The organism is Vibrio sp. 1180_3, from assembly GCF_029478545.1.
Lineage (GTDB): Bacteria > Pseudomonadota > Gammaproteobacteria > Enterobacterales > Vibrionaceae > Vibrio > Vibrio aestuarianus.
Genome location: NZ_SJFM01000003.1, coordinates 1 through 115,343, shown reverse-complemented (window position 1 = coordinate 115,343; position 115,343 = coordinate 1). Strand labels below are relative to the sequence as shown.

The following is a 115,343-nucleotide window of genomic DNA, read 5'->3' as shown; positions in this document are numbered from 1 at the left end:
GAATACAATGGTATTAGCGCCAGCAAAACCTTGTTTATACCAAAAGGGGAAGATGCAGAAATTTGGGATGTCGTGCTCAAAAACGATTCTGATCAACCTCGAACAATCAGCGCCTTTTCATTCGTTGAATTCTCATTTAGCCATATTCAATCTGACAACCAAAATCACCAAATGTCACTGTACTCGGCTGGTACAGCTTACGATGCGGGTGTTATTGAATACGACCTTTACTACAACACCAATGATTTTGAAGGTTTCTACTACTTAGCTTCAACATTTGATCCTGATTCATATGACGGCCAACGCGACAGCTTCTTAGGGCTATACCGTGACGAAGCGAACCCAATTGCAGTTGAAAAAGGTCGCTGTTCAAACAGCGCGCAAACTTGCTACAACCATTGTGGTTCTTTACATAAGCAATTTGTTATTCAACCGGGCGAAGAAGTTCGTTTTGCTTACATTCTCGGTATCGGCAAAGGGAATGGCGCTCGTCTACGTGAAAAATACCAAGATATTGCCAACGTTGATGCCGCTTTTGCTGATATCAAAGCGCACTGGGATGAACGCTGCAATAAATTCCAAGTGAAATCACCTAACCAAGGGTTGGATACAATGATCAACACTTGGACACTCTATCAAGCCGAAACCTGTGTAGTTTGGTCGCGTTTTGCTTCATTTATTGAAGTCGGTGGGCGTACAGGTCTTGGCTACCGTGATACCGCGCAAGACGCTATTTCTGTGCCTCATGCGAACCCGAAAATGACACGTAAACGTCTGGTTGATTTACTACGAGGCCAAGTGAAAGCCGGTTACGGTTTACACCTCTTTGATCCTGACTGGTTTGATCCAGAAAAAGCTGACGTTAAACCATCTAAGTCACCAACAGTGGTGCCAACGCCAAGTGATGAAGACAAGATCCACGGCATCGAAGATACCTGCTCTGATGACCACTTATGGATAGTACCTACCATTTGCAAATACGTGATGGAAACAGGTGAAACCAGCTTTTTTGATGAAGAGATCCCATACGCTGACGGTGGCAATGCAACCGTTTACGAGCACATGAAAGCGGCATTAGATTTCTCTGCAGAATACGTCGGACAAACCGGCATCTGTAAAGGTCTACGCGCTGACTGGAACGACTGCCTAAATTTAGGCGGTGGTGAGTCATCAATGGTATCTTTCCTTCATTTCTGGGCACTGCAAGAGTTTATCGACCTTGCCAAGTTCCGTAAAAATGAGGCTGATGTAGCGAAATATACAGAAATGGCAGCCAACGTACGCGAAGCTTGTGAAACTCACCTGTGGGACGATGAAGGTGGTTGGTATATTCGAGGCCTCACCAAAAAAGGCGACAAAATTGGTACAGCCCAACAAACTGAAGGTCGAGTTCACCTTGAATCCAATACGCTAGCGGTACTTTCTGGTGCCGTATCGCAAGAGCGTGGTGAGAAAGCGATGGATGCGGTTGATGAAAACCTATTCTGTGAATATGGTCTGCACCTGAATGCGCCTTCTTTCTCAACACCAAACGACGACATTGGATTTGTGACTCGCGTATATCAAGGGGTAAAAGAGAATGGTGCTATCTTCTCACATCCAAACCCTTGGGCATGGGTGGCTGAAGCTAAATTAGGCCGTGGTGATCGTGCGATGAAATTCTATGACGCACTAAACCCGTATAACCAAAATGACATTATCGAAAAGCGCATTGCTGAACCGTATTCTTACGTACAGTTCATCATGGGACGCGATCATCAAGATCACGGTCGCGCCAACCACCCATGGCTAACCGGCACTTCTGGCTGGGCATATTTCGCGGTGACAAACTTTATTCTCGGTGTTCGTACTGGGTTTGAAGGGCTGACGGTAGATCCTTGTATTCCAACGAATTGGCCAGGTTTTGAAGTGACTCGTCAATGGCGTGGTGCGACTTACAACATCAAAGTTGAAAACCCTAGTTCGGTGAGCAAAGGCGTGAAATCTATCACGGTGAACGGCAAAGTCATTGAAGGCGTTATTCCAGTACTTGAAGCTGGTAGTGTCAATGACGTAGTCGTAGTGCTTGGTTAAGGTCAACAGACAACTCGATACCCAAAGCACTTGAAGTTGCAGGTAGGTAGCAAGTGAGTTTCTCCCCATGAGCATAGATAAACGATGTGATTGGGGTGAGCAAACGTAGCCAACACCACTGCAGCTGCAAGTAGGAAGGGGATATTTGCTCCCTTAATGAGATTAGGGAGCAAATTATAGTGAATCCCAAAGGATGAAATTATGATCAAATTTGGTACAGGTGGTTGGCGCGCTTTTATTGGTGAAGAGTTCACAAAAGACAATGTATGTCTTGTAGCTCAAGCTCTTGCCAACATCATCAACAATGAACAAGTGGCAGATAAAGGTTTTATTATCGGCTACGACCGTCGCTTTTTATCAGATAAAGCTGGCCGTTGGTTCTCTGAAGTATTAGCGGCAAATAGCGTGCCTGTTAGCTTCATTGATAAGTTTGTTCCAACTCCTATCGTCATGTTCAAAGCCAAAGAAATGGGCTGTGCTTATTCTGCTTGTATTACGGCATCGCATAACCCAGCAGACTACAACGGAATTAAAGTATTCATCGAAGGTGGACGGGATGCGGATGAAATCATCACGCAAAAGATTGAGCAACAAATTGCGCACCTAACCCTTGCAGATATAAAAAGGGTCGATTTCGAACAAGCGATTAATGATAAAACCATTGAAATCATCAATCCAATGAACGAGTTTGTCGATTCAATCATCAACTTCATTGATATTGAAGCCATCAAAAAAGCGAATTTACGTGTCTTGATTGATCCTATGTTTGGGGTGGCTAAAAATGCACTGCAAACCGTATTGATCAATGGGCGCTGTGATGTTGATGTTATCAATGACGGTAAAAACCCCGATTTCGGTGGTTTAATGCCTTCGCCGAGCGCAGCAACATTGTACCGACTTAAGCACCTTGTGGCGGCGGAAGGTTATGACATCGGCATCGGTACCGATGGTGATGCAGACCGCTTAGGTATTATCGATGAGAAAGGTAACTTCATTCACCCCAACGAAGTGCTTATCTTGCTTTACTACTACCTATTGGAATACAAAGGTTGGAAAGGGTCGGTCGTGCGCAATATCGCTACCACTCACCTGCTTGATAAAGTCGCACAAGATCACGGTGAAAAATGTTTTGAAGTGCCCGTTGGCTTCAAACACATCAGTTCACAAATGGAAGCGGATGACTCTTTGATCGGAGGTGAAAGCTCGGGTGGTTTAACCATTCGTGGACATATTAAAGGCAAAGATGGCGTTTTTGCTTCAAGTCTACTAGTTGAAATGATCAGCGTAACCGGTAAAAAATTGTCAGAACTGTTAGCCGAAATCTATGGTAAGTACGGCTACGCCTACACTGCAGAGGGAGATTGTAAGTTTAAGTCTTCCGAGAAAGAAGCACTCTACAACAAGATCTATGTCGAGAAACAATTGCCTCAATTTGAATATGAGATTGAAAAAGTCAGCTACGAAGATGGCGCTAAGGTCTATTTCAAAAATGGCGGATGGGTTATTGCTCGTTTTTCAGGCACTGAACCACTGCTGCGAATTTTTGCCGAAATGGCCGATAAAGAAACCGCAGAACGCGTTCTTCTACAGGTAAAAGAATTCCTGTCGTTGTAACTTTGATACCCAAACTACTTGGAGCTGTAGGTAGGCAATAAGTAAGCTTATTCTCATGCACATCGGAAAACTATGTGATTAGGGATAAGCGAGCGTAGTTAACACCGCAACCACTTCAAGTAGGAAGGGAGCCACCTTCGCTCAAATGAGTTCCCTATAGGCGAAGACATTTGCCCGGCATTTTTTGCCGGGCTTTTTTCTAAAATGCCAATACCCCTTGGGTATCAATATTGACCGAAACACTTTGACCAATAAGCAATGCTTGAGAAGAAGTGGCTAATAATTTATTGCCGTTGACTTCAATCACATAGCGACAGTGATCACCCATAAACTGCTGCTCAATAACATGAACACTGCTTTCATCTTGAGCTGAAATCTGCACATGTTGCGGGCGCAATAACAGCTCACACGCAGCGTTCAGTGGTATCTCTTGTTGCGCTATCGCCTCTACAACACCTAGTTCAGTTTTAAACTGAGAATCAGAAAGACGCGTTGCCGCGAGGTAACTTCCTCCACCAAGAAAATCAGCAACAAATTTACTCGATGGCTGATAATACAATTCTGATGCCGTACCATATTGTTCGATCACACCATGATTCATGACTGCCATTTTATCAGCAAACGCAAACGCTTCTTCGCGGCTGTGCGTCACAAAAATAGCTGTCACTCCCTGCTTTTTGAAGATCTTACGAATTTCAGCAATCAATTCATGACGGACTTGGGTATCAATATTAGAGAACGGTTCGTCGAGTAGTAGCAGATCCGGTTTGTAAGCCAATGAACGAGCTATCGCAACTCGTTGCTGTTGACCACCGGACAATTGATGCGGATAGCGCTCATCCAAACCTGACAAATGGACCAGTTCCAACATATCTGAAACTTTGTTAGCGCGCTCAAGCTGTGGTATGTGTCGTAAACCAAATGCGACATTCTCAGCAACCGTGAGATGAGGGAAAAGCGCATAATCTTGAAAAATCATGCCGATATTACGCTCTTCTGGTGGCAGCCAATGTTCGCCATCATCAATAGTCACGCAATTTAAGCTCATCACACCAGAGCTCAGAGGCAATAAACCCGCAATCGCTTTCAGTAAGGTGGTTTTACCGCAGCCACTGGCTCCTAACAAGCAAACTATTTCACCGTGCTCGACATCCAGAGTCAACGATTTAAGCACCGTTTGAGATTCATACTTACAAGTCAAATTATGAATAGAGAGTGCACAGCTCATCAGTGATTTTGCTCCAGAGAACGGTTAACGATAACAAGCGGAATTAAGCCCACTAAAACTAATAAAACGGCAGGTAGCGCAGCCAATTCCAAATGCTCATCAGAGGCATAGTTGTAAACATAAGTCGCCAAGGTTTCAAAATTAAATGGGCGCAGCAACAGAGCGGCATTCAACTCTTTCATTGACTCAATAAAAACCAATAAACCAGCAATGAGTGCACCTCGGCGGATCAGTGGAAGATGTACCCGCCACAACATACCGTTTGTTTTACAACCCATGGTGCGCGCGGCCATATCTAAGGAAGGCGAAATTTTATTGAGGCTGCTTTCAATGCTACCGATCGCAACCGCAGAAAAACGCACCACTAAAGCAAAAATAATGGCAAACATTGAACCAGAGAAAACTAATCCCGGGCGTCCCCACTGCATATATTTGGCAATGTCATTCACGAGGTGATCCATAAATAGCACGGGCAGCATGATACCAATCGCGAGTACTGTTCCGGGTACTGCGTAACCCATTGAAGAGAGACGCATAAAGCTCAAATTACTGCGATTGGGAGCTAAGCGATAACAAAAATTGACCACCAGCGCGACAAACACGGCCAATATCGCTGCGCTAAAGGAAACCGTAAAACTGTTGATTGCGTATTCACGAAACTCAACCGTAAAACTCTGTTCAAAATAATGATAAGCGTAAGACAGCAGTTGCATCAGTGGCAAAATAAAGGCAATAGCCACCAACCCCCAACACCACATTAATGCTCCCCATTTTTTCCAACCTTGTAACTGATATCGGAAATCTTCATGGCTATTGAACTGGCTTTGGAACAATTTTTGTTTGCGCCGACTGTAACGTTCCGCGCTTAATAACAAAATAACAATCACCAACATCACCGCCGATATCTTCGCAGCAGCATTTAAATTGGAATAACCAAGCCAAGTATCATAAACCGCCGTGGTTAAGGTGTTGACCGCGAAATAGCTCATCGTGCCAAAATCACCCACCGTCTCCATCGCGACAAGCGACAAGCCAACCGCCATTGAAGGACGAACTAACGGTAACGAGATACGTCGAAAACTTTCCCATGGAGTACATTTCAGTAACCGCGCCGATTGCAGTAAAGAGACATTTTGCTCCATAAAAGCGGCTCGACACAGTAAATACACATAAGGATAAAGCACCAACGCCAACACAATGCTAGCACCCGTTAAAGAGCGAAGATCCGGGAACCAATAGTCACCGACACCCCATCCGGTCAAATCACGCAGTAGAATTTGGATTGGTCCGGCATAATCAAACCATCCGGTAAAAATATAGCCAACAATGTAAGCCGGCATCGCTAATGGCAGAACTAACGCCCATTGTAAGATACGCTCGCCCGGAAGCTGGCACATCGCCATGATCCAAGCGCTAGGAATGCCAAATAATAATGACAGCCCCATCACACTCAAGGTCAGAACGATGGTATTAAAGGTATAGGTAGGCATCACTGTTGACATCAGATGAGAAAAAACATCATCAGTTTGTCCAACAGCCGTATAAAAGATCGCTAAGATCGGCAAAACCAGTAATACCGCAAGTGAGGCACTACTGGTTTTCCATAATAAATTTTTTTCTTTCATCGCCTAATTACAACAAGGCCTTATGAAATTCAAATACAAGTGAAAATACATCTCATATCCCTTTATTAGAATAGGGGTATGGTTATACCCCTAAAGTCAATTAAAGGTCAAATTTGACTTCATCTAGCAGTTTAATAGCCGCAGCGTGATTGTCTGCGATTTTCTCTAGTGGCAATGTATCCGCTTTGAACTCACCCCAAGAAGCAACAAGTTCTGAACGCTCAACACCCGCTTTCACTGGGTATTCAAAATTCACTTCCGCGTACATATGCTGCGCGCTGTCGCTAGTTAAAAATTCCATTAATTTAACGGCATTCTCTTTATTTGGTGCATATTTCGCTAACGCCATTCCGCTGACATTGACGTGAGTACCTTGCGCATTTTGGCCTGGGAAATTGATGTAAACCGAATCGGCCCAAGACTTCTGCTTAGGATCGTTGATCATTTTACCTAGGTAGTAGCTGTTACCTAGCGAAACGTCACATAGCCCTTCTTTGATCGCTTTAACTTGGTCGCGATCATTACCTTGTGGTTTACGGGCTAAGTTTGCTTTCACGCCTTCAAGCCAAGCTTTGGTTGTCGCTTCACCTTGTTCCGCAATCATTGAAGCAACAAGAGCAACGTTATAAGGATGCTTGCCGCTGCGTGTACAAACTTTTCCTTTGAATTCAGGCTTAGCGAGGTCGGCATAATTAAAGTCATCACCCAACTTTCCAACACGGTCACGTGAAGAATAAACGCTGCGAGTACGCACTGTTAATGCGAACCATTCATCCGCGCTGTCACGGTATTGCGCTGGAATATTACTGTCGATAGTGTCGTTGTCGACTGCCTGCACTAAACCTTTTTCAGACAATTCAAATAAACGGCTAAACTCAGAAGTTAAGATCACATCAGCAGGGCTGTATTCGCCTTCTTGTGCCAATTTTTCAGCAATACCTTCTTTTGCAAACTTCACATTGACCTTAATACCAGTCTCTTTAGTGAATTCTTTGAACATAGGTTCAATCAAAAATGGTTGGCGGTAAGAGTAAACATTAACTTCTTCCGCAGCCATCGCTGATGGAGCCAGTACACTACAAGCGATTGCAGAAAGAGTAAGCAGTTTCTTCATTGTCTCGTTCCTTTGAATTGTTAATGATAATGTTTATCAGTTTCGTTATTATATTCATGCTTAATCTTAAAACAATCATTAATCGAAAAAAAACCTGCCGATTATGGCAGGTTCTTCAGGATTTTATTTGTAAGGAAATATTATTTCACAGTGACAAACTCAGGATAAGCTCCTACGCCACAGTCATGCATATCCATACCTTCTAGCTCTTCTTCTTCGGTTACTCGAATGCCGATAGTTGCTTTCAATATCGCCCAAACCACTAGACTAGCACCAAATACCCAAGCAAAAATGACAGCGGCACCCAATAACTGTGAGCCAAAGCTTGCGTCACTGTTACTGATTGGCACAACCATTAGGCCGAAGAAACCGCACACACCGTGTACTGAAATCGCACCAACTGGATCATCAATTTTCACTTTGTCTAGAGCAATAATGCTAAACACCACGAGTACACCAGCAACAGCACCGATAGCAACAGAATAGAGCGGTGATGGCGAGAGAGGGTCTGCTGTGATAGCTACTAGACCAGCCAACGCACCGTTAAGGATCATCGTTAAATCCGCTTTACCCCATGTGGTCTTACAAACAAGTAGCGCCGCAATTGAACCTGCCGCAGCCGCAGCGTTAGTGTTCAAGAAAATTTGACCTACAGCAGTTGCATTTTCGAAATCAGACAGCATCAATTGTGAACCGCCGTTAAATCCAAACCAACCAAACCAAAGGATAAACGTACCTAGCGTTGCCAATGGCATGTTTGAACCAGGGATTGGGTATATCTCACCATTTTTGCCGTATTTACCCTTACGAGCACCCAGCAGTAATACACCAGCTAACGCGGCGGAAGCACCTGCCATGTGTACAATACCTGAACCTGCGAAATCACTAAATCCAGCATCAGAAAGGAAACCTCCTCCCCATGTCCAGTAGCCTTCCATTGGGTAGATAAATGCAGTCAAAATGGCAGAGAAAATAAGGAAAGACCACAATTTCATTCGTTCTGCGACCGCGCCAGAAACCACAGACATCGCAGTTGCAACGAAGACCACTTGGAAGAAGAAATCTGATTCTAGTGAGTGATCAGCACCTTCACCTTGGCTACCAATCAGTGAACCAAATGATGGTAACCAACCCGCTTCAGCGTTGTCGACATACATAATGTTGTAACCAATCACTAAGTAAGTCGTACATGCAATGGCGTATAAACAAAAGTTCTTAGTTAAAATTTCGGTTGTATTTTTCGAACGTACTAAGCCCGCTTCTAACATGGCAAAACCGGCTGCCATCCACATCACTAATGCGCCCGAAATTAAGAAAAAGAACGTATCTAGAGCGTAACGTAACTCTGTTACTGTTGCTGATAATTCCATAATAGTTTTCTCCAATCCTTTGAATCTTTTATAGTGCTTCTGTATCCATTTCACCCGTACGAATACGAACCGCCTGGCTTAAGTCATACACAAAAATTTTGCCATCACCGATCTTACCGGTATGCGCAGCCTTAATAATCGCTTCAACCACACGATCAACATTTTCTGACTGTGTCGCTATCTCCAGTTTCACTTTTGGTAAAAAGTCCACTTGGTACTCTGCACCTCGGTATAGTTCGGTATGACCTTTTTGACGGCCAAAACCTTTAACTTCTGATACTGTCATCCCTTCGATGCCAACATCTGCCAGTGCTTCACGCACATCATCTAACTTAAATGGTTTAATTATCGCGTTTATTAGTTTCATCGCATCCTCTCTGAAGCTGTAGTCCGTTTACGATTAATTAAATCCAAGGTACGTGCCAACTTTTTAACTTGTTGATTTTAAATAATTTAAATTAAATTTCCGATAAAAAAACAAAAGGGCCGCACCAATTGGGTGCAGCCCTTTCCCGAAAATAAGGCGAAACGCTTAAGCTTCACCAGTATTGTGCAACTTAGCGGTGGTAACCGATAAATTGACACCATTTATCCATCATTAAAACAAAATCATCAATGCCACAGCTCGCGGTGCTCTCACAATCATAGAAATCAAACTCGCTGTCTGTATCTAATTCATCTGCATGAGATAACACGTTTTCTTGCACCGTTACCTCGTCAGATAAAATGATGAGACTGATTTCGCATCCTTCAAGCGTCACTTCTCGGCTGGCTTCATTTTGTGCCGTTTCGATCAACTGCAATACTTGACCTATTTTGGTGTGATCCTTATTAATCTCTTCTTGCAACCAGCGACCAATGATTTCGTGCCCCATAGAGAAAGCGCAGTAATAACTGCCATCAAGGGTATTTTTTTTAAATTCGTAATCCATCTAAATTCTCTGCAGATTGCTGCTTGGTGATATCGTCAACTTTGTTATTATCGGTGATTATCCCTAGCGAAACCACTTGAGATTATGCAGATCACCGAAACCATCGCCCGACAAATAGTTGAGCGAGCCATGAAGATCATCAGTTATTCGATCAATGTAATGGATGACAAAGGACGCATTATTGGCTCTGGCGACTCTGCACGTTTACACCAAAAGCACGAAGGGGCGATTCTGGCGATCAATGAAAACCGCGTCGTCGAGATTGATAAGGCCACATCTGGATACCTTAAGGGTGTAAAACCGGGAATTAATCTACCTATTATTTACCAAGAGCAAGTCATTGGTGTTGTGGGTATTTCAGGCGCACCGAGTGAAGTGCGCCATTACGGTGAGTTAGTTAAAATGACGGCTGAGCTTATTGTTGAGCAAGCGGCATTGATGGCTCAAGTTCAATGGAATAAACGCCACCGTGAAGAATTATTATTGCAATTGATCCAAGGCTCAACCCTCAATGAAACACAGCTCAACTCAATTGCCGAACGTTTGGGGCTAGACCTTTCTCAGCCGCGTATAGCCGCAGTAGTTAAAGTCATACCTGAAAAAGATACGGCGCTCTCTTTGGAACATCTACAGCAACTTGTCCATTTACTAGAATACCCTGAACGCGACAACTTGGTCGGAATTATCTCGGTCTCGTTAAATGAAGTGGTAGTGCTAAAGCCGATCTCATTAACTCATAAAGGATGGTCGCAAGAAATCGAAGCAAAACGAGTTAACCAACTCCTCAAACGAATCAAGAAAGAGGGCAAATTCACTATAAAAATTGCCTTGGGTGATTATTTTCCAACACTCGCTGGTTTGGCAAAATCCTACCAGACCGCCAAGCTTACCATGCAAGCTTCAGATAATAAGCCTGGCCAAGTGTTCTTCTATCAAGATGACAAACTCCCCGTGTTACTTAACAGCATTAAAGATGAGCAGTGGCGAAGTGATCAATTACGTCAGCCTTACACACTGCTAGAGTCATATGACACTAAAGGCATTCTGATGAAGACGCTTGAGAGTTATTTTGCTCAAAACTGCGATGTACATCAAACTTGCCAAGTACTTCATATTCATCGTAATACCCTACGCTACCGGCTAGAGAAGATAGAGCAAGTTACCTCTTTAAAATTCAATAAGTTAAATGATATCACTCATCTTTATTTGGCTTTTTCTTGTTTTAAATAAATATTAAAATTGTGCAAACGCACAAATAACCCTTTTATTCCTTCCTTAAAATTCGTACAGATAGCTAAAGACTACTCACTATTGGCTGCATATATTGCAGCCAAATACAGATTAATTAGTACGGATATTGAACATGATTGAAGTTTCTACGCTTGGCGCTCTGGCTGCACTTGTCGTTGCCATCGGCTTAATTCTCAAAAAAGTTCCACCCGCTTATGGCATGATCATTGGTGCGTTGGTTGGCGGTGTAATCGGCGGTGTTTCGCTAACCGATACCGTAGCCTTAATGATTGGTGGTGCTCAAGGCATCGTAACCGCGGTTCTACGTATTCTTGCGGCAGGTGTTCTAGCTGGGGTATTGATTGAATCCGGCGCGGCAACTTCTATCGCTGAAAATATTGTAAAAAAGGTTGGTGAGACTCGAGCACTCCTTGCTTTGGCACTTGCAACCATGATCTTGACTTCAGTCGGTGTGTTTGTCGATGTTGCAGTGATCACCGTTTCTCCAATCGCTTTGGCAATTGCACGTCGTGCGGACATTTCAAAAACCGCGATTTTATTGGCGATGGTCGGTGGCGGTAAAGCGGGCAACGTAATGTCTCCAAACCCTAACGCCATTGCGGCGGCGGATGCTTTCAATGTACCGCTAACTTCAGTCATGGCTGCGGGCGTGATCCCTGGTTTATGTGGTTTGTTGCTTGCTTATTTTATTGCTAAACGTCTAGTAAATAAGGGTAACAAAGTTTCTGAAACTGAAGTGGTCGCGGTTGATCACAGCAAATTGCCTTCTTTCACAACAGCAATCGTTGCACCACTAGTAGCGATTGCCCTGCTAGCACTGCGCCCAATCGCAGGCATCAATGTTGACCCTCTTATTGCGTTGCCACTTGGTGGTTTGCTTGGTGCGATCGCTATGGGACGTTTCCAAGAAACCAACCGTTTTGCTGTATCAGGTCTGAACCGTATGGCACCCGTTGCTGTCTTGTTGATGGGTACTGGTACTTTAGCCGGCATCGTAGCCAACTCTGGATTAAAAGATGGTTTGATTGATCTGCTTGCTCTGTCTGGTCTGCCATCTTTCCTACTTGCTCCTATCTCTGGTGCAATGATGTCACTTGCCACCGCTTCAACCACGGCAGGTACAGCCGTTGCTGCAAGTGTATTTAGCACCACTATTTTAGAACTTGGTGTACCCGCTTTAGCTGGGGCGGCCATGATTCACTCGGGTGCAACAGTTTTAGACCATATGCCACATGGTAGCTTTTTCCATGCAACCGGCGGCGCGGTTCATATGGACATTCGTGAACGCCTCAAGCTGATCCCTTATGAATCTGCTGTTGGCTTAATGATCGCCTTTGTATCGGTGATGATATTTGGTGTGTTTGGTCTATTTGTTTAATTTCGGTAAGGTTAAAAAAATGAAAATTGTAATTGCTCCTGACTCATACAAAGAAAGCCTCACCGCGATGGGTGTTGCTCAAGCGATTGAAGATGGGTTTAAACAAGTTCTGCCAAATGCAGAATACGTTAAGTTACCGATGGCTGATGGTGGCGAAGGTACAGTGCAGTCTTTGGTCGATGCGACTAATGGCACTATTATTCATCATCCCGTGATTGGTCCTTTAGGTGAAGTGGTTGAAGGTTTCTATGGCCTGATGGGCGATGGTGAAACCGCAATTATTGAGATGGCAGCAGCTTCCGGCCTAGATTTAGTCAAGCCAGAACAACGCAACCCACTTAAAACGACAACTTACGGCACAGGCGAACTTATCAAGGCCGTATTAGACAAAGGCGTTAAGCACATCATCATCGGGATTGGTGGCAGTGCAACCAATGATGGTGGTCTAGGTATGGCGCAATCTTTGGGTATTCGTATGCTCGACATTGACGGTAATGAACTTGGTTTTGGTGGTGGCGAGCTCGCGAAGCTGGCGACTATTGATCTGAGCAACCTGGACCCTCGCTTAAGTACGGTGCGCCTGGAAGTGGCTTGTGACGTAGATAACCCATTGTGTGGCCCGAAAGGCGCATCTCACGTATTTGGCCCACAAAAAGGGGCGACACCAGAAATGGTTGAGTTGCTTGATGCGAACCTAGCGCATTATGCAAATATCATGAAACAGCAACTGAATAAAGACGTCGTCAATATGCCGGGCGCTGGTGCGGCAGGTGGTCTCGGCGCGGCGTTAGTTGGACTATTAGGCGCAGAACTACGACCTGGGATCAATATCGTGATGGATGCTGTAGATTTGGCTAACGTGGTTGCTGATGCTGACTTGGTCATCACCGGTGAAGGTCGTATTGATAGCCAAACCATCCATGGTAAAACACCGATTGGTGTTGCGCGTATCGCTAAACAATACAATCTACCAGTTATCGGTATCGCTGGCTGTCTATCTACCGACTGCGGCGTAGTGCACGAGTATGGTATCGATTCGGTATTTGCCGTCGTTAACCGTTCAGTTGATTTGCCAACGGCACTTGCAGAAGCAGCACAAAATATCGAACTAACCGCACGTAACGTTGCGGCTACACTAAAAATGCAATTTTAGCCATTCTATTCTGGTCGAGTCATCCAGATGAACTCAGTTGATGGCGAAAACCATTAGGTGAAAAAAAACCGCAGGTATTTATACCTGCGGTTTTTTTTGATAACAACTAACCTTATGCAGGTTCTTGGAAGATGACTTCCGCCGCTTTCTTGGTGTACTGATCCATTTTATGGAAGTTCAAGTAACGGTAAGTATCCGCTGCTGTCGCATTTATTTGCTGTGCATACTCTAAGTATTCTTCCTTAGTTGGAATACGACCTAAAATAGCCCCTACCGCTGACAGCTCAGCAGAAGCAAGATAAACATTCGCACCTGTACCCAAACGGTTCGGGAAATTACGAGTTGATGTTGACATCACGGTTGCTTTATCGGCAACTCGCGCTTGGTTACCCATGCACAACGAACATCCTGGCGTTTCAATACGAACTCCAGCCCGGCCAAAGATGCCGTAATAGCCCTCTTCGGTCAATTGATCCTTGTCCATCTTCGTTGGTGGAGCAACCCACAAACGAGTATCAAGCTGCCCATTAAATTTCTCAAGCAGCTTACCAGCGGCACGGAAGTGACCAATGTTGGTCATACAAGAACCAATGAACACTTCATCAATTTTGGTACCTTGTACATCAGACAACAAGCGAGCGTCATCAGGATCGTTCGGTGCACATAAAATTGGCTGATCGATTTCCGCCAGATCAATTTCAATCACATGAGCGTATTCTGCGTCTTTGTCCGCTTCCATTAACTCTGGGTTCGCTAGCCACTCTTGCATAGCGGTGATGCGGCGTTCAATAGTACGACGATCGCCGTAACCTTCAGCGATCATCCACTTCAGCATCACGATGTTTGAATTTAAGTATTCAGCAATCGATTCTTGAGAAAGCTTAACCGTACAGCCCGCAGCACTGCGCTCTGCTGATGCATCAGATAGCTCAAATGCCTGCTCAACCGTTAGGTGTTCAACCCCTTCGATTTCTAGCACGCGGCCAGAGAACTCATTAATCTTACCCGCCTTTTCTACAGTAAGCAGACCTTGTTTGATGCCGTAATAAGGAATGGCATGAACCAGATCACGTAACGTGATGCCCGGTTTCATCTCACCTTTGAAGCGCACCAAAATAGACTCTGGCATGTCCAAAGGCATCACACCGGTGGCGGCAGCAAACGCTACTAAACCAGAACCTGCTGGGAATGAAATACCCAATGGGAAACGAGTATGTGAGTCACCACCAGTACCAACGGTATCTGGTAATAGCATACGGTTTAGCCATGAGTGAATAACACCATCACCAGGGCGTAAAGAAACACCACCACGGTTCATAATGAAATCTGGCAGAGTATGGTGTGTATTAACATCAACTGGTTTTGGATAAGCCGAGGTGTGACAGAATGACTGCATGACTAGATCTGCAGAGAAACCTAAACACGCCAAGTCTTTTAGCTCATCGCGCGTCATTGGTCCGGTTGTGTCTTGAGAACCTACGGTCGTCATCTTAGGCTCACAGTATTGACCTGCACGCACACCTTCAACACCACACGCTTTACCGACCATTTTCTGCGCAAGTGTATAACCTTTTTCAGACGCTAAAGGATCAACAGACTTAGCAAATAACTCAGACTCTGCTAGACCAAGAGATACGCGAGCTCGACTTGTTAATCCACGACCAATAATTAGTGGAATACGACCACCAGCGCGCACTTCATCAAGCAGTACGCTGCTCAGTTTGAAGCTTGAAATCTCAATACCGTCTTTGCGCACAACGCCTTCATATGGATAGATGTCAATCACATCACCCATATGCATTTCTTGTACGTTCAGTTCAATGGGTAGAGCGCCTGAATCTTCCATTGTGTTATAGAAAATTGGTGCGATCTTGCCACCTAAACAAATACCACCAGTGCGCTTATTAGGTACATAAGGGATATCTTCCCCCATAAACCAAAGCACTGAGTTAGTGGCGGATTTACGTGAAGAACCGGTACCGACAACATCACCAACGTAAGCGAGTGGAATGCCCTCTTTTTGCAGTTCTTCAATTTGACTAATTGGACCAACGCTGCCTGGTTGCTCTGGGTTAATACCATCACGTTCCATTTTCAGCATTGCTTTCGCATGAACTGGGATATCAGGACGTGACCAAGCATCAGGCGCTGGAGATAAGTCATCGGTGTTGGTTTCACCGGTCACTTTAAATACTTTAACGGTGATTTTTTCCGCTACTTTTTCTTTAGAGGTAAACCAATCGGCATCAGCCCAAGCCTGTAGCACTTGCTGTGCATAGACATTACCTGCTTTAGCTTTTTCTTCAACATCGTAGAACGCATCGAACATCAATAGCGTGTGAGATAACGCTTTAACAGCAATAGGAGCGAGCTTTTCATCATCAAGTAAAGAAACCAGTGGCTCAATGTTATAACCGCCTTGCATTGTCCCCAGTAATTGAGCTGCTTTTTCACGACTGACCAATGGTGATGAAACCTCACCTTTGGTAATAGCGGTTAGAAAGCCCGCTTTAACATACGCGGCTTCATCAACACCTGGAGGAATACGATTTTCAAGCAGATCAAGAATAAATTCTTCTTCACCTTGAGGGGGATTTTTTAATAATTCAACAAGTCCCGCGACTTGTTCTGCATCTAGGGGTCTAGGAACAACTCCTTCAGCGGCACGCTCTGCGACGTGTTTACGATAGGCTTCAAGCACGACTTTTTCCTCTCATTACGGTTTACTCCATGGTTATAAACATGATGAGTAAACATCCTTGGAAACTTGGCTCTCCGTTGCCAGACACCTTACATATGCTCAGCGGCAGAGAGGCCAAACTGTGGGACGCAGAATAGCAAATTTAACTTTAAATTAAAATCTTATCATTTTGACCAACATAGCAACTTAAGACTAAAGTTCTACGATATTTTAGTAACTTAACCAACATGTTCTATCAAAAATAGGTTCCGATACTCAAATATATCGAGTCAAAATTATCTTCTGTACGACCATAACCAAACATAATGGGTCCAATTGGAGAATCGATGCCAACAAAGAGCGAACCTGCTCTATATAATGGCGCGCTATCCAAACGAATATCAGGGTCAGACCAAACACCACCATATTCTATTGAGCCCCCAACATAAAAAGGGGAAGTAAATAGCCCAAAGTCATTATCAAACCAACGATAGCGGTATACTAAGCTAGTAAATACCTTATTTTGACCAATTAAACTATTACGAGGAATTCCTGATAAGTTTAAAAAACCACCAATGGCTTGAGGATCAATTGGCTGAAGTGAATTTTCACTGTACACCACACCGTAGTCTAAATTAGCGACCAAAGTATGGCGTTCGATACTGTAAGCACCAATAAATTCCGCCGATACTTCATAAGTTGTATCTGAAATTTCATCGATACCTGCACTCTCAACATCAGCACTATTGTCATGTGAAATTAGGTATTCAAGATCTAAATAAACCCCTTTTCTTGGTAAGCTAAAACTATCTAACGTATCAAGTCGATACTTCGCGAATACACCAGCACGGGTATACTCCATGCCTCCGAACGACTGAAGGTTTGACACTTCTGCTTCACCATTTGTATATCTAGCGCCTAATCGAAACTCTTGCCAAAGAGTATATTGATAACCAACCGCGAGCTCCCCAACCCACTCGTTGTAAACAATTGGCAGGTAATCTTTTGTGGCTTCCAGTGATGAATCTTTAAAACCGTCCAAGGGAACAATACGATTATTATGACTAAATTCGATAAAACCAGTAGTGAAAGCTTTCTGCCCCGAAAACCACGGAGAAAATAGTTCAGCTTTGAACTGTTTATCTGTTCCTATTTCAACGTCCAAACGCAGTTCGGCACCATGAGCATTAAGATTAGTAAAATTGGTTGATACACCTAACGCATATTGACTATCAGCATGAAAATCATCTTCTAAGAAAAAACGAAAGTTGACGTAATTCGGCCCCCACGATTTTTCTTTTACATTAATCACCAGTTGATTTTTCCCTTCCTGCTCTCGGTGTTGATAAGTCACCAGTTCAAAGCGGTCCAGTACGTACAACTCTTGAATGCTCGACTCAATCTTTTCGGTAGACAGCACTTCACCCACCGCTAAATTCAAACGGTTTTTGAGGAGAAAATCACTATAGTGGGTTTGATTATTAAGAACGATTTCATCAACTTTAATCTCATCACCATGAGTAAGTTGCTTACGTCGAGATTGCTTATGATTGATATAATTTTGGTAGTCAGCAGTAGATAACGCGAGCTTGGACAACATCGATTGGTTAGCCATAACGACTTCATAACCGTTATCAAATGCTGCTGGCATTTTATCGAACTCGGTAGTTTCCATCGCCCCAACTTCAGGGTTTAATAGCACGTCATCGCTTGTTAATAAACTCGCTTGTGCATGGGTACTTCTTTGAACCAAATAATTGGAGAGTTGATTAGCGACCGTCAAAAAAGAGGTGAAGTCTTCCTGAGATTTATAATCGGTGCTGATATCAACGGCAATCACAATATCAGCCCCTAATTGACGAGCAACATCAACCGGCATGTTATTAATCACACCACCATCAACTAACCAACGCCCTTCTAATTCATAAGGAGGCAGAGCACCAGGTACAGACATGCTCGCCATCATGGCATCGACCAAATAACCACGATCGATCACCACTTGTTGTAGCTCAATGATATCGGTTGCAACCGCACGATAAGGAATAGCAAGATCATCAAACGACTGAAACTCAGATAAATTACCTGACGTTTCTCGTAAGATCCGCAACATATTTTGTCCTTGCACCACACCTTTAGGTGAGCGTACTCCGCCCTTTCCAACCCCAAGATCGGTTATTAATTGATAGCGGTCTTCATATTCTTTATCTCTCACTCGGCGCTGACTGCGACTGACTCGGTCTCGGTATCCACTGTTCCAATCCACACTATAGATAAGGCTTTCAATTTCTTCAGCGCTCATTCCACTAGCGTACAAACCACCAACATAAGCACCCATACTGGTACCGGTAATATAATCGATGGGAATGTGGAGCTCTTCCAACGCTTTTAAAACACCAATATGCGCTGCACCTTTGGCTCCACCTCCCGCCAAGACCAAAGCAATTTTGGGCCGAGAAGGAACTGCCGTTTCCTTGGCTTTTGAGTCACCTGCTAATGCAGAAACCGAGGGTAACACGAGTAGCAAGCACAATATGCCAGTCACAAAACGGTTCACGATTCTTCCTTAAATACCTTTAAAATCAGCTTAATATAAACGTCCATAATTACCACTGGAAGAGTTTTTTAAACCATTGTCCCGGCGGCTTGTCACAACCTTGTTTGATTGAGCCACTTTTATCCCAAATTGGCAACTTAAATTCATTGTTACAGTCAAGCACCAACTCACCATTTTGATCTTTTGCAAACCCAACCGTGGTAATACCTTGCGGCCAAGGCAGCTCTAATTTTTCGGGAATACGGTGCTTCAAATATTCGGCGTAAACACGCAAAGCACCACTGGACCCCGTCAACTTAATCGGCTGGTTATCATCACGTCCAAGCCAAACAGTGGTCACTTCACGCCCATCTATACCAACAAACCAGCTGTCACGGTTATCATTGGTTGTTCCCGTTTTACCTGCTAAGGCCGCCCAAGCAAACTGGTTATTTAGATAACGTCCAGTACCTTCAAGCACGCCACGCTTCATCGCATAGGTCGTCAGCCACGCCGCTTGTTGGTCGACAGCTTGAGACACTTTCGGCATTGATTGATAAAGTACATTACCATCCAAATCTAACACCGAACGCAATGCTGATAAGGAAGCTTTTTTGCCAGAATTGGTTAGCGTTTGGTACATTTGTGCAACTTGATAAGGTGTTAGCGAGAATGCGCCTAAGAACATCGAAGGTACTGGGCGAATTTCATTTTTATCGATGCCTAAACGCTGCAATGTTTTTGACACATTATCAATGCCCAACTGCATACCAAGCTGAACAGTTGGGACATTCAGTGATTTAGCTAATGCTACATATAATGGAACTTCACCACGAAACTGACGATCATAATTACGCGGTGACCACACATTACCTTGACTGCCTTTAAGCGTAATAGGCTTATCCATTAACGTCGTTGCTAAGCTGTATTGTTCTGGCTGTTGCAAAGCCGTGAGATAAACCGCTGGTTTGACTAACGAGCCAATCGGACGACTGGCGTTTAACGCTCGGTTAAAACCGTCATAACCTGTACGTTTACCACCGACCATGGCACGAATTTCACCGCTATTTCGATCAACTGCAATCGCCGCGGCTTCCAAGTCTTTACCTGCGGTCTTAGCCAAGGTTGGAATTTGAATATCAATCGCTTGTTCCAGTTTTGCTTGTGAAACAGGATCTAACGAAGTAAACACTCTTAAGCCAACATCGGATTTAAAAGCATCACCAACCTTCTCTTTCAACTCGATACTCAACTGTTGAAAATAGGCAGGTTGGCGACTCGCAATATGTGGAATTTTCTGCACATCTAAAGGCCGACTGGCCGCTTGTTCAAACTGGTTAGCTGTCAAAATATTTTGCTGCATCATCAGCTTGAGAACCAAATCTCGGCGCTCTTTGGCTCGTTCTGGATAACGGGCTGGGTTGTAATAGGAGGGACCTTTGACCATACCAACCAGTAAAGCAAGCTGATCAATGCGCAATTCCTGTAAAGGCTGACCGAAATAAAGACGCGAGGCTAAACCAAAACCATGAATCGCTTCACCACCACTTTGACCTAAATACACTTCATTCAAATACGCTTCTAAAATGCGATCTTTGCTGTAACGGTGATCAAGAATAAGCGCGATATACGCTTCTCTTAATTTACGCCATAACGTTCTGTCGCTAGACAGAAAAATATTCTTGGCCAATTGCTGGGTCAAGGTACTACCACCCTGCACCGTTCGTCCCGCTTTAATATTAGCGACCAGAGCTCGAATAATGGCAAAAGGAGAAACACCGTCATGTTGATAAAAATAGCGATCTTCAGTGGCCAATAAAGCATCAACCATCACTTCTGGAAATTGCTCTCGACGTAAAAAAAGGCGCTGTTCATCGTTGCCTTTTTCTAACATCCCCAACATTTTAGGTTCAATACGCAAATAGCCTAAATCCCCTTTCTGCTCTAAGGATTGGATTCGCGATAATCCATTCTCATCAAAATACAACATGGCATGACGGTCAGCCTCCGGACCATCGGCAAACTCAAAAGGACGGCGAATAATTTCGATTTTAGTGGAAGAAGAAGAATACTCTCCCGCATAACGCGGTTGACTTACCTTGCGATAATTAAGCACATCCAATTCATTGCGCAGTTCTTGGATAGTGGTGCTATCACCAGGTTCAAGGTTTAAAATACGGGCATACACCACCGTTGGAAGATCAAATAATTGCCCTTCAAAACGCTGTTTGACTAACGTATCAAGGTAAATACCAACAAATAGCAGTACCGCGGCTAATGCCACACCTAACTTCCAACTGATTCCCCACACTATTTTTAGCCAGCTTTTATGTTGAGACGGCGTTTTTTTAGCTTTGGTTTTACGTTGTGGTGCACGACGTGGAGTGCTTGCTTTCTTTGTCGTTTTCTTCACTGCTGGCTTTTTATTATTGGTTGTCATTTCGTTAACTGTCGTTTGGTTTTTGTCGTGGCGATATGAGTGGCGGGATCATCTGGCCATACATGCTTGGGATAACGCCCTTTCATCTCTTTTTGTACTTCTTTGTACGCACCCGCCCAGAAAGCCGCCAGATCTTGAGTTACTTGTAACGGGCGTTGAGCTGGAGAAAGTAACTCCATCACCAATTTTTTACGCCCTTTCGCGATGCAAGGTGAATCGTGCTCACCAAATACTTCTTGCATCCTCGCGGAGAGCATTGGCTCACCATGTTGCTGATAACGAATTGGCGCTCGATTACCGGTAGGCAAAGTATGGTGAGTCGGTAACCATTGAGCTAAATAGTTATTCAATGGCCATCCTAAGTAAGCATCTAAAGCATCCTCAACCGAGATTTGGCGCAGTCCTTTAGCCGATTTAATGCCATTGAGGTACGGGGCTAACCAAACCTCCAACTGCTCAAGTAAGCTGTCATCATCACAGGCAGGCCAGTCTTCTTCGGGTAACCATTGTACGGCACACCTAATACGGGTGAGTAATACTTGCGCATCATCGCTCCACTGTAATACCGATAACCCCTTACGACGAACATAATTAAGTAAAGCTTGCGTGATTTTATCTTGATCCGGCTCTGCTGACACTTGGCGCTCAATAATTAACTTACCGCAACGCAACTGCTTTTCAGCGCTTAAGCGACCCGATTTTTCATCCCAATCCACAAATTCATCGCTATGAAATAACTCAGGAAAGTGAGATTGCAAAGCATGCATATCCAACTCTGCAGCACTAAAGATCTGACTCGCACCAACGCTAGTGCGCATTAAATCCACCGCAACCAAATAGGGAGCATTAGCTAATCGCTCTTCTTCACGCACTTGAGCACCATGACCATTCGCCAATAAAAATTGCCCAGCTTGGCGACTATCGCGTAGCGCTGCAATGCGATCAGGAAACGCAAGGCTTAGCACTATGGCAACCAGTGATTCATAAACTGAGGTAAGAGCAAATGTAGCCCCTAATTTGTTGGCCAAACTCATGGCACGTTTGTGCATGGCTTGAGCTTTATTGTGCTTACCTTGCTGCCAGCGAAATAAGCTATGTTGAACATCTAAGACATGACGCTCCGGCTCTTCAAGCAACGCAGCGACGGCCAATGCACTATTGAGCATCGCGTCGCTATGCGCTTTCGCTTTTAGTAACATACTGGCGAGTCGAGGTTCAACGCCTAGATATTGAGCCTCTTGACCCAATGCAGAAAGCTGCTGCTTGCTGTCCATTAAGTCAAGCGCATTAAGCAATTGCCATGCTTGTTGCATAGCTGGTTGTGGTGGCACATCCAACCACGGCAATTCATTGACTGAAGCCACGCCCCACTGGGCTAACTCCATCGCCAGTGGCGCTAAATCTGTGTGTAAAATTTCAGCGGATGAAACTTGAGGCTGCTGTTTATACTGGGCTTCACTATACAGACGTAAAGCGATTCCAGGCTCTAAACGACCAGCACGACCGGCACGCTGGTCGGCCGATGATTGGGCGATTTTCACTTGTTCTAAACGAGTAATGCCAGTTTTTAAGTCAAACTTGGCGACACGCTCAAGCCCTGAATCGACCACGATACGAATACCTTCAATCGTCAAAGAAGTCTCGGCAATATTAGTCGCCAGTACTACTTTGCGTCGCCCTGCTTTAGCGGGTGTAATCGCCTGTTGCTGCATTTCACTACTCAACTGCCCATACAAAGGGCAAACGTCAATATCATCAGCAAGATTAGACAACTGTTGTTCTAACTGCTTAATAGCGGAAACACCCGGCAAAAAAGCCAGCAATGAACCACTTTCAGAACGCATCAATGAATCAATATATTTACCCAAGATTGGAATCAGGTACTGATTCGCTTTTAACGGTGCGTAACGAATATCAACCGGGTATGAGCGACCATCTGATTCAACGTATTCGGCCAGCGGCAATAATGACTGTAAGGTGTGCTGATCTAACGTTGCAGACATCACCACCAACTTTAAGTCATCGCGTAAGGCCGACTGCACCTCCAAACTCAATGCTAAAGCGGTATCAGCATGAATACTACGTTCATGAAATTCATCGAAAATCAGCAACTGCACACCTGAAAGTTCCGGATCGGCTTGAATCATCCGCGTCATAATACCTTCAGTCACAACTTCGAGCTGAGTACAAGCACTGACTTTGCTATCACCACGCACTCGATAGCCAACAGTTTGCCCAACACGCTCACCTAACTGCAGAGCAATGTAGCTTGCAATGTTGCGAGCAGCTAAACGTCGAGGTTCGAGCATAATGATCTTGCCAGTTAAGATGCCCGACTTAAGTAATTGCAGAGGAAAATACGTCGATTTACCCGCTCCCGGCGTCGCTTTAACAATTAACTGAGGGGAGCGTTGTATCCCAGCCAGTAGCTTGGGCATCACAGCTTGAATGGGCAATTGTGACAATGTGCAGTCCTTGTGTTTAAATGGCGGCAACATTGTACATAAAAACAGTAGATAAATGCAGTTCAATCCTCCACTTCAATCCGCGGTCTTGATTCAGCGCTATAAACGCTTTCTGGCTGATATCACAATGGATGACGGTACAACACGTACGATTCATTGCGCCAATACCGGTGCCATGACCGGTTGTGCTGATACAGGTAATCGTGTGTGGTTTTCCACTTCCGATAATCCAAAACGCAAATACCCCCACAGCTGGGAAATCAGCGAAACCACACAAGGAGATCACATTTGCGTTAATACTGCTCGCGCTAATCAATTAGCCGTTGAAGCGATTGAAAATGGCGTGATTAAAGAGCTGGTAGGCTACGATCACTTACAAACAGAAGTGAAATACGGCCAAGAAAATAGTCGAATTGATATCTTGCTCAAATCAGAATCCAAACCAAAATGCTATATAGAAGTGAAGAGTGTCACCTTATTAGATGAATCCCACTCTACGACAGAGACCGCTGAGTACAACCCTGGACAAGGTTATTTTCCTGATGCGATCACAACGCGCGGGCAAAAGCATTTACGCGAACTAACAGAAATGGCTAAAAATGGAAGTAGAGCCGTACTTTTATTCACTGTTTTACATTCAGGGATTGAAAAAGTGTCGCCAGCACACCATATAGACGCGAACTATTCACAATTACTTAAACAGGCGCAAAAAGAAGGGGTGGAAGTACTGTGCTACAAGGCTGTGCTTTCTGAAAATGAAATCAAACTGGTTAAAGCTGTAGAATTCGCCTATTCATGATAAAAAGTTGATGGCGTCTTCACATTGACAACAAGTTTACGATTCAGTGTTTGCCTACCATACTTCTTTTTGCTATAGATACCCGCCTCAAATTAGCTGCTCACGCAGTTGACTAGGTGTTAGTAGGAGACGCTGTATGCCAGAGAAGAAAAAAGCGATAGGCATCCTAGCCATTGCAGGTGTTGAGCCGTACCAGGAAAAACCAGGTGAAGAGTATATGTCACCTGAGCAGATGGCTCACTTTACAAAAATTTTAGGCGCTTGGCGTAGCCAACTTCGTGACGAAGTTGAACGCACGGTTAACCACATGAAAGATGAAGCGGCAAACTTTCCAGATCCTGTTGATCGCGCATCTCAAGAAGAAGAGTTCAGTTTAGAACTGCGTAACCGTGACCGCGAACGTCGTTTGATCAAGAAAATTGAAAAAACACTGAACAAGATTGAAGAAGATGACTACGGCTTCTGTGAGTCTTGTGGCGTTGAAATTGGCGTACGTCGCCTAGAAGCTCGCCCAACCGCAGACCTTTGCATTGACTGTAAAACGCTTGCAGAGCTTAAAGAAAAACAGATGCAAGGTTAATCCTAGCAATGTTAATAAAGGGAGCTTAAGCTCCCTTTTTGTTTTATTCCCTTCCCACTTGGATGAATCGCGATGAACTATATTGGACGATTTGCCCCTTCACCTTCTGGTCCACTGCATTTTGGCTCGCTGATCGCAGCGCTAGGTAGCTATTTTCAAGCAAAATCCCAACACGGCCAATGGCTGGTTCGTATTGAAGATCTGGATCCACCAAGAGAAATGCCCGGTGCAGCCTCATTAATATTGCAAGCCATTGAAGCCTATGGACTGCTCTGGGATGGTGAAGTCGTTTACCAAAGCCAACGCCATGCGTTATATCAAAGCCAAATTGATCTCTGGTTAACGACTGGACAAGCCTATTACTGTCAATGTACACGTAAGCAAATTAAACAAGCAGGTGGCTTCTATTTAGGCTCCTGCCGTCATAAAAAGCTTTCATTCGCTAGCGATTGCTCGGTAAGATTGCGCGTCGACATGCCGATAGAATCATTTTTCGATCAAAAACATGGCGAAATTCACATTCCTAAGGCATTGGCAGAAGAAGACTTCATTATTAAGCGACGAGATGGTTTATTCGCTTATAATCTAGCCGTTGTCCTTGATGATATCGATCAAGGAGTAACTGAAGTGGTACGCGGCGCGGATTTAATTGAGCCAACGGGACGACAAATCAGCCTGTATCATTGCTTACATAAAACTCCGGTAAGCTATCTACATCTTCCATTAGCTATGGACGGAAGCGGTAATAAATTATCGAAACAAAATCATGCCATGGCGATTGATATTCAGAATCCTAAACCCACATTACTAAATGCAATGCGATTCTTAGGGTTCAGTATAAAACAAGAGATTAGCGACGCCTCAATCGAAGAAATCATCCAATGGGGCTGCCAAAATTGGCATATTGAACAACTCCCTCGGGAGATCGAGATCACACCGTGATTCTCAAAAGGCTATCCTTACGCTATTATTAGCCGCAAAATCGTCCCTATCGGGCACTTTTACTTAAAAAAGCAAGGTTGGCCAAAACCAATCATTGCCAGATGCACATGAATAAAAACGACTATACACCACGCGAAAACCGCGTTTACCAAGACTTAGCTCTGAATATTATCACTCGTCAAGAGCACAATATTTCGCGCAAGCAAATCAGCGATAATGCGCTAAAGGTGCTATACCGACTTCATGGCGCAGGTTTTGACGCGTACCTAGTCGGTGGCGGAGTACGTGATTTACTGCTTGGTGAAACACCAAAAGATTTTGATATCGCCACCAATGCAACGCCAGAACAAATTCGCCATCTGTTTCGTAACTGCCGATTAATAGGTCGTCGCTTCCGTTTAGCGCATATTATGTTTGGCCGAGATATTATCGAAGTAGCAACCTTTCGCGGCCATCACCAAGAGCCGACGCAAAATGTTTCCGCACAATCGGAAGCAGGTATGCTTTTGCGTGATAACGTCTACGGCACAATTGATGAAGATGCCGAACGTCGTGATTTCACCATCAACGCCATGTACTACAGCATCGCAGATTACAGCATTCACGATTATGCTGGCGGCGTTGATGACTTAGAAGATAAGCTGATTCGTTTAATTGGTGACCCTGAGACTCGCTATCGCGAAGATCCAGTTCGCATGTTGCGTGCTATACGCTTTGCGGCCAAGCTCGACTTTGATATTGAAGAAGATACCGCCGATCCAATCGAACACCTTGCCCCCTTACTGAGAGATATTCCTGCAGCACGTCTGTACGAAGAATCACTCAAAATGCTGCAAACTGGTCATGGTTTAGAGACTTATCACTTAATGCGTGAGTACAACTTGTTCCAACAGTTGTTTCCAGTCATTGCTCAGTATTTCACGCCGGAATACGACTCACAGACAGAGCAAATGCTTGATCTCGTCTTGGACTCTACCGACCTACGCATTGAAGAAGGTAAACGCATTAATCCAGCCTTTATGTTCGCGGCTATCTTCTGGTATCCAACCGTGCAGTTGGCCGAAGAGTTAATGGAACAACGTAATTTTGCTTATTACGATGCGGTAATGGAAGCGAGCAATTTGATTCTTGATCAAGTAGTCAAAACACTGGCCATACCTCGCCGTCATACGGCAACTATCCGCGAGATTTGGCAGCTTCAGCTACGACTACCTCGTCGCAATGGCAAGCGTGCTTTCCGCTTAATGGAACTCAATAAGTTCCGAGCTGGTTTTGATTTCCTACAAATGCGTGGTGAAATTGAAGGCGGAGAAACGAAGAAACTAGCTGATTGGTGGGCAACTTTTGAAAGCGCGGGTCGTGATATGCGCCAAGCGATGGCAAACGATTTAGGTGGCACTACCAGTAAACCTAGCTTCCGTCGCCGCAAAAGCCCACGCAATACGAAGAAGAGTAAGCCTGAATCATGATCGAGGTTTACATTGCGGTTGGTAGCAATTTAGGCGATCCCGTCACACAAGCAAAACAAGCGATTGATGCCCTAAAATGTCTACCGAAGTCTGAATTTATTGCAACATCTGAACTTTACAGCAGCACGCCAATGGGGCCGCAAAATCAACCCGATTACATCAATGCTGTCGTTAAAGTCCAAACTGAATTAACGCCACTTGAACTACTTGATTGCACACAACGCATCGAGTTGGAACAGGGGCGCGTCCGTAAAGATGAACGTTGGGGGCCAAGAACTCTCGACTTAGATATTCTTCTTTACGGCAATGAGGTGATCGATTCCGAGCGTCTAACCATTCCTCATTATGGAATGAAAGTACGAGAATTCGTACTTTACCCGCTCGCTGAAATCGCACCAAATTTACAACTCCCTGATGGGGCTGAGCTCAACGAACTTTTAAACCAAGTCGATCGTAATGGGCTCAGTATTTGGCAATCGCCAACGCCTAGTAAGGACATCAAATGAAAAAAATTACGATCAACGACCTAGTTCAATGGAAACAACAAGGTCGTAAATTTGCGTCAGTGACCGCTTATGACGCCAGTTTTGCACAACTTTTTGAAAGCCAAGAAATGCCCGTTTTACTCGTCGGTGACTCGTTAGGAATGGTACTGCAAGGTAAAACTGATACTCTGCCCGTCACGGTCGATGAGATCGCCTACCACACTCGCAGTGTGCGTGCAGGCAGCCCAAACTGCTTACTGATGGCCGACATGCCTTTCATGAGCTACGCCACACCAGAGCAAGCATGCGAAAATGCAGCCAAAATCATGCAAGCTGGTGCAAACATGGTGAAAATTGAAGGTGGCGACTGGTTAGTGGATACCGTAAAAATGCTGACAGAGCGTGCGGTTCCAGTTTGTGCTCACTTGGGTTTAACCCCTCAATCAGTCAATATTTTTGGCGGTTATAAAGTACAAGGCCGAGATCAAGAAAAAGCCGATCGCATGGTAAAAGATGCATTAGCACTGCAAGATGCCGGCGCTCAAATTGTATTACTAGAATGTGTTCCTGCTAGCCTTGCCGCGCGCATTACCGAAGTCCTAGAGGTACCAGTAATTGGTATTGGTGCAGGTAATGTAACAGATGGTCAAATTTTAGTAATGCACGATATGTTTGGAATTTCGGCGAACTACATGCCAAAATTCTCGAAAAACTTCCTTGCTGAAACAGGTGATATGCGTAAAGCCGTTGCACAATACATCAAAGATGTAGAAAGTGCAGCCTTCCCTGATGATGCTCATACCATTGCCTAAAGGAGATATTCATGCAAACTTTTGCTGACATTTCAGCTCTTCGCGAGCAGATCAAACAGTATAAGCGTGATGGTCGCCGAGTCGCTTTTGTGCCAACCATGGGCAACTTACATGAAGGCCACTTGACCCTAGTGCGTAAAGCTCGTGAAGAGGGAAATGTGGTCGTGGTCAGTATTTTTGTCAATCCAATGCAATTTGATCGTGCAGATGACTTAAACAACTACCCAAGAACATTAGATGAAGACTTAAGTAAACTTAACGCGGAAGGCGTTGATTTTGTCTTTACTCCAACCCCAGAAGTGATGTATCCACAAGGTTTAGACAAACAAACCTTTATTGAAGTACCAGGGCTATCGCATATGCTCGAAGGCGCTTCAAGACCAGGACATTTTCGTGGTGTAGCAACCATTGTCGCTAAACTATTCAATATTATTCAGCCTAATGTCGCTTGTTTTGGGGAAAAAGATTTCCAGCAATTGGCCGTTATTCGTCAGATGGTTAATGACCTATGCATGGATATTGAAATTATTGGTGTTCCAACCGTGCGCGAAATGGACGGGTTAGCCATGAGCTCACGCAATGGCCTGCTTACACTCGATCAACGCCAACGCGCTCCAGTGCTAGCACGCACTATGCGTTGGATCAGTAGTGCAATGCGTGGTGGACGTGATGACTATGCATCGATCATTGAAGATGCGAGTGATCAACTGCGCGCTGCTGGCTTACAACCGGATGAGATCTTCATTCGCGACGCTAAAACTCTGCAAGTTATCTCAGCCGAGACAACTCAAGCAGTGATTTTAGTTTCAGCTTTTTTAGGCCAAGCCCGTTTGATTGATAACCAAATCGTAGATTTCAATGTAGAAAGCAAAGCCGATCCTGAAGAAGAATAATCTCCAACCTACTGAACTAAAAAAGGTCGACAATGCGTCGACCTTTTTATTAGCAATTATTGACTACGATTGGTACTAGCTTCTCAGACCAATACCACGTGATACAAGATAGTGAGCGACCGCATACAACGCGACCACAAAAACCCCCAGTACGCTAAAGGAAGTCACGATACCCACATCAGAAACCCCAAGAAAACCATAGCGAAACGCATTAACCATATAAACAATTGGGTTGATTTTCGATACTCCTTGCCAAAAATCCGGCAGTAGGCTTATCGAATAAAAGACTCCACCTAAATAAGTTAATGGCGTGAGTATAAAAGTCGGAATAATCGAAATATCGTCAAATGTCTTAGCAAACACCGCGTTAATCATGCCGCCTAAAGCAAACACTACTGACGTGAGAAATACCGTCGCAACAATAATGCCCCAATGATCCACTTGTAGATCAACAAAAAACAACGAAACAAAAGTCACGATGGCTCCGACTAATAAACCTCGCACTACGCCCCCCATAACGAACCCTGCAATAATCACGTAATTGGGAACGGGAGCAACCAGTAACTCTTCAATATTTTTTTGAAATTTCGCGCTAAAGAAAGAAGAAGCAACATTGGAATAAGAGTTGGTGATCACCGACATCATGATTAAGCCCGGCACAATATATTCCATATAGCTAAAACCATTCATTTGACCAATTCGCGAACCAATCAAGTTACCAAAAATGATGAAATAAAGCGTCATGGTAATAGCTGGTGGCACTAAGGTCTGCACCCAAATTCGCGTAAAGCGGTTTATTTCCTTGGTCAACAAGCTACAAAAAGCCGTCCAATACAAACGATACATAATTACTGACCTCGACTCTGTTGTTGCACAATACTGACAAACAGCTCTTCCAAGCGGTTAGCTTTATTGCGCATTGACAATACTGTCACGCCTTGCTGCGTTAGTTGCTCGAACACTGAATTCAACCCTTTGGTTTTCTCTAACTCGATTTCTAGTGAACCGTTAACCATGGTTTGTGAAACAACGCCAGCTAACTGAGGCAACGGTGAATCGTCAGCCAAATCCAAAATAAAGGTCTCAAACTGCAGTTTCGCGAGCAGATCTTTCATTGAGGTATTTTCGATTAACTCACCACGGTTGATAATGCCGATGTTGCGGCACAGCATTTCAGCCTCTTCTAAATAGTGCGTGGTCAAAATAATGGTAATGCCTTGTGCATTGATCTCTTTAAGAAATTCCCACATTGAACGACGGAGCTCAATATCCACACCAGCCGTCGGTTCATCTAAAATGAGCAGTTTGGGTTCATGCATCAAAGCGCGAGCAATCATTAAGCGGCGTTTCATACCACCAGAAAGATTTCGTGCTCGTTCTTTACGTTTTTCCCACAGATCGAGCTTAGATAAATACTTTTCCGCTCTTTCTTTCGCTAGCGATTTAGCAACACCGTAATAACCCGCCTGCTGCATTACAATCTGCTCAACGCTCTCAAATTGGTTGAAATTGAATTCTTGAGGAACCAAGCCAATATTTTGCTTCGCAAGTTCCAGATCTTTATCAATATCGTAGCCAAAAACCTTTACGTTACCGGAAGTCTTATTGACCAAGGATGAAATAATACCGATAGTTGTCGATTTTCCAGCCCCATTAGGTCCAAGCAGTGCGTAAAAATCGCCCTTTCTTACCTGCAAACTCACCCCTTTTAGGGCCTCGAAACCACCTGCGTAGGTTTTACGTAGTTGTTCTATTTCTAATGCGTACATTCAATGATCACTCTTTGTGACTTTAACTTGTTAGATGTGCCACCTAACCCACCATTTTTCAACCCAACATTAGAAATTAATGAAATAAAAAGCGCAGACCAAGTGATCTGCGCTCTTAAGGTTATCACCCCAAACTAGTTAGATTGGGTTACATGACTTACAGCCGCATTTAACGCTTCATAACGGAAAGAGTAAGTCTGCTCACTCGGTACTAAATCTAAGATGTGGAACTTCTCTAGCTGTTGTTTGGTTTGTATATTCGGACACAACAGATAAACCGCACATTTCGCATCTAACGCATCTTTGATCGCATTTTCTAACGCTAAGCCAACCGTCACATCAATCATTGGCACATCGGTAAGGTCAAGGATCATCGCTTCATAGTCACTAATGTGGTTATGCTGGCGAGATATCGCTTTAGAAACACTAAAGATCATTGGTCCGGAGAGATAAAAGAACAGCACTTTGCCATTGGCTTTCTCAAGCAAAGAGCGCTCGCTGTCAGTCAAGGGCACATCGTTCTCATCAGCATCACTGATCGCTTTAACCTGACGCGCTTGCTCACGGCTCAAACGTTCAATGATTAAGATATTAGAGATAAATACACCTAAGCCAACCGCCACAATCAAATCAACAAACACCGTCAGCAGCATTACGCCATACATAATAGCCATGCCTTGCACGCTGACTTTATGCGCGCGTTGAATGAAACTCCAATCGAGAATGTTGAACCCGACATAGACAGCAATACCCGCTAAAACCGCCATCGGGATAGGTTCGGTTAAACCACCAGCCACTAACACAACTAACGCCAACACCAAAGCACGAGCAACTCCTGATAAAGGTGAACGCGCTCCAACTTGAATGTTAGTCACCGTCCCCATCGTTGCCCCTGCGCCCGGTAACGCACCAAATAATCCTGAAATCATATTGGCAAGCCCTTGCCCTCTTAACTCCTTATCTGAGTCATGCTCTTTGCGTGTTAAAGAGTCACCAATCACCGCGGTCAGTAAGGTATCAATACAACCTAGTGTGCCTAGCACTAACGCATCAATCACCATGGTTGTGAAGATTTCAGCATTAAAAGTAGGGATCACCAGTGAAGGCAAACCAGCCGGTATCACGCCAATACGTCGAATATCTTCAGGGTTAAATAGCAATACAGAAATTAACGTCACTGCCACTAAAGCAACCAGTTGTGCGGGAACGTATTTCCGATATTTGTTAGGCAAGAAGAATAGAATACCAAGAGTGAGCAAACCCAAAAACAGTTCATTAAACTTCATGTTGCTGATGATATCTGGCAATGCAGACAATGTTCCCATCACCCCACCCGAAGGGGCTGCCTGACCAAGCAGTGGTGAAAGTTGCAAAATGATGAGGATGACACCAATGCCCGACATGAAGCCAGATATCACACTGTATGGCATTAATGTGATGTATTTTCCAAGCTTGAGGGTTCCAAGCAATATCTGAAATGCCCCCGCCATCATCACAACAGTAAAGGTCATAGCCAGTCCAGTTTCTGGGTAGCTAGCGACCATGCTGGTTAAGACTGCAGTCATAATGACCGTCATCGGTCCGGTAGGCTCTGATATCAAGGTTGATGAGCCGCCGAATAAAGCAGCAAATAACCCGACCATGATCGCGCCCCAAAGCCCAGCTTCCGCACCGGCGCCCGAAGCAACACCAAAAGCTAACGCCAAAGGCAGTGATATAATGGCCGTTGTCACTCCACCAAACAAATCACCTTTCAAATCAATATTGGCAAAACGACTCCCAAACACTTATGCGCTCCTTGTAAAAAACCAAAATCACATCACTGTAGCAAATGTTAATCACAATTATTAACCGTTAATTAACGACAATTTTAGCCAATCTTGACTAAAAAAATGGGAACTAGCTAAGTTCATGATTTTTCATACGAGAACTCGTCAGATGAGTGCCTTTTTCTTCATTTTATAAGAGAATGAAATTGTAACATTGTGTATAGTCAGATTTATTCTTGAGCATTACTATTGATGCAATTTGGTCTATTTTAAGGGAAGTGAGATGCCAGAACTTAAACAGCTTTTTGAAAATAACTCGCGCTGGTCTGAATCGATTAAAGCAGAACGTCCTGAGTACTTTGCAAAGCTAGCTCAAGGGCAAGACCCTGATTTTCTCTGGATTGGTTGCTCTGACAGTCGCGTGCCTGCGGAACGTTTAACCGGGCTTTATTCGGGTGAACTGTTTGTGCATCGCAACGTCGCAAACCAGGTAATTCATACCGACTTGAATTGTCTTTCTGTGGTGCAATATGCGGTTGATGTATTGAAAGTAAAACACATCATTATCTGCGGACACTATGACTGTGGGGGTGTGAATGCAGCGATTGATAATCCACAACTAGGTTTGATCAACAACTGGTTACTGCATGTTCGTGACTTATACCTGAAACATCGCACCTATTTAGATGCTATACCCGAACAAAATAAAGCCGACAAGCTTTGTGAAATCAATGTTGCTGAACAAGTGTATAACTTGGGCAACTCCACGGTCCTACAAAACGCGTGGGAGCGCGGTCAAGATGTAGAACTGCATGGCGTAGTGTACGGTATTGAAGATGGACGCTTAGAATATCTAGGTGTTCGTTGTAATTCACGCGAACGGGTGAATGACACTTATCAAAAGGCGATGGAAAAAATCCTGAACCCCAATCACGAGCTATTATGTCGCTAAAATACCAAGAGCCCACTCAATAGTGGGCTCTTTATCATACCAATCACAGTAAATAAGTGATCAGAAATAGCGCAGGAAAAAGGCTTGAGACCAAGGCAGAATTTTTCGATAAGTAGTTAGTCTACAATCAAAAATTCTAACGCAGTTATCGAGCATTTTAACCAGCCAGGATGAACAGTTATTTACTACGATTAGTATCATATCTTCGTTAACTTACTCTTGTGGCACAACTTTGCCAATAAACGGCAAATGACGATATTTTTGTGCGTAATCGATACCGACCCCAACCACAAACTCATCAGGGATTTCGAAACCAATCCATTTTACATCAACAGGTACTTCACGGCGTGAAGGCTTATCAAGCAAAGTACAAATGTGGATGGACTTAGGTTCACGCAGCGAAAGGATCTCTTTTACTTTGTTCAAGGTATTACCCGTATCGATAATATCTTCAACCAACAATACATCTTTGCCTTTAATGTCATCGTCCAGATCTTTTAAGATACGAACATCACGTGAGCTTTCCATCGTATTGCCATAGCTAGATGCCGTCATAAAATCAACTTGGTGAACCAAATCAATGTTACGAGCAAGGTCTGCCATAAATACAAATGAACCGCGTAGCAAGCCAACCATGACCAAATCTTCACTGCCCTGATAATGTTCGGTGATCTGTTTGCCTAATTCACGAATTCGTTCCTGAACAATTTCCTCAGAAATCATCACTTCAACTGTATGCTTCATACTGTTCTCTTTTTAGGTGATGCGACACGCTTTACGATCACTGTTTTACGTAATGATGGCGTCGCGTAACTAGCTTGGTACATATAGTACCACCGCTGTACGGGATAGTTAAATGAGGCTTGCTTTGTACCGATTGACCGTTATTTTTAATTTGAACAATAAAAACATTTGAATCTGATTGCATTTAACGCAATTGAACAAAAAACAGGCTCATATTATTTGACCCACATCATATGCAGCAGTACACTCATGAAGCTTTAAAAGCAATTAACAAAATAATCATTAGAGCGGAAAGCTCAATACAAAACGTCAAATGGTAAGGATTAAAAAATTATGGACGCATCTATAGAGAAACGCCCCAGAACGCGCTTATCACCACAAAAGCGTAAACTTCAATTGATGGAAATCGCTCTTGAAGTGTTTGCAAAACGAGGCATTGGCCGTGGTGGTCATGCCGATATCGCTGAAATTGCACAGGTTTCTGTTGCAACGGTGTTCAATTACTTCCCAACTCGCGAAGATTTAGTGGATGACGTATTAACGCACGTTGTATGCCAATTTTCTAACTTTCTCGCTGATAATATCGACCTTGATCTGCACGCAAAAGAGAACTTAACCAATATTACTACCGCCATGGTTAGCCTTGTGGTTAATGACTGCCACTGGTTAAAAGTGTGGTTTGAGTGGAGTGCTTCGACACGTGAAGAAGTTTGGCCACTGTTTGTTTCTACAAACCGCACCAATCAATTACTAGTCAAGAATATGTTTATTAAGGCTATCGAACGTGGTGAAGTATGCAACGAACATGATCCTGAAGATCTTGCGACACTTTTCCACGGTATCTGCTACTCGCTCTTTATTCAGGCCAATCGTCTACCGAATGAAGAAAGCATGCGCACGTTAGTGAAAAGCTACCTAAATATGCTGTGCATCTACAAAAAAGAGCACTAATATCTGATCGATAAGAGCATAAAAAAACCGCTGAATTCAGCGGTTTTTCTTTATCTGACGATTAGGTCATTACTTTTTCTTTTTCGCTTTCGCGTTTGGAAGGTCAGTAATCGTACCTTCAAACACTTCAGCCGCAAGACCAACAGACTCGTGTAGCGTTGGGTGAGCATGAATCGTCAATGCGATATCTTCTGCATCACAACCCATCTCGATAGCAAGACCAATTTCACCCAGTAGTTCACCACCGTTAGTACCAACGATAGCACCACCAATAACGCGATGAGTCTCTTTATCAAAAATAAGCTTGGTCATACCGTCTGCACAATCAGAAGCGATTGCACGACCAGAAGCAGCCCAAGGGAATGTCGCTACTTCGTAGTTAATACCTTCTGCTTTCGCTTCTTTTTCAGTTTTACCAACCCAAGCCACTTCTGGCTCAGTGTACGCAATTGAAGGGATTACTTTAGGGTCAAAGTAGTGTTTCTTACCTGAAATAACTTCTGCCGCTACGTGACCTTCATGCACACCTTTGTGAGCCAACATTGGTTGACCAACAATATCACCGATAGCGAAGATATGAGGAACATTCGTGCGCATTTGCTTATCCACATTGATAAAGCCACGCTCATCCACTTCAATACCTGCTTTTTCAGCATCCATCAGCTTACCATTTGGTACACGGCCGATAGCAACAAGGACTGCATCATAACGCTCAGCTTCCGCTGGTGCTTTTTTGCCTTCCATTGAAACGTAGATACCATCTTCTTTCGCTTCAACAGCCGTCACTTTCGTTTCAAGCATCAGGTTAAATTTGTCTTTAATACGTTTGGTGTAAACTTTAACCATGTCTTTATCCGCCGCTGGGATAAGTTGGTCAAACATTTCAACCACATCAATCTTAGAACCCAGCGAGTGGTAAACCGTCGCCATTTCCAAACCGATAATACCGCCACCCATGATCAACAGCTTTCCAGGAACTTCTTTCAGTTCAAGTGCATCAGTTGAATCCCAAATACGTGGGTCTTCATGAGGAATGAATGGTAGTTTAATTGGGCGAGAACCCGCAGCAACGATAGCGTTATCGAAGTTAACCACGGTTTTGCCGTCTTCACCTTCAACTTCGATAGCATTAGGGCCAGTAAATTTACCAAAACCGTTAACAACGGTGACTTTACGCATCTTAGCCATACCGCCAAGACCGCCTGTCAGTTGGTTGATCACTTTTTCTTTCCAAAGACGAATTTTGTCGATGTCAGTTTGTGGTTCACCAAATACGATACCATGCTCAGCAAGCGCTTTCGCTTCTTCAATAACTTTCGCTACGTGAAGTAGTGCTTTAGATGGGATACAACCCACGTTCAAACACACACCACCAAGGGTGCTGTAACGTTCAATAAGTACTGTTTCAAGACCTAAGTCTGCACAGCGGAATGCAGCGGAGTAACCAGCAGGACCGGCACCAAGCACTACCACTTGGGCTTTGATTTCTTTGCTCATTTTGACCTCTTGTAGTCATTATCCCTAACAGGCTGAGTGGGTGTTCTATCTATTTGTTTTGTTATTAAAAACGAATTACTTAAAACGAGATATTTTTCAGACCGCAACAGTTTACAGAGATGTTAATGGTGTGAAAAGTAAATCCATTTAGCCTGTGAGCTAGACGACAATTCGATTAGGAAAAAGTGTTCGTAATCCAATCATCTTGTTATTCGTGTTAACGAGGGCGGCTTAATCGCCGCCCTATCATTAACTAAACTTGGCTTACAAAACCAGACGGCGAATGTCTGATAATGCACCATTTAGGAAAGTGATGAAGCGTGCACCTTCCGCACCATCGATCACACGGTGGTCGTATGATAGAGAGAGTGGAAGTTGTAGGCGTGGTTCGAACTCTTTGCCGTTCCACACAGGCTTGATCTCTGATTTAGACACACCAAGAATACCCACTTCTGGCGCATTGACGATTGGCGTAAATGCAGTACCACCAATGCCACCTAGGCTAGAGATAGTGAAACAACCACCCTGCATATCTGCCGCTGTCAGTTTACCAGCACGTGCTTTCTTCGATACTTCAGCAAGCTCAGCTGATAGCTCGTAAATGCCTTTTTTGTTCACATCTTTAAAGACAGGAACAACGAGACCATTTGGCGTATCAACCGCAATACCCACGTTTACGTATTTCTTCAGAATCAAGCTTTCGCCATCGTCAGAAAGTGAAGAGTTAAATGCAGGGAAGGCTTCTAGAGCTTTCGCTACAGCTTTCATGATGAACACGAGTGGCGTGATCTTCATGCCTGTATCTTTCTTCGCTTCAATCGCATTTTGCTCTTTACGGAAGTTCTCAAGCTCGGTGATATCAGCGTTATCCCATTGGGTAACGTGTGGGATCATCACCCAGTTACGGTGCAAGTTAGCACCCGAGATTTTCTTGATACGAGAAAGTGGCTGAACTTCAGTTTCACCAAACTTGCTGAAATCAACTTTTGGCCAAGGTAGGAGGCCAAGTGCTGCGCCATCACCTTTACCAGAAGCCGCTGCTGCCGAACCAGATTCAAGACGCTTAAGTGCTTCTTTCACATAATTTTGCACATCTTCTTTTAGGATACGGCTCTTACGACCAGAACCTTTCACCTTAGATAGATTAACGCCAAATTCACGTGCAAGACGACGAACAACTGGAGAAGCATGAGAATACTCATTGTTCTCTTCAAACTCTGCTGTTGCTACTGTCGCTGGTTTGGTTACTTCAGCTTTTGGTGCCACAGGTGCCGCTGCTTGAGCAGGAGCTGCAACTGGTGCTGCACCTGCTACTTCAAAGACCATGATTAACGAGCCAGTCGATACTTTATCGCCTGTTGTAATCTTGATTTCTTTCACTACACCGGCAAACGGTGCTGGCACTTCCATTGAAGCTTTGTCGCCTTCAACCGTGATTAGAGATTGCTCTTCTTCCACGGTATCGCCAACGGCAACCATGATTTCAGTCACTTCTACTTCATCACCACCGATATCTGGAACGTTGACTTCTTTCGCTGCAGAAGCGGTCGGAGCTGCCGTCATTGGTGCTGCTACAGCAGGAGCCGCGGCTACGCCTGAACCTGCAACTTCAAATACCATGATTAAAGAGCCAGTCGTTACTTTATCGCCTGCTGCTACTGTGATCTCTTTCAGCGTACCTGCGAATGGCGCTGGAACTTCCATAGAAGCTTTGTCGCCTTCAACCGTCAATAGAGATTGCTCTTCTTCGATTGCATCACCGATAGCGACCATGATTTCAGTAACTTCTACTTCATCACCGCCAATATCTGGAACATGTACTTCTTTAAGCTCGCTTGCTGATGCTGCCACAGGAGCAGCTGCTGGAGCTACTTCAACTGCAGCTGGCGCTGCTGCACCTTCTGCTTCAAAGATCATAATCAATGAACCAGTAGAGACTTTATCACCTTCAGCGATTTTGATTTCTTTAACAATACCTGCTTGAGAGGCAGGAACCTCCATAGAAGCCTTATCGCCTTCTACAGTAATAAGAGACTGTTCTTCTTCAACCTTGTCGCCAACGCTGACAAGAATTTCAGTAACTTCAACCTCATCCGCACCAATGTCAGGTACATTAATTTCGATTGCCATTATTCTTTCCTACCTTCAATTAAGCGTATAGCGGGTTTGTTTTTTCAGTATCGATGTTGAATTTCTTAATTGCTTGCGCAATGACAGATTTCTCAACTTCGCCACGTTTCGCTAGTTCAGTTAACGCTGCAACCACAACATAACCTGCGTTCACTTCGAAATGACGACGTAAGTTTTCGCGGCTGTCTGAACGACCAAAACCATCCGTACCCAACACTTTGAAAGACTCAGCAGGGATAAACGCACGCACTTGCTCGGCGTAGTTTTTCATGTAATCCGTTGCTGCGATTGCAGGTTCGCTACCCATTACCGTTTGAATGTAAGGAACTTGTGCCTGCGCTTCAGGGTGAAGCATGTTGTAACGTTCACAAGCTTGGCCATCACGAGTTACTTCGTTGAATGACGTTACCGAGTAAACATCAGAAGCAATACCGTACTCATCACTTAAGATTTGAGCCGCTTTACGCACTTCGTTCATGATAGTACCAGAGCTCATTAGCTGAACTTTACCTTTCGAACCAGTGTAAGTTTCTAGCTTATAGATACCCTTACGAATGCCTTCTTCAGCGCCTTCTGGCATTGCTGGCATTGCGTAGTTTTCGTTCATCAGAGTTAGGTAGTAGAACACGTTCTCTTGATCACCATACATGCGACGGATACCGTCTTGCATGATTACCGCCACTTCATAAGCGAAGGTTGGATCGTAAGAAATACAGTTAGGAACTGTACCCGCCATGATGTGCGAGTGGCCATCTTCGTGCTGTAGACCTTCACCGTTAAGCGTTGTACGACCTGCTGTTGCACCCAGTAAGAAACCACGAGCTTGTTGATCGCCCGCCATCCACGCCATATCGCCAACACGTTGGAAACCAAACATGGAGTAATAGATGTAGAACGGAATCATTGGCAGGTTGTTGGTGCTGTATGATGTTGCAGCCGCAACCCATGAAGACATAGCACCTAGCTCATTGATACCTTCTTGCAGTACCTGACCTGATGTTGCTTCTTTATAGTAAGAAACGATATCGCGATCTTGAGGGGTGTAGTTCTGACCGTGTGGATTGTAAATACCGATTTGACGGAATAGACCTTCCATACCAAATGTACGCGCTTCATCGGCGATAATTGGCACAATGTTCTTGCCAATGTTTTTATCTTTAAGCAGAACGTTCAATGCACGAACAAATGCCATTGTTGTTGAAATATCACGCTTCTGCTCTTCAAGTAGTGGCTTGAATTCATCAACCGGTGGAATCACTAATTCTTCTGTGAATTTAGGCAAACGCTGTGGCGTGTAACCTTTTAGTGCTTTACGACGAGCATGTAGATATTCGTGCTCTTTAGAGCCTTCTTCCAGCGTTAAGTATGGCAGTTCTTTTACCGCTTCGTCAGTTAGCAGATCTTGTAGGCCTAGACGGTCACGTAGGTGAAGTACGTGAGTCATGTCCATCTTCTTAACTTGGTGTGCGATATTCTTACCTTCTGCCGCTTCACCCATGCCGTAACCTTTTACTGTTTTCGCTAGGATAACAGTAGGACGACCATTGGTTTCTTGTGCATTTTTAAATGCTGCGTACAGTTTAGATGAATCATGACCACCACGCTTAAGCGCGAAGATCTCATCATCAGTCATGTCAGCAACAAGTGCTGCGGTTTCTGGGTATTTACCAAAGAAGTGCTCACGTACGTACGCGCCATCTTTAGATTTGAATGTTTGGTAGTCACCATCGATAGTTTCATTCATTAGTTGAAGAAGCTTACCAGATGTGTCTTTTGCCAGTAGTGAATCCCAGTTACTACCCCAGATAACTTTAACCACATTCCAACCAGCGCCTTTAAATAGGCCTTCTAGTTCTTGGATGATGCTGCCGTTACCCATAACAGGGCCATCTAGACGCTGTAGGTTACAGTTGATTAGGAAACATAGATTATCGAGTTTTTCACGAGCGGCAAACGAGATTGCACCGCGTGATTCTGGCTCATCCATTTCACCATCACCTAGGAACGCGTAAACACGTTGCTCTTTGGTATCTTTCATACCACGGCCATCTAGGTATTTAAGGAAGCGAGCTTGGTAAATAGCAGAGATCGGACCTAGTCCCATAGATACAGTCGGGAATTGCCAGAACTCAGGCATTAATTTAGGGTGAGGATATGAAGGGATACCCTTGCCATCCACTTCTTGACGGAAGTTGTCTAGCTGTTCAGCAGTTAAACGGCCTTCAACAAAAGCACGTGCGTAGATCCCAGGAGAGATGTGACCTTGGTAATAAACCAAGTCGCCACCATCTTTTTCGTTAGGAGCACGGAAGAAGTGGTTAAAACATGTTTCGTAGAACGCAGCAGAAGACTGGAATGACGCCATGTGGCCGCCAAGCTCAAGGTCTTTTTTCGATGCACGCAGAACGATCATGATCGCGTTCCAACGGATGATTGAGCGAATACGACGCTCAAGCGTTGTGTCACCTGGGTAAGCTGGCTCTTGTGCTGCAGGAATCGTGTTGATGTAGTTGGTAGTAATACCAGTTGGCATATCAACACCGTCTAGACGTGCTTTGTCTAAAACTTGCTCTAGTAAAAACTGAGCACGCTCTACACCCTCTTCACGTACAACTGACTCAAGGGCTGCTAGCCATTCTTGAGTTTCCAGTGCATCTACGTCATGCTTCATGTCAGACATGGAGATCTATCCTTCTGTTGGTTGGATCTATAAACAAGCAATTAGTCGCTAATTTACGACTCATTACCTTGTTGAATTCGACGTAAAGAACGCTCACGGCGAGACTCTTCTTTGGTCAAATCCAACAATGTTTCTTCGATATAAGCTAAGTGAGAATGTGACATTTCACGCGCCTTTTCCGGCTGACCAGAAACAATCGCATCCACGATATTAGCTCGGTGTTTACTTACTTTCTCCACCACTTCATGGCGGCGGTGTAATAGCTTTAAATTCTGTAGAACATTTTGCTCAAGCAATGGAGCAAGGCTACGGACAATATGCAAAAGCACCACATTGTGTGCAGCTTCAGTGAGAGCGACTAAAAACTCAACCACCGCGGACGCTTCTGCTTCAATCTCTTTCTTTGCTTGTTGCTCACCAATTCTAGCTAAGCAGGATTGAATTCGAGCAAAATCTTCCTCAGTACCACGCAAGGCTGCAAAATAGGCAGAAATACCCTCCATCGCGTGTCGCGATTCAAGTAAATCGAGCTGAGTTTCAGAGTGGCTAGACAATAAATTTAGCAGAGGATCAGAAAAACTTTTCCAGATATTCTCGCTAACAAACGTTCCACCACCTTGACGCCGAGTTAATAGGCGCTTGGCTTCTAAACGTTGAATAGCTTCTCGGATAGAGGGACGCGACACTTCGAACTGTTTTGCCAGTTCTCGCTCTGGTGGCAATTGTTGCCCCGGAGAGAGTGTTCCTTCCACTATCAACCTTTCCAACTCCTGTTCGATAACATCGGAGAGTTTTGGCTGACGAATCCTTTGATAAGCCATAATTTATTATTCTTCTACTCTTTGCAGTCAATTGGTAATACCAATTTCAAGTTGGTGCAGAAATTAACATAATTAAAACGCAGATGTCCAGCCAAAACTTGACCTAAATCATAGAACGGGTCACGTTTAAACACACTGATAACATTAATAAGTTAAAACAGAAAAGATAATGGTCAGACCAATTACATAATCAATACAGATGGGGAATGAACGGGCTACTATACCCAATCACACGATAAATAAATTAGGTTGAGGGTCGTTGATTCACTACAGATCGTTGCTCAAAAGCAAAAAGCTTGGGAAAGGCAGTATAAAGAGAATAAAAAAGCTGAATATAATCAATCACTACTGATACCACTGTGACGCGGCATCAGTAGTCGACATTACTTCGCTTCTAGATGATCAATCATCAATTGCAGCGATTGATTACCACGAAATTCATTGATATCGAGCTTATAAGCAAGCTGAACGGTTTTCACAGATGCATCTGGCCAACGTCTTAAATCAACATTGAACGCAATACCATCGATCATAATATTGGTCGGATGACCTTTGAATAACGGTTCAAGCATTAATTTTAAATGCTTTTCTCCGACCAACTTTTGATGCAAGAGTTTAAATTCGCCATCAAAGAGCGGTTCAGGAAACGCTTGTCCCCACGGCCCACCAGCACGCAGCATTTCAGCGGTATGCATAGAGAATTCTTCAGGCTTTAATTCACCGTCAGACAAAATCACACCTTTTAATGCCGCCTCATCTAACTCTTCTCGCACCACCTGATCAAACAAACTCGCAAAGCGTTCAAAATCTTTTTCAGCAATGGTTAAACCTGCCGCCATTGCGTGACCACCAAATTTGGCAATTAAACCGGGGTGTTGCGTGTCAATCCGATCCAAAGCATCGCGCATGTGTAAGCCGACCACAGAGCGACATGAACCCTTGATATTTCCATCGCCACCATCCGCAAACGCAATCACAGGTCGGTGATATTTATCTTTGATGCGCGAAGCCAAAATACCAATCACACCTTGGTGCCAATCTCGTTGAAACAGTACTAACCCATGAGGTAATTGTGTATTTTCGCCAAGCTGTAAGCGTTCACAAAAAGCCAACGCTTCTTGTTTCATGCCTTCTTCGATTTCTTTGCGGGTTTGATTTAAGCCATCAAGCTCATTCGCCATCCGGCGTGCCGCGTGAATGTTATTACTCATCAATAACTCGACACCGAAAGACATATCATCCAAACGACCAGCAGCGTTGATCCTTGGGCCTAATGCAAAACCAAAGTCAGAGGCAACCAAACGTCGCGCATCACGCTTGGCTACTTCAATCAAAGCTTGGATCCCCGGCCTCGCGTGCCCAGCACGAATACGCTGTAAACCTTGATGCACGAGAATACGGTTATTTTCATCAAGCGGTACCACGTCAGCAACGGTGCCAAGAGCGACGAGATCGATCAACTCCATCAATTTCGGCTCTGCCATTCCTTGCTCACTAAACCAGCCCGATTTACGCATGTGAACACACAATGCCATCATCAAATAAAACGCAACACCAACCCCCGCCAAAGCTTTCGATGGAAATGCACAGCTTTGTAAGTTGGGGTTAACCATTGCATCGACTTCCGGCAAGACATGCCCAGGCAAGTGATGATCCGTCACTAATACGGTTAACCCTTGTTGTTTGGCATAGCGCACACCTTCGATTGATGACACACCATTATCCACGGTCATGATCACCTGCGCGCCCAACTCAATCGCTTGATCAACCACTTCAGGGCTTAAGCCATATCCATCTTCAAAACGGTTAGGTACTAGGTAATCCACATTATGACTACCAAGCATGCGCAGTGCTAAAACCGAAAGCGCCGAACTGGTTGCCCCATCAGCGTCGAAATCCCCAACGACAATAATGCGCTGTTGTTGCTGAATTGCGTTAAACAGCAATTTAACCGCTTCTTCAATGCCCCCTAATTTCTGGTAAGAATGTAAGGCTTTGGCAGCTTTATCCAGTTGCTCGACACTGGTAATACCGCGACTGATATAAATGCGTTTCAGCAAGGAAGGGAGAGTATCGGGAAGTTGTGAAAGGTCTGGTTCAGGTCTGCGTTTTATCTCAATCATAAATCAGCAGGCTTGAGTAAACTCAAGCCTGACTCCTAAGTTATTAAAGCTGTTGAAGGCGTTGCAATAGTTGAGCTGGCGGCAAATAGCCTCCGACCATTTCACCATTCGGTAAGAATATCGCTGGTGTACCGCTGATACCCAATTCACGTCCAAGCTGATAATGCTGCGCGATCGTCTGCTTCGCCTGATCGATATTTTCACCGGCTTGAGGCGCGCCACGATTCGTTTTCGCTTCATTCATCGCAGCCGCTTTATCATCGGCACTCCAAATGACGGCCATTTGTTCGGCAACTTGACCAGTCGCGCCTTGGCGAGGGAAAGCCATGTAGCGCACAGTAATACCAAGCTCGTTATAGCCTGCCATTTGGCTGTGCAGACGTGTGCAGTAGCCACAAGTAATGTCAGTAAATACTGTCACAATGTATTTTTCATCTGCCGCTTTGTACTCGATCATGCTGTCTTTGAAAGTTTCAATTTTAGCCGCGTTCAGTGGTGCTTGACGCTTTGCCAATACATCGACATAACCACCATTTTCATCTAATTGATACAATGTTCCTGCAATAAAATGACGGCCATCAGGCGAAGCAAATAAAATGCCGCCCGAAGTTTGCACTTCAACTAAACCTTCGACATCAGAGGCTTTAACATCAACCACTTGCAAACCTAGTTTTGAAAAACGTTGTTCAAAAACGCCTTTATCAATAGATTGAACTTGCTTGATTTGTGCCGTTTGTGGGGCTGTTGTGGTTTCTTCAGCGTTACACGCTGCAACGAAAAATGGCAATGTAAGTAGAGTCAATTGGCGTAATACGCTCATGTAAGTTCACCTTTATTCAAGCCCTTGGATGGTGCTCGCTATGCAATTGTTTGAGTCGCTCTGTGGCGACGTGAGTATAAATTTGCGTGGTTGATAAGTCACTATGTCCAAGCAGCATTTGCACAACCCGTAGATCTGCTCCGTAATTGAGCAAATGAGTGGCAAAAGCGTGCCTTAATACGTGCGGCGAGAGTTTTTCAACGTCAATTTCCGCGATCACTGCATAGTGTTTAATCCGATGCCAAAATGTTTGGCGAGTCATCTGCCGTGCGCGTTTGCTCGGAAAAACGATATCGGATGTCTGCTCCCCTAGTAATGCAGACCGCCCTTGGTGGAGAAAAGTTTCAATCCAATCCACCGCATTTTCTCCCATTGGAACCAAACGCTCTTTTCCGCCTTTACCAATCACTCGCACGACACCTTGGCGCAAACTGATGTTTTCCATGGTGAGTGACACTAATTCAGTGACACGCAGCCCGGTGGCATACAATAGTTCAAGCATGGCTCTGTCGCGCAATTCGAGCGGATTGTTGGTATCTGGCGCATTAAGCAGCGCATCCACCTGCTGCTCTGACAGATCTTTTGGTAAACGTTGCGGCAGCTTAGGGCTGACCAACAAAGCACTCGGATCATCGGCGCGAATTTTCTCTCGGTGCAGATATTGAAACAAACGACGAATCGCTGAGAGCATACGCGCCCGTGAAGTTTGTTTGTAGTCTTGGTCAGCAAGCCACGCTTGATACTGTTGTAACCCAGACAAACTAATAAAATCGAGGCGATAGTTATCGTGCTGCATCCACTGCAATAGTTTCGTCAGATCATTACGATACGAAGAGAGCGTATTTTCTGATAAACCGCGTTCCATCCACATCGCATCTAAAAATTGTTCGACAATTCCTTGGTCAGGAGAAAAATGCTCAGCCACATCAAACCTCAGTAGTAAAAATAACCTTGCTCAGGTTAAGTGAGCCACGAGTTTAATACCATAAAAAAACAGGGTTAGCAGGATAATCGCTGCAAAGCGCGTCAATTTATGGTTAGAATTCACCATTCTGACTTTAAACGAACAAAAAATTATGAAGATCGGTCTGTTTTATGGCTCAACCACTTGTTATACCGAAATGGCAGCAGAAAAGATCCGCGCCATCATCGGTGAAGATTTAGTCGACATTCACAATGTGAAAGAGACACCACTTTCTTTGATGAGCGACTATGATCTTTTAATACTCGGTATTTCAACCTGGGACTTTGGCGAAATCCAAGAAGATTGGAGCGCAATATGGGATCAAATCGATGGCGTGTCACTAAACGGCAAGTACGTCGCATTGTTCGGCTTAGGCGATCAAGAAGGTTATGGCGAATGGTACCTCGATGCGATGGGGATGCTACATGATGAGCTAAAACAAGTTGGTGCCCAATTTATTGGCTATTGGCCAAACCAAGGCTACCAATTTGAAGCATCGAAAGCACTGACTGAAGATGGAGCCCATTTTGTCGGTTTAGCGTTGGATGAAGATTCGCAATACGAGTTCAGTGACGAACGCATTCAAACCTGGGTTGAGCAAATTTTAGTTGAGTTCCACGACAAGATTTAATCTTGCTTGATCTGCGCCCTAAATCGACGCCAGTCAAAGACTAAACCGGGGTCGGTTTTGCGCAGCGGTGCAATATACTGGTGCCCGGTAATACGCTCAGTGGTGATCTTCGGATAATGCATCATTAACGCCTTGCTTAAATCCGTAAGCGCTTGATACTGTGCCTGAGTGTAGGCAACGAAATCGCTCCCTTCCAATTCAATACCTATCGAGTAGTCATTGCATTTTGCTCTGCCAGCAAAGCTTGATTGCCCAGCATGCCAAGCTCTGGCATTAAATGGCACAAATTGTATCACCTGGCCATTTCGACAAATCAGACAATGCGCCGAAACACCCATAGTATGAATCGTCTTAAAAAAAGGATGGGCATTGGGATCCAATCGACCAGTAAAAAACTGCTCAATATAGGGGCCACCAAACTTTCCGGGCGGTAAACTGATGTTATGCAGCACCAGCAATGAAATATCGTCCTCATCACTACGCTCATCAAAAAAAGGCGAGACAACACGGCGGGCATGTTGGTACCAACCGTCAACAATCGCTGTGTTTTGCGTGGCTTCGCTACTTGGGATAGTTAAGTTATACGCCATATTCAAAGGCTCTCTATTGGGTATAGTGATGATTTTCCGTATCGCTATTAGAAATTAGCGATTAATGGCTGAATTTGCTGTTGAGTCAGCGTATCATTCCTACTTCTGTTCAACACAATATTAGATTTGCGATGAAAAATACACACAATAGCCAACAACGCCTTGATTATCTAAAACAACAGCTTCCTCTTGAAATTACTCGTGCCGTGGCCGAGACACTTAAAGAAGATCTTGGTGGTACTCTTGATGCCACATCTGATATCACCGCAAGTCTAATTCCAGCAGACGCTCACAACGTTGCCACCATTATCACTCGTGAACAGGGTGTATTTTGTGGACAAGCATGGGCAGATGAAGTCTTTAAACAGCTCGGTGGTGAAGTCACCATTGACTGGCATGTACAAGACGGTGACAGCGTAGAGCCTAATCAAACATTATGTACCCTTTCCGGCCCAGCTCGCGCGCTATTAACCGGTGAACGTAATGCGATGAACTTTATTCAAACCTTGTCTGGCTGCGCCACAACAACTGCGCAATACGCCAAACAGCTTGCAGGTACTGATTGCCGCTTGCTTGATACCCGTAAAACCATTCCTGGCTTACGCAGCGCACTGAAATATGCCGTCGCGTGTGGTGGTGGTTTTAACCATCGTATTGGGGTATTCGATGCCTACCTCATTAAAGAAAATCACATTATTGCTTGCGGTGGCATCACACAGGCGATCGGTGAGGCGAAAAAGCTAAACCCAGGAAAACCGGTAGAAGTTGAAACCGAAAGCTTGGAAGAGTTAGTCGAAGCGATTGAAGCTGGCGCCGATATTATCATGCTAGATAACTTCAGCACCGATATGATGCGTGAAGCAGTAAAAATTAATGCTGGTCGTGCGGCACTTGAAAACTCTGGCAATGTAACGCTTGAGACCATTCGTGAATACGCACAAACCGGTGTTGATTACATTTCAGTGGGCGCTTTAACCAAGCACTTAAAGGCGATGGATTTATCCATGCGTTTCAAATAGATCAATCCACATCGACTCACTACATTTTTTGACTAAGGAAGCTAAATCAGCTTCCTTTTTAATGACACTCATATCAAAAAAGCTTCGTTTTTAACTGAGTCGTATTTTTTCATGTTCTGTATGCAATACGATAAATAAAAACTCTAAATCACTCGCGCAGCCCTATTTTACGCATTCCTTCTACTCAACAAGATTCTTATGCTCAGTCATTGGAATGTATTCAACTGGAGAAGGCAATGAACACCAATAGCAACAGAAAACAAAACGGATTTACCTTAATTGAATTGATGATTGTAGTGGCCATTATTGGTGTGCTGTCTACGATAGCGGTGCCTGCGTATAAAAATCATGTCAAAAAATCTGAAGCCACAGTCGCTTTAAGTACTCTAAGCGCATTACTAACCAATATTGATATAGAAGCTCAAGAAACCGGAGTTTTTCCTTCAAATTTGACCAATATTGGCGCATCAAGTGCCATGAATACTCTTGGTACACTTGAATTTCCCTCCGGCGTATCTTCTGCAATTCAGTTTAAGTTTGGTAGCCAATCGACGATGCAAAATAAAATTGTTCGCTTTACCAAAGGCTCATCAGGTTGGAGCTGCCAACACGATACAGCACAAACATTAAAGAGCTGTGTGGCAGGCACGTTCTAGTAAAAAATATGCTCACCAATCTCCCTGTAATTCTTCGGCAAGCAAATCTTATTAGCCTTGCGCAAGAGCAAACGGTTATAGAACATATTGAAGCTTCTGGTGATAGTGTGCTAGAGGCTCTTCTCACTTTAGGTTTATTTCATCATTACGATTTAACCGAACATTTAAGCTCTATTTTCGGTTTGCCCGACACTGACCTAACTGGTTATGACTACTATACATTGTGTCAACAATTGGGCTTACGAGAACTCATCACCCGCTACCAAGCACTACCAATTTTAAGAAAAGGCCAAACCCTGACCATTGCAGTTTCCGACCCAACCCATTTGCAAGTAGAAGATGATTTTCGCTTCGCAACGGGTTTGAAAATTGAATTGGTGTTGGCTGACTATAAAACTTTACAAGCCGCAATTCGTCGCCTGTATGGGCGAGCAATGCAAGAATCATCAAGCACGGAAAGAGAGATCAACCAAGATCAACTGGCAAATTTAGTTCAACTCGCTGACGATGAAATTCAGTCGGTAGAAGATCTTAGCCAAGATAATTCCCCCGTTAGCCGTTTCATCAATCAAATTTTATTAGATGCGATACGTAAAGGCGCATCCGATATTCACTTTGAACCCTACGAAACGCTCTACCGAGTGCGCTTACGTTGTGACGGTATGTTAGTCGAAACCCAACAGCCAGCCAGTCATTTAGGTCGCCGCCTTGCTGCGCGGATAAAAATCCTCTCTAAACTTGATATTGCCGAGCGGCGCCTTCCACAAGATGGACGGATAAAATTGCGTTTAAACCAAGACACAGCCATTGATATGCGTGTTTCAACACTACCTACCTTATGGGGTGAAAAAATCGTATTACGCTTACTCGATAGCAGTGCCTCCCACCTCGATATAGGCAAACTAGGTTACAACGATAAGCAAAAACAACTCTACTTACAGGCACTAAAAAGGCCGCAAGGAATGATCTTAATGACAGGCCCTACTGGCAGCGGAAAAACCGTTTCACTTTATGCTGGGTTACGCCTGCTCAATACTACCGATGTCAATATCTCCACCGCGGAAGATCCTGTCGAGATCAACCTATCAGGCATTAACCAGGTTCAGGTACAGCCAAAGATTGGCTTTGGGTTTGCACAAGCATTACGTTCATTTTTACGCCAAGACCCCGACATTGTAATGGTCGGTGAAATTCGAGATACAGAAACGGCTGAAATTGCGGTCAAAGCAGCGCAAACTGGCCACTTAGTCCTTTCAACCTTACACACTAACTCCGCCGCTGAAACCGTGATCCGCTTAAGTAGCATGGGAATTGAGGCGTTTAACCTAGCGTCCTCATTGAGTCTTATTGTTGCTCAGAGGCTAGCAAGACGACTTTGCCCACATTGCAAAAGAGCAACTAATACAACGCCCAGCTTGCTGCGGAAATTTAATCTTTCTGATCAAGACGTTATTTATGAGGCCAACCCTCATGGTTGTAATGAGTGTACCAATGGCTATGCAGGAAGAGTGGGCATCTACGAAATGATGGAATTCACCCCTCAATTAACACAGGCTATCATGCACAAGGCCAGCATATTACAAATAGAACAACTCGCTAAAGCCAATGGTATGCAAACCCTCCAAGAATCAGGCATCGAAAAACTGAAACTTGGAGTAACCAGCGTTAAAGAGTTACAACGTGTTCTTTATTTCTAACTCAACGATAACTCACTGATTGAGCCCAAATAATGAAAACATCAACAACAAAGCTTAAGCATTACCGCTGGAAAGGGATAAATAGCTCAGGTAAAAAAGTTTACGGGCAAATACTGGCTTTGGATGAGTTAGAAGTACACGGCAAACTACACGATCAGCACATTCAGATCAGGAGAATAAAAAAAGGCCGTATATCTCTCATTGCTCGCCTCACTCATCGTGTTAAAGCTAAAGACATTACCCTGTTAACTCGCCAATTAGCAACCATGCTCAGCACCGGGGTTCCTATCGTTCAGGCATTAAAATTGGTTGGACATAATCATCGTAAGGCAGAGATGAAATCGATTCTAGCGCAAGTAACAAAAGGGGTTGAGGCCGGTACTCCCATTTCAAAATCAATGAGTACAGCAAGCACGTATTTTGACCAATTGTATGTTGATTTAGTTTATAGCGGTGAACAATCCGGCAACCTAGCCGAGGTCTTTGAGCGTTTAGCCACCTACAGAGAAAAAAGTGAGCAATTACATGCCAAAGTTATCAAAGCGCTCATTTACCCGACAATGGTCGTCTTTGTCGCTTTGGCCGTTGCTTATTTAATGCTCACGCTTGTGATCCCTGAATTTGAAGTCATGTTTAAAGGCTTCGGTGCAGAGCTGCCTTGGTTTACTCAGCAAGTTTTGCAGCTCTCACATTGGGTGCAAAACTACAGCCTTTGGGGTTTCGCTAGCGTGTTACTTATTATCAGTATCGTTAAAGCTATGCGCAAAAAATCGTTTTCAATTCGTCTTAAAACCAGTCAATTAAGTTTGAGACTACCCATTCTTGGTGCTGTTATCGGCAAAGCTTCCATCGCTAAATTCTGTCGAACATTGGCAACCAGTTTTAGCGCCGGAATTCCCATTCTGGCCAGTTTAAAATCGACCGCGAAAACCGCTGGTAATATCCATTTCGAAACAGCGATTCAAGGTGTTTATCGAGATACAGCGGCAGGTATGCCAATGTACATCGCTATGCGCAATACCAATGCCTTCCCTGAAATGGTGCTGCAAATGGTAATGATTGGCGAAGAGTCAGGTAAACTCGATGACATGCTCAACAAAGTGGCGACTATTTATGAATTTGAAGTCGATAACACCGTTGATAATCTTGGTAAAATCCTCGAACCACTGATAATTATTTTCCTCGGTACTGTCGTCGGTGGGCTAGTTGTGGCAATGTATTTACCAATCTTTAACTTAATGAGTGTATTGGGATAGTATAATCCCCGCGAATTATTTTATTACTCGAGTCCTTGTATGGAAGTTTTTGACTATTACCCTTGGCTATTCCCACTATTTGCCTGCTTATTTGGCTTGATTGTCGGTAGCTTTCTCAACGTCGTTATTTATCGTCTTCCTAAAATGATGGAGCGAGAATGGCAACAAGAATGTGCAGACTCATTTCCTGAATACCATATTGCACCGCCAGAAGGACAACTGACGCTTAGTATTCCTCGCTCAACGTGCCCACATTGCAACACTCCGATCCGCGTCATCGACAATATTCCATTGTTCAGTTGGCTATTTCTGAGAGGCAAATGCTCGCACTGTAAAGGCCCTATCAGTGTGCGTTACCCAGCCATTGAACTGCTAACGGCAAGTCTAAGCTTACTGATTGCTACCCATTTTGGTTTTAGCTATTTTTCCGTAGCATTACTGTTTTTCACCTTCATATTAATTGCCGCCACTTTTATCGACCTAGATACCATGCTACTACCCGATCAACTAACCTTACCGTTGCTTTGGGCTGGGTTGGCCTTATCCTTATTACAGGTTAGTCCAGTTAGCCTTAACGATGCAGTGATTGGAGCAATGGCTGGCTACCTAAGCCTATGGTCGGTTTACTGGTTGTTTAAACTAGCCACTGGTAAAGAGGGAATGGGCTACGGTGACTTTAAGTTACTTGCCGCTTTAGGCGCTTGGCTTGGCTGGCAATATTTACCGATGATCATTTTAATGTCATCACTGGTTGGTTTAGTCTTCGGCATCATTCAGCTTCGTTTACAAAAGAAAGGCATCGACAAAGCTTTCCCTTTTGGCCCTTACCTTGCAATTGCAGGCTGGCTAACCCTCATTTGGGGTAGCGATATCATGGGGTGGTATATAGGCTCAGTAGTGGGGTTAAATTAATGACATTTGTAGTAGGTTTAACGGGTGGTATCGCGAGTGGTAAAACGACCGTCGCCAATATATTCCACCAGCATTTTGGGATTGATATTGTTGATGCAGACCTCATAGCAAGACAAGTGGTTGAAGTTGGATCTAAGGGTTTAAAAGCGATTGAAGAGCATTTTGGTCATGAGATTTTGCACGCTAATGGTCAGTTGGATCGCGCGACTCTAAGATCTAAAATCTTCGCAGATGAAACGCAAAAAGCCTGGCTCAACAATTTACTCCACCCAATGATCCGCGAAAAAATGCTTGAACAGCTATCGAGCACAACCTCACCTTACGCATTATTGGTGGTGCCTTTATTAATAGAAAACAACCTGCAATCGCTCGCAAACCGAATTTTAGTGGTTGATGTCGATACTGAAACGCAAATCTCCCGCACAATGGCAAGAGATAATGTCTCAGAACAACAAGTCCGAGCCATCTTAGCTGCACAAGCGAGCCGTGAGCAAAGACTCGCACAAGCTGACGATGTGGTTAAAAATAGCGCAGAAAACCAGAAACTTTTGCCGCAAATCACAGAATTGCATCAAAAGTATCTAGCCATCTGTGGGCAAAATCGGTGAGAATAACTAAGACCGAACGTAAGGCTAGCTAGATGACCACGCATAAGTTTGAACATCCACTCAACGAAAAAACTCGTATCTATTTAAGAGTCGAAGCACTGCTTAATCAGCTCATGCATTCGGCTCAATTTCGTGATGGTATTCAACACCAATTGTTCTTTCGTTCTTTGTTTGATCTTCTGGAAATATTTGAGCAGATCCAACTAAAGAGTGAACTCGCTAAAGATATCGAAAAGCAGCGTCTGGCTTATCGAAGTTGGTTGAATGTCGATGGCGTTGATCAAGCCATGCTGCTATCACTGCTAGAAGATGTTGATGACGTTCATCGAAATTTGATGGCTGCAGAACGTTTTGGCCAATCTTTAAAAGAGGAGCGTTTCCTAAGCACCATCCGTCAGCGCTTCAACTTACCCGGTTGTTCATGCTGTTTTGACTTACCAGCTCTACACTACTGGCTACATATTCCATTGGAAAAGAAAACACAGGACGCGCACCAATGGATGGAGACATTGCGACCGTTATCTAAGGCGCTGCAACTTTGGCTCAGGCTAACGCGTGAAACAGGGCATTTTAAAACTCGCTTAGCAAGCTCTGGCTTTTACCAAAGTGATGCTGAAGACGCTAATATCTTACGCTTATCGATCCCTCTTGATTATGGTGTCTACCCGATGATATCCGGCCATAAAAATCGATTTGCGATTAAGTTTATTGACTTTCAATCTGGGCAAGCAAGTAGCCGTGATGTTGAGTTTGATCTCGCCGTTTGTTGCTAAACCATTTACTAACCAATTCTCTCTTTGCCCTTACTTTCGATGCCGTTAAATAATACACTTACGCTCATCAATTCGTTAAGCGCAGTATGTTATGACCAAGAAAATCACTATCGTTAAATGCCCACAATGTAAAACTGATGTGGAATGGGGGGAACAGAGCCCCTATCGACCTTTTTGCTCAAAACAGTGTCAGATGATCGACTTTGGCGAATGGGCTGATGAAGAGAAATCGATTGCCGGCGCCCCTGACATGTCAGACAGCGATGGTTGGTCAGAAGATCAATATTGACCACTTCATCTAAATTTAACGTGTACTGAACTAATTAAACCGATAAAAAAACGGAGCCAAATGGCTCCGTTTTCTCTATGAGAACGCTAGTAATAGCATTACTTCTTAGTAAGTTTCTCTTTGATACGAGCTGACTTACCAGAACGCTCACGTAGGTAGTACAGTTTGGCACGACGTACTGCACCGCGGCGTTTAACTTCAATGCTATCAACCACTGGAGAGTGAGTTTGGAACGTACGCTCAACACCTTCACCGTTAGAGATCTTACGAACAGTGAATGCAGAGTGTAGACCACGGTTACGGATTGCGATTACAACGCCTTCGAAAGCCTGTAGACGCTCACGGTCACCTTCTTTTACCTTAACTTGAACCACAACAGTGTCACCTGGTGCGAATTTAGGTAGGTCTTGCTTCATTTGCTCTTCTTCAAGAGCCTTGATGATGTTACTCATTTTAAAAATTCCTAGAATAAACTGATACTAAATTAAATAGGTTACTGAGTCTGAGCTTCTTTAATGTACTCAACCAGTAATTGTTCCTGTTCGTCAGTCAGAGCTAGGTTTTCCAGGAGCTCTGGCCTTCTATGCCAAGTTCGGCCCAACGACTGCTTAAGTCGCCAGCGACGAATATCCTTATGATTACCGGATTTCAGTACCGCTGGTACTTCTATTCCATCTAATACTTCAGGACGCGTGTAGTGTGGACAATCTAACAGACCATTCGCAAAAGAGTCTTCTTCTGCGGACGCGAAATCTCCTAGTACCCCCGGAACAAACCGAGAAACGGAATCAATCAACGTCATGGCTGGCAGTTCACCACCTGTCATAACAAAATCCCCAATTGACCATTCTTCGTCAACTTCAGATTGGATGACACGCTCATCTATCCCTTCGTAACGGCCACAAATAAGAACTAAGTTCTGATTAGTTGCCAGTTCCTCTACTCCTTGTTGGTCGAGCTTTCGACCTTGAGGAGAAAGATAAATGACTTTCGTCTTTCCCGGTGCGGCTTGTTTTGCTGCATGAATGGCATCGCGCAAAGGCTGAACCATCATGAGCATTCCAGGACCACCACCGTAAGGTCTATCATCGACAGTGCGATGCTTGTCATGAGTGAAATCACGAGGATTCCAAGTCTCAATAGACAGTAAACCTTTTTTAACCGCTTGACCTGTTACTCCAAAATCAGTAACAGAACGGAACATTTCAGGAAATAGGCTAATTACGCCAACCCACATGTGTTCTCTCGCTCTGAAATTTTAGAGTTAGAATGCCGGATCCCAGTCAACTTCGATCCGTTGAGCTTCGCGATCAACTTTCTTGATCACTTGCTCTTCAAGGTACGGTATCAACCGTTCCTTTTGGCCAAAAGCATCTTTTAGATTCGCTTTCACAACCAAAACATCGTTGGAGCCAGTTTCTAATAGGTCAGTGACCTCACCAAGGTTATAGCCCTTAGTGGTAATAACTTGCATACCAAACAATTCACGCCAGTAGAACTCATCTTCTGACAATTCAGGTAATGACGCGGGATCAACAGCAATTTCAAAGTTAGTGAGTAAATGTGCGTTTTCGCGAACATCTAAACCTTCAAGCTTTACCACCATACTCTTGTTATGGCGCTTCCAGCTTTCTACTTTGTACTCGACCCACTGCCCTTTTTGGTTAATAAACCACGGGCTGTAATCAAAAATACTTTCAGCTTCGTCTGTGTAGGAAAAAACTTTGAGCCAGCCACGAATGCCATAGGTAGCACCAAACTTGCCCATAACAATCTTTTCGTTTTCTTTGCTCATTGTTTCTTTACCTTTCATCGACATAAGCTAATTTTCTTCTATAAAAGTAAGAATTAAGCCGCTTTTTGAGCGTCTTTTACTAGCTTAGCTACGCGATCAGATACAGCTGCGCCTTGGCTAACCCAGTGGTTAACGCGCTCTAGATCTACACGTAGACCTTCTTCTTGACCAGTAGCCGTAGGGTTAAAGAAACCTACTTTCTCGATGAAACGGCCAGTTGCAGCGTTACGGCTATCCGCAACTACGATTTGATAAAATGGACGCTTTTTAGCGCCGTGACGTGCCAAACGAATGATTACCATGTCGTCCTCTTTGCTTTCTCAATAATAAAATTAACCCCAATAACCATTCACGAAAAACAGTCTGGGGTCTCGTGCCAAAATAAAGCCTCGGAATTTTACTCTTATTCCGAGGCTTTGCAAGGGGTTTAGCTATTTTTTCACCAGCAGAAGCGTTTAGCTTTTGCAGTGATTCATATCACGCTTTAGAAATTTTAAGCGTAGCAGTTAGTTAGATTAGCGACCGAAGAAGCCGCCTCCGCCCATACCACCCATTCCGCCCATCATACCTTGCATGTTGCGCATCATGCCTTTCATGCCACCCTTTTGCATTTTCTTCATCATTTTCTGCATTTGAGTGAACTGTTTTAGCAAGCGATTGACATCTTGTACCTGCGTACCAGAACCCGCTGCAATCCGTTTCTTGCGCGAACCTTTGATCATGTCCGGATGTTGGCGCTCTTTCATCGTCATTGAGTTAATGATTGCTTCCATCTGTTTGAAAGCTTTGTCATCGACGTTATCTTTTACATTAGCAGGAAGATTAGCCATGCCAGGAAGTTTATCGAGCATACCCATCATGCCGCCCATGTTTTGCATTTGACCAAGCTGTTCACGAAAGTCTTCTAAATCAAAACCTTTTTTCTCTTTGAATTTCTTCGCAAGCTTCTCTGCTTTTTCATGATCGACATTGCGCTGCAAATCTTCAATCAGAGAAAGGACATCCCCCATCCCCAAAATGCGTGATGCAATACGGTCAGGGTGGAAAGGTTCAAGTGCATCGGTTTTCTCACCGACACCCAAGAATTTAATCGGTTTGCCAGTGATATGACGAACAGAAAGCGCTGCACCACCACGGGCGTCACCATCGACTTTAGTAAGAATCACACCGGTTAATGGTAGAGCATCACCAAACGCTTTCGCGGTATTGGCAGCATCTTGACCTGTCATGGCGTCAACGACAAACAGTGTTTCTACTGGGGTAATAGCAGCATGAAGCTCTTTGATCTCCCCCATCATCTGTTCATCAATCGCCAAGCGACCTGCGGTATCGACGATCAGTACATCAAAAAACTGTTTCTTAGCATGATCAATAGCGGCATTAGCAATATCAATTGGCTTTTGATCAGCAGATGAAGGGAAGAAATCAACACCGAGTTCAGAGGCTAAGGTTTCTAACTGTTTAATCGCAGCAGGGCGATAAACGTCAGCAGATACAACCAGTACTTTCTTCTTATCACGCTCTTTTAATAATTTAGAGAGCTTCGCAACGCTGGTTGTTTTACCTGCACCTTGTAAACCCGCCATTAAAATAACAGCTGGTGGCTGAGCCGCTAGGTTGAGAGCTTCATTTGATTCTCCCATCACAGCTTCAAGTTCAGCTTGAACAATCTTTATGAATTCTTGGCCTGGTGTGAGTGACTTTGATACTTCAACACCAACCGCACCTTCTTTAACGCGCGCCACGAAATCGCGCACAACTGGTAGTGCAACGTCAGCTTCAAGCAACGCCATGCGTACTTCGCGCAACGTTTCTTTAATATTGTCTTCTGTTAGACGGCCTTTACCGCTGATGTTTTTCAGCGATTTGGATAGTCGATCCGTTAAATTCTCAAACATCTTTGTCTCTTCGCTAATTCGGCGATTAATGAATGTGAGTATACCTTAGCCAATCTAATAGTCATACCCATTGAAGTCTCGTGATGAGTGACTTGAATACCTAATATTCAATATTGGGGGGTGGAAATTGACTTTTCAATGAGCGCAAAACCATAGAGGCGAAAACCTGCACACTGCAATATCCATAAGGCTGTAATATAAAATGGGATAGCGATATAACAAATCAATCAAGATCCGTCATAGCCCATTATCGTGATGCAAGGTATAATTCATTAATTCAGAAACCATTTTGTGAGATGTATGGAAAACTTAATCGCAATAGTTGCCGCTATTTTGTATTTTTTATCCATCGCGACCATTGTTCCTGGTTTGGTAAATCAAACCGGTATTAGAACAAAAACCGTGCTGCTTACTGCCGTATGTGCGCTTGCTTTTCATGCATGGTTATTAAGTGACTTAATACTAGATACCAGTGGGCAAAACTTAAGTATGCTGAATGTGGCATCATTGATTAGCTTTATCATCTCTTTAGTGATGAGCGCTGCTATGCTCAAAACTCGCTTATGGTTTTTACTGCCAGTGATTTATAGCTTTGCTGCCATAAATTTAAGTGCGGCTGCATTTTTACCGAGTACTTTCATCACACATTTGGAACACAACCCAAAATTGTTGGTGCATATTTCACTGGCTCTATTTTCTTATTCAACGCTTTCTATCGGTGCACTATATGCAGTGCAACTCGCTTGGCTTGATTACAAACTGAAGAAAAAGAAAATGCTGACCATCAACCCTAACTTACCACCACTGTTAATGGTCGAACGGCAGCTGTTTAAAATCATCTTAATCGGTAATGTCTTACTAACCGGGACCTTAATTACCGGATTTGGCTTTGTGCAAGATATGTTCGCACAAGGTAAAGCTCACAAAGGTATTTTATCTTTCATCGCTTGGATTGTTTACTCAATCTTACTGTGGGGGCACTACCATAAAGGCTGGCGTGGTAGAAAAGTTACCTGGTTTGCAGTTGCAGGAGCAACCCTACTAACACTGGCTTATTTTGGCAGCCGTTTTGTTAGAGAGATAATCTTAAACTAATGAATTTATACTGATGGTATAAATTCTTAATTGACACCAAGACCCTATTCGGTCATTAATTAAACACACTCTAATAAGGAAACTATACGTTTTGGACGACATTTCAACGGGTATCTTGTTTGCACTACTCGCGGGTCTCATCGTAATTTCGGGTTATTTTTCAGGTTCAGAAACAGGCATGATGTCCTTGAACCGCTACCGCTTAAAGCACCTAGCCAATACAGGCCATAAAGGAGCAAAGCGTGTAGAAAAGCTCCTTAATCGTCCAGATCGCCTTATCGGTTTAATCCTTATCGGTAACAACCTAGTTAACATTTTAGCATCAGCAATTGCGACTATCATTGGTATGCGCTTGTATGGCGACTTAGGAGTTGCCATTGCCACCGGTGCTTTAACATTAGTTGTACTGGTCTTTGCCGAAGTCACACCAAAAACTTTGGCTGCGCTGTATCCTGAACGCGTCTCTTATGCCAGCAGCGTCCTACTAACGATTTTGATGAAAGTACTCTCACCGTTAGTGATGTTTATAAATTTTATCACCAATGGCTTTATCCGTTTGCTAGGCGTCAAAGCAACACATGGCGGTGATGATCACCTCAGCTCTGAAGAATTACGCACGGTGGTAAATGAAGCGGGTGGGCTTATTCCTCGTCGCCACCAAGATATGCTGCTGTCTATCCTTGATTTAGAGCACGTCACCGTCAATGACATTATGGTACCTCGTAATGAAATTACTGGTATTAACATTAACGATGACTGGAAGTCGATTATTCGGCAGCTTACTCACTCACCGCATGGACGTGTCGTATTGTACCGTGACAATATTGACCAAGTTGTTGGTATCCTACGCCTGCGCGATGCGTCCCGAATCATGATGGAAAAGAACGAATTTACGAAAGAAATGATTTTGCGCGCCGCCGATGAAGTCTATTTTATTCCAGAATCAACCCCACTTAATGTTCAGCTCCTTAAGTTCCAACGTAATAAAGAGCGCATTGGTTTGATTGTTGATGAATATGGCGATATTAATGGCCTCATCACTTTGGAAGATATTCTTGAAGAGATCGTTGGTGAATTTACCACCTCGATGGCACCGAGCCTTGCCGATGAAATTACACCACAAAGCGATGGCAGTTTCTTAATAGAAGGCAGCGCTAATATCCGTGATATCAACAAAGGCTTAAAGTGGAAACTGCCAACCGATGGTCCAAGAACGCTCAATGGCTTAATCTTGGAACACCTACAAGATATCCCTAGCAGCCACCTTAGCGTCCGAGTATCCGGTCATGCCATGGAGATATTGGATGTCGAAGAAAACCGCATTAAACAGGTCAAAGTATTCCCACGTAAAGCCAAAAAATAATACCAATCACAGTAAATAAGTGATCAGAAATAGCGCAGGAAAAAGGCTTGAGAACAAGGCAGGATTTTTCGATAAGTAGTTATTCTACAATCAAAAATTCTAACGCAGTTATCGAGCATTTTAACCAGCTAGGATGAACAGTTATTTACTACGATTGGTATAACATCAACTATTGATAGCAATCCGTGGTCAATAGAAAAAGGGCTTAGTCTGCGACTAAGCCCTTTTTTACATGCTCAAAAAACCAAGCAAATTAATCGACTTTAAGTTCTTTTAGCATTGATTCGGGCAATGCTAACTCATCATTTTTATTCACTGAAATACCAGCAGCAATAATTGCGTTAGCAATTTCTTTCGCTTCAATCAATGAGTGCATTGATGCGGTACCACATTGATATTCGTTGAGTTCTGGTATTTTGTCTTGGCTTTCGACTTTAAGTACATCTTGCATCGCTGCCAACCACGCTTGCGCAACCTGTGCTTCTGTTGGCGTACCAATCAAGCTCATGTAAAAACCAGTACGGCAGCCCATCGGTGAAATATCGATAATCTCAACATCACGACCATTCAAATGCGCACGCATGAAACCTGCGTATAGGTGCTCTAAAGTATGAATACCCTTCTCTGAAAGAATATCCTTATTCGGTGCCGTAAAACGAAGATCAAACACGGTGATCGTATCCCCTTTAGGGGTTTGCATGGTTTTCGCCACGCGTACAGCTGGTGCATTCATTCGTGTATGATCAACGGTAAAACTATCGAGTAGTGGCATTTCCTTCTCCTTGCTGATTAAAAAAACCAGCTTCTATTGTTTTCTAATTCCTGGCGGCATTGTTTCAACTGCCATCCGTAATCTTTTGCTTGCTGTTCAACTTTTCGCGCAACTTTTATCAGCGACGGCTTGGCTTGGTAACTCTTACGTTTATAGCCACCACGCCCTTCATGATAAGCCAAATACTGGTTGTATGGATCCCACTTAGAAATTCCTAGCGTCCGTTGAGTTTCAGTCGTATACCAACCAATAAACATCAATGAATCATCAAAATTAGTACGAGAACCACCATTATTCGTCGCTTTTTGAAAATCCGCCCATGCAGGATCTTGAGCCTGAGCATAACCGTAGGCACTGCTGACTCTTCCCCATGGAATAAAACCTAATAGATAATCTTTAGGTGGTCGAGCATTATGGCGAAAGCTACTCTCTTGCTTCACAATCGCCATCGCAACATTAATAGGGGTTCCCCATTTCTCTTGCATATCGAGCGCATCTTCATACCATTTCGGTTTTTCACGAAAGATATCGCACAAATTATGTTGCTGCTGAGGTGGAGCACTGGCACAGCCTGCAAGCAAAGTGGCACTCCCGACGACGACGCAAACAAGTCCTTTTTTCATATTACTTTAGATATGAAAAGTAACTTTCAAGAAAGTCATCAAAGCTTTGAGTGTCACTTTGCTCAACGTTTTGCTGCGCTGCACGCGACCCTTTAACTTCTTGTTCCATTATCGCTTCAGAATAAATGCGATAGTCATGGTTTAAGTTGGCTTGGCGATACTCATTGCCTAATGCCGCCCCTACCTTACCAAGACCACCAAACTGCTTTGTTTGCTCAAGAAGTTGCGCTGAAAATGTCAAAGACGGATCATCAATCCACGTTCTCAACTTAGCACATACATCTTGATATGCCGTTCCATCCTGTGCCGAATCCATCAGCTCTGCGATCTTCACGAGATCATCAAACACGCGATGTGCCCATGCTTGTAATGTCAGTTTTTCACCACGACAACCAATTTGTAATTCCAAGCCTGGTTTACGCCCTTCTAAAATGACTTTATTCCAATTGTCTCGCCAGCAGGCAAGCTCACAATTATCCATAGGATCTGAATCGGATAATGCCGTCCACGTAAGGAAAAGATCTAAGAAACGAACTTGATCTTCCGTAATACCTATTGGGCTGAATGGATTTACATCTAACGAGCGAACTTCAATATATTCAACACCACCTCGTGCTAACGCTTCCGATGGTTTCTCGCCACTCTTCGCCACTCGCTTCGGGCGAATAGGCGCATACAGTTCGTTTTCAATCTGCAATACATTGCTGTTTAATTGACGATATTCAGAACCGACTTTCACGCCCAGTTTCGCAAACTCGCTAGAAGGTGTTCGAATCGCTTGGTTAAGACCTTCTAGATATTGCTCAAGGCTATTAAAACCAATTTTCAAACCACTTTGTGCACTGTTGGTATAGCCAAGGTCACTCAAACGTAGTGAGGTCGAATAAGGGAGATATAGGGTTTTACCTATATTTTCAAAGGGTAGTTTGGTTTCACGATCGCGAATGAATGATGAACACAGTGCCGGTGAAGCACCGAAGAAATACGGGATCAACCAACCAAAACGATAGTAATTGCGGATAACACCAAAATAAGCGTCTGATTTCGTCGCTTCACGTTCTGATTCAGCTTGTTGTCCGTACAATGCATCCCAAAATGACTCTGGAAAAGAGAAATTAAAATGTACCCCTGAAATAATCTGCATCAAGCTACCGTAGCGACGTTTTAAGCCTTCACGATACAAGGTTTTCATCTTGCCTGAGTTAGATGAACCGTATTGTGCCAGTTGAATATCCTCTTCACTACCGACATAGCAAGGCATCGACAATGGCCATAGCTTTTCATCACCTAACTTAGTTTGAGTAAAGTGGTGAAGATCCGAAAGTTGGGCCAGTAATGTCGAAACATCATTCGAAACAGGGGTAATAAATTCAAGCAACGACTCTGCAAAATCTGTGGTAATCCAACGGTTAGTTAATGCAGAACCGAGAGATTCAGGATGAGGAGTCAGAGCGATGGATCCCTCCGGAGTGTAGCGCAACGTTTCACGTTCAACGCCTCGGCCAAACTGCTTAAACACTTCAGGGTTCTTGGTGACTTGTTCAAGTCGTGCGGCAAAATTAGTCAAAATAATGATTCGCTTATATGTGTAATGATCCGAATGGAAGTGGCTCTAACTCATGGAGAGATTAGAATGGAGGCAAATAAAAATCTGCCTCCTATTTATGTGTACTCTAACGGATGATTTCAAGCTCTTCCACGGGAATATCTAACTTTTCTAATTGAGGCTTTAGCGTTTTCGCATCGCCAACCACAATTATTTGATAATCCGTAGGTGAGAACCATTTCGCTGCTAATTGATTGAGCGTTGATTTTTTAACACTTTCGACCAACTCGTTACGCTGTTGTAAATAGTCATCATCTAAACTGTAGGTCAGTATACTGCTCAACAGTTGTGCTTTTTGGGCTGGTGTTTCATAAGTTAGTGCATCTTGTTGACCGACCGCAAGGCGCATAAATTTCATTTCTTGATCAGTTAATCCACTTTGACTGAATTTTTGCATCTCTTTTTGCATTTCAATAATCGACGCAATGGTTGCATTCGCTCTCACCTGAGCATTAAACACGATTAAACCCACCTCACGGTTACTGGCAAAATAGCCGCTAGCGCCATAGGTATAGCCTTTATCTTCACGCAGGTTCTGATTAATTCTGCTATTGAAGTTACCCGCTAAATTAAAGTTAGCAAGTTGACTAAGAAATAACTCATCCGTTGCATCAAAAGGTAAACCTTTACGAACAAAACGAACCACGCTTTGCGGAGAATCGGGCTTATCCACTAAATAGATTTTTTGTGTTTCAAGTGGAGTGACGATCTGAGGTCGAAGTAATGGTGACGCCTCACCACGCCATTGTTTAAAAAAGACAAGTTCATTAGCCACTTCTTGCTTGGTGATATCACCCACAACAACAATCTGCGCACCATGTGGTGTGTAATGCTTTGCGTAAAAGCGTTTAACATCCGCCAATGTCAGGTCAGATAAAGACTGCTGCGTACCTTCACTTGAGCGCGCAAAAATCGATTGACCAAATAGCACTTGGCGAGTGGCTTGTGACGCCAACCAACTTGGTTTTTGATGTTGATAAACCAAACCTTCAAGCATCTGTTTCTTTAGACGTTCAAAATCACTCTCTTTAAAAGCCGGATGGAATAATACTTCTTCAACCACATCCAATGTCGCAGGTACGTTTTTCTTCAAGCTCGAAATCACGATACTCGTTGAATATTCATTCGCATTAACACTGATGGTTGAACCAAGTTGATCTAACTGAGCTTGAATGGTTTCCACCGACCGCTTAGTTGACCCTTCTTCTAATAGTGCTGCGGTTAAATTAGCTAATCCCTCTTTGCCACGAGCAACATGTCGCTCACCTGCCGGTAAGTTGATAGCAATCAACACCGTTGGTGTTTCACTAGTCTCCGTTCCAAGTAACTCGGTGCCATTGTCAAAATAGAGCTCATACAACGGTGGCATTTGTGCTTTCACGCCTTGCGCCACTTGCGGCATGATTGAACGATCAAAGTCATCCTCAACCTGACGATAATCAAGTTGGTCATCACTGATTTTCAGATGCTCAGGCAAGGTTCTATTCGGTGTCGTAAAATTCGCTTTTTGAACCGCTAAATCAATGCGATTTTTAGGCACAACACTCAAGGTTACTTTGGCTTTACTGGCTAGGAAATTCTGATAAGCCGCTTGCACAGATTGTGGTGATACTGCGTGGAGCTGGGCAAGTTGCTCTTCAATGCGGTCGGGCTGCCCATAGAAAGTTTCATTGGAAGCCAATTGCGTCACTTTACCAGCGACACTTTGCAGTGCAAACACCGCATTGGCTTCCGCCATACCGGTTATTTGATCTAAACGGCTTTGCTCAACACCTTGCTGATTAAATTTGTCGAGGCTTTGCATCAACTCTTGATATAAAGGAGCGAGTTGAGCTTTATCACCCGATGGAGCCATCGCATAAACATAAAATGTACACGCCAATTCGGCGCACTCTTGGAATGCTCCGGCATCCACCGCTTTTTGGCTCTTCACTAGATCTTGGTAAAGAACACTATTGGTACCACTGCCCAATACTTTCGCCAATGCATCTAATGAAGGCTGGCTGGAAGAGCCGCGATACTCGGTCGGCCAACCAACAACAACCATCGGTTGCTGAATGCGATCTTCTAAAGTAATGAAACGATCTTGCGACAAAGTTACCGGTTGTTTAGGCGCATTTTCTACATCTGGCCCCTTTGGAATTGAACCAAAGTATTTATTTATCCACGCTAATGTTTGCTCAACATCGATATCGCCACCGATGGTTAACACCGCGTTATTTGGCCCATACCAACGAAGGAAAAAGGCTTTAAGATCATTAACATCGACTCGATCAAGATCCTCGACATAACCTATGGTCTGCCATGAATATGGATGACCTTCAGGGTACATTGCCTCACCGATTTTTTCCCACATCAACCCATAAGGACGGTTGTCATAATTCTGCGCTCGTTCATTTTTTACCGTATCGCGCTGAATTTCAAACTTACGCTGCGAAACTGCATCAAGCAAAAAACCCATTCGATCGGACTCTAACCACAACATTTTCTCAAGTTGATTGGCAGGCACAGTTTCATAGTAATTCGTTCGGTCACGGTTGGTTGAGCCGTTTAAGGTTCCTCCAGCTTCAGTGATAATTCGGAAATGTTCTTGGTCACCGACATGCTCTGATCCTTGGAACATCATGTGCTCAAAGAAGTGCGCAAAACCCGACTTACCGACTTCTTCACGGGCAGAACCCACGTGATAAGTCACATCGACATGCACTAAAGGATCGGAATGATCTGGTGAGAGCACCACTGTTAAGCCATTATCGAGACGATATTTTGAGTAAGGGATCATCACCTTTCCAGGTTGCGCATCGACTTGCTCAACCAAAGTAACCCCTTCAGGTATTGATGAAAAAAAAGATACGGGTGCAGTCGTGGAAGTACAGCCATAAACGGCGATAAGAGAAAAGGCACCCAGCCAAATTTTTCTCATAACATCTCCTTAGAAAAAACCATAATAAATTGCGGTCAGCAGGGTATAACGAAGAGCCTTACCAATCAAAATCATCATCAGTGTGGGGAAAAATCGCATTCGTAACCAGCCGGCAGCAAGACAAATAGGGTCACCAATAATCGGTAACCAACTGAGTAATAAAGCCCAATAACCGTGCTTATTCAGCCAAGCCAAAGCTTTATGACCATGTTTCTCGCTATCAGTTCGATTGGGTAGCCAAAATCCAAGCCAATAATTGGTTAAACCGCCTAAGGTATTTCCCAATGTCGCCACAGAAATAACCACAAAAGGAGAGAATTGATTGAGGCTTAGCGTTGCAATAAGGCCAGCCTCAGAACCACCGGGCAATAACGTGGCACTTAAAAAGCCACCAATGAACATGACCCAAAGCGCTGAGTCAGAAAACCATAGAGCAATCTGTTCAAACCATGAGTTAAAAAACTCTAGCATTGCATATCAAGTAGCACCTTGCCTCGTGTATGACCAGTCTCGATTTGTTGATGAGCCGCCACCGCCTCATCTAGTGGATAAATATGTTGAATTTCAGTTTTGAGTAGGCCAACACTAACCATATATAGCATAGTGTCTAGCTGCTCTGGATTAGGGTCAACGAGCATTCCAGTTGCTTCAAAACCCAATAATTTGGCTTTTTCACAAATCAACTCGGCGCTTAAAGTCGGCACCGTAACCACACGCGCTTCATCTTTTAAGCACTTCAGTGCATCCAAAGCGGCATCACCGCCGACTAAATCAATCAATACATCCACTTCTTCTAAACGCTGAGAAACTGGTGCAAAATTATAATTGATAGCATGGGCACCTAATGTCGCCAAATAATCAAGATTAGACTCGCTGCAAGTAGTATAAACTTCCGCTTTTGCAGCTAATGCAATTTGTACCGCGAGGTGACCAACCCCACCAGCACCGGCTAAGATAAGCACCCTATCGCCTTCTTTAACTTGAGCTTTATTTAAGGCTTGCGCCGCAGTCTGCCCAGCTAACGGCAACACCGCTGCGGCCTCTAAAGTAACAGCGTCAGGTACTAAACTCAGCTCGCTTTCCGCTACACAAATATATTGGCTATAACCACCACCACAGAGTGGAAAACCAACAAAGCCTGCAACATTATCCCCAACTTGAAAGCGTTGGCTTTGCTCACCTACTTGGATTATGCAACCAGCAATATCATACCCAGGAACCCAAGGCAGATTATCTTTATTTTGTGCGGCAGCCCAACCGAGGCCCGCCCGAGTTTTAACATCAATAGGATTGACACCTGAAAAGGCAACTTTAACCAGAACTTCTCCGGCTTTGGGGTGAGGCAGGTCATTGGTCTGAATAGCGAGAACATCAGGTCCACCAAACTCAGTAATTGCGATCTGTTTATTTTTCATTTCAAACTTCCCTATTGATAAAAAAAGGGATGCCTCAGCATCCCTTTGAATATATACCATTTTATTGTTTCTGGTTACTTTTTAGCTCGCAAAATAACCATCCACACTTTCAATAATTACCCCACAAGAGCAAGCAAAACGCCCGCAGCGACTGCCGAACCAAGCACTCCTGCTACGTTTGGTCCCATTGCATGCATTAGTAGGAAGTTTTGAGGATTAGCTTCAAGACCAACTTTATTGACGACTCGAGCGGCCATTGGCACAGCCGATACCCCAGCCGCGCCAATTAATGGGTTAATATCCTCTTTAGAGTATCGATTCAATAGTTTAGCCATCAATACACCGCCTGCAGTACCAATACTGAATGCCGCCGCACCGAGTGCCAAAATTCCTAATGTCTCTAGGTTAAGAAATTTATCCGCTTGCAATTTGGAGCCAACACCAAGCCCTAGGAAGATCGTTACAATGTTGATCAACTCGTTTTGCGCGGTTTTAGAAAGGCGATCAACTACGCCCGCCTCACGCATCAAGTTACCCAAACAGAACATCCCCACCAAAGGTGTCGCAGAAGGCAAAAAGAGAACTGTCATCATTAGTACGGCCATCGGAAAGAGAATTTTCTCTGCCTTTCCAACATGACGAAGCTGAGCCATCTTAATTTTACGCTCTTCTGGCGTCGTCAAAGCTTTCATTATTGGTGGCTGAATAATCGGCACTAACGCCATGTAGCTATATGCAGCAACCGCAATGGCACCTAATAGATCGGGGGACAATCGACTGGCCAAGAAGATAGCCGTTGGACCATCTGCCCCACCGATAATAGCAATGGAGGAGGCGTCTGCCATGCTAAATTCCATCCCCGGAATGTAGTTCAGCATGATCGCCCCAAACAAGGTAGCAAAGATACCAAACTGAGCTGCCGCCCCTAACCATAAGGTTTTCGGGTTAGCAATTAATGCTCCGAAGTCTGTCATTGCGCCTACTCCCATAAATATGAGTAACGGGAAGACCCCGGTCTCAATACCTACGTGATAAACGTAATAAAGCAACCCACCCGGCTCGGTAAAGCCCGCATTAGGAATATTCGCTAATATTGCACCAAAACCAATCGGCAACAGTAACAAAGGCTCAAACCCCTTGCGGATAGCCAAAAACAACAGCAAACAACCGACGGCAATCATGCACAACTGGCCTAACTGAAAGTTAGCAATGCCCGTTTCAGACCATAAGATCAGTAGTCCTTCCATGGTACTCCCTTACGCTAAGCTTAGTAGTGGTGCGCCAACAGTGACTGCATCGCCTTCTTTAACATGAAGATCCTGCACCACACCACCACGAGCAGCGCGAATTTCAGTTTCCATCTTCATCGCTTCAAGAATAACCAATACATCTCCTTCAAGCACTTCAGAGCCCGCCTGCACATTAACCTTGAAAATATTACCCGCTAATGGAGAAGGTACGGCTTCGGCATCACTAGAAGGTGTAGCGGCTGGTGCTGTTTGCGGCTGCTGGTTTTGAGAAGGCGTCACTGAAGTTAACTGGCCTTGAGGACCGACTTCAACATCGTAGACTTGTCCATCCACTTTCACGCTGTAGGATTCAATACCACCACAAGCAGTAACAGCCGCAACCGGTGCTGGTTGAGCAGACTCTAATGTTGGCGCAGGTTCAAAAGCATCTGGGTTATGACGATTTTTCAGGAACTTCAGGCCCACTTGAGGAAACAGGGCATAAGTCAGCACATCATCCACTGTATCTTCAGCTAAAGAGATACCTTCCACTTTCGCTTTTTCTAGAAGTTCTGTGGTTAATAGATCCATTTCAGCATCAAGTAAGTCAGCAGGACGACAAGTGATAGGTGCAAGGTTACCAAGCACTTTTTCTTGCAGCGCTTTATTTACTTCTGCTGGCGTTGCGCCATATTCACCCTTTAGCACACCTGCTGTTTCTTTAGTGATACTTTTATAACGCTCGCCAGTGAGCACGTTGATAACCGCTTGAGTACCGACAATTTGAGAAGTCGGTGTAACCAATGGGATAAATCCTAAATCTTTACGTACGCGTGGAATTTCTTCCAACACCTCATCAAGGCGATCAGCAGCTCCTTGCTCTTTAAGTTGACCTTCCATGTTGGTTAACATACCACCAGGAACCTGAGCGATAAGGATACGTGAGTCGACACCCTTTAATTGACCTTCCCACTTTGCGTATTTTTTACGTACTTCGCGGAAATAAGTTGCGATCGGTTCAAGTTGAGTCAAGCTAAGGCCGGTATCACGCTCAGTACCCTCTAGCATCGCTATCACGGTTTCTGTTGGGGTATGACCATAGGTTTGGCTCATTGAAGAGATAGCGGTGTCGAGAATATCAATACCCGCTTCAACAGCTTTGACAGCCGTAGCCGCAGACAGGCCAGTTGTCGCATGGCTGTGCAACGCTAATGGCACATGACAAGAGGCTTTAATTCGAGTAATGAGTTCTTCTGCTTCATAAGGCTTAAGCAAGCCAGACATATCTTTGATACACAAAGAATGGCAACCAAGGTCTTCCAAACGCTTAGCGAGATCAACCCAAGTATCAGCATTGTGAACAGGGCTCGTCGTGTAGGATAAGGTTCCTTGCGCATGAGCACCAACATCGATGGTTGCCTTGACCGCTTTCTCGAAGTTACGAACATCATTCATCGCATCAAAAATACGAAATACGTCCATACCATTGGCATGAGCACGTTCAACAAATTTCTCGACAACATCATCTGCATAGTGGCGGTAACCTAGCAGGTTTTGTCCGCGCAATAGCATTTGCATGGGTGTATTTGGCATCGCTTTTTTCAGTGCTCGCAAACGCTCCCATGGGTCCTCCCCAAGATAACGAATACAAGCATCAAATGTTGCGCCCCCCCAAGTCTCTAAAGACCAGTAACCAATTTTATCCAGCTCTGCCGCAATAGGCAGCATATCTTCGATACGCATACGAGTGGCAAATAGTGACTGATGCGCATCACGAAGGACCACATCGGTAATCGCTAGTGGTTTAGACATGCTCATTAACTCCTTTTAATACTTTAAAAACTATTTGGCTGAAGCTGAACGATACTGATGTACCGCAGCGGAAATCGCCGCTACTACCTGAGGGCTAACAGCTGAAGGGTTTGATTGAACCTTTCGGTTCTGAGTAGGTGCTGCGATCGGCTGTGGTACTTCTTCTGGTACCAGTTTGGACATTAACCGAACGAGATAAACAAGAATTGTTAGGAAAATAAAGACAACAGCCATCCCCGTCACCATAAGGGTTGCTGCGTCAACTAACAGGCTTCCAATATTAGTCATGTTGCTTCCTTTCTGTGTCATCCTGACAACAATTGTCGAGGATTTCAGCAAATACGATCCTGACAAGCGGACTAGGATTATCTCGATTGGTTAATAATTGTCAATTTTGTTTAAGGAACTCTTGTAGATAACACACAAAAACGGTGAATAAAGCGTCACACAAACAACAAAACTCTAAATTATTCGCATTTTGGCAAGCATTTAACTAACCAATATGGCTACGTTAATCAAAAAAGGGGGCTAATACTGGGAGGAAGTTAAAACATTGCCAATTAATCAGGAAAAACAATCAGTTGTAAAAACCAAATTAACAAAATAGCAACAATTTTTAAACAAAAAAGCCCCGCATGATGCGAGGCTTTCAATTGATGGCGCGTCCTGGAGGATTCGAACCTCCGACCGCCTGGTTCGTAGCCAGGTACTCTATCCAGCTGAGCTAAGGACGCGCAAGGTTTCAACACTGAACAATTATAAATAACCTTCAATGTTAGGATCATTGACCCTTAAAAGTGGCGCGTCCTGGAGGATTCGAACCTCCGACCGCCTGGTTCGTAGCCAGGTACTCTATCCAGCTGAGCTAAGGACGCACAAGGTTTCAACACTGAATAATTATAAATAACCTTCAATGTTAGGATCATTGACCCTTAAAGTGGCGCGTCCTGGAGGATTCGAACCTCCGACCGCCTGGTTCGTAGCCAGGTACTCTATCCAGCTGAGCTAAGGACGCGCAAGGTTTCAACACTGAATAATTATAAATAATCTTCAATGTTAGGATCATTGACCCTTAATAAGTGGCGCGTCCTGGAGGATTCGAACCTCCGACCGCCTGGTTCGTAGCCAGGTACTCTATCCAGCTGAGCTAAGGACGCGCAAGGTTTCAACACTGAATAATTATAAATAATCTTCAATGTTAGGATCATTGACCCTTAATAAGTGGCGCGTCCTGGAGGATTCGAACCTCCGACCGCCTGGTTCGTAGCCAGGTACTCTATCCAGCTGAGCTAAGGACGCGCAAGTTTGTGAACTATATCACAAATTATTTATTTCGGAACAAAAAAAATGACCGAAGGTCAATAAATGGCGGTGAGGGAGGGATTCGAACCCTCGATACGGCTACAAACCGTATACTCCCTTAGCAGGGGAGCGCCTTCGGCCTCTCGGCCACCTCACCGCATTTTCACATTCAATCTAAAGAAAGAATATGGCGCGTCCTGGAGGATTCGAACCTCCGACCGCCTGGTTCGTAGCCAGGTACTCTATCCAGCTGAGCTAAGGACGCACATTGATCTTTATTTGGGTGCAACACCAAACAAGCAAGAATGGCGGTGAGGGAGGGATTCGAACCCTCGATACGGCTACAAACCGTATACTCCCTTAGCAGGGGAGCGCCTTCGGCCTCTCGGCCACCTCACCGTCTTGCGGAGGCACATATTACTTTTTACCAAAAATATGTCAAACATTTTCTTGGTAAAAACAACAAAAAACAAGTCAAACGTTGGCTATTTAATCAAAGCGCTGTGAATTTGAACTTTTTATATCAATCAACGTAAATAAGTGCTCAGAAATAGCGTACAAAAAAGCTTGAGAACAAGGCAGATTTTTTCGATAAGTAGTTATTCTACAATCAAAAATCTAACACCGTTATCAAGTGTTTTAACAAGCTAGGATATCCAATCATTTACTACGATTGCTACTCGCCATATTAAGGACTTTGGTGCATAAAAAAGGCTAACGAAATTCGCTAGCCTTAATCTGATAATTAGTAGTTGCCAGGTGCAACGTTACCATTACCTTTTTCAGCTTGAATGCGCATGTAGATTTCTTCACGGTGAACAGAAACCTCTTTCGGGGCATTTACACCTATGCGTACTTGGTTACCTTTTACACCAAGTACCGTTACTGTCACTTCATCACCGATCATTAGTGTTTCGCCAACGCGGCGAGTCAAAATTAGCATTCTTTGCTCCTTGAGTAATCTCTGTATTATCTTGCAACTAGGCTATTATCCACCAAAAGTTATATTTTCGTAAACTCTCATTGGTGTCTGATCACCCTAAAAATGCTTGTTTCGGGTGAAAGTCTAATAGTTCGTCCGACGTTATATAGGCATCGTGCAGAATATTTGCCGCTTTATTTACATATTGTGGCTCTACAACCAACATTAAAGATTGCTTATCTACTGAAAGATAACTCACCTCAACGCCGTGATCTGCCAATAGCTCACATGAACGTTCAACCAGATCCTGAGCTAGTAAACCTACCGTGGTTAATAAACTAACCTGCTCACTATTACGGATTTTGTCATCGAAAACCAGAGCTAATTTAGCGCAGGCATCCTGTTTTATAATGACACCTGTCCATTCTGTTTCCTCGATCACACTCCACACTTCAATACCCAGCATTTGACATTGCTTAGTTAGACTTGAAAAGTGCTCCGGCTGAACGGTAATTAATGCCATCTCTCGCTGTATCGCAATACCGCAAACGGCTTTATTACACTGCTGCCCTTTAATTAGACTACCTGAATTTAAATCAAATGTAGAAAGAACTCGCAGCGGTACTTCATTTTCCCAAGCATATTGAACACAAGGTAAATGCAATACTTTTGCACCCTTACGCGCCATTTCTTCCATTGATGGAAAATCGACAATATCTAACTTCTGAGCCGTTGGAACGACACGTGGATCACATGTGTAAACTCCATCGACATCGGTAAATATTTGGCACTCATCGGCTTTGAGAGCTCCTGCCAGTGTCACAGCACTAGTATCAGAGCCTCCACGTCCTAAAGTGGTGATATCCCCATTCTCATTCATACCCTGAAAACCGGCAACGACAACAATTTGCTCTTGTGCTAGTAACTCAGTAATCGTTCGAGTATCAATAGTTTTAATCGTTGCGTCATTGTGCTGATTGTCTGTCACAATATTCGCTTGAGCTCCGGTTAGTGAGCGCGCAGCATGACCTAATTTATTCAACGTCATTGCTAAAAGTGCCATAGACACTTGCTCACCAGCAGAGAGCAAAACATCAAGTTCTCTTGCCGTTGGTACACTGTCGACTTGTTGGGCTAGGCCCAGTAATCGATTTGTCTCTCCAGACATAGCAGAAACCACGACAACAACTTGATTACCATCATTCTTCGCCTTAATGATGTGTTCAGCGACGGTATGAATTCTTTCAATTGAACCTACCGAGGTTCCGCCAAACTTTTGCACGATAAGGGGCTTTTTCACCGATCTTCACCTTCCCAAGACCAAAGTCTCATTCGGACCAAACCAATAGCTAATAAACCAGTTGACTATCGATTTAGTAGTTACAAAAATAAAACCAAGCAGATAATTGGCTTTGTATGATTTTAAGCCAATTAAACCACTTGGTTAGACAAATAAAATTACGCCCAATCAAAAAATATCAATTGAGCGAGATTAATTACATGGGTTATAGGCGCTCAGCGATCCAAACGTCTACTGACTCAAGTGCTTTAGGTAACGCTTTTGCGTCACTACCACCAGCTTGAGCCATATCCGGGCGACCGCCACCTTTACCGCCAACCTGCAAAGCAACCATATTAACTAGCTCGCCAGCCTTCACTTTAGCGGTAAGATCTTTTGTCACACCAGCAATTAGGCCAACTTTATCATCTGCTACGTTACCAAGCATGATGATGCCGCTACCCAACTGATTCTTCAGTTCATCAACCATCCCACGCAACGCTTTGTTGTCTGCGCCATCAAGTTGAGCAACTAAAACTTTCACTCCAGCAATCTCTTTGACATTACTAATGAGATTTGCGCTTTCTTTTGCAGCAAGTTTATCTTTCATCTGCTGCAATTCTTTTTCAAGCGACTTGGCCTTGAGTGCCATGTCAGCCATTTTCGCTTCATATTGAGCATGCTGATGATCCAGTAAATCAAGAGCACCTTCACCAGTTACTGCCTCAATACGTCGAATTCCGGCTGCAATACCACCTTCTGAAACAATCTTAAATAGGCCGATATCACCAGTGCTATTGGCGTGAATACCACCGCAAAGCTCAGTTGAGAATTCACCCATCGACAACACGCGTACTTCATCATCATATTTCTCACCGAAAAGTGCCATTGCGCCTTTTTCTTTCGCTGATTCAATATCCATGATATTAGTTTCAATCGTATGGTTACGTCGAATTTGAGCATTCACCAGGCGTTCAACTTCTTTTAGTTCAGCTGGTGTTACCGCTTCTAGGTGTGAAAAGTCGAAACGCAAGTTTTCAGCTTTAACCAACGACCCTTTCTGTGCTACATGTGAACCCAATACTTGGCGAAGCGCAGCATGTAATAAGTGAGTGGCTGAGTGGTTCAGTGAAATGGCTGCACGGCGTTTTTCATCGACTAACGCTTCTACGCTATCACCGCTTGCCAACACGCCTTCCACTAATTCACCGTGGTGAGCAATAGCACTACCTAATTTTTGTGTATCTTCAACTTTAAACAGACCGGAATCCGTTTTGATAACACCGGCATCACCACACTGACCACCAGATTCGGCATAAAACGGCGTTTCAGCCAATACGATAATTGCTTTATCTCCGGCAGAAAGTGAGTCAACTTGCGTACCTTCAACAAAAATAGCTTCAACGTGGCTTTCACCTTTTGTTGAGCTGTAGCCACAAAAATCAGTATGCGTATCGACTTTAATTAATGTGTTGTAATCGGTGCCGAATTGACCTGCTTCTCGTGCACGTTGGCGCTGTGCGTCCATCGCTTTTTCAAAGCCTTCTTCATCAATAGACAGACCACGTTCACGTGCAACATCATTAGTTAAATCAGCTGGGAAACCGTAGGTATCATATAGTTTGAATACAGTTTCACCGTCGAGAACTTTGCCATCTAAACTATCCAGAGCATCGTTTAGAATCGCCATACCACGCTCAAGCGTGCGACCAAAGTTTTCTTCTTCAATACGCAATACTTTTTCAACGAGCGCTTGCTGCTTCTTAAGCTCTTCACCAGCGGTTCCCATCACTTCAGCTAAAGGCCCCACCAGTTTGTGGAAAAATGCACCTTGGGCACCCAGTTTATTTCCATGACGGACAGCACGGCGAATGATACGACGAAGCACATATCCACGGCCTTCATTGGATGGCATAACACCATCAACAATCAAAAAAGCACACGAACGAATATGATCAGCAACAACGCGCAAAGATTGGTTAGAAAGATCCTCATAACCCGTTACTTCCGCGGCAGCTTTAATCAGAGTTTGGAATACATCGATTTCATAGTTTGAATGAACGCCCTGCATGATGGCAGAAATACGCTCAATACCCATTCCGGTATCCACTGATGGTTTAGGCAAAGGCTCCATCGTGCCATCGGCATGACGGTTGAATTGCATGAATACGTTGTTCCAAATCTCGATAAAACGATCACCGTCTTCTTCAGGAGACCCCGGAGGACCGCCCCAGATATGATCACCATGATCGTAAAAAATTTCAGTACAAGGGCCACAAGGACCTGTGTCACCCATTTGCCAGAAGTTATCTGACTCGTAAGCTTTACCACCCTTTTTGTCGCCGATACGAATGATACGCTCAGCAGGTACACCTACTTTCTTATTCCAAATATCAAAGGCTTCATCATCGGTTTCATATACGGTGACAAGTAGACGCTCGGCTGGCAATTTTAGTGTTTCAGTCAAAAACTCCCACGCGTATGCAATCGCATCATCTTTGAAATAATCACCAAAGCTGAAGTTACCCAACATTTCAAAGAATGTATGGTGACGAGCAGTGAAACCAACGTTTTCTAAATCGTTATGTTTACCACCGGCTCGCACGCAACGCTGTGCAGTTGTGGCACGCGTATAGGCACGTTTTTCTAAACCTAGAAAACAATCTTTAAATTGGTTCATCCCTGCATTTGTGAATAACAGAGTTGGATCATTAGTCGGTACTAATGATGAACTATCAACAATTTGGTGTCCTTTATTTTCAAAGAACGAGAGAAACGCGCGGCGAACCTCATCAGTGCTCATAAACATGCAGCTCTTCCTGAAATACTCAAGTTAGAATTTTGCGTTATTGTAAAGCATGGACAAGTATTCGACTAGTTTTCTTATGGAAAAGGCAAGAGACCATAAACAACCGATCTCTAGCACTAGTTAGCGAAGCGGAAAGATAAATATCCCCCAGTAACCTCAAGTTACTTGGGGATAGCCGATAGATTGATAGTTAACCTCAAGACGCTATTAAAAATGAGGGGGTTACATTTCTAATTCTGACAGCGCGTAGCTTATATGTTCAAAGCTAAAACCTCGATATTGCAAAAACCGAACTTGTTTTGCATATTCTTTTGAGCCTTTTGCCGCAGGTTCTCTGAATTTTTTTTCAGCAGCTGCTTTTGCCAATTCAAACCAATCTTGAGGTTCTTGCTCTAACGCTTGTTCAACAATTTCGCTACTGACACGCTTTTGGTTTAATTCTTGGCAAATTCGTCTTTCACCATGGCCTTTAGCTACATGCTGTCTGACCTGACTTTTCGCGTATCGTAAATCATCTAAGTATTGATGCTCTCGACAATAAGTCATTGCTTCATCGACTTTTTCTATCTCAAAGCCTTTTAAGAGTAGTTTCTGGTACAACTCATATTCACCATGATCACGTCTGCTCAGCAGTTGTAGTGCACTTTCTTTGCAGGACGATGTGAGTTTCGAGTTTGATGGGTACATACTAATCCTTAAACAGCGCAGATAAAAAAAGCCCTGCATGCAGGGCTTAATTCACATTTAGTGATGGTTAAAATTCTTCTTCTTTCGGCAACTCAGCGATCTCAGCGTCTTCCGCTACAAGCTCTGTTGGGCTAAGCAGCATTTCACGAAGCTTAGCGTCTATCGCAGCTGCAGCTGTTGGATTCTCACGTAGATACTTACAAGCGTTAGCCTTACCTTGGCCAATTTTATCGCCATTGTAGCTATACCAAGCACCTGCTTTTTCTACCAACTTGTTCTTAACACCAAGATCAACCAGCTCACCTTCGCGGTTAAAGCCTTGTCCATATAGGATCTGGGTCTCAGCTTGTTTAAATGGCGCTGCAATTTTGTTCTTCACAACTTTAATGCGCGTTTCGTTACCAACCACTTCATCGCCCTCTTTGATAGAGCCGGTACGACGAATATCTAAACGTACAGATGCATAGAATTTAAGCGCATTACCACCAGTTGTCGTTTCTGGGTTACCAAACATGACACCAATCTTCATACGAATTTGGTTAATGAAGATACACATACAGTTTGACTGCTTGAGATTACCCGTAAGCTTGCGCATTGCTTGCGAAAGCATACGAGCTTGAAGACCCATATGGCTATCGCCCATCTCGCCTTCAATTTCAGCTTTAGGTGTTAATGCTGCGACCGAGTCGACAACAATCACGTCAATCGCACCGGAACGAGCCAATGCATCACAAATTTCTAATGCTTGCTCGCCAGTATCAGGCTGAGAAACAAGCAGAGCATCAATATCGACACCAAGCTTTTTAGCGTAGATTGGATCAAGAGCGTGCTCAGCATCGATAAAGGCACATGTTTTTCCCACACGTTGAGCAGCAGCAATCAGTTCTAATGTCAGCGTTGTTTTACCTGACGATTCCGGGCCATAGACTTCAACAATACGCCCCATTGGTAAGCCACCAGCACCCAATGCAATATCCAGAGAAAGTGAACCAGTAGAGATGGTTTCAACATCCATCGTACGGTTATCACCTAGGCGCATGATCGAACCTTTACCGAATTGCTTTTCAATTTGACCTAATGCTGCGGCCAACGCCTTCTGTTTATTTTCGTCCATTACTTTCTCCAAACTTTCGCTCTTGGTTGCGGTGCGTTATTTTTTATCGACTCTTACGTCGTCAATTGGGATTAATTATACTGTTGATTCATACAGTGTCTATAGCTGTGTGATATTTTTTCTCAATCAACGAACATTTCTCACACATCATCACACTAGGTGATCATGTAACGCTTGCAATGCATGATCAATCGCTTGAGTTCGTACTGCTGTTCTACCACCAATAAAATGTTGAGTTTCGACTTTTAGCCAACCTTGCTTATCCGCCCAAGCAAAGCATACTGTACCTACAGGTTTTTCATCACTGCCACCGCTTGGTCCTGCAATACCGCTGATAGAAACCCCGATGGTTGCACGCGAGTGTTTCAGAGCCCCATGAACCATTTCAATAACGATAGGTTCACTCACCGCGCCATATTTTTCTAAAGTGACAGGACTAACTCCTATCATCTCGATTTTAGCTTCATTACTATAGGTAACAAAAGCTCTGTCAAACCATGCTGAACTACCCGCTATATCGGTGATAGCAGTTGCTACCCCACCACCAGTACATGATTCAGCTGTCGCTAATACCAGTTTATGTGCGAATAAAAGTTGACCGACGTCTTGACTCAGTTGCTGCTGTGATTCCATGCTTAATCCCCGCTACGCCTTTTTAATAGAAGTAGAATTCTTCTATCCTATGCCGCTATCTTAATAAACAAAAGTGGTAACCACACAATTCATTCACCATAACAATAATGTTTTGATTCGCAAATACATCGATACTCAACTTGATTCGCAATAATTTTTAATTGGGATATTGTGGATAACTTCATCAAATAATAATTTCATTAAAAATTTCTTATTTAGTTCAATTTATAAAAACATATAGTTGGCAAATGGTAACAAAATATTTCAAAAAAATTAAGTCACTTAAAACCCAACGAGCTAGATATGATTATTTTTAACAAAAAAGGAACACAACAATAACGTATAACAAGTGATATTTAATTAAAAAAACATTAATATTTTTATTATCAAGATACGTTTTGATATTTTTTCTGGCAAGACCTCACAATTTAAAACACCGCCACACTCCAACCTTCCTCAAACAAACAAAATGCATAATGATTCATAAAAAATTAACAGCATTCTTTGGTAAGAATTATCCCACTTGCGCCTTTGTGTTTTTATCCATCATAATTATGAGCTTATTGCAAAAAGCAACCGAGCAGCACAAAGGTGAATGAATAAAAATTCATAAAAAAAGAGCAAGCTCACCCCTTTAAAGCTGACTATATAATTAAAATTAATAAAATCCATATTAATAAATTAAGCGTTCTAATTAATAAAATAGTTTAATCAACAGCTCTTCGCCAAATAATCACTAACCAAAATAATGAGTAATACAATAAACATTAAAAATACAAATAATAAAAATATCATTACCTATAACAGTCAACACAACCTAAACAAGGTTAATTTCAAAGGATATACCATGAAAAAAACATTAGGAGCCGCAATGCTTCTTGTTGCAGGGTTTAGTTTAAGCCCTATTGCCGCTGCTGTAGCTGAAAATGTGAATATTGATGTTTCAGCAAATGAAAGCCAATGGTGGAGCACTTATAGCGTTGAAATTAAGAACACTTCCAATCAAGAAATTGATATGAATGAGTCTACGGTAGATTTTTTACTACCTAATGCTATAAATGATGTTAATTTTTCATCTTCAGCACTCTCATACCCGAGCTGGAGTATTGAGCATGAATTCACTGCTGAAGGTGTTTATCACACTATCACCTATAAATTTGATAACGGTGCATGGGTTAAAAATGCACTCCCTAGTGACGCATCATTTACTCTTTCCTTTGGACTTAATAGCCAACTTCCTGATTTCAAATCGTTTGAAAACTCAATCAAATTTAATGGTTCAGGTGGTGAGCAGCCGCCAACACCAGCGCCAGAATTAGAATTGTCCATTCTTGCTCCTATTGATGGACAAAGATTGGTATCCAATGAAGCGACCGACATTACAATTTCTGTTGAAGGCGAGCTCGCGTCTAAAGTCGAGTTTTGGGTCGCTGGCAGTAAACTTGCCGAGCAGAATATCGAGCAAGACACAACAGATTACTCGCAATCTTGGACGCCGAGTGAACTGGGTTTAACAACCATCAATGTGCTTGTGTTTGATGAGCAAAACCAACAGGTTAAACAACAATCGGTTACGGTTGAAGTTGAATCTGATCACGAGTTCTCAGCACCAGAAGTTCGCTTCATTACCCCAGAAAATGGCGCGACTTTTAATAAAACAGAAACGGTATCGATCTCTGTTGATGCGTTCGATTATGATGATGACTTAACCTCAGTGGTCATCAAAGCCAATAACGCTCAAGTTTGTGAATTTGATGCTAAGCAAGTCGATCAATTTGATTGTGATTGGCAGCCTTCACAAGCAGGCAGTGTCACACTGAGTGCCATCGCTACTGATGAACAGAACCTGTCAAACACGACAAGCGTACAAATTACCGTTACCGAATCGAGCAACAGCTGTGGTGATGTCGCACCATATCAAGACGGAGTCAGCTACCAAGTTGGCGATCGCGTTTCGAATGTTGGTGAAGTCTTTTCATGTACAGTATTTGGCTGGTGTGGTGACCCAGTATGGGCACCAGGAACTGGACATCCTAACTACCCCGATGCTTGGAAAGATGCTTGGCAATCAGAAGGTCAATGTGATCCAAACGCGGTACCTGTAATTGGTTTAGAGAGTCCATCTAACGGTGATCGCCTATCTCCAAATAAATCTTTTGACGTGATTGTTAATGCGACTGATGAAGATGGCGAAGTCGTAAAAGTAGAAGCACTGCTTAACGGTAAGGTTGTAGCCACAGCAACACAACCAACATCAGGCGATCAATACAAACTGACAGTTCCAGGTCAGGCAGAAGGCGCTTATGAATTAGTCACTGCAGCTTATGATGACAAAGGTGCATCAGCGGCAACAGCACCAATTACACTAGCGATTACCGATCGAGATCTTGTTGTCGGTCTTACCTCTCCATTGGATGGTTCAAAATTCACGCAGGGACGTAGCATTAAACTTGCCGCTGACGCAGAAAGCTTCGTTGGCTCTATTAAATCAGTGACCTTCAAAGTCAATGGAACAGAGCTAGTCACTCTGAATAAAGCACCATACGAATATGAGTGGATTGGTGCACAAGAAGGGACTCACACCATTGAGGCTATTGCCATCAATACTGAAGGTGACACACTAGCGAGCCCAGTATCGACGATTGAAGTACAGGAAGCGAAACCAGAAACAGGTTTACGTGATAACCCAGATCGTTCAATTACTTACTTGACGTCTTGGGGCCTGACAAATATTGAAGAACTTCAAAACTCTCAAGGTGACGCTTACTTCTTGTCTTTTGGTCAGTGGGACTCTAACGGTAACATCCAAGTAACGGATGGAATGATTGAACCGTCTTACAACGACTCTTGGATGGCTCCTGGCTACCAGTCATGGACAGAGCTGAAACATAGTTATCCAAATAAAACCATGATGGTTGCATTTGGCGGGCAAACGCATGAAGGCATGTGGGCTCACATGGCCTCTCCAGCGGCACGCGAAGCGATTGCAAATGGCCTTGTTGAAATGATGAACAAGCCTTATCCAGTGTACAAGAAGAACCTCAAACCAGAAGAAATGGTTGGTGAATGTCTTGCGACCGACTGGTCTGGCGAATGTGATTACAGCAAGTATCAACTTGCTGGTTATGTCAGCATTGATGGTATCGATTTCGACTACGAAAAGGCCGCACGCCTCACTGAACAAGAGAACCGTAACCTAGAAGCGTTGATTGATTTGATTCGTGCCAAAGTTGGCATGAGTAAGATTATCTCGTTGACGACTTACCACGTAGGTGCGGACCCTGTTGAGTGTGAAAACCCAAATGTATACGAAAACTGTTCATTTATTGAACCGGATCGCTCAAGCCATCATGGGGAGGTTATCTCGCTTCTTCAGAACACTAAAGATAGCATTGATTTCTTCAACGTAATGGCTTACGACGCAGGTCAAAACTTCAAGTATGACATTGCTATGGCGAACTATGCCAAACACGTTGGTGACCCATCAAAAATCGTGCTAGGTGCGACAATCAATAAACAATGGGGCCCAGCTGGCCAATTTGTTGAAACTCGTGAAAATAATATTGAGCGTTCAAAATGGCAGAAAGCTCAAGGATACGGTGGTTTCTTTATTTGGACATTAGGCTCAAATAGCGAAGGCCTCTCTATGCAAGAGCAAGTTGAATACTTCAACGAGATGATTTCTCACAACTAAACCATCGTTAAGAGGTGCTGTTTAAGCGCAGCGCCTCTTAATGACTAAATTTCGTCGCTAAGACGTATTCATAACTATTAAGGGAATAAAAAGATGCTTAAGAAAAATAAATTAGCCCTAGTATTAGCCGGCGTGCTATTTAGCGGCTATTTGTACGCCGCTGAACCTTATGACAGCAGTCAATCATATCCTAAGGGTTCTCAGGTTAATGTAGACGGTCAATTGTATGAAGCTAAGTGGTGGGCAAACCCAGGCCAAAGTCCAACAGATGACTATGCGAATGATTGGGATTCACCATGGAAACTCATTGGTGACACCGAACCAACGCCAGGTCCTGGTCCAGAGCCAGGACCAGAGCCGGGTCCGGGTGACGTCACTCCATTTATTCCAGGTCAAACCCAAGTAAATAATGGTGATATGGTTTCCTATAATGGTGAGTGCTTTATCGCTAAAAACAGTCCTGGCACTTGGGAAACTCCATCCGCTAGCTCTTGGTTCTGGGACTTAGTCGATTGTCCAGACGACGGGAATGGTCCAACTGATCCTCCTATCGATCCACCTCAATTAGAGTTCTCTATTGTTTCTCCTAATAACAATGATTCACTTGAATTGAATCAAAACACAAGCATCACAACTCGCATTGTAGGGGGCGGTGCTGAAAAAGTAGAATTTTGGGTCAACAACGGCAAGTTTGGTGAACAGAACGTTGAGAAAAGCAAAGAACTTTATTCTCAATCATGGACACCAACTGAGGTTGGTAGCGCTGCAATATCTGTTTATGTATATGCTGCTGATAATCAATTGATTGAACAACAATCAGTTAACGTTAATGTCTTCGAGGAAGAAGAATTACCATCAGCTCCAGAAGTACGCTTTATTAGTCCAAATAACGGCTCAAAGTTTGATGTACCAGCAACTGTAGCAATTGCAGTACAAGCTACAGACAAAGATGAAAACTTAGTGTCAGTTGTAGTAAAAGCAAACAATCAACAAATCTGTGAGTTTGATGCTAGAACTGAGACCGAGTTTGCGTGTAACTGGAATGCGACCACTCCAGGCAATGTTACGCTTGAAACCATCGCTATTGATGACAGTGATCTAGCTGCTCGTGCGTCGATTCAAATTACGATTAACGAGGAAGAAATCACACCGCCACCACCGCCACCACCAACGGGCGAATTGTGTGATGACTTTAACGTTTACCCAGACTGGACACGTGGAGATCATGCATCGAATGGCGACATTATGGTGCACAACAATATCGCTTATGAGGCAATCTACTGGACTCAATCTACACCAGGTAGCGATGGTTCATGGAACCACCATGTGAACTGTGATGGCACACCACCAGGGACAGCCCCTCTTCTTTCGCTACCGAATCCATTAGATCCGGTTCGATTGGAAGTCGCTGGTTGGCCGAATCATTTGGTTGTAGCAAGCCCATCAACAGCAGCACCTAGCTCAATCGTTATTGATACGGTAAATAGTGATGAGATTGCCGATCTGGCTAAATTAACCAGCAGCTTCGTTGCATTGATTGAAGCAAGTAAAAATGCAGCAACATCATCCATTATTATCAAAGGTGATGTGCTTGATAAAGCCACAATGGACAAAGGACAAGGCTTAGGCTCCGTTGCAGTAAAACAAGCTTTGGTTCAAGCGATTGATATCACTGGCGCGAATATTGACATCGATGAAGTGAATACTCTGACCAATGACGCAAAAGGTTGGGCTCAAGCCTATAACTTGGTGATCTCAACGGTTGCACCACAAGCAACATTCGGTTGGACAGTGAGTATCGGTGACTTCGCTTATAACAAACATTCTGGTCGTCAGTCTGTTTGGGATTCTGCATCTCAATACTCTGCAGATATGCTAAATGACTTTGAGCTTTACGATCTAGAATCAAGCTATAAAGCGGATTTCCTTGTTTACACTAAATCGAGTGAAACTCCAGCTCTAGATGGTGAACAATGGCACAACGCTCTTGAATACGTTAAGCAAGTGAGTGACTACGTTAAAACTCCAGTTATGTTAGCTGATATCCCAACAGCTCAAGCTGCGCAGTACTTTATGGGTAAAACAACAGCAGAACGTCAACTACGTAAAGCGGCCTTTAGTAACGTATTTGCTATCAAGTTTGACCAAAACAGTTCTGAGCTAACAAGCAAGATCGAAGAGTACCAAGGAGCTCAAGTTCCACTTTATTACGCTGGTGATGGCTCTCATGAGGGACCACTAACCGCTATCGAAGAGTTGAACAGACAACTCATCGCAGCTGAAGATGTGATGAATAATCAAGCCTTCTTGTTTGAAACACCACAATCACAGTGGATTCCATCAACAGTATACAAATGGCAAGACTTCCTTGATGGTCTAAGTGCAATGCATAACATTGGTGTCGCTGGAAATAAATTCTGGCTGATTGATGAAAATGCAGATGAAGAGACCAACATCAAGTATGCGAAAGTCGCGATCGCTGCATTCTTAGCACAAAGTATGCAAGAAACGATTCGCTACAATGCCTGTGATGAAAACAACTGGTCAGAATCAAGATGGGGCGCACCTACGGATTACCCTATGGCAGCAAGTTGTGGTCAGCTTGGTCAGCGTTATGCCGATTACGGTGTCAACCCTATTTCTGGTTTAGACCATGCTTATTCTTGTCCTCGTAACGATAAGATGGAAGTAAGCGCTCTAACTCATGCACAGTGGTATGGCGCGCCAGCTCCAGTGTTCGCAGCACCTGATGCTGTGCTAGAAGAGCGTGGCTTGCTTGTTAATGGTTTTGCTGGTCGTTGGACTAACAATGGTCACTGTAATGAAGTGCCAGAAACGGTCGATACTTCTAAGCAAGTATGGGAACGTGATGAGTGTAAAGTTTACGTAGGCCAAAAAGCCGGTACATTCCTTTGGGATGGCAGCAGCCAAGAAAGCGTTCAAGGCTGTGGCTGGTGGGGCCGTGGTGTTATTCAAACCACAGGTCGTCAGAACTTTGGTACTCTGAACCACTACCTGGGTAGATCTCATGTAGATCCAAGCACGATTGGTCAAACCATTGATGGGCTAACAGTCGAGGCTCCACCAACGAACCCTCTATATGCTGAACTTGATTTCTGTTCTAACCCTGGACTTATCTGTAGTTCAGAAGAAAATAAAGAAATTAAGTGGATTGCAGGTCTATTTTACTGGGTAACATCGGTACAAGCTTATCCTGATGAAAGTGGCTTGTATCAAGGTTGGAACTACCATAACGAACTTAAAAAGTATGTTGATGGTGGTATGAAGGGAACTCAATTCATTGATGACGTATCAGGTATCGTTAACCGAGGATGTCCTGATTTAACCTGTGATACTGGTGATGTGCACAACGTTGAAGAACGTCGTGATAACTTCAATAAAGTATTAACACTTCTTGGCTTGAACCCACAGTAAGAGCAACTAAAAGCCACCAGCCATTTTTATGGTTGGTGGCTTTATCCATTAAGTTTGATTTCGTATCAAGAGCTGTTTCACAAACTCAAGAATTTCATCGAGCAACTGACATTGAAGTGCTCAATGACATCAAGCCTTGCACTCTCCCAATGGGGCAACAGCACGAAGCTTCGACTGTTAGGTACGTTTGTTTGGAAGCATAACTGTCAAACTCTTCGTAATCAATGCAAGTTGTAATTGCCGTAAATTCACTTAAGTTTGCTAATGATTGACCCGTTTGCCCCCTGAGGGGTGAGCTCTCCGCTCTGAACAAAGCTATGTGGAACTGTGCTTTATTAAGTCTTTTAGAAAAAAGAATATAAAATATTATATTGATAATTATATCTATACTTGAATGAGCACATTAAATTAATTTAACGGGGAGTAACCTTTTATGGCTCTTAAGCTTACGCACAAAGTTGCACTTGCTTTTACAGCGGCACTAGCTTTAACTACGATTGTTTTAACAAGCATATCGTACTTTAAAGTAACAGAAGAAACGCAAAAGATGATTGCCTCACATACTAATAATTATCTCAAGTTGGCAGCGCAGGAAACTGGGAGCTGGTTAGATAGCAGAAAATTAGCTATTTCTGCGCTAAACTTGGCATTATCAGAGGCTAACGATGCGGATGATATCTTACGTCATCTAGAACAGACTAAACGAGCGTCAGGTTTTGAGCTTGTCTATCTAGGACTGGCGAGTGGTGATATGTATCGTAATACAGGTTTAAATACCGTCGAAGGGTATGATCCACGCCTAAGGGATTGGTACAAACTTGCCAGTAATAGCAGAGATGTTGTTGTTACTAAACCATTCTTAGCCGCTTCTACGGGCGATTTAACTGTAACCATTGCGAAGTCCCTATTTACGGGCGGCGAGTTTGTTGGCGTTGTTGGTGCAAGTGTTAGCCTTAGCAGCCTAACAAAGGATATTTCAGATATGAACGTACCTGGAAATGGTATCGCTTTCATTGTGTCAAACGACGGGATAGTGATCGCGCACCCGAATCAGGATTTACGAAATAGAAACTATAATGAGATCGGTGTTGATGTACCTTTATCTCGACTGATAAGTTTCACTGGTGCTGATATCCTCCCCACAATATCAATTTCAGGTATTGAGTATTTGGCAGCAGCACAGGTAATCCCCAACTCAAATTGGTCTATAGTAATGGCCAGTCAAAAAGACATTTTGTTGAACCCTGTGAAGAGGTTATCTTTATTTTTACTGCTAGTTGCTTCTGTGTTGATTTGTGCAACATTGATCTTTGTTGTTCCCTTAATAAAGGCACTATTTGCAAACCTTCTTACTGTTTCTTCAGCCCTTAAAATAATCTCTGAAGGTGACGGTGATTTAACACAGCGGATTGAAGTACGTAGCCGTGACGAAGTGGGGATGCTTGCAGAGAACTTTAATTTGTTTGTCACCCAACTACAGGAATTGTTATGTAAGGTTAGAAACGTGACAGAACATGTGAATATGCAAGCGGAACACGTGTCTCTAGCTGCATCAAAACAAGAGGCGCAAGCAAAAGCTCAGCAAGATGAAGTAACGATGGTAGCGACGGCTGTTACAGAGATGGCTTCTGCTACACAAGAGATTGCAAACAATTGTGAACAGACAGCTAATGCTGCATCCGACTCTGTTAAAATCAGCGATAAAGGCCAAAAAGTAGCAAAACAATGTCAAAGCTCAATTGAGAGTCTTTCATCTCAAGTAAATGGAGCTACAGAAATTATCAGTAAGCTAAGTGCCCACGGACAGGAAATAAACACGATAGTTAGTACGATAAGCGATATTGCCGAGCAGACCAATTTGCTTGCATTGAACGCTGCGATAGAAGCGGCTCGAGCTGGTGAGCAAGGTAGAGGTTTTGCTGTTGTTGCGGATGAGGTAAGAGTGCTTTCTCAACGCACACATAAATCGACAGAAGAAATTACCACAATGATTACCACATTAAAAGCAACAACTGAAGACGCAGTAGATGTCATGGCAGAGTGCCATGAGTTGGCAACAACCAGTGTAGGAGATGCACAAGATGCAAGCGACGCATTCAGTGAAATAGCTAAAGCAATCAGCCAGATTAGCGACATGTCAACCCAAATAGCGACTGCTGCCGAGGAGCAAACATCAGTCACCGATGAGATTGGAAGGAATACCGATGCAATTCGTGAAGTCGCCGACTCATTTATGACTGAGTCTCAACAAGGTGTTGAGCAATCCAGACAACTTTCTACTCTTTCAAATCAACTGAATACACTGCTTTCGCAGTTCAAGCTTTTGTAAGGTATTATTATGGCTGAACGATATTTATATAAGTTTCTTTTGATGATGTGGTTAAACTCAATCTGGGCTTTTCCCTCATATGGTAAGATATCATTTGCCACATTTGAGTTTGCTCCGTACACAACCATAGGAGAACAAGGCCAGCTGACAGGTCCTTTTGTAGATATTGTGAAAGAAGTATGTAATCGGATGGAAAATGAATGTGATATTAGATATTGGCCACAAAGGAGAGCTAAACAGTTGGTGAATTCAGGGCAGTCTATAGCTATATTCCCCATAGGTTGGAACGAGGAGCGCATGTCCACATACTACTTTTCTGCTCCAATTGTGGTTTCTGAATATGGGTTCTTTATCCGCAAAGATTTCTCAACTTCGCTAGATGTATTGAAAAACTTACAAAATCTGAAAGTTATGGTATTCAGTCCTTCAAATACTTATAGTTCTTTGCTTACTCTTCAAGAAAAACTTACAAACTCTGGTTATGAGCCAATGGATATAGTAAAGAAGACAGATGCTACACTGAGCATACTTCATATGCTTAATATGCGCCGAGTTGATGCTTATTACAGTAATCGTGATGTTGGTCAGTTTAAGATTCAAACTCTAAACTTAGACAACATTGTTTATGGATGGGGCTATCAAGAAGTCGTGTACTTTGTTGCTTTTCCAAAAGAACATGTTACCCAAGAGTTGGTTCGGCGATTTAATCAGGCTTTGTTGGGTTTTATGGTAAACAATCCACTTTTTCTTGAAATACTATCCACTTATCGACTTTCCCCATCCCCCATGTCAGAGAAGATTCTTGATATGTATGGTGTAATACGTTAGCTGGTTTACATCGTCAGCTTTAAGCTCTCTCATAAAATGAGATCCCTAAAAAATAGCCTGTATAGGCTAACGAGTAGATGTGTTACGTAAGCGCCCCAAGTGGTCTTAAATTAGGTTTGTGCACAGTGGCGAGAAATGGTATCTACAGACACGCCCTAGTGATTATTAATATAATAAACAACATTAACGCTTTGATTCGCGTTCGAAAAGAGCAAAACGTATCCTCATACCCGCATCTCAATTGCTCTATCTGTAATAGGTTTGCTATTCTTCCTACCAATTAATTTTACAGCCCTTTTACTGTTTTATGCTGGAATTCTCCCGCATAGCATGGGATTTTAGAGATATCTCCATCTCGTAACCGATTGAATCTAAAAAATGAAAGAAAAGCCGAATAAAAATCAAGAGTTGAAAAGCTCACATACACCGATGATGCAACAATATCTTCGTTTAAAAGCCGAAAACCCAGATATTTTGTTGTTCTATCGAATGGGCGATTTCTACGAGCTTTTTTACGATGATGCGAAACGTGCTTCTCAACTATTAGATATTTCACTCACTAAGCGAGGAGCTTCTGCCGGTGAACCGATCCCAATGGCTGGTGTCCCTTATCACGCTGTAGAAGGTTACTTGGCAAAATTAGTACAACAGGGTGAATCAGTCGCTATTTGTGAACAAATTGGTGACCCAGCAACCAGTAAAGGGCCGGTTGAACGTAAAGTAGTACGCATCGTGACACCAGGTACAGTGACTGATGAAGCACTACTGTCAGAACGAGTGGATAACCTAATTGCAGCTATCTATCATCAAAATGGAAAATTTGGTTACGCGACATTAGATATCACCTCTGGTCGTTTTCAATTAACCGAACCAGAAACCGATGAAGCGATGATGGCGGAACTACAACGCACTGCGCCTCGTGAATTATTATTTCCGGAAGATTTTGAGCCGGTATCACTGATGGCAAACCGCAAAGGTAACCGCCGCCGACCAGTGTGGGAATTTGAGCTAGAAACCGCAAAGCAGCAACTTAATCAACAATTTGCAACACGAGATCTAATTGGTTTTGGGGTTGAGCATGCCCAGCTTGGGTTATGCGCTGCAGGTTGTTTGATCCAATACGTAAAAGATACTCAGCGAACCGCACTACCACATATTCGCTCATTAACCTTTGATCGCCAAGATCACTCAGTGATCTTGGATGCAGCAACGCGCCGTAATTTGGAAATAACCCAAAACCTTGCTGGTGGTTTTGACAATACACTGTCCGAAGTACTCGATCATTGTGCAACGCCGATGGGCAGTCGTATGCTAAAACGTTGGTTACATCAACCAATGCGCTGTACGGACACGCTAAACCAACGGCTTGATGCAATTGGGGAAATCAAACAACAGACACTATTTACTGATTTGCACCCCGTGCTCAAACAAATTGGCGACATTGAACGTATTTTGGCTCGACTTGCTCTTCGTTCAGCACGCCCACGAGATATGGCTCGCCTTCGTCATGCAATGCAGCAACTGCCAGAACTCCACGAGGTGCTACAAAATTTATCGCAACCTTATTTAGTGAAGCTCACTCAATATGCTCAACCGCTGGGTGAGCTATGTGAATTACTTGAAAAAGCGATTAAAGAAAATCCGCCGGTTGTGATCCGTGACGGTGGCGTTATTGCCGATGGCTATAGCGCAGAACTCGACGAATGGCGCAACTTAGCCAATGGTGCGACTGAATATCTTGAAAAAATGGAAGCGGAAGAGCGTGAACGCCACGGTATTGATACGCTGAAAGTCGGATACAACGCTGTCCACGGTTTCTATATTCAAGTGAGCCGAGGCCAAAGCCACCTTGTACCTCCTCATTATATACGCCGCCAAACGTTAAAAAATGCAGAACGCTATATTATCCCTGAGTTAAAAGCTCATGAAGATAAGGTGCTTAATTCCAAATCAAAAGCATTAGCAGTAGAAAAACAACTTTGGGAAGAGCTGTTCGATTTATTGCTACCTCACCTTGAGCAGATGCAAAACTTGGCGTCATCGTTATCTCAAATCGATGTACTGCAAAACCTGGCAGAGCGTGCTGACAGTTTAGACTACTGCCGCCCAACATTAAGTAATGAGCCCGCCATACATATTCAAGCGGGTCGTCACCCGGTTGTAGAGCAAGTAATGAGTGACCCATTTATTGCTAATCCTATCGAGCTAACCCCACAACGTAAAATGTTGATCATTACCGGCCCTAACATGGGAGGTAAATCAACTTATATGCGTCAAACGGCGTTAATCACCTTATTAGCACATATTGGTTCTTATGTTCCCGCCGAATCGGCAAAAATTGGCTCGATTGATCGTATTTTTACCCGTATTGGAGCCTCGGATGATCTGGCTTCTGGTCGTTCTACATTCATGGTGGAAATGACAGAAACGGCCAATATATTGCACAATGCGACAGCAAACAGCTTAGTATTGATGGATGAAATTGGCCGCGGTACGAGCACTTATGATGGTTTATCTTTAGCCTGGGCCAGTGCGGAATGGTTAGCGACTAAAATTGGTGCCCTCACATTGTTTGCCACTCACTACTTTGAATTAACCGAGTTGCCTAACCAACTGCCTCATTTAGCCAACGTCCACTTGGATGCTGTCGAACATGGTGAAAGTATTGCTTTTATGCATGCTGTCCAAGAAGGTGCGGCAAGTAAATCTTACGGACTGGCTGTTGCAGGCTTGGCAGGTGTACCGAAAACCGTTATAAAAAATGCACGGGCAAAATTGTCACAACTAGAATTAATGAGTCAACAATCGCTCACGACGAAAAGTGCAACGGTTGATATTGCAAACCAACTTAGCTTAATCCCGGAACCGAGTGAGGTTGAGCAAGCATTAGCGAACATCATTCCCGATGATCTAACGCCTCGCCAAGCTTTAGAAGAGCTATATCGCTTAAAGAAACTGTTATAAAAATATCGAGCTAATTAACTTAATAAACAAAAAGGGCACGGTTTCAACACCGTGCCCTTATCAGTTTTTGTTAGTAATCACTAATCGTTTTCAATGTTAAACAACGACTCCATGTTTAGGCCTTGTTTAACAAGGATCTCTCTTAAACGACGTAATCCTTCCACTTGAATTTGGCGAACTCGTTCACGCGTTAGATTAATCTCGCGGCCCACTTCTTCCAATGTTGATGGTTCATAACCTAATAGACCAAAACGACGTGCCAATACTTCTTTTTGTTTTGGATTGAGCTCATTGAGCCAATTAATCAATGAGTTTCGAATATCATCATCTTGCGTAGAGATTTCAGGATCAGAATTGTTTGCATCTGGAATAATATCCAATAGTGCCTTATCGCCATCACCACCAATCGGTGTATCTACTGAGCTAATACGCTCATTGAGGCGAAGCATTTTACTGACATCATCGACCGGCTTATCCAACTGAAAAGCGATCTCTTCCGCTGTCGGTTCGTGGTCAAGTTTCTGTGACAATTCACGTGCGGTACGGAGATAAATATTAAGCTCTTTCACCACGTGAATAGGAAGACGTATAGTACGAGTTTGGTTCATCAACGCACGCTCAATGGTTTGACGGATCCACCACGTAGCATAAGTTGAGAATCTAAAACCGCGTTCTGGGTCAAATTTTTCCACCGCACGGATCAAACCTAAATTCCCTTCTTCAATAAGATCGAGTAGGGCTAGGCCGCGATTACTATAACGGCGTGAAATTTTCACCACTAAGCGCAAGTTGCTTTCTATCATACGCTTACGAGCGGCTTCATCACCCCTCAATGCGCGACGAGCATAAAGCACTTCTTCTTCGGCGGTTAACAAAGGAGAAAAACCAATTTCGCCTAGATACATTTGTGTCGCATCTAAGGTTTTCGTTGAAGCATCAAACTCCTCTTTTACATCTTCAGTTTGAGCACGACTGGCTTTCTTGTTGGTGGTAGTGAGCTCTTCTGTAACCTCGACTGTATCCATTACATCTTGGTCTTCAAACTCTTCGACTTTCGTTACTGCATTGCTGATACTCATAGCGCCTCCCCCTGGCGAGCTAGCAAGACATTACTACTTTCTAATGTCGCTACATGACTCTTTCAAGTATGTTATGGCAAGTAGCGCTTTGGATTCACTGACTTACCTTGATATCGAATTTCAAAGTGCAAACGAACACTGCTCGTTCCAGAGCTGCCCATGGTTGCTATCTTTTGGCCAGCTTTGACACTTTGTCCTTCTTGTACCAGTAACCGATCGTTATGAGCATAAGCACTGAGGTAATTATCATTGTGTTTCACAATCACGAGATTGCCGTAACCTCTTAATGCATTTCCTGAATAGACAACGGTTCCTGCTGCAGTTGATACTATGGGCTGACCACGCTGTCCTGCGATGTCGATACCCTTATTTCCTTGATCGCCTGCTGAAAAGTTCTTAATTACTCTCCCTTTTGTTGGCCATAGCCATTTTGCAACCTTCTCATCCTTTGGTTTAGCAGATGTTACATTAGCATTAACATTCTGCTTACCTTTTGAATCAACATACTCCTTTGATTTCGATTGATCAACTACCTTTGGCGGATCTTTTTTTGCCACTTTAGTCGACTGACTTGTGGCATTATAGGTCTTGTTATCATTAGAGTTTTTACTCGAATTAACAGTCGAAATAGGTGCTGATGAAACACTGGAAGCCGCACCAGTTGTGGCTGCAACCGCAACTGTTTCGCTTACACCATTCCCTCCATAAGCGGGTGCTGTGTAGTTAGGAATCCATAATATTAATTTTTGCCCAGGGCGAATAGTGTAAGGCTTGCTAAGATTATTGAAACGGATCAGGTCATTTACATCTTTATCTGTGACATAAGATATAAAATACAGCGTATCGCCTTTTTGCACTTCATAGTAACTACCTCTATAGCTACCACGAGGAATGGAATTGTAGTCTTTGTTGAGTCCAGAAACTGGCGCAGGAAAATTTGCCGCACAGCCTATAAGCAGTTGGCTAATGAATACCATAACGAGAAGCTTTCGCAGACTACACACCATCACTACGCTAAATCACCAGCAATTAAAGGGACGAAACGGACAGTCTCAATAGTAGTGGAGACAAATGCGTCACCTTGACGCACAATCTTCAATAAATATTGCTCATTGTCGCCTACGGGAATGACTAAGCGTCCACCTTCAGCTAATTGTTCAAGTAATGCTTGAGGAACAGACTCTGCCGCAGCAGTGACGATGATGGCATCAAAAGGCGCTTTTGCTTCCCAACCTAGCCAACCATCACCATGTTTAGTCGAAATATTATAAATATCGAGTTGTTTCAATCGGCGCTTGGCATCCCACTGCAATGATTTGATTCGTTCGATGGAATAAACGTGATCAACCAATTGAGCCAAAACTGCTGTTTGGTAGCCAGAACCAGTGCCAACTTCCAGAACTTTACTACTTCGTTCAAGCTCTAAAAGTTCAGTCATTTTAGCGACAATGTAGGGCTGTGAGATTGTCTGCCCTTGCCCTATTGGTAACGCATTATTGTCATAGGCTTGATGCATCATTGCTTGAGAAACGAAGCTTTCTCTCGGCAAATAATGAATGGCACTCAAAACGTCGTTGTCTTGAATACCATTCGCGACCAGAAATTCAATTAATCTGTCGGCATGTGGGTTAGCCATTACGCTTTTTCCTTTAACCAATTGTCCATACTACCAAGTGACTCATGGGCAGTGAGATCAACCTGCAACGGTGTCAACGAAACAAAACCATGCTCAATGGCATAAAAATCGGTTCCTTGACCGGCGTCTTGCTCTTTCCCTGGCGGCCCTAACCAATAAATATCATGTCCACGCGGATCTTTCTGCTTAATCATACTTTCTGCGTGATGACGAGCACCTAAACGTGTTACCTGAATACCCGCTAAACGCTCAAAGGGAACATCAGGGACGTTAACATTAAGTAAGCGATTAGTTGGAATAGGCGCACTACAATGCTGCTCAACTAATTGACGAGCGATCTGTGCTGCAGTGTTAAAATGTGCTTTCCCCACCAAAGAGAATGCGATGGATTGCACGCCTAAGAAATGCCCTTCCATCGCAGCTGCAACGGTGCCTGAATACAAAACGTCATCACCAAGATTGGCCCCATGATTAATGCCCGTTAAAACCAAGTCAGGCATGTCATCTTTCAATAACTCATTGAGAGCAAAGTGCACACAATCTGTTGGGGTGCCCTGTACTGAATAAGTATTTGGAGCAATGTAATTAACACGTAATGGCTGTTCTAACGTTAAAGAATTAGAGGCTCCAGAACGATTACGATCAGGAGCGACTATTACTATTTCGGCTAAATCGGCCAACATTTTCGCTAATGCGTGTATGCCTTCTGCATGCACACCATCATCATTGCTCAATAAAATCTTCATCGAGCTCTCTCCTTAGAACTCACGCTCAACGGGGATCTCTTCCACCAGTTCGCGGACAATTGAAGTGGCAAAGCTGCCTGCATCAAGATCAAAACATAGTGTTACTGTATCTTGCTCGGCTTGCCAAGTCAGGTTTTGTGGTTTCAACATGACCGCCCGGCGCTCATGACGCATACGGTTACTACGAATTAAAGCCATTAGATCAGGCTCTGCATCAACATAACGCTGTTCAAGCTCTAGTGCTGCATTTTGCGTTGGTAGAGCATTATCCCCCGCTAATGCGGCGCTGATCTGAACTTTGCCAGCTGCGAGAAGTTGGTTGAATTCATCAACTGTGCTTGCCGTAACAACGGTCTGCTGTTCATCTGTGAATGCAATATCACCGTCAATCAATTGGTTAAAAATATTGTGTTCAAGACGTGCTGAAACGATCTGGTTGAAGATCCAAGAGCGCGCGGCAGAGAGATATAAACTGCGTTGATTTTGGTTACGCGAGCGGACATTTTCCTTGCCCCAGCGACGAGCCTCACTCAAGTTATTACCATGATTACCAAAACGCTGACTACCAAAATAGTTTGGCACACCTAACTTAGCAACGTGTTCTAACCGCTTTAACACTTCTTCAGTGTCCGTCACTTCAGAAAGTGTGATTTCAAAATGGTTGCCCACCAAGTCACCAGGTCGTAACTTTTTGTTATGACGTGTCGTTTCAAGAATTTCAATGCTTGGATATTGTGCAAGAAAAGCCGTGAAATCTGGCGTTTCGCCTTTGGGTAAATGCACACTCAGCCATTGCTGCGTTACAGCATGGCGATCTTTTAGGCCAGCCCAACTCACATCTTTTGACTTTACGCCGCAGACTTTCGCCAATTCATTCGCTACAAAACTGGTATTTTCTCCTGTCTTGCGAATATGCACCATTAAGTGCTCACCACTTCCAGTAAATTCAAACCCCAAGTCTTCGATTACCTTGAAGTGTTCTGGTTTGGCTTTTAACTTAGCTTTTGCGGCTGGTTTACCACATAGGTAAGCCAATGAAGATAGAATATCTGACATGTTTTTGTCCATCGCTGACGCGAGTTGGCGGTAATAATAAAAATGGCTACGACTACGCAGCAATTATGCTTTCATAAGTAAGACAACCGCTTCACAAGCGATGCCTTCTTTGCGTCCTGTAAACCCTAAACGTTCAGTGGTTGTAGCTTTTACATTGACGTTGTGTAAATCGGTGTTGAGATCATGCGCAATCGCAGCGCACATGGCTTCAATATGAGGGGCCATTTTGGGCGCTTGAGCCATGATAGTAATATCAGCATTCCCCAAACGGTAACCTTGTTCGACCACCCGGCGGTATACATCTTTTAATAGTTCACGGCTATCTGCGCCTTTCCACTTATCATCTGTATCCGGAAAATGTCGACCAATATCACCAGCGGCAATCGCACCTAATAGTGCATCGCACAAAGCATGCAGTGCAACATCACCATCAGAATGAGCGATTAAACCTTGCTCATAAGGAACGGCAACACCGCCAATAATTACTGGCCCTTCACCACCAAATTTATGCACATCAAAACCGTGGCCAATTCTAATCATTGTGGTTCCTTACTAAGGTGTTTATCGCTAAAGACGAGCTAAATAAAACTCAGCTAAGGCGAGATCTTCAGGTTGGGTAATTTTAATGTTGTCCGCTCGCCCAAGCACCAAAGCTGGACGTAGGCCTTTCCATTCTAAAGCGGAGGCTTCATCAGTAATCGTTATTTGCTCTGCTAATGCAGCAGACAACGCCTCGCATAGCAGCTCAACGTTAAACATTTGTGGGGTCAGTGCATGCCATAACGCCACACGCTCGACTGTGTGGTCAATATTGTCCTGCGCATCAGCCCGTTTCATGGTATCACGCACAGGCGTAGCTAAAATGCCACCGACTGGGTGTGAAACTGAGGTGGCAATCAACTGATCAATATCATTTAAGGTAATACAAGGACGAGCGGCATCATGTACCATCACCCACTCACTGAGAGGATTAGCTTGGGCATACTTCAATGCAGAAAGCACCGAATCTGCTCGCTCTTGACCACCATTAACCCGTATAACGTTAGGATGATCAACCAGTGCAAGCTCTGGATAATAAGGGTCGCCTTCGCTAACAGCGACGATTACTCGTTCAATCGCTGGGTGAGTGAGTAATTTTTCAACCGTGTGCTCAAGCACGGTTTTGCCATGCAAGGTTAAATATTGCTTGGGGCGGTCGGCTTGCATACGCTTACCAACGCCAGCGGCTGGCACTATTGCGGTAATAGATAGAGTATTAGGTTGCATTTATAGCGCATCCTCACCGACTAATCGGTAGAAGGTTTCGCCTTCTTTGATCATACCCAATTCATGACGCGCTCTTTCTTCTATCGCATCAAGCCCTTGACGTAAATCATCAATCTCAGCAAACATCTCTGAATTTCGCAGTTGTAAGTTCTCATTAACTTGCTGCTGAACTTCAATTTCATCCAAAATTGTCCGGAAATCTGCTATGCCATTTTTCCCCAACCACAAGTCGTATTGTAGCAAGGCAAACAACAAAGTTAATATCACAGCAAAAATGCGCATAATACCTATAACTATAAAAGATAAACGTGCTGTTTAGGCGACGAACACCTTGCAACAGCACGATAAAAAGATGAGCATTTATACCATAAGCAAGTAGTTAACTCATCATTAGGAATGCAAATAAACCACCACCCAACAGTAGGCGATAAATAACAAATGGAGTCATGCCCATTTTTGATATCAGCTTCAAGAAGAAGTGAATACAAATATAAGCACTGATAAATGAAGTAATAATGCCCGTCATTAGGAAGCCAAAATGAATCGGTTCACCACTAGTGACTAGTTTTAGGCCTAAATAACCACCAGCTAATACAATGATTGGGATTGACATTAGAAATGAGAAACGCGCCGCCGCTTCACGGGTAAAACCTAAATACAACGCGGCAGTGATGGTGGCACCAGAGCGAGACGTGCCAGGAATGACAGCAATGGCCTGCGCCAAACCAATAAACAACGACTTCTTCCAATCTGCCTGATATTCGTCATCTGATAATCGAGAGTTTTTATCTACATACCACAGTAATAAACCAAAAATAATTGTCGTTGTGGCAATCACCCACGCACTGCGAAGGTAAAGCTCGACGATATTTTTCATGAAGAAGCCGAAGATACAAGCAGGGATAGTCGCCAAAACAATCATCCACGCCAATTTTGACTCTTTGCTACGCTCTCCTTGAAAAATAGAGCAGAAAAACGCGCGCAGTAATGTCACTACTTCACGGCGAAAGTAGATCACAACCGCAGCCAATGTGCCGACATGTACTGCCACATCAAACGCCAAACCTTGATCTTCCCAACCTAAAATAGCCGAAGGTAAGATCAAATGGGCAGAACTAGAAATAGGCAAAAACTCGGTTAAGCCTTGGATCAAAGCCAAAAAAAACGCTTCTAAGTAACTCATTACTGACTCTTATTAATTTAAATGTTGAACCATGGCTCAACGGAATTGAGAGATCCTAAATTGATCGATTGTTGCCATATTTGACGCACACTGCGATCATCATTGGGAATAATCAGTTCCGGTGATAAATCATAAAGTGGTTGTATGACAAACGGATATTTAAAGATATCGCTGCGTGGTAGCTCTGGATCTTGTACTGAAACTTCTTCGCCAAACAAAATGATATCGAGATCTAAGGTGCGATCTTGGAATTTCTTCGCTTGAAGATCTCGTCCCCATCGATGTTCAATATCTCGAAGTTGTAAAGCAAACTCGCTTAATGTCAGTGTGGTATCCAGTGCTACTACCAAATTATAAAATGCACCGCTGTTGAAACCTACCGAAGCGCACTCATAGATGGTGGATATACGCAGCTTGTCTCCGATTTGCGACAATTCACGTACCGCAGCTTCAACGTGTTTGTGTCTGTCAATGTTAGAACCGACACCAACATAAGCGGTGATCATGCATGACCTCGTTCAATGACGACACCAACACCACTTGCTTGCGCAACCGCTCCTGGTTTTGTTAAGCGGATTTTGATCCACGGAACCGAAAAACGCTGCATGATCAACTCCGCCACTTCCTCGGCAACACGCTCGACTAATAAAAAGCGTCCATTTTGAATATGCTCAATCACCGCTTGACTCACTTGTGAATAATCCAATGCATCATTGACATCATCACTTTTGCCAGCAGGTCGGTTGTTGTGCGCCATTTCAATATCCAAAACAAGCTTTTGTTTGATCTCTTGTTCCCAGTCATACACGCCAATGGTGGTGATCACGCTTAACTGTTCAATAAATACTTTATCCATGCTTTGTGTCTATCCCTCTAGAGGTCGGATACCCTAATTGAGTAAAAAATCGTACTATTTCGGTCAATCGCGATATCATATACCCAAACCGAGTCAAGATGCGAAATCCGATCCATTTTTTTGCTTTTAATCTTGGTTAACAAGGACTTGCAACCTAGTTTTGGCCCTTAACAGCACAGAGGCATTTATGACTCCATTGGCACTAAGTATGATCATCTCCGCCTATTTATTAGGGTCGATCTCTAGTGCTGTGTTGATCTGTCGTGTTTTACGCCTATCAGACCCACGAGATGTTGGCTCAAACAACCCAGGTGCCACTAATGTGTTGCGTATTGGAGGGAAAAAAGCAGCGATTGCCGTTTTGCTCTTTGACATGTTAAAAGGCACCATTCCTGTCTGGGTTGGCTACTATCTTGGCATTGATCCGATTCTATTAGGCCTAGTTGCCATCACAGCTTGTCTTGGTCATATGTACCCGATCTTCTTCCATTTCAAAGGAGGAAAAGGCGTTGCGACTGCGTTAGGAGCCATTGCTCCAATTGGTTTGGACCTTACCGGGCTCATCATGCTCACTTGGATCGTCGTTGCACTGCTATTTCGCTATTCATCTCTCGCCGCTTTAATCACTGTGCTACTGGCCCCTTTTTATACTTGGTTGATAAAACCACAATACACACTTCCCGTAGCTATGCTGTGCTGTTTAATTGTGTTTCGTCATCACCAAAATATTAAACGCCTTTTTACGGGTACGGAACCCAAATTCGGCGAGAAAAAATCGCTCGAATCGTGAATGTGCGATAAAAATAAGGCCTCTTTCGAGACCTTACCTAAGATGAAGTGAGCTTAGCGGCTATTGATAAACGTTAGCTAAAAACTTGTGCAAAATATCCGTTACATATTCAGGCTGTTCCAAACTACTAATATGTCCGGCACTCGGGATGATCTCCAATTGACTACCTGTAATACAATCCTTCATTAAAAAGGATTCAAGCACTGGTCGTGGAATATCTTCAGCCCCGACAGCAATCAACACAGGTAATGCGAATTTCTCAACCTCTTCAATCATGTCACGGCGACCAAAGATCATTCTACCAATACGTGCCACTTCCACTGCTTGTTGACCTGATAGACCGATTAAATACTGCTTAAAAGCGGCGATTAGTTGAGGCGATTGTGTCGCAGCTTCTTTTGCAAAAAACATCGGCACGACAACCTCGGCGATAGGTTCAGGAACTGACTGAGCGGTGCTAATCGCATTCAGCATGGCAAAATATTTTTTGTGGGTCACTTCTGGTTCTAAGCCAACAAAAGTATCCATCATCACCAAAGATTTAACACGCGCTGGTGCTAAAGCTGTCAACTCAGCTCCCCACATGCCACCCACAGATAAACCAATAACAGAAAACTGTTCTATGTGTAGGTGATCCATAAGATCGAGGATATGCTGCGCATAATCTTTAAGTGTTGTCATCGATTGTGGCGCGAAATCAGACTGACCATGTGCCCATAGTTCAGGCACAATACAACGATAATGTTGGCTCAATATCTCAACTTGTGGTGCCCACATGGCGCTATCCCACAAGTAACTATGTCCAAAAACAAGAACCTCACCTTCCCCACTATCGAGGTAACACATATTTTGGCCATCAACGGCAAATGTTTTCATGAGAACTATCCATTTAATATCGTAATTGGCGACTTTATCATTGATAAGCCAAATAACAGCTCTGAGCAGAATTTAAGAACCTACTAATTAACTTAATGATAAATAAAAGAAACGGCTGCTAATAAAGCAACCGTTATAAAGAAGTTAAAGCGCACTATACCCAAACCACTTGAAGGGTATAAACACTAAGCAATTGGTTTTAGCTGATCAATCGGCCAACGCGGTGTGGCTTGTACCGCTAAGTCCACCACTTCACCATTTTTCAGACGCTGCATACCAGCATACGCAATCATTGCACCGTTATCGGTACAAAACTCAGTTCGAGGATAATACACCTCACCACCGATTTTATTAGCCAGCGCGGCTAACGATTCACGCAACTGTTTGTTTGCACTCACACCACCGGCAATAACAATACGCTTCATGCCAGTCTGCTCTAATGCGCGGCGACATTTGATCACCAAAGTTTCGCACACAGCTTCTTGGAATGCATAAGCGATGTCCGCTCGAGTCTGCTCATCGTTATCATTTGACGCGATAGTATTGGCCGTAAACGTTTTAAGACCAGAAAAACTCATATCCAAACCAGGGCGATCAGTCATTGGACGTGGGAATTTAAAACGGCCTGGGGTGCCTTTTTCTGCCAAACGAGCAAGCAGTGGACCACCAGGGTAATCAAGGCCCATTAATTTAGCGGTTTTGTCAAACGCTTCGCCTGCCGCATCATCAATCGACTCACCAAGAATTTTGTATTCCCCAATCCCCTTAACTTCCACCATCATTGAATGGCCACCAGAAACGAGAACGGCAACAAATGGAAATGGAGGCGGGTTATCTTCCAACATCGGTGCTAAAAGATGCCCTTCCATATGATGGACAGGCACAGCCGGCACATTCCACGCATACGCTAAACTACGGCCAATCGTCGCGCCAACTAACAAAGCTCCGACCAAACCAGGGCCTGCGGTATAAGCAACGCCATCAATGTCGGCGGGTGTCAAATTCGCTTCTGCCATCGCAGCTTTAATTAGCGGAATTGTTTTCTTTACATGGTCGCGAGAAGCAAGCTCTGGCACCACACCACCGTAATCAGCATGCAATTTTACTTGGCTATACAGCTTGTGGGAAAGCAACCCTTTCTCATCGTCATAAATGGCGATGCCAGTCTCGTCACACGAGGTTTCAATACCAATAATGCGCATATTTTTCTCAGCACGCTTTCATCAACAATTGGAAATGGCCGCCATGTTACCTTGCCTTGGCTTCGTAAACAAATTTTGTACAGACTATAATCGACAAAAGGCTTTACAAAGCCATTGCGATCGGATTAAAATTCCGCACCATTTTTGATCAAGCTGATTACAGGGCAAGCCGACAAGAAATCTTGTGGTTTAGGTCTCAAAATATCAGCATTAACGAATAACCCCTGAGGTGAAAGGCATATGCCAATAGTTAAAGTACGTGAAAACGAACCGTTCGATGTTGCATTACGTCGTTTCAAGCGCTCTTGCGAAAAAGCAGGTATCCTTTCTGAAGTGCGTCGTCGTGAGCACTATGAAAAACCAACTACCGTTCGCAAACGCGCTAAAGCAGCAGCTCAAAAGCGTCACGCTAAGAAGCTAGCTCGCGAAAACGCACGTCGCGTTCGCCTGTACTAATAACCCTTTTCCACTAAGGAATAAGAGTTATGGCTCTGATTGATATTCTCAAAGAAGAGCAAAAATTAGCGATGAAAGCCAAGGATAAAATACGCCTTGGCACTATTCGTTTAGCCCTATCAGCAATTAAACAGCGTGAAGTCGACGAACAGATAACTCTGAACGATGACGATATTCTTGCCGTGCTGGTTAAAATGGTTAAACAACGTCGCGACTCTGTCGCTCAATATGAAGCTGCAAATCGTCAAGATCTCGCAGATGCTGAGCAAGCAGAAATTACTATCCTTGAGGCGTTTATGCCTCAACCACTGAGCGATGATGAAGTTTCTGCATTGATTGACAATGCAATGACAGAATCTGGCGCAGTTGGCATGCAAGACATGGGGAAAGTAATGGCTGTCTTGAAACCGCAAATTCAAGGGCGTGCAGATATGGGTAAAGTCAGCGGATTAGTTCGAACTAAACTCGCTTAAATACCCGCATCAAATTGCATCAAGCCGTGCTATCCTCTGGAACGCACGGCTTGTTTGTATCTAATCATTCGTTTTGGTCTTTTCTTTTAGGTTTTATGGCAGGACACATCCCTCGCAGTTTTATTGATGATCTCCTCGCTCGACTTGATATTGTCGACATCATAGACGCACGTGTGAAACTTAAGAAAAAAGGCAAGAACTACGGTGCATGTTGCCCATTCCATAATGAAAAAACGCCCTCATTTAGTGTAAGCCAAGAGAAGCAGTTCTATCACTGCTTTGGTTGTGGTGTGCATGGTAATGCCATTGATTTCATGATGGAGTATGAACGCCTAGAATTCGTTGATGCCATTGAAGAGCTCGCCTCGTTTGTTGGCCTTGATGTGCCTCGAGAACAACGCAGTGGCGGTGGGTTTTCATCGGCCCCCAAAGCCAATAGCGAAGAAAAACGTACCCTTTATGATTTGATGGGCAGCATTGCGCAGTTTTATCGCAATCAACTTAAAGTGGCAGCTAACCGCCATGCTATCGACTATTTGAAAGATCGAGGACTCTCAGGAGAAATCGTTCAGAAATTTGGTATCGGCTTTATTGCTGATGAATGGGATTTGGTTCGTAAAAACTTCGGCCAACAGCGTGATGCTCAAGAGATGCTTGTGACTGGCGGCATGCTGATCGAAAACGACAAAGGCAATCGTTATGATCGCTTTCGTGGCCGAGTAATGTTCCCCATCCGCGACCGCCGTGGGCGTGTAATTGGCTTTGGTGGACGAGTAATAGGTGACGGAACACCTAAGTATCTCAACTCTCCTGAAACGCCCATTTTCCACAAAGGAAAAGAGTTGTATGGCTTATATGAAGTCATGCAAGCCTACCGTGAACCGCCTCAAATATTGGTCGTCGAAGGTTATATGGATGTGGTAGCACTCGCACAGTATGGTGTTGATTATTCAGTAGCCTCACTGGGTACTTCGACCACCGGTGATCACATCCAACTATTATTCCGCCAAACCAATACTGTAGTGTGCTGCTATGATGGTGACCGAGCTGGTCGAGAAGCCGCGTGGCGAGCCTTAGAAAATGCTCTTCAGTATTTAAAAACCGGCAATACACTCAAATTTCTATTTTTGCCTGATGGTGAAGACCCTGATAGCTATGTTCGCAAACATGGCAAAGCTGCTTTCGAACAACAAATTGAACAAGCGACACCGTTGTCTAGCTATCTATTTGATAATCTAATCGAAATTCATAAACTCAATTTAGGTAACAACGAAGGTAAATCAGCACTTCGTGCTCATGCTAGCGCCTTGATAAATAAGATCCCTGACCCTTATTTTCAAGAGTTACTTGAGAAGTTGCTTGATGAACGCACAGGCTTCGATAATCACCTTAGACAGCGACGTCAAAAAAGAGCAGAAACTAGACCACAGCCACACAAAGAGCTAAAACGAACGCCAATGCGTGAAGTGATCGCTTTGCTTATTCAAAATCCAAGCTATGCTGATATGGTACCTGACCTTTCAAGTGTCAAAACCCTTCCCATACCCGGGATAAGTTTATTAATAGAAGTACTTGAGAATTGTCAAGAGTACCCCAATATTACAACAGGCCAACTGCTTGAGCACTGGCGTAATAGTAACCATGAGGCCCTTCTGTCTCGTCTTGCTAGTTGGGAAATCCCTCTCGTTGAAGACAATCAAGAAGAACTATTTTTAGATTCATTGGACAAAATTCTTGCTCAGTGCATCGAAAAACAAATTGAAAACCTGCAGGCCAAAGAAAGAAGCGTCGGTTTATCAACCGAGGAAAGACGGGAGCTGCTAGCACTCATGCTAGATTTAAAAGCGTAACCCAGTTTAAATAGTCAGCAATGAATAAATTTGTTAGTATATGTGGTTTGCATTTCGCATACTAATTCCTTCACCAGATATGAAGTTGGATACCGTCTATGGATCAAAATCCGCAGTCACAGCTAAAACTACTTGTTATTAAAGGCAAAGAGCAAGGCTATCTGACCTACGCCGAAGTAAATGACCATCTACCTGCAGAAATTGTAGATTCTGAACAGGTAGAAGATATCATTCAGATGATCAACGACATGGGTATCAAGGTAGTAGAAACTGCCCCAGATGCTGATGATCTTGCTCTTAATGATGACAACGCAATCACCGATGAAGATGCGGCAGAAGCTGCTGCAGCTGCATTATCCAGTGTAGAAAGCGAAATTGGTCGTACTACAGACCCAGTACGCATGTACATGCGTGAAATGGGTACCGTAGAACTGCTGACTCGCGAAGGTGAAATCGATATCGCAAAACGCATTGAAGATGGTATTAACCAAGTTCAAAGTGCGGTTGCTGAATATCCAGGCACTATTCCATACATCCTAGAACAATTTGATAAAGTTCAAGCTGAAGAACTTCGCTTAACGGATCTTATTTCTGGTTTCGTTGATCCAGACGATGACGGAACCAGCGCACCGACAGCAACGCATATCGGTTCGGAACTTGCTGAGTCTGATCTTGCTGATGAAGATGACGACGAAGATGAAGACGACGAAGATAAAGATGATAGTGAAGAGGAAGAAGTAGACACAGGTATTGATCCTGAACTTGCTTTAGAAAAATTCACTGAGCTACGCAACACCTATCAAAATCTTCAGCTAGCGAAAAACGAACACGGAAACGATAGCGCAAAAGCCGCTCAAGCAACAGAGCTAATGCTCGATATCTTCCGTGAATTCCGTTTAACGCCAAAGCAATTTGACTATTTAGTCAATGAACTACGTAAGTCAATGGAACGTGTGCGTACTCAAGAACGCTTGATCATGAAGCATACGGTTGAATATGGCAAAATGCCGAAGAAATCGTTTGTTGCGCTATTTACCGGTAATGAGTCGAGCGATGCATGGTTTGATGAAGTATTAGCTTCAGACAAACCTTACGCCGACAAAATTAAACAAAATGAAGAAGATATTCGCCGTTCAATCCAAAAATTGCGCATCATCGAACAAGAAACTTCTTTAACGGTTCAAAGCATTAAAGATATTAGCCGTCGCATGTCAATCGGTGAAGCGAAAGCTCGTCGTGCGAAGAAAGAGATGGTTGAAGCTAACTTACGTCTGGTTATTTCGATCGCGAAAAAATACACCAACCGTGGTTTACAGTTCTTGGATCTTATTCAAGAAGGTAACATCGGCTTGATGAAAGCGGTTGATAAATTTGAATACCGTCGTGGTTACAAGTTTTCAACTTATGCGACATGGTGGATCCGTCAGGCAATCACTCGTTCAATTGCAGACCAAGCGCGTACCATTCGCATTCCAGTTCACATGATCGAAACGATCAACAAGCTGAATCGAATTTCACGTCAAATGCTGCAAGAAATGGGACGTGAGCCTCTGCCAGAAGAATTAGCAGAACGCATGCAAATGCCTGAAGATAAAATTCGCAAAGTACTGAAGATCGCTAAAGAGCCAATCTCGATGGAGACACCAATTGGTGACGATGAAGATTCGCATCTAGGTGACTTTATTGAGGATACAACGCTTGAACTGCCTCTTGACTCAGCGACAGCAACAAGTCTAAGAGCGGCAACTCACGACGTTCTTGCAGGTTTAACCCCTCGTGAAGCAAAAGTACTGCGTATGCGCTTTGGTATTGACATGAATACTGACCACACTCTTGAAGAGGTGGGCAAACAGTTCGATGTAACACGCGAACGTATCCGTCAGATCGAAGCAAAAGCGTTGCGTAAACTTCGTCATCCAAGCCGCTCGGAAACACTGCGCAGCTTCTTAGACGAGTAAGCAGAGCATTTAGAATACAAAAGGTGAGCATGGGCTCACCTTTTTTGTATAAAATGGTTTAAGTGGATAAAAACTAAGCGCATTTACCCTACTTTGCGGGTAGACACTCCGAAATGCATCCCCTATAATCGTTCACCTAATTTGGCCCCTTAGCTCAGTGGTTAGAGCACTCGACTCATAATCGATTGGTCCCCAGTTCAAGTCTGGGAGGGGCCACCAAATTCATAATCAAAGACGTCCGCTGGCGTCTTTTTTTACGTTTAAATAAAAAGAAAATCAACAACTTACAAAAATTAGCGTCCAATAGCATCTTTTGCCGTTTGTTAGAATCCAACCTTTTTAGTAACATCATTAGTAACATCAGCACAAAATTGCTCATTTCATTGTTACTAAAAGGCGTTTTTATGGCTAGAACAGTGGTTCCACTGACCGCAATAAAGGTAAAAGATGCTAAGCCTAGGGATAAAGATTATGCTTTATCTGATGGGAATGGCTTACAGTTAAGAATAAAACCAAATGGCTCTAAGCTTTGGTTGCTAAACTATTCTCGTCCTATCAATAATAAACGAGCTAATTTAAGTTTAGGTATCTATCCTAGCTTAACTCTCGCCTTAGCAAGAAAAGCTGCAAATGAAGCAAGAGAATTACTAGCTCAAGGAATCGATCCGAAAACGCATAGAGATCAGCAAAAGCTACAACAAAAAGAAGCTAGTGAGTCAACCTTCTCAATATTTGCGGACAAATGGTTTGAATTAAAAAAACAACAAGTAAAGCCAGATACTGCGGCACACTCCTATCGAGCATTAGAAAAACATATCTTGCCATCTTTAGGACAAACTCCTATTGATGACATTCGACCGAAACAAATCATATCGATTCTTGAGCCTGTAGCCGCTAAAGGGAACTTAGAAACGGTTAAACGTTTATGTCGTATCATAAATGAAGTTATGCGCCTTGCTGTTGCTAGTGGACAAATTGACATTAACTACTTAACTGATGTAACTCGATTATTCCCATCTCCTAATAAAACGAATATGGCAACAATTACACCAGATCGTTTACCAGAATTAATGAACGCTATTAGCAAAGCGAGAATCACGCTCACAACAAGATGTTTACTAGAATGGCAATTACATACCATGACAAGGCCTGTAGAAGCCGCCACAGCAGAATGGGAACATATCGACCTAAAAAATAACGTATGGGTCATTCCAGCAGAACGAATGAAGATGAAGAAGCCTCACTCAGTTCCCTTATCAAGGCAAATGCTCGCGCTATTAGAAATAATGCGTCCTATTAGTGGGCATAGACAATACCTATTTCCTAGCCATAGAAACCCTCTAAAGCACTCTAATACGCAAACAGCTAATATGGCGTTAAAACGTATGGGGTTTAAAGATCAGTTAGTCTCTCATGGCCTACGAGCGTTAGCATCTACCACTCTAAATGAACAAGGGTTTGACCCTGATGAAATTGAAGCCTGTTTAGCGCACGTTGATAAGAATGAAGTTCGTAGAGCTTATAACCGCACAGATTATTTAGAAAGACGAAGAAAAGTTATGGACTGGTGGGGTGAGCATATAGAGCAAGCCAGCTACGGTAATTTATCCTTAACTGGTTATAAAAATCTAAAGGCCGTTGGTTAACCTTTATGTGGCACTGACAACTAGATCCCAATGCTCACAACCCTACTAATGACCTAGAGCATTGTACATCGACGATGTGCTTGTGGCTCGTGCATATAGAAGAGGCAGCCAAAGGCTGCCTCTTCGTTACTGGAAGTAAGTGTTTAAGCTATAAAACATTTCAAATTTTCACATTCTGCTCATGTTTCGATAGTTCTCAATACTAGTGCTAAGTGCCTTTCTCTTCTTTAATTAGTTTCTTATTGACTATTAATACCTTCGAGATCACCTAACCGAACATCGCCCAGAAGATCTTCCGCTTGCCCAAAGATAAACTCTTGAAGGTACTTATCAATGCGCATGTTCAGTTTGAACGGGGGGATCGCCGAGCCTTCAAGACGCTCAAAGAAGACTTTTGCCTTAGTTCTATCGACCGTTGATTTCAGCGTATCAAAGCGACCAAAACGGTTAATGCTCTGCTCATTCACATCCCCACCCATCAACTGGAGAAGTAAATCGCTATCCAAACCAAGAGCCTCAACAATAGCGGCTATTCGCAACTGTTCCTTCTGATTTTGATAGTCGTTGATGTAGTCTCTAAAAGTATGGCCTTCAATTAACTGTGCATCCCCACGCTGCAAATCGTGCAAAAAGAGCTTGGCATACTTTTGTTCACTTTGGCTTAGTGACGCAAATGATTTATGTAACTCATTGAGAGTTATTTCGACACTTGTGGAATCTTGGTGCTGATTAAGCTCTTTTAGATATTTATCAAAGCGACTATTCATGTAGTCGGCATCGATTTTACCCGTGTCTATTTCTGTTAAATAACCACTGATATCAAAAGGAACATCACCACCTGCCCCTTCTCCCTTGCCGTCCCCTTTGCCAGCAAGCTCTTTATAACGCTGAACTAAACTCATGTAAGTAAGTTCATCGATAGCCAGAGTGACCTCACGCTCAGCACCATTTTCGCCTTCTAACGAGTCAGTATAAGTAGACTGCTCCCAATTCAGACCTTGTACTTTGGCAGCTTCTAGGTGCTTGTTAAAGGTATTAAATAATTCGGTAAACTTAGCACAGAGCTCTACATCGTCTGGCAGTGTTTCAAAATTTTCAATACCAGCACTTGCAAACAGCTCAGAGATATCCGCTGACACCCCATTCATAAGTTCAATGTTACTTGCCAACCTATCAACAAACAGCCCAATAGGTTTGTCGCCGGAGTAGAGTTTGACAGCATCATTAATGTGCTGTTCCATGGTATGTGGATAGCGATAATAACGAATAATGCCGTGAGGTTTGTCGGGACCAAACAAACGATTAGTACGAGAGAAAGCCTGAATGATATTCTGATACTTAATCACTTTATCTAAGTACAAAGTATTCAACCACTTGGAATCAAAGCCAGTCAGCATTTGATCGACCACGATCAGTAAGTCCAGCTGCTTTGAAGGCTCTTTGTGAATATTCTTGTATTGCTCTTTATGAGCAAGCCGCGCTGCGATATCTTTTTTAAAAGCTGAATGGCGGGCAAAATCAAACTCTAGGCCATAGCGAGCGTTATAATCGGCCATAACCTCTTGTAGACCATCACCTTTAAACGTCGGGCCACGGTCACCACTACCATCGTTCTCAATGTTAGGGTCAAATAGGGCCGATATTTTTAGCTCAGGTTTCTCTGCTTTTAAACGGCGATAATAATCAATCGCTTCAGCGATACTATTAGTGGCTAAAATGGCGTGAAATTTATTGCCTTGGCTCAGCACATCCCATTTATCCAAAATGTCAGCGACGACTTTGTCTTGATGAGCCTTCGTTAAGTATTGGCTTTTAGGAATATAGTCTTCAATGCCTTTATGATATTTGCCTGCGGCGTCTTTAAACCCCGCCATCGGCACATCATTCATAAAGTGATTAAACTTTTTCTTTTTAGCAGGCTCTGCCATCGCATCAGTAACCGAGTCGGCCTTAGCTTGCTGTAAAGCAATCTCTTTTCTTAGTTCGCCATCCTTAAAGGTCGGCATTTTGTAAGGGTCAAAGCCCAATACGTTTCCATCACGAATACCATCAGCAATGCTATAGCGGTGCAACTCATTACCAAATACATCAGTGGTCGTATTACTATTAACTTGGTTTTCTTCATGGATAGGCGTGCCAGTAAAACCAAAAAAGAGGGCTTTCGGGAATGTTTTTTTCACCCTTACCAACATGCCTTCTTTATCTTCTGTACCTCCACTCATCGTTGAGCGGTGCGCCTCATCGATAATAAACACCAAGCGCTTATCACGAATCTTTTCAATATCGGCCGAGTTTGTTGCTACGCCCTCATCATCCGCTTCTTCAAAAATGTTGCTCATTTTTTGAATCGAACTAACAATTAAGGTATCAGCAGGAGCGGTGCTCTTTAGTTTGGTCACCAGTACATGAGTATTCTCGGTGGCTTGTACCACTTCTCCATCACTAGCAAATCCTTGATATTCAAGTAGAGACTGAGTACCAAGCTCGATACGGTCCATTAAGAAAATTACTTTATCGGCGTCTTTTGATTGAGCAATCAACTGTGCTGACTTAAAGCTAGTCATGGTTTTACCAGAGCCTGTGGTATGCCATACATAACCACCCAGTCTGTCTTTATTGTTTATACCACCTAACTGCTTCCAGTTGGTTTTAGCGACTCGATCCGATATCGCATTAGCAGCGTAATACTGATAGCTACGCATGACTTTAAGGACCCCATCGGTATCATCAGCGACGGTATAAAAACCTATCAACTGATGTGCCATCGGTATCGATAGCAACGTAGAGGCAATATCCTTCCAGTGGTTCACAGGCTCGTTATTATAATCGGCCCAACTGAATTGATAGTCAGGGTTAAACTTGCCATCTAGTCCGGGGTTAGCAAAGTATTTAGCCTCATCAGGCTCCATGGCAACAAAGACTTGGATAAGCGAAAAGAGTCCGCTAAAAATGCCTTCTTTAGAGTACTTTTCAATTTGGTTGACCGCTTGACTGACCGGAACCCCGCTGCGTTTTAACTCAATATGAATAACGGGCATACCGTTTATTAGCAACAATACATCACCACGACGATCGTTACGTAACGGGCTACCTCGTTCGAACTTGGGTTGCTGCACAATTTGGTAACGGCTTTGACCCGCTGCGATCTCTTGGCGGTCATAAATTTTTAAGCTGACTTCTTTGCCATAGTGCAGCGAGTCATCAGGGTTATCTCGTTTAATCGCGACCGTTTTACCATTAATTAAACCGTTGAGTTTGAGCGGTGTTTTCAACTCTTTGATCTGCTCGATAATCTGCTGCATTTCAGTTACAGTCAGTGGCACATCGTTTAAGCGATCTTGCTGACGATTGTTTTCAAACAAAATGTTTGCCCAGTTTTGCAGTAACTCGGCCTCTGTTTTGTTTTTGAGTATTTCAGGCTCCCATCCTTTTTGGATAAGAACCTCAATAAAAGCCTGCTCAAATTTTGCTTCGGTTTTAAAAATGGTCATGGTCATTCCTTAAACAAACATTTTGTTCAAGCAAGCCTGCTTGATGTTATTGAGTTTGGTGATCTGCTGTTGATGTTGGTTGATCAGCGTATCAAGTTTTTGGAAGTAGTTGCCGATTTGGGTTTGCTCTTCTTCCGATTCTGGGTAGCTTATAAATTTTCCTAACAACTCATCCTTTGTTATTCCTTTTATCGAAGTTCCTTGAACTTGTTCCTTTTCAATTTTTAATTGTTTCCAAATAACGTAAACAGCATATTGTGAATTAATCTTCAAGTCGCTTAGTGACAAAAAATCTTGGCTTGTTGCATACTCGCCTCGCATCAAAGATAACTTTCCTACACCAACTCGCGTAACGATTGCGATGGAGTTGCCGGAGACCAACTTAGTCGCAGATTTGTTTACTGCTGCTTTAGTGATGTACTTCTTTGCAGTAACAGAACAAATAAAACCGTCTTTGATGTCAGAGGATTGAATCCAAGGTATTTCGCCTTGCCAGAAGTTTTTATCGTTAGTCGATGGAGTACCACCACCAAAAGTTGCACCACAGATTTCACCAATAGAGCTACTTGTAGTGGCATAGTGAATTTGGTCACTTAGTTAGAGGTGATATCATCACCTCATAAGTTAACAGGTGACATTATGACAAAACGTACAAGACGACTATTTAGCGCAGAATTTAAGTTAGAAGCAGCGCAGCTAGTCTTAGACCAAAATTACTCAGTGACTGAAGCAGCCCAAGCCATGAATGTGGGCAAGTCCACGATG

94 protein-coding genes and 9 tRNA genes (1 of these 103 running past the window's edge) are annotated in these 115,343 nt (G+C 43.6%); 38 read left to right on the top strand and 65 right to left on the bottom strand.

All coding sequences use genetic code 11. From position 1 onward, the window contains the following. Together EYW48_RS03295 and EYW48_RS03290 are read left to right on the top strand one after the other, a co-directional pair. Positions 1-2,073, top strand: the 3' portion of a protein-coding gene (locus tag EYW48_RS03295) for a N,N'-diacetylchitobiose phosphorylase (protein ID WP_277431856.1). Its footprint begins 333 nt before the window's first position; 2,073 of the gene's 2,406 nt are visible here — the last part of the coding sequence; its start codon lies beyond the left edge, outside the window; the stop codon is at positions 2,071-2,073. A 201-nt stretch (positions 2,074-2,274) separates the two neighbouring features. Further along, on the top strand, positions 2,275-3,687 hold the full coding sequence (locus tag EYW48_RS03290) for a phosphoglucomutase/phosphomannomutase family protein (protein WP_277431855.1): 1,413 nt from the start codon (positions 2,275-2,277) through the stop codon (positions 3,685-3,687). 199 nt (positions 3,688-3,886) lie between these two features. On the opposite strand, the gene EYW48_RS03285 is transcribed toward EYW48_RS03290, so the two are convergent. The 6 genes from EYW48_RS03285 to EYW48_RS03260 form a co-directional block, all read right to left on the bottom strand. Beyond that, a complete protein-coding gene (locus EYW48_RS03285; protein ID WP_277431854.1) occupies positions 3,887-4,915 on the bottom strand; it encodes an ABC transporter ATP-binding protein in 1,029 nt (342 codons plus the stop codon). Continuing rightward, positions 4,915-6,540 (bottom strand): iron ABC transporter permease, encoded by a 1,626-nt coding sequence (locus tag EYW48_RS03280; protein WP_053311298.1) that lies wholly within the window; start codon positions 6,538-6,540, stop codon positions 4,915-4,917. Before EYW48_RS03280 ends, EYW48_RS03285 begins: the two co-directional genes overlap by 1 nt. A 100-nt stretch (positions 6,541-6,640) precedes the next feature. Continuing rightward, the gene (locus tag EYW48_RS03275; RefSeq protein ID WP_053311299.1) at positions 6,641-7,654 is read right to left on the bottom strand and encodes a Fe(3+) ABC transporter substrate-binding protein; all 1,014 of its coding nucleotides are present in this window, start codon (positions 7,652-7,654) and stop codon (positions 6,641-6,643) included. Between the two features lie 140 nt (positions 7,655-7,794). Continuing rightward, a complete protein-coding gene (locus EYW48_RS03270; RefSeq protein WP_277431853.1) occupies positions 7,795-9,024 on the bottom strand; it encodes an ammonium transporter in 1,230 nt (409 codons plus the stop codon). Between the two features lie 28 nt (positions 9,025-9,052). Further along, positions 9,053-9,391 carry a P-II family nitrogen regulator gene (locus EYW48_RS03265; protein WP_053311301.1) on the bottom strand — a complete coding sequence of 113 codons (339 nt, stop codon included), beginning with the start codon at positions 9,389-9,391 and terminating at the stop codon, positions 9,053-9,055. 190 nt (positions 9,392-9,581) lie between these two features. Next, a complete protein-coding gene (locus EYW48_RS03260; protein ID WP_053311302.1) occupies positions 9,582-9,956 on the bottom strand; it encodes a YacL family protein in 375 nt (124 codons plus the stop codon). A gap of 84 nt (positions 9,957-10,040) precedes the next feature. Here EYW48_RS03260 and EYW48_RS03255 point away from each other — a divergent pair, with 84 nt between their 5' ends. The 3 genes from EYW48_RS03255 to EYW48_RS03245 all read left to right on the top strand — a co-directional run bounded on the left by EYW48_RS03255 (position 10,041) and on the right by EYW48_RS03245 (position 13,738). Then, positions 10,041-11,186, top strand: coding sequence for a sugar diacid recognition domain-containing protein (locus tag EYW48_RS03255; RefSeq protein WP_171979571.1), 1,146 nt, complete (start codon positions 10,041-10,043; stop codon positions 11,184-11,186). 133 nt (positions 11,187-11,319) lie between these two features. Continuing rightward, positions 11,320-12,585 (top strand): SLC13 family permease, encoded by a 1,266-nt coding sequence (locus tag EYW48_RS03250; protein WP_053311304.1) that lies wholly within the window; start codon positions 11,320-11,322, stop codon positions 12,583-12,585. 19 nt (positions 12,586-12,604) lie between these two features. Continuing rightward, positions 12,605-13,738 carry a glycerate kinase gene (locus tag EYW48_RS03245; protein WP_053311305.1) on the top strand — a complete coding sequence of 378 codons (1,134 nt, stop codon included), beginning with the start codon at positions 12,605-12,607 and terminating at the stop codon, positions 13,736-13,738. A 112-nt stretch (positions 13,739-13,850) separates the two neighbouring features. Here the strand turns inward: EYW48_RS03245 and acnB are convergent, their stop codons facing one another. The 4 genes from acnB to hrpB form a co-directional block, all read right to left on the bottom strand. Beyond that, entirely contained in the window at positions 13,851-16,439 is a 2,589-nt protein-coding gene (gene acnB / locus EYW48_RS03240) for a bifunctional aconitate hydratase 2/2-methylisocitrate dehydratase (RefSeq protein WP_277431852.1), read from the bottom strand. A gap of 235 nt (positions 16,440-16,674) precedes the next feature. Beyond that, entirely contained in the window at positions 16,675-18,972 is a 2,298-nt protein-coding gene (locus EYW48_RS03235) for a patatin-like phospholipase family protein (protein ID WP_171979574.1), read from the bottom strand. A gap of 49 nt (positions 18,973-19,021) precedes the next feature. Next, positions 19,022-21,391, bottom strand: a complete 2,370-nt coding sequence (gene mrcB, locus EYW48_RS03230) for a penicillin-binding protein 1B (RefSeq protein WP_171979575.1) — start codon at positions 21,389-21,391, stop codon at positions 19,022-19,024. Then, positions 21,388-23,856: an ATP-dependent helicase HrpB gene (gene hrpB, locus EYW48_RS03225; protein ID WP_277431851.1), complete on the bottom strand. Its 2,469-nt coding sequence runs from the start codon at positions 23,854-23,856 to the stop codon at positions 21,388-21,390. The genes mrcB and hrpB overlap by 4 nt, the downstream gene beginning before the upstream one ends. 55 nt (positions 23,857-23,911) lie before the next feature. Here hrpB and sfsA point away from each other — a divergent pair, with 55 nt between their 5' ends. The 7 genes from sfsA (at position 23,912) to panC (ending at position 29,836) form a co-directional block, all read left to right on the top strand. Continuing rightward, complete coding sequence (gene sfsA, locus EYW48_RS03220) at positions 23,912-24,655, top strand: DNA/RNA nuclease SfsA (protein WP_171979577.1); 744 nt, start codon at positions 23,912-23,914, stop codon at positions 24,653-24,655. Positions 24,656-24,791: 136 nt separating this feature from the next. Then, positions 24,792-25,235: an RNA polymerase-binding protein DksA gene (gene dksA / locus EYW48_RS03215; RefSeq protein ID WP_053311311.1), complete on the top strand. Its 444-nt coding sequence runs from the start codon at positions 24,792-24,794 to the stop codon at positions 25,233-25,235. A gap of 72 nt (positions 25,236-25,307) precedes the next feature. Beyond that, positions 25,308-26,177 carry a tRNA glutamyl-Q(34) synthetase GluQRS gene (gluQRS, locus tag EYW48_RS03210; protein ID WP_168523287.1) on the top strand — a complete coding sequence of 290 codons (870 nt, stop codon included), beginning with the start codon at positions 25,308-25,310 and terminating at the stop codon, positions 26,175-26,177. Between the two features lie 107 nt (positions 26,178-26,284). Beyond that, positions 26,285-27,646: a polynucleotide adenylyltransferase PcnB gene (gene pcnB, locus EYW48_RS03205; protein ID WP_274679665.1), complete on the top strand. Its 1,362-nt coding sequence runs from the start codon at positions 26,285-26,287 to the stop codon at positions 27,644-27,646. After that, entirely contained in the window at positions 27,643-28,152 is a 510-nt protein-coding gene (folK, locus tag EYW48_RS03200) for a 2-amino-4-hydroxy-6-hydroxymethyldihydropteridine diphosphokinase (RefSeq protein ID WP_053311314.1), read from the top strand. The genes pcnB and folK (EYW48_RS03200) overlap by 4 nt, the downstream gene beginning before the upstream one ends. Next, on the top strand, positions 28,149-28,943 hold the full coding sequence (panB, locus tag EYW48_RS03195; protein WP_171979579.1) for a 3-methyl-2-oxobutanoate hydroxymethyltransferase: 795 nt from the start codon (positions 28,149-28,151) through the stop codon (positions 28,941-28,943). Before folK (EYW48_RS03200) ends, panB begins: the two co-directional genes overlap by 4 nt. Before the next feature lie 11 nt (positions 28,944-28,954). After that, positions 28,955-29,836 (top strand): pantoate--beta-alanine ligase, encoded by an 882-nt coding sequence (gene panC, locus EYW48_RS03190; protein ID WP_171979580.1) that lies wholly within the window; start codon positions 28,955-28,957, stop codon positions 29,834-29,836. Positions 29,837-29,911: 75 nt separating this feature from the next. Here panC and EYW48_RS03185 read toward each other — a convergent pair whose 3' ends face one another. The 3 genes from EYW48_RS03185 to EYW48_RS03175 all read right to left on the bottom strand — a co-directional run bounded on the left by EYW48_RS03185 (position 29,912) and on the right by EYW48_RS03175 (position 33,392). Next, on the bottom strand, positions 29,912-30,682 hold the full coding sequence (locus EYW48_RS03185; RefSeq protein WP_053311317.1) for an ABC transporter permease: 771 nt from the start codon (positions 30,680-30,682) through the stop codon (positions 29,912-29,914). Positions 30,683-30,684: 2 nt separating this feature from the next. Next, positions 30,685-31,605, bottom strand: a complete 921-nt coding sequence (locus EYW48_RS03180) for an ABC transporter ATP-binding protein (RefSeq protein WP_277431850.1) — start codon at positions 31,603-31,605, stop codon at positions 30,685-30,687. A gap of 134 nt (positions 31,606-31,739) precedes the next feature. Then, entirely contained in the window at positions 31,740-33,392 is a 1,653-nt protein-coding gene (locus EYW48_RS03175) for a SulP family inorganic anion transporter (protein WP_274672556.1), read from the bottom strand. Between the two features lie 265 nt (positions 33,393-33,657). On the opposite strand from EYW48_RS03175, the gene can reads away from it, so the two are divergent. Further along, complete coding sequence (gene can, locus EYW48_RS03170; protein WP_053311320.1) at positions 33,658-34,326, top strand: carbonate dehydratase; 669 nt, start codon at positions 33,658-33,660, stop codon at positions 34,324-34,326. Between the two features lie 213 nt (positions 34,327-34,539). Here the strand turns inward: can and hpt are convergent, their stop codons facing one another. After that, positions 34,540-35,070, bottom strand: a complete 531-nt coding sequence (gene hpt, locus EYW48_RS03165) for a hypoxanthine phosphoribosyltransferase (RefSeq protein WP_053311321.1) — start codon at positions 35,068-35,070, stop codon at positions 34,540-34,542. A 333-nt stretch (positions 35,071-35,403) separates the two neighbouring features. Here hpt and EYW48_RS03160 point away from each other — a divergent pair, with 333 nt between their 5' ends. Continuing rightward, positions 35,404-36,021 carry a LuxR/HapR/OpaR family quorum-sensing transcriptional regulator gene (locus tag EYW48_RS03160; protein ID WP_053311322.1) on the top strand — a complete coding sequence of 206 codons (618 nt, stop codon included), beginning with the start codon at positions 35,404-35,406 and terminating at the stop codon, positions 36,019-36,021. A gap of 69 nt (positions 36,022-36,090) precedes the next feature. On the opposite strand, the gene lpdA is transcribed toward EYW48_RS03160, so the two are convergent. The 7 genes from lpdA to xerD all read right to left on the bottom strand — a co-directional run bounded on the left by lpdA (position 36,091) and on the right by xerD (position 47,017). Next, complete coding sequence (gene lpdA / locus EYW48_RS03155) at positions 36,091-37,518, bottom strand: dihydrolipoyl dehydrogenase (RefSeq protein WP_053311323.1); 1,428 nt, start codon at positions 37,516-37,518, stop codon at positions 36,091-36,093. Positions 37,519-37,782: 264 nt separating this feature from the next. Next, positions 37,783-39,648: a pyruvate dehydrogenase complex dihydrolipoyllysine-residue acetyltransferase gene (gene aceF / locus EYW48_RS03150; RefSeq protein WP_171979584.1), complete on the bottom strand. Its 1,866-nt coding sequence runs from the start codon at positions 39,646-39,648 to the stop codon at positions 37,783-37,785. Between the two features lie 19 nt (positions 39,649-39,667). Then, positions 39,668-42,328: a pyruvate dehydrogenase (acetyl-transferring), homodimeric type gene (gene aceE, locus EYW48_RS03145; protein WP_053311325.1), complete on the bottom strand. Its 2,661-nt coding sequence runs from the start codon at positions 42,326-42,328 to the stop codon at positions 39,668-39,670. A 53-nt stretch (positions 42,329-42,381) separates the two neighbouring features. Further along, positions 42,382-43,149: a pyruvate dehydrogenase complex transcriptional repressor PdhR gene (gene pdhR, locus EYW48_RS03140; protein WP_053311326.1), complete on the bottom strand. Its 768-nt coding sequence runs from the start codon at positions 43,147-43,149 to the stop codon at positions 42,382-42,384. A 383-nt stretch (positions 43,150-43,532) separates the two neighbouring features. Continuing rightward, complete coding sequence (gene recJ / locus EYW48_RS03135) at positions 43,533-45,272, bottom strand: single-stranded-DNA-specific exonuclease RecJ (protein WP_274693821.1); 1,740 nt, start codon at positions 45,270-45,272, stop codon at positions 43,533-43,535. Between the two features lie 43 nt (positions 45,273-45,315). Beyond that, positions 45,316-46,092: a bifunctional protein-disulfide isomerase/oxidoreductase DsbC gene (gene dsbC, locus EYW48_RS03130; RefSeq protein ID WP_053311328.1), complete on the bottom strand. Its 777-nt coding sequence runs from the start codon at positions 46,090-46,092 to the stop codon at positions 45,316-45,318. 16 nt (positions 46,093-46,108) lie between these two features. Beyond that, a complete protein-coding gene (gene xerD, locus EYW48_RS03125) occupies positions 46,109-47,017 on the bottom strand; it encodes a site-specific tyrosine recombinase XerD (RefSeq protein WP_053311329.1) in 909 nt (302 codons plus the stop codon). A 151-nt stretch (positions 47,018-47,168) separates the two neighbouring features. Here xerD and fldB point away from each other — a divergent pair, with 151 nt between their 5' ends. Next, a complete protein-coding gene (gene fldB / locus EYW48_RS03120) occupies positions 47,169-47,687 on the top strand; it encodes a flavodoxin FldB (protein ID WP_261926994.1) in 519 nt (172 codons plus the stop codon). On the opposite strand, the gene ampD is transcribed toward fldB, so the two are convergent. Next, positions 47,684-48,277: a 1,6-anhydro-N-acetylmuramyl-L-alanine amidase AmpD gene (ampD, locus tag EYW48_RS03115; protein WP_168523308.1), complete on the bottom strand. Its 594-nt coding sequence runs from the start codon at positions 48,275-48,277 to the stop codon at positions 47,684-47,686. The genes fldB and ampD overlap by 4 nt on opposite strands. A gap of 131 nt (positions 48,278-48,408) precedes the next feature. On the opposite strand from ampD, the gene nadC reads away from it, so the two are divergent. The 8 genes from nadC (at position 48,409) to yacG (ending at position 55,487) form a co-directional block, all read left to right on the top strand. Further along, positions 48,409-49,296 carry a carboxylating nicotinate-nucleotide diphosphorylase gene (nadC, locus tag EYW48_RS03110; protein WP_053311332.1) on the top strand — a complete coding sequence of 296 codons (888 nt, stop codon included), beginning with the start codon at positions 48,409-48,411 and terminating at the stop codon, positions 49,294-49,296. Between the two features lie 236 nt (positions 49,297-49,532). Continuing rightward, positions 49,533-49,952: a prepilin-type N-terminal cleavage/methylation domain-containing protein gene (locus EYW48_RS03105; RefSeq protein ID WP_261918111.1), complete on the top strand. Its 420-nt coding sequence runs from the start codon at positions 49,533-49,535 to the stop codon at positions 49,950-49,952. Between the two features lie 8 nt (positions 49,953-49,960). Continuing rightward, on the top strand, positions 49,961-51,649 hold the full coding sequence (gene pilB, locus EYW48_RS03100; RefSeq protein WP_176245377.1) for a type IV-A pilus assembly ATPase PilB: 1,689 nt from the start codon (positions 49,961-49,963) through the stop codon (positions 51,647-51,649). 32 nt (positions 51,650-51,681) lie between these two features. Continuing rightward, positions 51,682-52,905 (top strand): type II secretion system F family protein, encoded by a 1,224-nt coding sequence (locus EYW48_RS03095; RefSeq protein ID WP_277431849.1) that lies wholly within the window; start codon positions 51,682-51,684, stop codon positions 52,903-52,905. Positions 52,906-52,944: 39 nt separating this feature from the next. Then, positions 52,945-53,817, top strand: a complete 873-nt coding sequence (locus tag EYW48_RS03090) for an A24 family peptidase (protein ID WP_261915821.1) — start codon at positions 52,945-52,947, stop codon at positions 53,815-53,817. Beyond that, entirely contained in the window at positions 53,817-54,425 is a 609-nt protein-coding gene (gene coaE, locus EYW48_RS03085) for a dephospho-CoA kinase (RefSeq protein WP_053311337.1), read from the top strand. The genes EYW48_RS03090 and coaE overlap by 1 nt, the downstream gene beginning before the upstream one ends. A 32-nt stretch (positions 54,426-54,457) precedes the next feature. Continuing rightward, complete coding sequence (gene zapD / locus EYW48_RS03080; protein WP_277431848.1) at positions 54,458-55,198, top strand: cell division protein ZapD; 741 nt, start codon at positions 54,458-54,460, stop codon at positions 55,196-55,198. Between the two features lie 91 nt (positions 55,199-55,289). Next, positions 55,290-55,487 (top strand): DNA gyrase inhibitor YacG, encoded by a 198-nt coding sequence (gene yacG / locus EYW48_RS03075; protein WP_053311339.1) that lies wholly within the window; start codon positions 55,290-55,292, stop codon positions 55,485-55,487. A gap of 98 nt (positions 55,488-55,585) precedes the next feature. On the opposite strand, the gene rplS is transcribed toward yacG, so the two are convergent. The 5 genes from rplS to ffh form a co-directional block, all read right to left on the bottom strand. After that, a complete protein-coding gene (rplS, locus tag EYW48_RS03070; RefSeq protein WP_053311340.1) occupies positions 55,586-55,939 on the bottom strand; it encodes a 50S ribosomal protein L19 in 354 nt (117 codons plus the stop codon). 41 nt (positions 55,940-55,980) lie between these two features. Beyond that, positions 55,981-56,724 (bottom strand): tRNA (guanosine(37)-N1)-methyltransferase TrmD, encoded by a 744-nt coding sequence (gene trmD / locus EYW48_RS03065; RefSeq protein ID WP_053311341.1) that lies wholly within the window; start codon positions 56,722-56,724, stop codon positions 55,981-55,983. 27 nt (positions 56,725-56,751) lie between these two features. After that, positions 56,752-57,306 carry a ribosome maturation factor RimM gene (gene rimM / locus EYW48_RS03060; protein WP_053311342.1) on the bottom strand — a complete coding sequence of 185 codons (555 nt, stop codon included), beginning with the start codon at positions 57,304-57,306 and terminating at the stop codon, positions 56,752-56,754. Between the two features lie 29 nt (positions 57,307-57,335). Continuing rightward, a complete protein-coding gene (rpsP, locus tag EYW48_RS03055; protein ID WP_171979596.1) occupies positions 57,336-57,584 on the bottom strand; it encodes a 30S ribosomal protein S16 in 249 nt (82 codons plus the stop codon). 213 nt (positions 57,585-57,797) lie between these two features. Next, on the bottom strand, positions 57,798-59,180 hold the full coding sequence (gene ffh / locus EYW48_RS03050) for a signal recognition particle protein (protein WP_053311344.1): 1,383 nt from the start codon (positions 59,178-59,180) through the stop codon (positions 57,798-57,800). 300 nt (positions 59,181-59,480) lie between these two features. On the opposite strand from ffh, the gene EYW48_RS03045 reads away from it, so the two are divergent. Together EYW48_RS03045 and EYW48_RS03040 are read left to right on the top strand one after the other, a co-directional pair. Continuing rightward, on the top strand, positions 59,481-60,275 hold the full coding sequence (locus EYW48_RS03045) for an inner membrane protein YpjD (protein WP_277431847.1): 795 nt from the start codon (positions 59,481-59,483) through the stop codon (positions 60,273-60,275). A 91-nt stretch (positions 60,276-60,366) separates the two neighbouring features. Continuing rightward, positions 60,367-61,638, top strand: a complete 1,272-nt coding sequence (locus EYW48_RS03040; protein ID WP_168523329.1) for a CNNM domain-containing protein — start codon at positions 60,367-60,369, stop codon at positions 61,636-61,638. A gap of 253 nt (positions 61,639-61,891) precedes the next feature. On the opposite strand, the gene luxS is transcribed toward EYW48_RS03040, so the two are convergent. From luxS to pncC, 23 genes are all read right to left on the bottom strand, one after another. Further along, entirely contained in the window at positions 61,892-62,410 is a 519-nt protein-coding gene (gene luxS / locus EYW48_RS03035) for an S-ribosylhomocysteine lyase (RefSeq protein ID WP_053311347.1), read from the bottom strand. 17 nt (positions 62,411-62,427) lie between these two features. Next, a complete protein-coding gene (locus EYW48_RS03030; RefSeq protein WP_053311348.1) occupies positions 62,428-63,033 on the bottom strand; it encodes a hypothetical protein in 606 nt (201 codons plus the stop codon). Position 63,034: 1 nt separating this feature from the next. Beyond that, positions 63,035-64,600: a glutamate--cysteine ligase gene (gene gshA, locus EYW48_RS03025; RefSeq protein ID WP_274671901.1), complete on the bottom strand. Its 1,566-nt coding sequence runs from the start codon at positions 64,598-64,600 to the stop codon at positions 63,035-63,037. 106 nt (positions 64,601-64,706) lie between these two features. Then, positions 64,707-67,562: a pitrilysin family protein gene (locus tag EYW48_RS03020; RefSeq protein WP_277431846.1), complete on the bottom strand. Its 2,856-nt coding sequence runs from the start codon at positions 67,560-67,562 to the stop codon at positions 64,707-64,709. Between the two features lie 9 nt (positions 67,563-67,571). Further along, positions 67,572-68,033 (bottom strand): YqaA family protein, encoded by a 462-nt coding sequence (locus EYW48_RS03015; protein WP_053311351.1) that lies wholly within the window; start codon positions 68,031-68,033, stop codon positions 67,572-67,574. Further along, a complete protein-coding gene (locus EYW48_RS03010) occupies positions 68,027-68,977 on the bottom strand; it encodes an NADP-dependent oxidoreductase (protein WP_277431845.1) in 951 nt (316 codons plus the stop codon). Before EYW48_RS03010 ends, EYW48_RS03015 begins: the two co-directional genes overlap by 7 nt. Positions 68,978-69,093: 116 nt before the next feature. Then, the gene (locus EYW48_RS03005) at positions 69,094-70,224 is read right to left on the bottom strand and encodes a sodium ion-translocating decarboxylase subunit beta (RefSeq protein WP_053311353.1); all 1,131 of its coding nucleotides are present in this window, start codon (positions 70,222-70,224) and stop codon (positions 69,094-69,096) included. 9 nt (positions 70,225-70,233) lie between these two features. Then, the gene (gene oadA, locus EYW48_RS03000; protein WP_274679676.1) at positions 70,234-72,018 is read right to left on the bottom strand and encodes a sodium-extruding oxaloacetate decarboxylase subunit alpha; all 1,785 of its coding nucleotides are present in this window, start codon (positions 72,016-72,018) and stop codon (positions 70,234-70,236) included. Positions 72,019-72,048: 30 nt separating this feature from the next. Further along, positions 72,049-72,306, bottom strand: a complete 258-nt coding sequence (locus tag EYW48_RS02995) for an oxaloacetate decarboxylase subunit gamma (protein WP_053311355.1) — start codon at positions 72,304-72,306, stop codon at positions 72,049-72,051. Between the two features lie 369 nt (positions 72,307-72,675). Continuing rightward, positions 72,676-72,752, bottom strand: a tRNA-Arg gene (locus tag EYW48_RS02990). Positions 72,753-72,816: 64 nt separating this feature from the next. Then, a tRNA-Arg gene (locus EYW48_RS02985) sits at positions 72,817-72,893 on the bottom strand. 63 nt (positions 72,894-72,956) lie between these two features. After that, positions 72,957-73,033: transfer RNA gene (locus EYW48_RS02980), tRNA-Arg, on the bottom strand. A 65-nt stretch (positions 73,034-73,098) separates the two neighbouring features. After that, positions 73,099-73,175 (bottom strand) — tRNA-Arg (locus EYW48_RS02975). A gap of 65 nt (positions 73,176-73,240) precedes the next feature. Then, positions 73,241-73,317 (bottom strand) — tRNA-Arg (locus tag EYW48_RS02970). 67 nt (positions 73,318-73,384) lie between these two features. After that, a tRNA-Ser gene (locus EYW48_RS02965) sits at positions 73,385-73,477 on the bottom strand. A 31-nt stretch (positions 73,478-73,508) separates the two neighbouring features. Beyond that, a tRNA-Arg gene (locus tag EYW48_RS02960) sits at positions 73,509-73,585 on the bottom strand. A 41-nt stretch (positions 73,586-73,626) separates the two neighbouring features. Further along, a tRNA-Ser gene (locus EYW48_RS02955) sits at positions 73,627-73,719 on the bottom strand. A gap of 346 nt (positions 73,720-74,065) precedes the next feature. After that, positions 74,066-74,263, bottom strand: coding sequence for a carbon storage regulator CsrA (csrA, locus tag EYW48_RS02950; RefSeq protein ID WP_009847619.1), 198 nt, complete (start codon positions 74,261-74,263; stop codon positions 74,066-74,068). Positions 74,264-74,354: 91 nt separating this feature from the next. Beyond that, positions 74,355-75,542: an aspartate kinase gene (locus EYW48_RS02945; RefSeq protein WP_053311356.1), complete on the bottom strand. Its 1,188-nt coding sequence runs from the start codon at positions 75,540-75,542 to the stop codon at positions 74,355-74,357. 205 nt (positions 75,543-75,747) lie between these two features. After that, complete coding sequence (alaS, locus tag EYW48_RS02940; RefSeq protein ID WP_277431844.1) at positions 75,748-78,330, bottom strand: alanine--tRNA ligase; 2,583 nt, start codon at positions 78,328-78,330, stop codon at positions 75,748-75,750. Positions 78,331-78,552: 222 nt separating this feature from the next. Then, positions 78,553-79,017, bottom strand: a complete 465-nt coding sequence (recX, locus tag EYW48_RS02935) for a recombination regulator RecX (protein WP_053311358.1) — start codon at positions 79,015-79,017, stop codon at positions 78,553-78,555. 67 nt (positions 79,018-79,084) lie between these two features. Continuing rightward, positions 79,085-80,131, bottom strand: coding sequence for a recombinase RecA (recA, locus tag EYW48_RS02930; RefSeq protein WP_053311359.1), 1,047 nt, complete (start codon positions 80,129-80,131; stop codon positions 79,085-79,087). Positions 80,132-80,281: 150 nt separating this feature from the next. Beyond that, entirely contained in the window at positions 80,282-80,764 is a 483-nt protein-coding gene (gene pncC / locus EYW48_RS02925; RefSeq protein ID WP_171979605.1) for a nicotinamide-nucleotide amidase, read from the bottom strand. 847 nt (positions 80,765-81,611) lie between these two features. Here pncC and EYW48_RS02920 point away from each other — a divergent pair. The 5 genes from EYW48_RS02920 to mutS all read left to right on the top strand — a co-directional run bounded on the left by EYW48_RS02920 (position 81,612) and on the right by mutS (position 94,014). Further along, the gene (locus tag EYW48_RS02920; RefSeq protein ID WP_277431843.1) at positions 81,612-84,458 is read left to right on the top strand and encodes an Ig-like domain-containing protein; all 2,847 of its coding nucleotides are present in this window, start codon (positions 81,612-81,614) and stop codon (positions 84,456-84,458) included. 93 nt (positions 84,459-84,551) lie between these two features. Beyond that, entirely contained in the window at positions 84,552-87,893 is a 3,342-nt protein-coding gene (locus EYW48_RS02915) for an Ig-like domain-containing protein (RefSeq protein ID WP_277431842.1), read from the top strand. Positions 87,894-88,326: 433 nt separating this feature from the next. Then, on the top strand, positions 88,327-90,222 hold the full coding sequence (locus tag EYW48_RS02910) for a methyl-accepting chemotaxis protein (RefSeq protein WP_171981391.1): 1,896 nt from the start codon (positions 88,327-88,329) through the stop codon (positions 90,220-90,222). A 9-nt stretch (positions 90,223-90,231) separates the two neighbouring features. Next, entirely contained in the window at positions 90,232-91,050 is an 819-nt protein-coding gene (locus tag EYW48_RS02905) for a transporter substrate-binding domain-containing protein (RefSeq protein ID WP_171981392.1), read from the top strand. Between the two features lie 378 nt (positions 91,051-91,428). Then, positions 91,429-94,014 carry a DNA mismatch repair protein MutS gene (mutS, locus tag EYW48_RS02900; protein WP_172533636.1) on the top strand — a complete coding sequence of 862 codons (2,586 nt, stop codon included), beginning with the start codon at positions 91,429-91,431 and terminating at the stop codon, positions 94,012-94,014. Between the two features lie 80 nt (positions 94,015-94,094). Here mutS and rpoS read toward each other — a convergent pair whose 3' ends face one another. The 11 genes from rpoS to folB form a co-directional block, all read right to left on the bottom strand. Next, the gene (rpoS, locus tag EYW48_RS02895; protein WP_168523346.1) at positions 94,095-95,093 is read right to left on the bottom strand and encodes an RNA polymerase sigma factor RpoS; all 999 of its coding nucleotides are present in this window, start codon (positions 95,091-95,093) and stop codon (positions 94,095-94,097) included. 71 nt (positions 95,094-95,164) lie between these two features. Then, a complete protein-coding gene (nlpD, locus tag EYW48_RS02890; protein WP_277431874.1) occupies positions 95,165-96,100 on the bottom strand; it encodes a murein hydrolase activator NlpD in 936 nt (311 codons plus the stop codon). Positions 96,101-96,102: 2 nt separating this feature from the next. Next, positions 96,103-96,729 carry a protein-L-isoaspartate(D-aspartate) O-methyltransferase gene (locus EYW48_RS02885; protein WP_053311366.1) on the bottom strand — a complete coding sequence of 209 codons (627 nt, stop codon included), beginning with the start codon at positions 96,727-96,729 and terminating at the stop codon, positions 96,103-96,105. Beyond that, positions 96,729-97,475, bottom strand: coding sequence for a 5'/3'-nucleotidase SurE (gene surE / locus EYW48_RS02880; RefSeq protein WP_171981395.1), 747 nt, complete (start codon positions 97,473-97,475; stop codon positions 96,729-96,731). The genes EYW48_RS02885 and surE overlap by 1 nt, the downstream gene beginning before the upstream one ends. Before the next feature lie 12 nt (positions 97,476-97,487). Further along, positions 97,488-98,531, bottom strand: a complete 1,044-nt coding sequence (gene truD, locus EYW48_RS02875) for a tRNA pseudouridine(13) synthase TruD (protein WP_053311398.1) — start codon at positions 98,529-98,531, stop codon at positions 97,488-97,490. 63 nt (positions 98,532-98,594) lie between these two features. Beyond that, positions 98,595-99,071: a 2-C-methyl-D-erythritol 2,4-cyclodiphosphate synthase gene (ispF, locus tag EYW48_RS02870; RefSeq protein WP_277431841.1), complete on the bottom strand. Its 477-nt coding sequence runs from the start codon at positions 99,069-99,071 to the stop codon at positions 98,595-98,597. A gap of 27 nt (positions 99,072-99,098) precedes the next feature. Then, the gene (ispD, locus tag EYW48_RS02865) at positions 99,099-99,797 is read right to left on the bottom strand and encodes a 2-C-methyl-D-erythritol 4-phosphate cytidylyltransferase (protein ID WP_176313011.1); all 699 of its coding nucleotides are present in this window, start codon (positions 99,795-99,797) and stop codon (positions 99,099-99,101) included. Further along, entirely contained in the window at positions 99,798-100,079 is a 282-nt protein-coding gene (gene ftsB, locus EYW48_RS02860) for a cell division protein FtsB (protein ID WP_053311370.1), read from the bottom strand. Between the two features lie 97 nt (positions 100,080-100,176). Beyond that, a complete protein-coding gene (locus EYW48_RS02855; protein WP_277431840.1) occupies positions 100,177-100,980 on the bottom strand; it encodes an undecaprenyl-diphosphate phosphatase in 804 nt (267 codons plus the stop codon). Between the two features lie 17 nt (positions 100,981-100,997). Continuing rightward, positions 100,998-101,486 carry a 2-amino-4-hydroxy-6-hydroxymethyldihydropteridine diphosphokinase gene (gene folK / locus EYW48_RS02850; protein ID WP_053311372.1) on the bottom strand — a complete coding sequence of 163 codons (489 nt, stop codon included), beginning with the start codon at positions 101,484-101,486 and terminating at the stop codon, positions 100,998-101,000. After that, positions 101,483-101,836: a bifunctional dihydroneopterin aldolase/7,8-dihydroneopterin epimerase gene (folB, locus tag EYW48_RS02845; RefSeq protein WP_053311373.1), complete on the bottom strand. Its 354-nt coding sequence runs from the start codon at positions 101,834-101,836 to the stop codon at positions 101,483-101,485. The genes folK (EYW48_RS02850) and folB overlap by 4 nt, the downstream gene beginning before the upstream one ends. Positions 101,837-102,023: 187 nt before the next feature. Here folB and plsY point away from each other — a divergent pair, with 187 nt between their 5' ends. Further along, complete coding sequence (gene plsY / locus EYW48_RS02840; RefSeq protein ID WP_277431839.1) at positions 102,024-102,626, top strand: glycerol-3-phosphate 1-O-acyltransferase PlsY; 603 nt, start codon at positions 102,024-102,026, stop codon at positions 102,624-102,626. Between the two features lie 60 nt (positions 102,627-102,686). Here plsY and EYW48_RS02835 read toward each other — a convergent pair whose 3' ends face one another. Both EYW48_RS02835 and tsaD read right to left on the bottom strand, forming a co-directional pair. After that, the gene (locus EYW48_RS02835) at positions 102,687-103,502 is read right to left on the bottom strand and encodes an alpha/beta fold hydrolase (protein ID WP_277431838.1); all 816 of its coding nucleotides are present in this window, start codon (positions 103,500-103,502) and stop codon (positions 102,687-102,689) included. A gap of 185 nt (positions 103,503-103,687) precedes the next feature. Next, positions 103,688-104,704, bottom strand: coding sequence for a tRNA (adenosine(37)-N6)-threonylcarbamoyltransferase complex transferase subunit TsaD (gene tsaD, locus EYW48_RS02830; protein WP_053311376.1), 1,017 nt, complete (start codon positions 104,702-104,704; stop codon positions 103,688-103,690). A gap of 240 nt (positions 104,705-104,944) precedes the next feature. Between tsaD and rpsU the strand changes: the two genes are divergently transcribed. The 6 genes from rpsU to EYW48_RS02800 all read left to right on the top strand — a co-directional run bounded on the left by rpsU (position 104,945) and on the right by EYW48_RS02800 (position 111,087). Beyond that, the gene (gene rpsU, locus EYW48_RS02825; protein ID WP_004396009.1) at positions 104,945-105,160 is read left to right on the top strand and encodes a 30S ribosomal protein S21; all 216 of its coding nucleotides are present in this window, start codon (positions 104,945-104,947) and stop codon (positions 105,158-105,160) included. Positions 105,161-105,189: 29 nt separating this feature from the next. Continuing rightward, on the top strand, positions 105,190-105,633 hold the full coding sequence (locus tag EYW48_RS02820) for a GatB/YqeY domain-containing protein (RefSeq protein WP_053311377.1): 444 nt from the start codon (positions 105,190-105,192) through the stop codon (positions 105,631-105,633). Positions 105,634-105,728: 95 nt separating this feature from the next. Next, positions 105,729-107,483: a DNA primase gene (dnaG, locus tag EYW48_RS02815; protein WP_277431837.1), complete on the top strand. Its 1,755-nt coding sequence runs from the start codon at positions 105,729-105,731 to the stop codon at positions 107,481-107,483. A 98-nt stretch (positions 107,484-107,581) separates the two neighbouring features. Beyond that, a complete protein-coding gene (rpoD, locus tag EYW48_RS02810; RefSeq protein ID WP_172532060.1) occupies positions 107,582-109,441 on the top strand; it encodes an RNA polymerase sigma factor RpoD in 1,860 nt (619 codons plus the stop codon). 143 nt (positions 109,442-109,584) lie between these two features. Continuing rightward, positions 109,585-109,660, top strand: a tRNA-Ile gene (locus EYW48_RS02805). A 185-nt stretch (positions 109,661-109,845) separates the two neighbouring features. Further along, positions 109,846-111,087: an integrase domain-containing protein gene (locus EYW48_RS02800; RefSeq protein ID WP_274676091.1), complete on the top strand. Its 1,242-nt coding sequence runs from the start codon at positions 109,846-109,848 to the stop codon at positions 111,085-111,087. 239 nt (positions 111,088-111,326) lie between these two features. On the opposite strand, the gene EYW48_RS02795 is transcribed toward EYW48_RS02800, so the two are convergent. Together EYW48_RS02795 and EYW48_RS02790 are read right to left on the bottom strand one after the other, a co-directional pair. Then, positions 111,327-114,578 (bottom strand): HsdR family type I site-specific deoxyribonuclease, encoded by a 3,252-nt coding sequence (locus tag EYW48_RS02795; protein ID WP_277431836.1) that lies wholly within the window; start codon positions 114,576-114,578, stop codon positions 111,327-111,329. A 9-nt stretch (positions 114,579-114,587) separates the two neighbouring features. Next, the gene (locus EYW48_RS02790) at positions 114,588-115,136 is read right to left on the bottom strand and encodes a restriction endonuclease subunit S (RefSeq protein WP_277431873.1); all 549 of its coding nucleotides are present in this window, start codon (positions 115,134-115,136) and stop codon (positions 114,588-114,590) included. Between the two features lie 81 nt (positions 115,137-115,217). On the opposite strand from EYW48_RS02790, the gene EYW48_RS02785 reads away from it, so the two are divergent. Further along, a partial coding sequence (locus tag EYW48_RS02785) for a transposase (protein WP_141193184.1) occupies positions 115,218-115,343 on the top strand: 126 nt, incomplete at its 3' end.

Bases quoted from the DNA above. Each gene is read 5' to 3' on its own strand.
- EYW48_RS03290 (WP_277431855.1), top strand. From the start codon at position 2,275: ATGATCAAATTTGGTACAGGTGGTTGGCGCGCTTTTATTGGTGAAGAG.
- EYW48_RS03285 (WP_277431854.1), bottom strand. From the start codon at position 4,915: ATGAGCTGTGCACTCTCTATTCATAATTTGACTTGTAAGTATGAATCT.
- EYW48_RS03280 (WP_053311298.1), bottom strand. From the start codon at position 6,540: ATGAAAGAAAAAAATTTATTATGGAAAACCAGTAGTGCCTCACTTGCG.
- EYW48_RS03275 (WP_053311299.1), bottom strand. From the start codon at position 7,654: ATGAAGAAACTGCTTACTCTTTCTGCAATCGCTTGTAGTGTACTGGCT.
- EYW48_RS03270 (WP_277431853.1), bottom strand. From the start codon at position 9,024: ATGGAATTATCAGCAACAGTAACAGAGTTACGTTACGCTCTAGATACG.
- EYW48_RS03265 (WP_053311301.1), bottom strand. From the start codon at position 9,391: ATGAAACTAATAAACGCGATAATTAAACCATTTAAGTTAGATGATGTG.
- EYW48_RS03260 (WP_053311302.1), bottom strand. From the start codon at position 9,956: ATGGATTACGAATTTAAAAAAAATACCCTTGATGGCAGTTATTACTGC.
- EYW48_RS03255 (WP_171979571.1), top strand. From the start codon at position 10,041: ATGCAGATCACCGAAACCATCGCCCGACAAATAGTTGAGCGAGCCATG.
- EYW48_RS03250 (WP_053311304.1), top strand. From the start codon at position 11,320: ATGATTGAAGTTTCTACGCTTGGCGCTCTGGCTGCACTTGTCGTTGCC.
- EYW48_RS03245 (WP_053311305.1), top strand. From the start codon at position 12,605: ATGAAAATTGTAATTGCTCCTGACTCATACAAAGAAAGCCTCACCGCG.
- mrcB (WP_171979575.1), bottom strand. From the start codon at position 21,391: ATGACAACCAATAATAAAAAGCCAGCAGTGAAGAAAACGACAAAGAAA.
- sfsA (WP_171979577.1), top strand. From the start codon at position 23,912: ATGCAGTTCAATCCTCCACTTCAATCCGCGGTCTTGATTCAGCGCTAT.
- dksA (WP_053311311.1), top strand. From the start codon at position 24,792: ATGCCAGAGAAGAAAAAAGCGATAGGCATCCTAGCCATTGCAGGTGTT.
- gluQRS (WP_168523287.1), top strand. From the start codon at position 25,308: ATGAACTATATTGGACGATTTGCCCCTTCACCTTCTGGTCCACTGCAT.
- pcnB (WP_274679665.1), top strand. From the start codon at position 26,285: ATGAATAAAAACGACTATACACCACGCGAAAACCGCGTTTACCAAGAC.
- folK (WP_053311314.1), top strand. From the start codon at position 27,643: ATGATCGAGGTTTACATTGCGGTTGGTAGCAATTTAGGCGATCCCGTC.
- panB (WP_171979579.1), top strand. From the start codon at position 28,149: ATGAAAAAAATTACGATCAACGACCTAGTTCAATGGAAACAACAAGGT.
- panC (WP_171979580.1), top strand. From the start codon at position 28,955: ATGCAAACTTTTGCTGACATTTCAGCTCTTCGCGAGCAGATCAAACAG.
- EYW48_RS03185 (WP_053311317.1), bottom strand. From the start codon at position 30,682: ATGTATCGTTTGTATTGGACGGCTTTTTGTAGCTTGTTGACCAAGGAA.
- EYW48_RS03180 (WP_277431850.1), bottom strand. From the start codon at position 31,605: ATGTACGCATTAGAAATAGAACAACTACGTAAAACCTACGCAGGTGGT.
- can (WP_053311320.1), top strand. From the start codon at position 33,658: ATGCCAGAACTTAAACAGCTTTTTGAAAATAACTCGCGCTGGTCTGAA.
- hpt (WP_053311321.1), bottom strand. From the start codon at position 35,070: ATGAAGCATACAGTTGAAGTGATGATTTCTGAGGAAATTGTTCAGGAA.
- EYW48_RS03160 (WP_053311322.1), top strand. From the start codon at position 35,404: ATGGACGCATCTATAGAGAAACGCCCCAGAACGCGCTTATCACCACAA.
- lpdA (WP_053311323.1), bottom strand. From the start codon at position 37,518: ATGAGCAAAGAAATCAAAGCCCAAGTGGTAGTGCTTGGTGCCGGTCCT.
- aceF (WP_171979584.1), bottom strand. From the start codon at position 39,648: ATGGCAATCGAAATTAATGTACCTGACATTGGTGCGGATGAGGTTGAA.
- aceE (WP_053311325.1), bottom strand. From the start codon at position 42,328: ATGTCTGACATGAAGCATGACGTAGATGCACTGGAAACTCAAGAATGG.
- pdhR (WP_053311326.1), bottom strand. From the start codon at position 43,149: ATGGCTTATCAAAGGATTCGTCAGCCAAAACTCTCCGATGTTATCGAA.
- recJ (WP_274693821.1), bottom strand. From the start codon at position 45,272: ATGATTGAGATAAAACGCAGACCTGAACCAGACCTTTCACAACTTCCC.
- dsbC (WP_053311328.1), bottom strand. From the start codon at position 46,092: ATGAGCGTATTACGCCAATTGACTCTACTTACATTGCCATTTTTCGTT.
- fldB (WP_261926994.1), top strand. From the start codon at position 47,169: ATGAAGATCGGTCTGTTTTATGGCTCAACCACTTGTTATACCGAAATG.
- ampD (WP_168523308.1), bottom strand. From the start codon at position 48,277: ATGGCGTATAACTTAACTATCCCAAGTAGCGAAGCCACGCAAAACACA.
- nadC (WP_053311332.1), top strand. From the start codon at position 48,409: ATGAAAAATACACACAATAGCCAACAACGCCTTGATTATCTAAAACAA.
- EYW48_RS03105 (WP_261918111.1), top strand. From the start codon at position 49,533: ATGAACACCAATAGCAACAGAAAACAAAACGGATTTACCTTAATTGAA.
- pilB (WP_176245377.1), top strand. From the start codon at position 49,961: ATGCTCACCAATCTCCCTGTAATTCTTCGGCAAGCAAATCTTATTAGC.
- EYW48_RS03095 (WP_277431849.1), top strand. From the start codon at position 51,682: ATGAAAACATCAACAACAAAGCTTAAGCATTACCGCTGGAAAGGGATA.
- EYW48_RS03090 (WP_261915821.1), top strand. From the start codon at position 52,945: ATGGAAGTTTTTGACTATTACCCTTGGCTATTCCCACTATTTGCCTGC.
- coaE (WP_053311337.1), top strand. From the start codon at position 53,817: ATGACATTTGTAGTAGGTTTAACGGGTGGTATCGCGAGTGGTAAAACG.
- zapD (WP_277431848.1), top strand. From the start codon at position 54,458: ATGACCACGCATAAGTTTGAACATCCACTCAACGAAAAAACTCGTATC.
- yacG (WP_053311339.1), top strand. From the start codon at position 55,290: ATGACCAAGAAAATCACTATCGTTAAATGCCCACAATGTAAAACTGAT.
- rplS (WP_053311340.1), bottom strand. From the start codon at position 55,939: ATGAGTAACATCATCAAGGCTCTTGAAGAAGAGCAAATGAAGCAAGAC.
- trmD (WP_053311341.1), bottom strand. From the start codon at position 56,724: ATGTGGGTTGGCGTAATTAGCCTATTTCCTGAAATGTTCCGTTCTGTT.
- rimM (WP_053311342.1), bottom strand. From the start codon at position 57,306: ATGTCGATGAAAGGTAAAGAAACAATGAGCAAAGAAAACGAAAAGATT.
- rpsP (WP_171979596.1), bottom strand. From the start codon at position 57,584: ATGGTAATCATTCGTTTGGCACGTCACGGCGCTAAAAAGCGTCCATTT.
- ffh (WP_053311344.1), bottom strand. From the start codon at position 59,180: ATGTTTGAGAATTTAACGGATCGACTATCCAAATCGCTGAAAAACATC.
- EYW48_RS03045 (WP_277431847.1), top strand. From the start codon at position 59,481: ATGGAAAACTTAATCGCAATAGTTGCCGCTATTTTGTATTTTTTATCC.
- luxS (WP_053311347.1), bottom strand. From the start codon at position 62,410: ATGCCACTACTCGATAGTTTTACCGTTGATCATACACGAATGAATGCA.
- EYW48_RS03030 (WP_053311348.1), bottom strand. From the start codon at position 63,033: ATGAAAAAAGGACTTGTTTGCGTCGTCGTCGGGAGTGCCACTTTGCTT.
- EYW48_RS03020 (WP_277431846.1), bottom strand. From the start codon at position 67,562: ATGAGAAAAATTTGGCTGGGTGCCTTTTCTCTTATCGCCGTTTATGGC.
- EYW48_RS03015 (WP_053311351.1), bottom strand. From the start codon at position 68,033: ATGCTAGAGTTTTTTAACTCATGGTTTGAACAGATTGCTCTATGGTTT.
- EYW48_RS03010 (WP_277431845.1), bottom strand. From the start codon at position 68,977: ATGAAAAATAAACAGATCGCAATTACTGAGTTTGGTGGACCTGATGTT.
- EYW48_RS03005 (WP_053311353.1), bottom strand. From the start codon at position 70,224: ATGGAAGGACTACTGATCTTATGGTCTGAAACGGGCATTGCTAACTTT.
- oadA (WP_274679676.1), bottom strand. From the start codon at position 72,018: ATGTCTAAACCACTAGCGATTACCGATGTGGTCCTTCGTGATGCGCAT.
- EYW48_RS02995 (WP_053311355.1), bottom strand. From the start codon at position 72,306: ATGACTAATATTGGAAGCCTGTTAGTTGACGCAGCAACCCTTATGGTG.
- csrA (WP_009847619.1), bottom strand. From the start codon at position 74,263: ATGCTAATTTTGACTCGCCGCGTTGGCGAAACACTAATGATCGGTGAT.
- alaS (WP_277431844.1), bottom strand. From the start codon at position 78,330: ATGTTTATGAGCACTGATGAGGTTCGCCGCGCGTTTCTCTCGTTCTTT.
- recX (WP_053311358.1), bottom strand. From the start codon at position 79,017: ATGTACCCATCAAACTCGAAACTCACATCGTCCTGCAAAGAAAGTGCA.
- recA (WP_053311359.1), bottom strand. From the start codon at position 80,131: ATGGACGAAAATAAACAGAAGGCGTTGGCCGCAGCATTAGGTCAAATT.
- pncC (WP_171979605.1), bottom strand. From the start codon at position 80,764: ATGGAATCACAGCAGCAACTGAGTCAAGACGTCGGTCAACTTTTATTC.
- EYW48_RS02920 (WP_277431843.1), top strand. From the start codon at position 81,612: ATGAAAAAAACATTAGGAGCCGCAATGCTTCTTGTTGCAGGGTTTAGT.
- EYW48_RS02915 (WP_277431842.1), top strand. From the start codon at position 84,552: ATGCTTAAGAAAAATAAATTAGCCCTAGTATTAGCCGGCGTGCTATTT.
- EYW48_RS02910 (WP_171981391.1), top strand. From the start codon at position 88,327: ATGGCTCTTAAGCTTACGCACAAAGTTGCACTTGCTTTTACAGCGGCA.
- EYW48_RS02905 (WP_171981392.1), top strand. From the start codon at position 90,232: ATGGCTGAACGATATTTATATAAGTTTCTTTTGATGATGTGGTTAAAC.
- mutS (WP_172533636.1), top strand. From the start codon at position 91,429: ATGAAAGAAAAGCCGAATAAAAATCAAGAGTTGAAAAGCTCACATACA.
- rpoS (WP_168523346.1), bottom strand. From the start codon at position 95,093: ATGAGTATCAGCAATGCAGTAACGAAAGTCGAAGAGTTTGAAGACCAA.
- nlpD (WP_277431874.1), bottom strand. From the start codon at position 96,100: ATGGTGTGTAGTCTGCGAAAGCTTCTCGTTATGGTATTCATTAGCCAA.
- EYW48_RS02885 (WP_053311366.1), bottom strand. From the start codon at position 96,729: ATGGCTAACCCACATGCCGACAGATTAATTGAATTTCTGGTCGCGAAT.
- surE (WP_171981395.1), bottom strand. From the start codon at position 97,475: ATGAAGATTTTATTGAGCAATGATGATGGTGTGCATGCAGAAGGCATA.
- truD (WP_053311398.1), bottom strand. From the start codon at position 98,531: ATGTCAGATATTCTATCTTCATTGGCTTACCTATGTGGTAAACCAGCC.
- ispF (WP_277431841.1), bottom strand. From the start codon at position 99,071: ATGATTAGAATTGGCCACGGTTTTGATGTGCATAAATTTGGTGGTGAA.
- ispD (WP_176313011.1), bottom strand. From the start codon at position 99,797: ATGCAACCTAATACTCTATCTATTACCGCAATAGTGCCAGCCGCTGGC.
- ftsB (WP_053311370.1), bottom strand. From the start codon at position 100,079: ATGCGCATTTTTGCTGTGATATTAACTTTGTTGTTTGCCTTGCTACAA.
- EYW48_RS02855 (WP_277431840.1), bottom strand. From the start codon at position 100,980: ATGAGTTACTTAGAAGCGTTTTTTTTGGCTTTGATCCAAGGCTTAACC.
- folK (WP_053311372.1), bottom strand. From the start codon at position 101,486: ATGATCACCGCTTATGTTGGTGTCGGTTCTAACATTGACAGACACAAA.
- folB (WP_053311373.1), bottom strand. From the start codon at position 101,836: ATGGATAAAGTATTTATTGAACAGTTAAGCGTGATCACCACCATTGGC.
- plsY (WP_277431839.1), top strand. From the start codon at position 102,024: ATGACTCCATTGGCACTAAGTATGATCATCTCCGCCTATTTATTAGGG.
- EYW48_RS02835 (WP_277431838.1), bottom strand. From the start codon at position 103,502: ATGAAAACATTTGCCGTTGATGGCCAAAATATGTGTTACCTCGATAGT.
- tsaD (WP_053311376.1), bottom strand. From the start codon at position 104,704: ATGCGCATTATTGGTATTGAAACCTCGTGTGACGAGACTGGCATCGCC.
- rpsU (WP_004396009.1), top strand. From the start codon at position 104,945: ATGCCAATAGTTAAAGTACGTGAAAACGAACCGTTCGATGTTGCATTA.
- EYW48_RS02820 (WP_053311377.1), top strand. From the start codon at position 105,190: ATGGCTCTGATTGATATTCTCAAAGAAGAGCAAAAATTAGCGATGAAA.
- dnaG (WP_277431837.1), top strand. From the start codon at position 105,729: ATGGCAGGACACATCCCTCGCAGTTTTATTGATGATCTCCTCGCTCGA.
- rpoD (WP_172532060.1), top strand. From the start codon at position 107,582: ATGGATCAAAATCCGCAGTCACAGCTAAAACTACTTGTTATTAAAGGC.
- EYW48_RS02800 (WP_274676091.1), top strand. From the start codon at position 109,846: ATGGCTAGAACAGTGGTTCCACTGACCGCAATAAAGGTAAAAGATGCT.
- EYW48_RS02795 (WP_277431836.1), bottom strand. From the start codon at position 114,578: ATGACCATTTTTAAAACCGAAGCAAAATTTGAGCAGGCTTTTATTGAG.